This window comes from Aeromonas sp. ASNIH7, assembly GCF_002903485.1.
In the GTDB taxonomy this organism is placed as follows: domain Bacteria; phylum Pseudomonadota; class Gammaproteobacteria; order Enterobacterales; family Aeromonadaceae; genus Aeromonas; species Aeromonas caviae.
Genome location: NZ_CP026226.1, coordinates 1210001 through 1321392, shown reverse-complemented (window position 1 = coordinate 1321392; position 111392 = coordinate 1210001). Strand labels below are relative to the sequence as shown.

The 111392-nt window shown below is 61.7% G+C and carries 109 protein-coding genes, 1 tRNA gene and 1 pseudogene (2 of these 111 running past the window's edge); 62 read left to right on the top strand and 49 right to left on the bottom strand.

The genetic code is table 11. From position 1 onward, the window contains the following. From epd to C2U47_RS06015, 4 genes are all read left to right on the top strand, one after another. On the top strand, positions 1-686 hold the 3' portion of the coding sequence (gene epd / locus C2U47_RS06030; protein ID WP_041211676.1) for an erythrose-4-phosphate dehydrogenase. 325 nt of this gene lie to the left of the window's left edge; the window shows 686 of its 1011 coding nt (coding positions 326-1011); its start codon lies beyond the left edge, outside the window; the stop codon is at positions 684-686. A gap of 66 nt (positions 687-752) precedes the next feature. Continuing rightward, on the top strand, positions 753-1916 hold the full coding sequence (locus C2U47_RS06025) for a phosphoglycerate kinase (RefSeq protein ID WP_043154829.1): 1164 nt from the start codon (positions 753-755) through the stop codon (positions 1914-1916). 115 nt (positions 1917-2031) lie between these two features. Continuing rightward, positions 2032-3111: a class II fructose-bisphosphate aldolase gene (fbaA, locus tag C2U47_RS06020; protein WP_010675658.1), complete on the top strand. Its 1080-nt coding sequence runs from the start codon at positions 2032-2034 to the stop codon at positions 3109-3111. A gap of 153 nt (positions 3112-3264) precedes the next feature. Then, a complete protein-coding gene (locus tag C2U47_RS06015; RefSeq protein ID WP_043154827.1) occupies positions 3265-4566 on the top strand; it encodes an NAD(P)/FAD-dependent oxidoreductase in 1302 nt (433 codons plus the stop codon). A gap of 18 nt (positions 4567-4584) precedes the next feature. Here C2U47_RS06015 and C2U47_RS06010 read toward each other — a convergent pair whose 3' ends face one another. The 3 genes from C2U47_RS06010 to cutA form a co-directional block, all read right to left on the bottom strand. Then, positions 4585-5010 carry a hypothetical protein gene (locus C2U47_RS06010; RefSeq protein WP_039040544.1) on the bottom strand — a complete coding sequence of 142 codons (426 nt, stop codon included), beginning with the start codon at positions 5008-5010 and terminating at the stop codon, positions 4585-4587. Positions 5011-5134: 124 nt separating this feature from the next. Then, the gene (locus tag C2U47_RS06005) at positions 5135-6913 is read right to left on the bottom strand and encodes a protein-disulfide reductase DsbD (RefSeq protein ID WP_043154825.1); all 1779 of its coding nucleotides are present in this window, start codon (positions 6911-6913) and stop codon (positions 5135-5137) included. Next, positions 6910-7227 carry a divalent-cation tolerance protein CutA gene (gene cutA, locus C2U47_RS06000; protein WP_010675653.1) on the bottom strand — a complete coding sequence of 106 codons (318 nt, stop codon included), beginning with the start codon at positions 7225-7227 and terminating at the stop codon, positions 6910-6912. Before cutA ends, C2U47_RS06005 begins: the two co-directional genes overlap by 4 nt. Positions 7228-7410: 183 nt before the next feature. Between cutA and C2U47_RS05995 the strand changes: the two genes are divergently transcribed. Further along, on the top strand, positions 7411-7752 hold the full coding sequence (locus C2U47_RS05995) for a hypothetical protein (RefSeq protein WP_010675652.1): 342 nt from the start codon (positions 7411-7413) through the stop codon (positions 7750-7752). 70 nt (positions 7753-7822) lie between these two features. On the opposite strand, the gene C2U47_RS05990 is transcribed toward C2U47_RS05995, so the two are convergent. Next, on the bottom strand, positions 7823-8260 hold the full coding sequence (locus C2U47_RS05990) for a PACE efflux transporter (protein WP_039040541.1): 438 nt from the start codon (positions 8258-8260) through the stop codon (positions 7823-7825). Positions 8261-8384: 124 nt separating this feature from the next. Between C2U47_RS05990 and C2U47_RS05985 the strand changes: the two genes are divergently transcribed. Then, complete coding sequence (locus tag C2U47_RS05985; protein WP_043154822.1) at positions 8385-9266, top strand: LysR family transcriptional regulator; 882 nt, start codon at positions 8385-8387, stop codon at positions 9264-9266. Between the two features lie 7 nt (positions 9267-9273). On the opposite strand, the gene ygfZ is transcribed toward C2U47_RS05985, so the two are convergent. Continuing rightward, complete coding sequence (ygfZ, locus tag C2U47_RS05980; RefSeq protein ID WP_199766841.1) at positions 9274-10185, bottom strand: tRNA-modifying protein YgfZ; 912 nt, start codon at positions 10183-10185, stop codon at positions 9274-9276. 113 nt (positions 10186-10298) lie between these two features. On the opposite strand from ygfZ, the gene C2U47_RS05975 reads away from it, so the two are divergent. Further along, positions 10299-10568, top strand: a complete 270-nt coding sequence (locus tag C2U47_RS05975; RefSeq protein ID WP_041213909.1) for an FAD assembly factor SdhE — start codon at positions 10299-10301, stop codon at positions 10566-10568. 58 nt (positions 10569-10626) lie between these two features. Beyond that, positions 10627-10998, top strand: coding sequence for a protein YgfX (locus C2U47_RS05970; protein WP_043154867.1), 372 nt, complete (start codon positions 10627-10629; stop codon positions 10996-10998). Positions 10999-11116: 118 nt separating this feature from the next. Here C2U47_RS05970 and nadB read toward each other — a convergent pair whose 3' ends face one another. Beyond that, positions 11117-12724 (bottom strand): L-aspartate oxidase, encoded by a 1608-nt coding sequence (gene nadB, locus C2U47_RS05965; RefSeq protein ID WP_010675646.1) that lies wholly within the window; start codon positions 12722-12724, stop codon positions 11117-11119. Between the two features lie 181 nt (positions 12725-12905). Between nadB and rpoE the strand changes: the two genes are divergently transcribed. The 10 genes from rpoE (at position 12906) to pdxJ (ending at position 21770) form a co-directional block, all read left to right on the top strand. Further along, the gene (gene rpoE / locus C2U47_RS05960) at positions 12906-13487 is read left to right on the top strand and encodes an RNA polymerase sigma factor RpoE (RefSeq protein WP_010675645.1); all 582 of its coding nucleotides are present in this window, start codon (positions 12906-12908) and stop codon (positions 13485-13487) included. 22 nt (positions 13488-13509) lie between these two features. Continuing rightward, the gene (locus C2U47_RS05955) at positions 13510-14097 is read left to right on the top strand and encodes a sigma-E factor negative regulatory protein (protein WP_043154818.1); all 588 of its coding nucleotides are present in this window, start codon (positions 13510-13512) and stop codon (positions 14095-14097) included. A 21-nt stretch (positions 14098-14118) separates the two neighbouring features. Further along, on the top strand, positions 14119-15099 hold the full coding sequence (locus tag C2U47_RS05950) for a MucB/RseB C-terminal domain-containing protein (RefSeq protein ID WP_010675643.1): 981 nt from the start codon (positions 14119-14121) through the stop codon (positions 15097-15099). 90 nt (positions 15100-15189) lie between these two features. Beyond that, complete coding sequence (locus C2U47_RS05945; RefSeq protein ID WP_039040538.1) at positions 15190-15651, top strand: SoxR reducing system RseC family protein; 462 nt, start codon at positions 15190-15192, stop codon at positions 15649-15651. A gap of 159 nt (positions 15652-15810) precedes the next feature. Then, positions 15811-17604 (top strand): translation elongation factor 4, encoded by a 1794-nt coding sequence (gene lepA, locus C2U47_RS05940; RefSeq protein ID WP_010675641.1) that lies wholly within the window; start codon positions 15811-15813, stop codon positions 17602-17604. A 3-nt stretch (positions 17605-17607) separates the two neighbouring features. Next, a complete protein-coding gene (lepB, locus tag C2U47_RS05935; RefSeq protein ID WP_010675640.1) occupies positions 17608-18531 on the top strand; it encodes a signal peptidase I in 924 nt (307 codons plus the stop codon). Further along, positions 18532-19203: a ribonuclease III gene (rnc, locus tag C2U47_RS05930; RefSeq protein ID WP_010675639.1), complete on the top strand. Its 672-nt coding sequence runs from the start codon at positions 18532-18534 to the stop codon at positions 19201-19203. It begins immediately after the preceding gene. Positions 19204-19264: 61 nt separating this feature from the next. Then, on the top strand, positions 19265-20164 hold the full coding sequence (gene era / locus C2U47_RS05925; RefSeq protein WP_041211854.1) for a GTPase Era: 900 nt from the start codon (positions 19265-19267) through the stop codon (positions 20162-20164). After that, positions 20165-20875: a DNA repair protein RecO gene (gene recO / locus C2U47_RS05920; RefSeq protein ID WP_039040537.1), complete on the top strand. Its 711-nt coding sequence runs from the start codon at positions 20165-20167 to the stop codon at positions 20873-20875. It abuts the gene before it with no gap. 157 nt (positions 20876-21032) lie between these two features. Next, a complete protein-coding gene (pdxJ, locus tag C2U47_RS05915; protein WP_010675636.1) occupies positions 21033-21770 on the top strand; it encodes a pyridoxine 5'-phosphate synthase in 738 nt (245 codons plus the stop codon). 141 nt (positions 21771-21911) lie between these two features. Here pdxJ and C2U47_RS05910 read toward each other — a convergent pair whose 3' ends face one another. The 3 genes from C2U47_RS05910 to barA all read right to left on the bottom strand — a co-directional run bounded on the left by C2U47_RS05910 (position 21912) and on the right by barA (position 26102). Further along, positions 21912-22799: an N-acetylmuramoyl-L-alanine amidase gene (locus C2U47_RS05910; protein WP_223917952.1), complete on the bottom strand. Its 888-nt coding sequence runs from the start codon at positions 22797-22799 to the stop codon at positions 21912-21914. 32 nt (positions 22800-22831) lie between these two features. Beyond that, positions 22832-23317 (bottom strand): DUF1456 family protein, encoded by a 486-nt coding sequence (locus C2U47_RS05905; RefSeq protein WP_049636104.1) that lies wholly within the window; start codon positions 23315-23317, stop codon positions 22832-22834. 64 nt (positions 23318-23381) lie between these two features. After that, the gene (barA, locus tag C2U47_RS05900) at positions 23382-26102 is read right to left on the bottom strand and encodes a two-component sensor histidine kinase BarA (protein WP_045521991.1); all 2721 of its coding nucleotides are present in this window, start codon (positions 26100-26102) and stop codon (positions 23382-23384) included. A gap of 269 nt (positions 26103-26371) precedes the next feature. On the opposite strand from barA, the gene rlmD reads away from it, so the two are divergent. The 14 genes from rlmD (at position 26372) to rpoS (ending at position 41257) form a co-directional block, all read left to right on the top strand. Next, positions 26372-27694 (top strand): 23S rRNA (uracil(1939)-C(5))-methyltransferase RlmD, encoded by a 1323-nt coding sequence (gene rlmD / locus C2U47_RS05895; RefSeq protein ID WP_049636103.1) that lies wholly within the window; start codon positions 26372-26374, stop codon positions 27692-27694. A 349-nt stretch (positions 27695-28043) separates the two neighbouring features. Further along, entirely contained in the window at positions 28044-30254 is a 2211-nt protein-coding gene (gene relA / locus C2U47_RS05890) for a GTP diphosphokinase (protein WP_010675631.1), read from the top strand. A gap of 171 nt (positions 30255-30425) precedes the next feature. Further along, positions 30426-31223, top strand: a complete 798-nt coding sequence (mazG, locus tag C2U47_RS05885) for a nucleoside triphosphate pyrophosphohydrolase (protein ID WP_049636102.1) — start codon at positions 30426-30428, stop codon at positions 31221-31223. A 141-nt stretch (positions 31224-31364) separates the two neighbouring features. Next, complete coding sequence (gene pyrG, locus C2U47_RS05880) at positions 31365-33002, top strand: glutamine hydrolyzing CTP synthase (RefSeq protein ID WP_010675629.1); 1638 nt, start codon at positions 31365-31367, stop codon at positions 33000-33002. Positions 33003-33091: 89 nt separating this feature from the next. Then, positions 33092-34393, top strand: coding sequence for a phosphopyruvate hydratase (eno, locus tag C2U47_RS05875; RefSeq protein WP_043154803.1), 1302 nt, complete (start codon positions 33092-33094; stop codon positions 34391-34393). Between the two features lie 177 nt (positions 34394-34570). Next, positions 34571-34888 carry a cell division protein FtsB gene (gene ftsB / locus C2U47_RS05870; protein ID WP_010675628.1) on the top strand — a complete coding sequence of 106 codons (318 nt, stop codon included), beginning with the start codon at positions 34571-34573 and terminating at the stop codon, positions 34886-34888. Next, entirely contained in the window at positions 34881-35612 is a 732-nt protein-coding gene (ispD, locus tag C2U47_RS05865) for a 2-C-methyl-D-erythritol 4-phosphate cytidylyltransferase (protein ID WP_043154802.1), read from the top strand. The genes ftsB and ispD overlap by 8 nt, the downstream gene beginning before the upstream one ends. A gap of 58 nt (positions 35613-35670) precedes the next feature. Beyond that, entirely contained in the window at positions 35671-36147 is a 477-nt protein-coding gene (gene ispF / locus C2U47_RS05860) for a 2-C-methyl-D-erythritol 2,4-cyclodiphosphate synthase (protein ID WP_043154801.1), read from the top strand. Further along, positions 36147-37205 (top strand): tRNA pseudouridine(13) synthase TruD, encoded by a 1059-nt coding sequence (gene truD / locus C2U47_RS05855; RefSeq protein WP_043154863.1) that lies wholly within the window; start codon positions 36147-36149, stop codon positions 37203-37205. Before ispF ends, truD begins: the two co-directional genes overlap by 1 nt. Then, entirely contained in the window at positions 37186-37947 is a 762-nt protein-coding gene (gene surE / locus C2U47_RS05850) for a 5'/3'-nucleotidase SurE (protein ID WP_041211067.1), read from the top strand. The genes truD and surE overlap by 20 nt, the downstream gene beginning before the upstream one ends. A gap of 4 nt (positions 37948-37951) precedes the next feature. After that, positions 37952-38569 (top strand): protein-L-isoaspartate(D-aspartate) O-methyltransferase, encoded by a 618-nt coding sequence (locus C2U47_RS05845; protein WP_010675623.1) that lies wholly within the window; start codon positions 37952-37954, stop codon positions 38567-38569. After that, entirely contained in the window at positions 38566-39147 is a 582-nt protein-coding gene (locus C2U47_RS05840; RefSeq protein WP_010675622.1) for a YqaA family protein, read from the top strand. The genes C2U47_RS05845 and C2U47_RS05840 overlap by 4 nt, the downstream gene beginning before the upstream one ends. 9 nt (positions 39148-39156) lie before the next feature. Continuing rightward, a complete protein-coding gene (locus C2U47_RS05835) occupies positions 39157-40227 on the top strand; it encodes a LysM peptidoglycan-binding domain-containing protein (protein ID WP_010675621.1) in 1071 nt (356 codons plus the stop codon). A 46-nt stretch (positions 40228-40273) separates the two neighbouring features. Continuing rightward, positions 40274-41257, top strand: a complete 984-nt coding sequence (gene rpoS, locus C2U47_RS05830; RefSeq protein ID WP_010675620.1) for an RNA polymerase sigma factor RpoS — start codon at positions 40274-40276, stop codon at positions 41255-41257. Positions 41258-41330: 73 nt separating this feature from the next. Here rpoS and tsaD read toward each other — a convergent pair whose 3' ends face one another. Continuing rightward, entirely contained in the window at positions 41331-42344 is a 1014-nt protein-coding gene (gene tsaD, locus C2U47_RS05825) for a tRNA (adenosine(37)-N6)-threonylcarbamoyltransferase complex transferase subunit TsaD (protein WP_041213897.1), read from the bottom strand. Positions 42345-42523: 179 nt separating this feature from the next. On the opposite strand from tsaD, the gene rpsU reads away from it, so the two are divergent. The 5 genes from rpsU (at position 42524) to C2U47_RS05800 (ending at position 47425) form a co-directional block, all read left to right on the top strand. Continuing rightward, on the top strand, positions 42524-42739 hold the full coding sequence (rpsU, locus tag C2U47_RS05820) for a 30S ribosomal protein S21 (protein WP_005309452.1): 216 nt from the start codon (positions 42524-42526) through the stop codon (positions 42737-42739). A 15-nt stretch (positions 42740-42754) separates the two neighbouring features. Beyond that, positions 42755-43198, top strand: a complete 444-nt coding sequence (locus tag C2U47_RS05815; RefSeq protein ID WP_010675618.1) for a GatB/YqeY domain-containing protein — start codon at positions 42755-42757, stop codon at positions 43196-43198. Positions 43199-43287: 89 nt separating this feature from the next. After that, positions 43288-45075, top strand: a complete 1788-nt coding sequence (gene dnaG, locus C2U47_RS05810; protein WP_049636101.1) for a DNA primase — start codon at positions 43288-43290, stop codon at positions 45073-45075. Positions 45076-45258: 183 nt separating this feature from the next. Next, positions 45259-47154, top strand: coding sequence for an RNA polymerase sigma factor RpoD (gene rpoD, locus C2U47_RS05805; protein ID WP_263639565.1), 1896 nt, complete (start codon positions 45259-45261; stop codon positions 47152-47154). A gap of 194 nt (positions 47155-47348) precedes the next feature. Continuing rightward, positions 47349-47425 (top strand) — tRNA-Ile (locus tag C2U47_RS05800). 47 nt (positions 47426-47472) lie between these two features. Here the strand turns inward: C2U47_RS05800 and C2U47_RS05795 are convergent. The 7 genes from C2U47_RS05795 to purH all read right to left on the bottom strand — a co-directional run bounded on the left by C2U47_RS05795 (position 47473) and on the right by purH (position 55234). Beyond that, positions 47473-47943 (bottom strand): tetratricopeptide repeat protein, encoded by a 471-nt coding sequence (locus C2U47_RS05795; protein WP_049636100.1) that lies wholly within the window; start codon positions 47941-47943, stop codon positions 47473-47475. A 147-nt stretch (positions 47944-48090) separates the two neighbouring features. Next, on the bottom strand, positions 48091-48888 hold the full coding sequence (locus C2U47_RS23725; protein ID WP_233735866.1) for a PKD domain-containing protein: 798 nt from the start codon (positions 48886-48888) through the stop codon (positions 48091-48093). Between the two features lie 20 nt (positions 48889-48908). Then, positions 48909-50666 carry an alpha amylase C-terminal domain-containing protein gene (locus tag C2U47_RS05790; RefSeq protein ID WP_233735865.1) on the bottom strand — a complete coding sequence of 586 codons (1758 nt, stop codon included), beginning with the start codon at positions 50664-50666 and terminating at the stop codon, positions 48909-48911. Between the two features lie 266 nt (positions 50667-50932). Then, entirely contained in the window at positions 50933-51487 is a 555-nt protein-coding gene (locus C2U47_RS05785) for a cytochrome b/b6 domain-containing protein (protein ID WP_010675613.1), read from the bottom strand. Further along, positions 51468-51842, bottom strand: a complete 375-nt coding sequence (locus C2U47_RS05780; RefSeq protein WP_049636098.1) for a cytochrome b562 — start codon at positions 51840-51842, stop codon at positions 51468-51470. Before C2U47_RS05780 ends, C2U47_RS05785 begins: the two co-directional genes overlap by 20 nt. Positions 51843-52247: 405 nt before the next feature. Next, positions 52248-53537 carry a phosphoribosylamine--glycine ligase gene (gene purD / locus C2U47_RS05775; protein WP_042864962.1) on the bottom strand — a complete coding sequence of 430 codons (1290 nt, stop codon included), beginning with the start codon at positions 53535-53537 and terminating at the stop codon, positions 52248-52250. 104 nt (positions 53538-53641) lie between these two features. Next, on the bottom strand, positions 53642-55234 hold the full coding sequence (purH, locus tag C2U47_RS05770; RefSeq protein ID WP_010675610.1) for a bifunctional phosphoribosylaminoimidazolecarboxamide formyltransferase/IMP cyclohydrolase: 1593 nt from the start codon (positions 55232-55234) through the stop codon (positions 53642-53644). Positions 55235-55666: 432 nt separating this feature from the next. On the opposite strand from purH, the gene zntR reads away from it, so the two are divergent. The 3 genes from zntR to C2U47_RS05755 all read left to right on the top strand — a co-directional run bounded on the left by zntR (position 55667) and on the right by C2U47_RS05755 (position 56956). Then, a complete protein-coding gene (zntR, locus tag C2U47_RS05765) occupies positions 55667-56104 on the top strand; it encodes a Zn(2+)-responsive transcriptional regulator (protein ID WP_049636097.1) in 438 nt (145 codons plus the stop codon). Beyond that, positions 56094-56630 carry a dihydrofolate reductase family protein gene (locus C2U47_RS05760; RefSeq protein WP_042016332.1) on the top strand — a complete coding sequence of 179 codons (537 nt, stop codon included), beginning with the start codon at positions 56094-56096 and terminating at the stop codon, positions 56628-56630. The genes zntR and C2U47_RS05760 overlap by 11 nt, the downstream gene beginning before the upstream one ends. 107 nt (positions 56631-56737) lie before the next feature. Next, positions 56738-56956 carry an alternative ribosome-rescue factor A gene (locus C2U47_RS05755; protein ID WP_010675607.1) on the top strand — a complete coding sequence of 73 codons (219 nt, stop codon included), beginning with the start codon at positions 56738-56740 and terminating at the stop codon, positions 56954-56956. A gap of 116 nt (positions 56957-57072) precedes the next feature. Here C2U47_RS05755 and hemW read toward each other — a convergent pair whose 3' ends face one another. Beyond that, positions 57073-58218 (bottom strand): radical SAM family heme chaperone HemW, encoded by a 1146-nt coding sequence (gene hemW / locus C2U47_RS05750; protein WP_049636096.1) that lies wholly within the window; start codon positions 58216-58218, stop codon positions 57073-57075. A gap of 132 nt (positions 58219-58350) precedes the next feature. Beyond that, a complete protein-coding gene (rdgB, locus tag C2U47_RS05745; RefSeq protein WP_010675605.1) occupies positions 58351-58947 on the bottom strand; it encodes an RdgB/HAM1 family non-canonical purine NTP pyrophosphatase in 597 nt (198 codons plus the stop codon). A gap of 234 nt (positions 58948-59181) precedes the next feature. Here rdgB and C2U47_RS05740 point away from each other — a divergent pair, with 234 nt between their 5' ends. The 3 genes from C2U47_RS05740 to C2U47_RS05730 all read left to right on the top strand — a co-directional run bounded on the left by C2U47_RS05740 (position 59182) and on the right by C2U47_RS05730 (position 62050). Then, a complete protein-coding gene (locus C2U47_RS05740) occupies positions 59182-60345 on the top strand; it encodes a multidrug effflux MFS transporter (protein WP_039040832.1) in 1164 nt (387 codons plus the stop codon). 103 nt (positions 60346-60448) lie between these two features. Further along, positions 60449-61498, top strand: coding sequence for an oxidoreductase (locus C2U47_RS05735; RefSeq protein WP_043155931.1), 1050 nt, complete (start codon positions 60449-60451; stop codon positions 61496-61498). Between the two features lie 306 nt (positions 61499-61804). Next, on the top strand, positions 61805-62050 hold the full coding sequence (locus tag C2U47_RS05730) for a hypothetical protein (protein ID WP_010675602.1): 246 nt from the start codon (positions 61805-61807) through the stop codon (positions 62048-62050). Positions 62051-62130: 80 nt separating this feature from the next. On the opposite strand, the gene C2U47_RS05725 is transcribed toward C2U47_RS05730, so the two are convergent. Continuing rightward, on the bottom strand, positions 62131-62586 hold the full coding sequence (locus tag C2U47_RS05725) for an NfeD family protein (protein ID WP_043155929.1): 456 nt from the start codon (positions 62584-62586) through the stop codon (positions 62131-62133). Further along, positions 62583-63506: an SPFH domain-containing protein gene (locus C2U47_RS05720; protein ID WP_029314806.1), complete on the bottom strand. Its 924-nt coding sequence runs from the start codon at positions 63504-63506 to the stop codon at positions 62583-62585. Before C2U47_RS05720 ends, C2U47_RS05725 begins: the two co-directional genes overlap by 4 nt. Before the next feature lie 197 nt (positions 63507-63703). Between C2U47_RS05720 and cysG the strand changes: the two are divergent. The 6 genes and pseudogenes from cysG to C2U47_RS05690 all read left to right on the top strand — a co-directional run bounded on the left by cysG (position 63704) and on the right by C2U47_RS05690 (position 71816). Beyond that, positions 63704-65127: pseudogene (gene cysG / locus C2U47_RS05715) on the top strand (siroheme synthase CysG). A 104-nt stretch (positions 65128-65231) separates the two neighbouring features. Beyond that, positions 65232-66200 carry a sulfate adenylyltransferase subunit CysD gene (cysD, locus tag C2U47_RS05710; RefSeq protein WP_010675598.1) on the top strand — a complete coding sequence of 323 codons (969 nt, stop codon included), beginning with the start codon at positions 65232-65234 and terminating at the stop codon, positions 66198-66200. Positions 66201-66224: 24 nt separating this feature from the next. Next, positions 66225-67652, top strand: coding sequence for a sulfate adenylyltransferase subunit CysN (gene cysN / locus C2U47_RS05705; RefSeq protein ID WP_043155925.1), 1428 nt, complete (start codon positions 66225-66227; stop codon positions 67650-67652). Positions 67653-67656: 4 nt separating this feature from the next. Then, positions 67657-69381 (top strand): SLC13 family permease, encoded by a 1725-nt coding sequence (locus tag C2U47_RS05700; RefSeq protein ID WP_043155924.1) that lies wholly within the window; start codon positions 67657-67659, stop codon positions 69379-69381. 344 nt (positions 69382-69725) lie between these two features. Next, positions 69726-70316: an adenylyl-sulfate kinase gene (gene cysC, locus C2U47_RS05695; RefSeq protein WP_043155923.1), complete on the top strand. Its 591-nt coding sequence runs from the start codon at positions 69726-69728 to the stop codon at positions 70314-70316. A 459-nt stretch (positions 70317-70775) separates the two neighbouring features. After that, entirely contained in the window at positions 70776-71816 is a 1041-nt protein-coding gene (locus tag C2U47_RS05690) for an IS481-like element ISAs19 family transposase (protein ID WP_042864152.1), read from the top strand. Between the two features lie 208 nt (positions 71817-72024). Here the strand turns inward: C2U47_RS05690 and C2U47_RS05685 are convergent, their stop codons facing one another. The 12 genes from C2U47_RS05685 to C2U47_RS05625 all read right to left on the bottom strand — a co-directional run bounded on the left by C2U47_RS05685 (position 72025) and on the right by C2U47_RS05625 (position 83876). Beyond that, positions 72025-73542 (bottom strand): ATP-binding protein, encoded by a 1518-nt coding sequence (locus tag C2U47_RS05685; RefSeq protein WP_080988552.1) that lies wholly within the window; start codon positions 73540-73542, stop codon positions 72025-72027. A 410-nt stretch (positions 73543-73952) separates the two neighbouring features. Continuing rightward, positions 73953-74879 (bottom strand): alpha/beta hydrolase family protein, encoded by a 927-nt coding sequence (locus C2U47_RS05675; protein ID WP_049635996.1) that lies wholly within the window; start codon positions 74877-74879, stop codon positions 73953-73955. A 105-nt stretch (positions 74880-74984) separates the two neighbouring features. Next, positions 74985-75383, bottom strand: coding sequence for a hypothetical protein (locus tag C2U47_RS05670; RefSeq protein ID WP_102948891.1), 399 nt, complete (start codon positions 75381-75383; stop codon positions 74985-74987). 559 nt (positions 75384-75942) lie between these two features. Next, on the bottom strand, positions 75943-77571 hold the full coding sequence (locus C2U47_RS05665; protein WP_043155761.1) for a methyl-accepting chemotaxis protein: 1629 nt from the start codon (positions 77569-77571) through the stop codon (positions 75943-75945). Positions 77572-77808: 237 nt separating this feature from the next. After that, positions 77809-78657, bottom strand: a complete 849-nt coding sequence (locus C2U47_RS05660; RefSeq protein ID WP_042016317.1) for a TIGR03899 family protein — start codon at positions 78655-78657, stop codon at positions 77809-77811. A 120-nt stretch (positions 78658-78777) separates the two neighbouring features. Further along, entirely contained in the window at positions 78778-79254 is a 477-nt protein-coding gene (locus C2U47_RS05655) for a DUF3299 domain-containing protein (protein WP_010675589.1), read from the bottom strand. 31 nt (positions 79255-79285) lie between these two features. Then, entirely contained in the window at positions 79286-80533 is a 1248-nt protein-coding gene (locus tag C2U47_RS05650) for an ABC transporter permease (RefSeq protein WP_043155759.1), read from the bottom strand. 58 nt (positions 80534-80591) lie between these two features. After that, positions 80592-81278: an ABC transporter ATP-binding protein gene (locus C2U47_RS05645; protein WP_039040841.1), complete on the bottom strand. Its 687-nt coding sequence runs from the start codon at positions 81276-81278 to the stop codon at positions 80592-80594. Positions 81279-81282: 4 nt separating this feature from the next. After that, positions 81283-81879, bottom strand: a complete 597-nt coding sequence (locus C2U47_RS05640) for a DUF2796 domain-containing protein (RefSeq protein ID WP_048208350.1) — start codon at positions 81877-81879, stop codon at positions 81283-81285. 36 nt (positions 81880-81915) lie between these two features. Next, positions 81916-82206 (bottom strand): hypothetical protein, encoded by a 291-nt coding sequence (locus C2U47_RS05635; RefSeq protein ID WP_080988551.1) that lies wholly within the window; start codon positions 82204-82206, stop codon positions 81916-81918. A 43-nt stretch (positions 82207-82249) separates the two neighbouring features. Continuing rightward, complete coding sequence (locus tag C2U47_RS05630) at positions 82250-82792, bottom strand: YtfJ family protein (RefSeq protein ID WP_010675585.1); 543 nt, start codon at positions 82790-82792, stop codon at positions 82250-82252. 205 nt (positions 82793-82997) lie between these two features. After that, positions 82998-83876 carry a hypothetical protein gene (locus tag C2U47_RS05625; protein WP_042880471.1) on the bottom strand — a complete coding sequence of 293 codons (879 nt, stop codon included), beginning with the start codon at positions 83874-83876 and terminating at the stop codon, positions 82998-83000. A 123-nt stretch (positions 83877-83999) separates the two neighbouring features. Here C2U47_RS05625 and C2U47_RS05620 point away from each other — a divergent pair, with 123 nt between their 5' ends. Then, positions 84000-84350, top strand: coding sequence for a hypothetical protein (locus tag C2U47_RS05620; RefSeq protein ID WP_010675583.1), 351 nt, complete (start codon positions 84000-84002; stop codon positions 84348-84350). 25 nt (positions 84351-84375) lie between these two features. Here the strand turns inward: C2U47_RS05620 and ppa are convergent, their stop codons facing one another. Next, positions 84376-84906 (bottom strand): inorganic diphosphatase, encoded by a 531-nt coding sequence (gene ppa, locus C2U47_RS05615; protein WP_005335667.1) that lies wholly within the window; start codon positions 84904-84906, stop codon positions 84376-84378. 233 nt (positions 84907-85139) lie between these two features. On the opposite strand from ppa, the gene mpl reads away from it, so the two are divergent. Together mpl and C2U47_RS05605 are read left to right on the top strand one after the other, a co-directional pair. Next, entirely contained in the window at positions 85140-86510 is a 1371-nt protein-coding gene (mpl, locus tag C2U47_RS05610; RefSeq protein WP_049635995.1) for a UDP-N-acetylmuramate:L-alanyl-gamma-D-glutamyl-meso-diaminopimelate ligase, read from the top strand. After that, entirely contained in the window at positions 86507-87118 is a 612-nt protein-coding gene (locus tag C2U47_RS05605) for a flavin prenyltransferase UbiX (RefSeq protein ID WP_042016310.1), read from the top strand. Before mpl ends, C2U47_RS05605 begins: the two co-directional genes overlap by 4 nt. Before the next feature lie 73 nt (positions 87119-87191). Here C2U47_RS05605 and C2U47_RS05600 read toward each other — a convergent pair whose 3' ends face one another. Next, the gene (locus C2U47_RS05600) at positions 87192-87806 is read right to left on the bottom strand and encodes a TetR/AcrR family transcriptional regulator (RefSeq protein ID WP_029314803.1); all 615 of its coding nucleotides are present in this window, start codon (positions 87804-87806) and stop codon (positions 87192-87194) included. Between the two features lie 201 nt (positions 87807-88007). On the opposite strand from C2U47_RS05600, the gene hpt reads away from it, so the two are divergent. The 3 genes from hpt (at position 88008) to C2U47_RS05585 (ending at position 90338) form a co-directional block, all read left to right on the top strand. Then, complete coding sequence (gene hpt, locus C2U47_RS05595; protein ID WP_049635994.1) at positions 88008-88538, top strand: hypoxanthine phosphoribosyltransferase; 531 nt, start codon at positions 88008-88010, stop codon at positions 88536-88538. Positions 88539-88650: 112 nt separating this feature from the next. Further along, positions 88651-89568: an ABC transporter ATP-binding protein gene (locus tag C2U47_RS05590; protein ID WP_039040845.1), complete on the top strand. Its 918-nt coding sequence runs from the start codon at positions 88651-88653 to the stop codon at positions 89566-89568. Then, on the top strand, positions 89565-90338 hold the full coding sequence (locus C2U47_RS05585; protein ID WP_010675577.1) for an ABC transporter permease: 774 nt from the start codon (positions 89565-89567) through the stop codon (positions 90336-90338). Before C2U47_RS05590 ends, C2U47_RS05585 begins: the two co-directional genes overlap by 4 nt. Positions 90339-90399: 61 nt before the next feature. On the opposite strand, the gene C2U47_RS05580 is transcribed toward C2U47_RS05585, so the two are convergent. The 9 genes from C2U47_RS05580 to thpR all read right to left on the bottom strand — a co-directional run bounded on the left by C2U47_RS05580 (position 90400) and on the right by thpR (position 97498). Then, positions 90400-90747 (bottom strand): putative quinol monooxygenase, encoded by a 348-nt coding sequence (locus C2U47_RS05580; protein ID WP_010675576.1) that lies wholly within the window; start codon positions 90745-90747, stop codon positions 90400-90402. Between the two features lie 20 nt (positions 90748-90767). Next, entirely contained in the window at positions 90768-91622 is an 855-nt protein-coding gene (gene panC, locus C2U47_RS05575) for a pantoate--beta-alanine ligase (protein ID WP_049635993.1), read from the bottom strand. A gap of 95 nt (positions 91623-91717) precedes the next feature. Further along, positions 91718-92512 carry a 3-methyl-2-oxobutanoate hydroxymethyltransferase gene (panB, locus tag C2U47_RS05570; protein ID WP_042864977.1) on the bottom strand — a complete coding sequence of 265 codons (795 nt, stop codon included), beginning with the start codon at positions 92510-92512 and terminating at the stop codon, positions 91718-91720. A gap of 20 nt (positions 92513-92532) precedes the next feature. After that, on the bottom strand, positions 92533-93030 hold the full coding sequence (gene folK, locus C2U47_RS05565; protein ID WP_039040848.1) for a 2-amino-4-hydroxy-6-hydroxymethyldihydropteridine diphosphokinase: 498 nt from the start codon (positions 93028-93030) through the stop codon (positions 92533-92535). A gap of 10 nt (positions 93031-93040) precedes the next feature. Next, complete coding sequence (gene pcnB / locus C2U47_RS05560; RefSeq protein ID WP_029314802.1) at positions 93041-94531, bottom strand: polynucleotide adenylyltransferase PcnB; 1491 nt, start codon at positions 94529-94531, stop codon at positions 93041-93043. Between the two features lie 100 nt (positions 94532-94631). After that, positions 94632-95534, bottom strand: coding sequence for a tRNA glutamyl-Q(34) synthetase GluQRS (gluQRS, locus tag C2U47_RS05555; protein WP_049635992.1), 903 nt, complete (start codon positions 95532-95534; stop codon positions 94632-94634). Positions 95535-95643: 109 nt separating this feature from the next. Continuing rightward, positions 95644-96093 carry an RNA polymerase-binding protein DksA gene (gene dksA / locus C2U47_RS05550; protein ID WP_029314801.1) on the bottom strand — a complete coding sequence of 150 codons (450 nt, stop codon included), beginning with the start codon at positions 96091-96093 and terminating at the stop codon, positions 95644-95646. Between the two features lie 119 nt (positions 96094-96212). Beyond that, entirely contained in the window at positions 96213-96956 is a 744-nt protein-coding gene (sfsA, locus tag C2U47_RS05545; RefSeq protein ID WP_049635991.1) for a DNA/RNA nuclease SfsA, read from the bottom strand. Next, complete coding sequence (gene thpR, locus C2U47_RS05540) at positions 96953-97498, bottom strand: RNA 2',3'-cyclic phosphodiesterase (protein ID WP_049635990.1); 546 nt, start codon at positions 97496-97498, stop codon at positions 96953-96955. The genes sfsA and thpR overlap by 4 nt, the downstream gene beginning before the upstream one ends. Positions 97499-97682: 184 nt before the next feature. On the opposite strand from thpR, the gene hrpB reads away from it, so the two are divergent. From hrpB to gloA2, 3 genes are all read left to right on the top strand, one after another. After that, entirely contained in the window at positions 97683-100136 is a 2454-nt protein-coding gene (gene hrpB, locus C2U47_RS05535) for an ATP-dependent helicase HrpB (protein ID WP_043155750.1), read from the top strand. Positions 100137-100259: 123 nt separating this feature from the next. After that, complete coding sequence (gene mrcB, locus C2U47_RS05530; protein WP_010675566.1) at positions 100260-102581, top strand: penicillin-binding protein 1B; 2322 nt, start codon at positions 100260-100262, stop codon at positions 102579-102581. 42 nt (positions 102582-102623) lie between these two features. Further along, on the top strand, positions 102624-103025 hold the full coding sequence (gene gloA2 / locus C2U47_RS05525) for an SMU1112c/YaeR family gloxylase I-like metalloprotein (protein WP_043155748.1): 402 nt from the start codon (positions 102624-102626) through the stop codon (positions 103023-103025). Positions 103026-103115: 90 nt separating this feature from the next. Here gloA2 and C2U47_RS05520 read toward each other — a convergent pair whose 3' ends face one another. Together C2U47_RS05520 and C2U47_RS05515 are read right to left on the bottom strand one after the other, a co-directional pair. Continuing rightward, a complete protein-coding gene (locus tag C2U47_RS05520) occupies positions 103116-103436 on the bottom strand; it encodes an SMR family transporter (RefSeq protein ID WP_010675564.1) in 321 nt (106 codons plus the stop codon). Further along, on the bottom strand, positions 103424-103816 hold the full coding sequence (locus C2U47_RS05515; RefSeq protein WP_043155747.1) for a DMT family transporter: 393 nt from the start codon (positions 103814-103816) through the stop codon (positions 103424-103426). Before C2U47_RS05515 ends, C2U47_RS05520 begins: the two co-directional genes overlap by 13 nt. Before the next feature lie 156 nt (positions 103817-103972). Between C2U47_RS05515 and C2U47_RS05510 the strand changes: the two genes are divergently transcribed. Then, a complete protein-coding gene (locus C2U47_RS05510; RefSeq protein ID WP_043155746.1) occupies positions 103973-104854 on the top strand; it encodes a LysR family transcriptional regulator in 882 nt (293 codons plus the stop codon). Positions 104855-104896: 42 nt separating this feature from the next. Here the strand turns inward: C2U47_RS05510 and C2U47_RS05505 are convergent, their stop codons facing one another. Then, a complete protein-coding gene (locus C2U47_RS05505) occupies positions 104897-105412 on the bottom strand; it encodes a DUF2937 family protein (RefSeq protein WP_010675561.1) in 516 nt (171 codons plus the stop codon). 202 nt (positions 105413-105614) lie between these two features. Here C2U47_RS05505 and C2U47_RS05500 point away from each other — a divergent pair, with 202 nt between their 5' ends. Both C2U47_RS05500 and C2U47_RS05495 read left to right on the top strand, forming a co-directional pair. Continuing rightward, a complete protein-coding gene (locus tag C2U47_RS05500) occupies positions 105615-106298 on the top strand; it encodes a phosphatase PAP2 family protein (RefSeq protein WP_010675560.1) in 684 nt (227 codons plus the stop codon). A 259-nt stretch (positions 106299-106557) separates the two neighbouring features. Then, positions 106558-107460, top strand: a complete 903-nt coding sequence (locus C2U47_RS05495; protein ID WP_043155745.1) for a sulfite exporter TauE/SafE family protein — start codon at positions 106558-106560, stop codon at positions 107458-107460. Between the two features lie 46 nt (positions 107461-107506). Here C2U47_RS05495 and C2U47_RS05490 read toward each other — a convergent pair whose 3' ends face one another. Beyond that, positions 107507-108319, bottom strand: coding sequence for a hypothetical protein (locus C2U47_RS05490; protein ID WP_042016292.1), 813 nt, complete (start codon positions 108317-108319; stop codon positions 107507-107509). A gap of 200 nt (positions 108320-108519) precedes the next feature. Next, positions 108520-109806: a glutamate-1-semialdehyde 2,1-aminomutase gene (gene hemL, locus C2U47_RS05485; RefSeq protein ID WP_043155744.1), complete on the bottom strand. Its 1287-nt coding sequence runs from the start codon at positions 109804-109806 to the stop codon at positions 108520-108522. Between the two features lie 209 nt (positions 109807-110015). Between hemL and clcA the strand changes: the two genes are divergently transcribed. Further along, positions 110016-111392: the 5' portion of a H(+)/Cl(-) exchange transporter ClcA gene (gene clcA, locus C2U47_RS05480; RefSeq protein ID WP_039040862.1), read on the top strand. The gene runs 18 nt beyond the window's last position; 1377 of the gene's 1395 nt are visible here — the first part of the coding sequence; it begins with the start codon at positions 110016-110018; the stop codon falls past the right edge of the window.

Below are 111392 nucleotides of genomic sequence, written 5' to 3'. Positions count from 1 at the left end.
AGCTGCATCTGGGGGCGGGAGCGGGCAAGGTGCTCTTCTCCCATCCGGCGGACGCGGACGTGGACGCCACCATCGTCTACGGGGTCAACCACCAGGTGCTGACCGGGCGGGAGCGGATCGTCTCCAACGCCTCCTGCACCACCAACTGCGTGGTCCCCGTCATCGAAACATTGCATCGAGAATTCGAGATAAATTGTGGTACTATTACGACAATTCATTCGGCCATGCACGATCAGCAAGTCATCGATGCCTATCACGGCGACTTGCGCAGAACCCGGGCAGCCAGCCAGTCCATCATCCCGGTGGACACCAAGCTGGCAAAGGGGTTGGAACGTATCCTTCCCCACTTTGCCGGCAAGTTCGAGGCGATCGCGGTACGGGTACCGACCATCAATGTAACCGCCATGGATCTGAGCATTACTGTTCGTAAAAAAGTGACAGTTAGTGACGTAAATCAAGCCCTGCAACGGGCATCCAGAGGTACATTACACGGTATTCTGGACTACACGGAAGAGCCACTGGTCTCCGTAGACTTTAATCATGATGCACACTCCTGCATCATTGATGGTACCCAGACCCGGGTCAGCGATGCCAACCTCGTCAAGATGTTGATGTGGTGCGATAACGAATGGGGCTTCGCCAACCGCATGCTGGATACCACCCGGGCCATGATGGCCGCAGGCTGAAAGTCTGCACCGGGCGCAAGGTTACTGTTTTTTTAACATTACCTGAAAATATATAGAGGACTGAATATGTCTGTTATCAAGATGACCGACCTGGATCTGGCGGGCAAACGCGTTCTGATCCGTGCTGACCTGAACGTGCCGGTAAAAGACGGCAAGGTCACTTCCGATGCACGTATCGTTGCGACTCTGCCGACCATCAAGCTGGCTCTGGAAAAGGGCGCCAAGCTGATGATCACCTCCCACCTGGGTCGTCCGACCGAGGGTGAATACAACGAAGAATTCTCCCTGGCTCCGGTTGTCAACTATCTGAAAGACGCACTGTCCTGCCCGGTTCGTCTGGCCAAAGACTACCTGGATGGCGTAGACGTCGCCGCCGGTGAGCTGGTTGTGCTGGAAAACTGCCGCTTCAACAAAGGCGAGAAGAAGAACACCGAAGAGCTGGCCAAAAAATACGCCTCCCTGTGTGACGTCTTTGTAATGGATGCGTTCGGTACTGCTCACCGCGCCGAAGGTTCTACCTACGGTGTGGCCCAGTTCGCGCCGGTTGCCTGTGCAGGCCCCCTGCTGGCCGGTGAACTGGAAGCCCTGGGCAAAGCCATGCTGAAGCCCGAGCGCCCCATGGTTGCCATCGTGGGCGGCTCCAAGGTCTCCACCAAGCTGACCGTACTCGAATCCCTCTCCAAGATCGCTGACCAGCTGGTGGTCGGTGGTGGCATCGCCAACACCTTCATCGCTGCTGCCGGTCACAACGTCGGCAAGTCCCTGTGCGAGCACGATCTGATCGACACCGCCAAGAAACTGGCTGCCGAAACCAACATTCCGGTGACCACCGACGTGGTTGTGGGTGCCGAGTTCTCCGAATCCACCACGGCCACCATCAAGTCCGTGTCCGACGTGACTGACGGCGACATGATCTTCGACATCGGTCCGGATTCCGCCAAGGCCCTGGCCGACATCATCATGAACGCCAAGACCATCCTGTGGAACGGCCCGGTCGGCGTGTTCGAGTTCGACCAGTTCGCTGAAGGCACCAAGGTGATCGCCGAAGCCATCGCCGCTTCCCCGGCCTTCTCCATCGCTGGCGGTGGTGACACCCTGGCTGCCATCGACAAGTTCGGCATCGCCGACAAGGTCTCCTACATCTCCACCGGCGGCGGCGCCTTCCTGGAGTTCGTAGAAGGCAAGGTACTGCCGGCTGTCGCGATTCTCGAAGAGCGCGCCAAAGCCTAATTGACCCGGGACGGGGGGCAAAAGCCTCCCGTTTCGTTTATCATGTGGCCGCTGTGCCGGTTCATGATGAACCCCCCACTTTTTATTAACGGCATACGAGACAGGACGATTAAACATGTCTAAGAAAATTTTCGACTTCGTAAAACCCGGCGTGATCACTGGTGATGACGTTCAGAAAGTGTTCGCCATCGCCAAGGAAAACGGCTTCGCTCTGCCGGCCGTCAACTGCGTCGGTACCGACTCCGTGAACGCCGTGCTGGAAGCTGCCGCCAAGGTCAAAGCCCCGGTTATCGTACAGTTCTCCAACGGTGGTGCCGTGTTCACCGCCGGCAAGGGTCTGAAGCTGGAAGGCCAGCAAGCTGCCATCCTGGGTGCCATCTCCGGTGCCAAGCACGTGCACGCCGTTGCCGAAGCCTACGGTGTTCCCGTGATCCTGCACACCGACCACGCTGCCAAGAAGCTGCTGCCGTGGATCGACGGCCTGCTGGACGCCGGTGAGAAGCACTTTGCCGAAACCGGCAAGCCGCTGTTCTCCTCCCACATGCTGGATCTGTCCGAAGAGTCTCTGGAAGAGAACATCGACATCTGCTGCGAGTACCTGACCCGCATGGCCAAGATGAACATGACTCTGGAGCTGGAACTGGGCTGCACCGGCGGTGAAGAAGACGGCGTGGACAACAGCCACCTGGACCAATCCTCCCTGTACACCCAGCCGGAAGACGTGGCCTACGCCTACGAGCGTCTGTCCAAGATCAGCCCGCGCTTCACCATCGCTGCCTCCTTCGGCAACGTGCACGGTGTATACAAGCCGGGTAACGTCAAGCTGACTCCGAAGATCCTGGACAACTCCCAGAAGTACGTCTCCGAGAAGTTCGGTCTGCCTGCCAAGTCCCTGGACTTCGTGTTCCACGGTGGCTCCGGCTCTACCCTGGAAGAGATCCGCGAATCCATCTCCTACGGCGTGGTGAAGATGAACATCGACACCGACACCCAGTGGGCGACCTGGGAAGGCGTGCTGAACTTCTACAAGTCCAACGAAGCCTACCTGCAAGGCCAGCTGGGCAACCCGGAAGGTGCCGACAAGCCGAACAAGAAGTTCTACGATCCGCGCGTATGGCTGCGTGCCGGTCAGACTTCCATGATCGCGCGTCTGGAGAAGGCCTTCTCCGACCTGAATGCCATCGACGTACTGTAATTCGCAGCACCTTGATTGCATGAAAAGGCGCCCTTCGGGGCGCCTTTTGCATTTCTGTGATCCTGACGGGCTGGATTGGGGATGGGGGGCTGGGTATTATCGATGACACCCGTTTAATTTAGTAAACGAATGCAACCAGGCAGGATGCTGAGCATGCAGACAGGAAGACAGGGACATCAGGAACACACGGCCTCCTATTACGCGGCCACTCGCAACGACCATCGGCAGTGGCCCGAGCTCAGTGGTGAGCTGGATGCGGACGTCTGCGTCATTGGTGGCGGTTTCACCGGCCTCAACACCGCCATCAATCTGGCCGATGCCGGTTACAAGGTGGTGCTGCTGGAGGCCAACCGCATCGGCTGGGGAGCGTCGGGGCGCAACGGCGGCCAGCTGATCCGCGGCATCGGCCACGATACCAGCCAGTTTGCCCGCTGGATTGGCGAGGCGGGCGTGCGGGAGCTGGATCTCATGGGGATCGAAGCGGTACAGCTGGTGCGCGAGCGGGTCGAGCGCTTCAATATCGAGTGCGATCTCACCTGGGGCTATTGCGATCTCGCCACCAAGGCGCGCCACCTGAAGGGGTTCGAGGAGGATGCCGAGCACCTGGCGAGCCTGGGTTACCGGCCCGCACTGAAAATGGTGGCACGGGAGGAGATGCACACCGTGGTCGGGTCGGATCGCTATATCGGCGGGATGATCGACATGGGCTCCGGTCACCTGCATCCTCTCAACCTTGCCCTCGGCGAAGCGCGTGCGGCAGCCAGTCTCGGGGTCTCCCTGTTCGAACACTCAAGGGTGACCCACATCGATTACGGCGAGCGGGTCGAGGTGACCACGGCCCACGGCCGGGTCAGCGCGGACTACCTGGTGATCGGCTGCAACGCTTACCTGGGCGACCTCCAGCCCGATCTCGGGGGCAAGGTGCTGCCAGCGGGCTCCTACATTCTCGCCACCCAGGTGCTGGAAAAGCGCCTGCGCCAGCGCTTGCTGCCACAGAACATGGCGGTGTGCGATCAGAACGTGGCGCTCGACTACTATCGGCTGTCGGCGGACGGTCGCCTGCTGTTTGGCGGGGCCTGCAACTACTCGGGCCGTGACCCCCGCGACATCAAGGCCTTCATGCTGCCCAAGCTGCTGCGGGTCTTCCCCGAGCTCGCGGGTACCGCCATCGAGTTCCAGTGGGGGGGCATGATAGGCATAGGCGCCAACCGGCTGCCCCAGATAGGCCGCCTCGAGCAGCATCCCAACGTCTTCTATGCCCAGGCCTATTCGGGCCATGGCCTCAATGCCACCCACATGGCGGGCAAGCTGGTGGCGGAGGCGATCAAGGGGGAGAGCCGGGGCTTCGATCTCTTCAGCCGCGTCCCTCACATGACCTTCCCGGGTGGCCCGGCGTTGCGCTCTCCGTTGCTGGCGCTCGGGATGCTCTGGTATCGGCTGAAGGATCTGCTCTAGGGGGAGGGGGGCTCGGGATTATCCCTGCTGCGTCGCGTCTGGCTCGGCCAGGCGCCAGCCCTGCTCCGTCTTCATCATCCAGACCTGGGTCTCCTGCGCCAGGGCCTGGCCTGCCTCGAAGTCGCCATATTTGCGCTCGAGCTCCATCAGCCCCATCTCCTGCTGGAAGGGGCCGACCCTGTCATAGACGAGATCCTCGTCGTGCAGCACCTGCAACTGATCCAGTCCCTGCTTGAAGTGGAGCTGGTAGCTCACCTTGACCAGATAGACCCCCTCCATCCGCTCCTCCTTGCCGAGCACGGCGAAGTCGCGGATGTCGAACAGGTCAGCATCTGTGCCCGCCTGCAACCTGGCGGTGACCTGGCTCTGGATGGTCTCTTCACCGGGACCTGCGTTGCAGCCATAAAGCCAGAGGGCCAGCAGGGGGATGAACCACTTTTTCATCAAAACTCCGGACGAACGAGACGGGAAAGGGCAAATTCTGCCACGGCGTCGGTCATATACAAGGGATTGCCGGAAAAATGGCGGTCAAACCGGGGGCCCACACGGTTGCACGGGCCACCCGGTATCAGCGCAGCTTGTCCAGCTGGCCGAGAAATTCGACAGGCCCCATGAAGCCGGTCACCCGCTGGCCGTTCACCTCGTTGCCATCGCGATCGAAGAAGAGGAGGGTCGGCAATCCCAGCACGTTGAGGCCGTTGAGCAGATCCACGTCGGCGTCGTCGTTGGCGGTGACGTCCGCCTGCAGCAGCACCATCTCGCTGAAGCGCGCCTGCACATCGGGGTCGCTGAAGGTCTTGTGCTCGAACTCCTTGCAGGCCACGCACCAGTCGGCGTAGAGATCCAGCAGCACCGGCTTGCCGCGGGCGGCGGCGAGCTGCACCTTGAGATCGTCCAGGGTCTTGATGCGAATGAAGCGGGGGGCCTGGGTCTGGGCGGCGGCATTGGCCCCCTCGGGTGGCAGCAGCAGATCCTTGCCCACCACCACAAGGCCCATCATCGCCAGCAGCAGGACGAAGCCGCCGAGGCTCTTGCCCACCGAATGGGCGCGATGCTGGTTGTGGTGATAGAGATAACCGCACAGCACCAGCCCCCAGCCGAGCCAGAGCAGGGTGGCGACGAGGTCGCTCAGGAGCCTTGAGAGCAGCAGGATGGGCACCGCCAGCAGCGCAAAACCGAAGAGTTGCTTTATCACATCCATCCAGGCGCCGGCCCTGGGCAGCAGCTTGCCGCCAGAGGTGCCGAGCAAGAGCAGCGGCAGCCCCATGCCCAGGGAGAGGGCATAGAGGGCCGCACCGCCGAGCCAGAGGTCGCCACTCTGGGCCACGTAGATGAGGGCCCCGGAGAGCGGCGCCGTGGTGCAGGGGGAGCAGACCAGTCCCGAGATCATGCCCATGATGGCGACGCCGGCCACGGATCCGCCCTGCTGGCGGTTGGAGAAGCCCGAGAGACGGGTTTGCAGGCTGCTCGGCAGTTGCAGGGTGTAGAGCCCGAACATGGAGAGGGCGAGCAGCACGAACATCACCGAGAGGCCGATGAGCACATAGGGGTGCTGCAGGGCCGCCTGGAATTGCAGGCCCGCCGAGGCGACGACGAGCCCGAGCAGGGTATAGGTGACCGCCATCCCCTGCACATAGACAAAGGAGAGCAGGAAGGCGCGACGGGTGGAGAGGCGATGCCCGGCCCCGGCGATGATCCCGGTCAGGATGGGATACATGGGGAAGACGCAGGGGGTGAAGGCGAGGCCGAGACCCAGGGCGAAGAAGGCGGCGACGCTGATCCAGAACCCCTGGCTGCCGAGGGCGGCCGCCAGCCTGTCCTGCTGGCTGCCCGGCCCGTCGGTGCCCTGAAGGCTGGCCGCCGCTTCCGCCCGGGCGGGGGCGGCGAGGGGCTCGACGGCGATCCGCTTGTCGGTGGGTGGGTAGCAGAGTCCCTCGGTGCAGCCCTGGTAACTCAGGGTGAGGCTGGCCGCGTCCCCGACCCGGGTCAGCGCCACGGGGATCTGCACCTCCTGGTAATAGACCCGGCTCTTGCCGAAGAAGTCATCCTCGTGCTCGGTGCCGGGGGGTAGGACGGGCTCGTCGAAGGCGAGGTTCTCTCCCTTCACACGGATGCTGTGGCGATAGAGGTAGTAGCCGTCGGCGATGCGTATCCGGAGCAGCAGCCGATCACCCTGTTGTTCGCTCTCGAGGGCGAAGGCCTGATCCACCTTGAGGAATCGGGGCTGGGTCTCGATGCCGAGGCTGCCGAGCAGATCCTGGCTGCTGGCCCGGGCGGGGGCCGTCGTCAGGACGCAGAGCAGGCCCAGCAGCATCAGCAGGAAAGGGAGGGGGCGAGAGGCGGTCATGAGGTCTCCTGTGTCAACCAGTCGAGATAGGCAGGGTGGCCCTGGCTTGCCGGGAGCGCCAGGATCTCCGGTACCTCGTAGGGATGGTGGGCGAGAATGCACTGGCGCAGGGGTTCGAACAGAGCGGCCCGACTCTTGATGACGAGCTGGATCTCCCGGGTTCGCTCCGTCTTGCCCTGCCAGCGATAGACGGAGGTGACCCCGGGCAGCTGGTTGATGCAGGCGGCGAGGCGCTGGTCGAGCAGCTGCTCGCAGAGGCGGTCTGCACTGGTCTCGTCGGGGCAGGTGCAGAGCACCAGAATGGCGTCGGTCATAGGGATGGACGGTCTCGGCAATGGGGCGCACGGGCCCCCTGGATCAGCCGTTACTATACCGGGCCGGGGGGCAAATAGCACCCGGCCCCCCGCACCCGGAATAAGTCATGCGCCCGAGATGGACGCTGTGAAAAGGACAGGGCAGAATGAGCGGGCTTGTTCCAATTCTACGTAAGGAAATGTATGACCCAACAGAATGAGCAGCAGAGAAACCGCATGTTGAGCCTGTTGCGTGAAGGGGAGCGCCGCATGCTGGTGCAACTGGCCGGTCTGCTGCGTACCAGTGTCGACGAGATCAATGCGGAGCTGGAAAAAGAGGAGCTGTTGTCGGCGTTGGAGCAACCCATCACGGTGGAGTACCTCAACGGCGTGGTGCAGCATCATCTGTTCGAGCGCCTGCACAAGGGGGACATGGTGGCGGCCCAGCGCATGCTGAACCAGTACCAGAGCGACCTCGAAGCCATGATGCGCCAGGAAACCAGGCAGGACGATACCCCGCCGGAAGAGGTCAAGGCACAGGCCTGACCCCGCGAGGCCCTCTTCAGCACCATCATGCCATCGCATGATGGTGCCTCGCCCTTACCCCTCGAATCGCTTATCCCAGTGCCTTCTGCACCTGTCCCATGGGAATGGGGAACACCTTGTCGTAACTCCAGTTGTAGACGAAGGCATAGACCAGGTAGAAGAGCACGAAGCCCATATCCAGCACCAGCGCCTCCAGCAGGCCGATGTCGAGCCACCAGGACATCACCGGCAGAGCCACGATCAGCAGGCCCCCCTCGAACCCCAGGGTGTGCAGCACCCGCTGCCACAGCGCCTTGTGGGTGTGGCCCTGATAGCGCAGCAGCAGCTTGTCCACCCCGATGTTGTAGACATAGTTCCAGACGGTGGCGACCACCGAGAAGAACAGGGCCAGGGGGCCCATGTGGTTGAGCCCGACGCCGGTCACCCAGCTGGCCAGCGGGGCGGCGATCAGCAGGCCAATCAATTCGAAGCCGATGGCGTGGCGCAGGCGGTCACGGGTCGTACGCATGGTCTGTCTCTCTCTTTGGTCAGGGAATGGCGGCAATGTATCGCCAAAACCGGATAGATTCACGTTGGTATCTATCGCTAAAATAGATAGATGTGACGACACAACAGCACGGCGGAGCAGGCTCATGACCCCTTCACTGGAACACTTCAAGGCATTGCTGGCGACGGCCGAGACCGGGTCGTTCTCGGCGGCTGCGCGCAGGCTGGGCAAGGCCCAGTCGGTGGTGAGTGCTGCCATCGCCAACCTGGAGATCGATCTCGGCCTTGCGTTGTTCGATCGCAGCGGCCGCTATCCCGTGCTGACCGAGGCGGGTGCCCGCATCTGTCAGGAGGCAGGGGTGCTGCTGGCCCAGAGCGAGCGACTGCAGGCCATTGCCGGCGAGCTGGCCAACGGCGTCGAGTCGCGCCTCACCCTGGCTATCGACGATGACTCCCACCTGCCCTGGCTTGGCTCCCTGCTGGAGGAGTTCGCCAACCGTTACCCGGCGGTGGAGCTGGAGCTGTTGTTCCCGCTGATGGAGGACGTGACCGAGCTGCTCAAGAGCGGCCGTGCCCAGCTCGGCATCAGCTATCAGAAGGCGCACCCCGAGCGGGAGCTGGTCTCCCGCTCCCTGGGGACGGTCACCATGCCCCTGGTGGTCTCTCCGGATCACCCCCTGGCCCACAAGACGCCGTTGAAGGAGAGCGACCTGCAAGGGGCTCGCCAGTTGATGGTGACCGGACGGCGGGAGGGGACGGAGCGCCATCGCTTCCGCCTCTCGGCGCAAGTGTGGTGGGTGGAGGGGGATCTCGGGATCTTGGAGCTGGTGAAACTGGGGCTGGGATGGGCGGCGGTGCCCGAGTTTCTGCTGCACCGGCCCCTGGCGCGGGGGGAGCTGGTGGTGCTCAAGCCGGACTTCATCGCCGAGGCGGAACTGGCGCTGGAGTTGCAGTGGTATCGCGCCCGCCCGCTCGGGCAGGCGGGGCGCTGGTTGCAGGAGGCACTGCTGGCGCGGGTGCCTCGCTAGGGGGGATTCAGTCGATCAACGCATAGGGCAGGGGTTGCAGACCGAGGCTGGAGCCCTCTTCCAGCTTGAGGCGGAAGCGGGCGTCGGCCTCGGTGTCCTTGGGCAGCACGGCGGTGAGCCACACCTGACCCTGCTGCTGCCAGGCGTTGAGCACCAGACCGCTGCGGCGCCAGTTGTCACCGAGCTGGATCTCCAGGGTGTCACCGCTGGCTACCTGCGTTGCGGCAGTGCCGCTCAGCACGAAGAGGGCGCGGTTGTTGGCGCCGCGATACTTGGCGCGCGCCACCGTCTCCTGCCCCATGTAGCAGCCCTTGTTGAAGCTGATGCCATCAAGGGCTTGCAGGTTCAGCATCTGGGGGATGTATTCCCCCTGGTGGACCGCTTCCAGATGGGGGAGACCGGCTTTGATTTCCAGCCCCCACCAGAGTCCTTCGTCGCCCACCGGCAGGTTCAGGGCCTGCGGGGATGTGGTCGCCAGCAGCCAGCGGTCCGCCTCCACCCTGACTACCATGCCGCCCTCCACCAGACCGGTGCCGGTCAGCGCGAAGTGCTGTGCCATCCAGTCGTCCGTCCCCTGACCGGCCAGTCCGGTCAGGCTGCCCTGAAACTCGCCGATCTCGACCTTGGCAAAGATCGCAAACTTCTTGAGCTCCGGCAGCTGGCGGGCCAGCACTGACGGCTTGGTCAACATCAGCAGGCTGTCTTCCAGGCAGAGCAGGCGAAAATCGCTCCACAGCTTGCCCTTGGGATCGCAGTGGCCGCCGAGGGTGCTCTGACCCGGTTGCAGGGCGTTGACGTCGCAGGTGACCAGACCTTGCAGATACTTGGCGCGATCCGGGCCGCCGAGGCGGGTGATGGCCAGGTTGGTCAGGGAAAACAGGGTCGGCTCGGCAGGAAGAAGAGGGGTCGGCAGGCTCACGATGGGATTCCAGAGACAGAAAGTATGTGACCTGCATGGTAAAGACGTAAGGAATGTTTGTCAGCCGGAAAATCCTGCTGCTACCATTCCCCGGTCTTTGTAAGGAGAGTTCCATGTTGAACCCAAGTGAGAAGTCCCGCCTGAAGTGGGCCTGCCGTCGCGGCATGCTCGAGCTGGATGTGATCTTTATGCCCTTCTTTGAGCACGAGTTCGATGGCCTCGGCGAGGCCGAACAGCGCACCTTCATCCGCCTGCTGGAGTGCGAGGATCCCGAGCTGTTCCGCTGGTGCATGGGTCACGGCGTGCCCGAGGATCCCGATTTTGCCGCCATGATCCCCCTGATCCTCGAGCGCAATCAGGCCCGCCACGACAGCCTGCGCTGAGCCCGACTCGCGACCGCCACCCCTCATGGCCAGCCTCGCGTCTCCCCAGCGGGCAGTGATGCCCGTGATCGCCTCCCGCCAGCAGCGTCTGCTGCTGTGCATCCTGTTTCTGTTGCTGCTCTTGCCCGTCGCCAGCCTGATCCAGGGCTGGCAATGGGGGCTGTTCCTCCCTGTCTGGGGGCTGAGTCTGTGGCGCGCGTTGCGCCGCCATCCGGCGGCGAGCGGCGTGCTCGTCTGGGATGGGGAGTGGCTCGAGTGGCAAGGGGCGCGCCATCGGCTGGATCCCCGCAGCCGCATCCTGCCCGGGGTGCTCTGGTTGCGGCTGAAGACGGTGGAGGGCTCCGAGGGGCAGCTCTGGCTCTTCTCCGATGCCCTGGCCCCTGCACACTACCGCGCCCTGGCCCGCGCCATCCACCTCGCTGTCCGCTAGGGGCGTCTCTCTACCTGCTACATCTGCCGCTCATAGCAGATGACCCCGCCTGGGCGGGGTCATCTGGGGGAGGGCATACGCCCGAATCGAACGCAACGGCCTTATTCCAGATCCGGCGTCATTCCCGATCCGGGGTCAGCACGGTTGGCTTGGAGTCCGGCTGCATGTCCGGATAATCCAGGTTGTAGTGCAAACCGCGAGACTCCTTGCGCTCCAGGGCGCAGTTGACGATGAGCTCGGCCACCTGCAACAGGTTGCGCAGCTCCAGCAGGTTGTTGGAGACCCGGAAGTTGGCGTAGTACTCCTGCACCTCCTGCTTGAGCAGATCGATGCGACGCTTGGCCCGGGCCAGGCGCTTGTTGGTGCGCACTATGCCCACGTAGTCCCACATCATCAGCCGCAGCTCGTGCCAGTTGTGCTGGATCACCACCTGCTCGTCCGAGTCATCCACCTGGCTCTCGTCCCAGGCCGGCAGGCTGGGGGGCGCCACGCTGGTGGGCAGCTTGGCCAGGATGTCGGCTCCCGCCTGGTGGGCATAGACCACGCATTCGAGCAGGGAGTTGGAGGCCATGCGATTGGCGCCGTGCAACCCGGTATAGGTCACCTCGCCGATGGCATAGAGGCCGGGGATGTCGGTCTGGCCGTTGTTGTCGATCATCACGCCGCCACAGGTGTAGTGGGCCGCCGGGACGATGGGCATCGCCTCCCTGGTGATGTCGATACCGACCGCGAGGCAGCGCTCATAAATGGTCGGGAAGTGCTTGATGATGAAATCCGCCGGCTTGTGGCTGATGTCCAGATACATGCAATCCGCCCCGAGGCGCTTCATCTCGTGGTCGATGGCGCGGGCGACGATGTCCCGCGGGGCCAGCTCGGCCCGCTCGTCAAACTCCGGCATGAAGCGGCTGCCGTCGGGACGGCGCAGGTAGGCCCCTTCGCCACGCAGCGCTTCGGTCAGCAGGAAGTTGGGGTCGTCAGGGTGGAACAGGCTGGTGGGGTGGAACTGGTTGAACTCCAGGTTCGCCACCCGGCAGCCGGCGCGCCATGCCATGGCGATGCCGTCGCCAGAGCTGACGTCCGGGTTGGAGGTGTACTGGTACACCTTGGAGGCCCCGCCGGTGGCCAGCGCCACGAAGCGGGCGCGGATCACCTCGACCTGCTCGGCGTTGCGATTCCAGACATAGGCTCCCAATACCTTGTTGCCCGGCAGACCCAGCTTGCGGGTGGTGATGAGATCGACCGCGTTGAAGCGCTCCATCAGCTGGATGTTGGGGTGGGCGCGCACCTGGTCGATCAGGGTGAGCTGCACCGCCTTGCCGGTGGCGTCGGCCGCGTGGAAGATGCGGCGATGGCTGTGACCCCCTTCCCGGGTCAGGTGATAGTGGGATTCCCCCTCGGCATCCTCTTCCTGATCGAAGGGGACCCCTTGCTGAATGAGCCACTGGATGGAGTCGCGGGCGTTGCGGGCGGTGAACTCCACCACCGCCGGGTCGCACAACCCGGCGCCGGCGTTGAGCGTGTCGCTCACGTGGGATTCGATGCTGTCGGTCTCGTCGAACACGGCAGCGATGCCTCCTTGCGCATAGAGAGTGGCCCCCTCACTGATGGGCCCCTTGCTCAGAACCAGGACTTTGGCCTGGTCTGCCAATCGCAACGCGAGGGACAGACCGGCGGCACCGCTGCCAATGATGAGTACGTCGCAAAGGTATTCAACACTTGCTTTCATAAGTATCATTGGCCTGGATTAAGAACTGGCCCCATGGTAGCCCAAGGGGGGTTGTGATGCAGCCCGCATCACATTTTTTTCAATGCAAGCGAACTTTCCCTGATTCCTCCTGTCTGAACTTGTGCGCTTAGAAGGGGCCGGAAAAGAAAAACGATAACCTGATGGGGGTTTTACGGCTCTGATGAGCGACCAGAATCTACTGGACGAACAGCTGGTTGAACGGGTCCAGCGTGGCGATAAAAATGCATTCAACCTGTTGGTACGCAAGTACCAGCACAAGGTGGTCAACCTGGTGGCCAGGTATGTCAACAATCCGGGCGATGTACCGGATGTGGCGCAGGAGGCATTCATCAAGGCCTACCGTGCGTTGCCGACATTCCGTGGCGAGAGCGCGTTTTACACCTGGTTGTACCGGATTGCCGTCAACACGGCCAAAAACTACCTGACGTCACAGGGGCGCAGACCGCCCAGCAGTGATGTCGAAGCGGACGAGGCTGAATATTATGGTGGTGGTGAAGCCCTGCAAGAGGTGGCCACCCCGGAAAACCTGGCGCTGACCGACGAGATCAAGCGTACCGTGTTTACCGCCATAGAAGCCTTGCCAGAAGATTTGAGAACGGCGATCACCCTTCGTGAAATGGAAGGGCTGAGCTACGAGGAGATTGCGGAGATCATGGATTGTCCGGTGGGTACGGTGAGATCCCGCATCTTCCGGGCGAGGGAAGCAATCGATAAAAAGCTGCAACCTCTGATCGAGCATTAACTGGGGAAAGACAGGCAAACTTATGGCAAATAAAGAGCAACTTTCAGCCCTGATGGATGGCGACCTTAGCGAAATCGAGGTACTGAACGAGCTGGGAACGGATCCCGCTCTGCAGGATACCTGGTCGCGTTACCATCTGATCGGTGATGCCATGCGGGGTGACCTGCCGGTCAATCTGCAACTGGATCTCAGCGACAGCATCATGCTGGCGCTGGAGGATGAACCCGCCATACTGGCGCCCAAGCCGGCACAGCCTGCTGCGCCCCAGGTGCAGCCCGCCGGCAAGGTGATCCCCTTCGTTCGCCGCTTTGGCCAGCAAGTGGGGCAGTATGCCATTGCCGCCTCCGTGGCTGCCGCCGTCATCTTCGGCGTGCAGCAGTACCAGGGCAAGGATGGTGTACCGGCCAGTCCGGTGCTCAATACCATACCCGTGGGTGGCAGTGCTGCGCCGGTGAGCGTGCACTATCCCCAGGATGGCAGCCGGACCGGTGTGCGTCAGCAAGGTCTGAGCGAGCAGCAGATGCAGGAGCAGCGCGAGCGCATCAATGCCTTCCTGCGCGACCATCAACTGCAACAGCGTCTGCTGCAAGACAAGCAGATTCAGGAATAACGCATTTTTAGGGATCAGATCGTGCGCCAGTCCAGCCGTATCCTGCTGGCCTCTCTCCTGTTGATTTGTGCCAAGGCCTCGGCCGACGATCTGTCGGCCGAGGCCTTGTTGCAGCAGATGCAGAGTGCCGTTTCGCAACAAAACTTCGAATTGTCCATGGTCAAGGCCCGCCAGGGGCGCCTCGAGCCTATCCGTTTCAGCCACGGGATCATCGATGGCAAGGAGGTGGCTCACCTGAGCTATCTCGACGGCAAGGCCGTGGAGTTCCTGCAACGCCAGAACGAATACACCTTCTTCGAAAACACCCATGAACCCTACACCCTCAAGGGGGCGCGTTTCCCCGGGGTCTGGTCGAGCCTGGTGAGGATGCCGCTGCCCCGGGTGATGGAGAGTTATGACCCCGTGCTGGCGGGCCGCAGCCGGGTGGCCGGCCTGGTGGCACAAGTGGTACGGCTGGTGCCCAAGGAGGCGGACAAGTACGGCTTCGTGCTCTGGATTGACGAACAGAGCCATCTGCTGCTGCGGGTGGACATGGTGGATCGGGAAGGAAATCTGGTGGAGCAGGTGCTGGGGGTGGATCTGGACAGGCAATCTGCGCCGGCCCCCTGGCTGGTCACCCTGGCACGCAGCAAGCTGCCGGATGCGCTGGCGCTGGAAGATGCCTATCCCGCTCCCCAGCAGACCCTTAACTGGCACCTGACCTGGTTGCCCGATGGCTTCAAGGTGCTCTCTCAGGATCGGCATCAGCTGGTCAGCACCAGTCTGCCGGTGGATTACATGATGCTCTCCGACGGGCTGGTGGATCTCTCCGTCTACGTTTCCCGGGTCGATCCCAAGCAGGCGGTGCGCCAGCAGTTGATTCGCCAGGGGGCCACCTCGCTGGTGAGCTTCGTCAACGAGGTCGGGGTAGAGATCACCGTGGTGGGCGAGGTGCCCGCCGAAACCGCCAAGCGCATCGCCGAGGCCGTGCAGCCGCTGGCCCGCAACGAGGCGGTGCAGTGAGTCTTTGCCGTGAGACTTGCCCTGAGGGTGCCGCCGTGCTGAGATCCGGTGCATCCACCGCCCCCTGTGAGGAGTCATCAGGTGAGTAACATGAGTGAAGAGCTGGCCACAGTAGTGGCCATCGACGGCAATCACGCCTGGGTGGAGTGCGAGCGGCGATCCGCCTGCAGCGGTTGCCACCAACAATCCAGCTGCGGGACCGGCACCGTCGCCAAGGCCTTTCCCATGAAGGCGCAGCGGCTGCGGGTCGCCCTCACCGGCGATGTAGCGGTGGGCCAGCAGATCCGCCTGGGCATCCCTCAGGCCAGCATCCTGCGCGGTGCGGCCCTGGTGTACGTGCTGCCGCTCTTCTGTCTGCTGCTGGGCGCCCTGCTCGGCCAGCTCTGGCTGGTGCCGCTCTTGTCGGCGGGAGAGGGGGTGACCATCCTCTGCTGTCTGCTGGGCGGCGCCATCGGATTTTTACTGGTTCGTTACTTTTCTGACCGGCTCGAGCAGGGGGAATACGGTCCCCGCATGCTCGGGGTGGTGCTCAATACCCGTCATCTCTCTTGAGGGGCCTGGTCTGGCGGAGGGCATCCAGGTGCCCAACGCCCGCCAGACAAGGCGCTATTTGTGGGGCCCGCCGACTAAAGATTGGCCGTCGACCGGGTTATCCAGTAAAATCCTGCCCTCATATCCGACCCTAACTTAATTTTGAGTGATTCTTGCTCGATGAAACACATTCGTAACTTTTCGATTATTGCGCACATCGACCACGGTAAGTCGACCCTGTCGGACCGTTTGATCCAGACTTGCGGCGGCCTGTCCGATCGCGAGATGCAGGCCCAGGTGCTGGACTCCATGGATCTGGAGCGCGAGCGCGGCATTACCATCAAGGCACAGAGTGTGACCCTGAACTACCAGGCACAAGACGGTAACACCTATCAGCTGAACTTTATCGACACCCCGGGCCACGTGGATTTCTCCTACGAGGTTTCTCGCTCCCTGGCTGCCTGTGAAGGGGCACTGCTGGTGGTGGATGCCGGTCAGGGGGTTGAGGCACAGACTCTGGCCAACTGCTACACCGCCATGGAAATGGATCTGGAAGTGGTGCCGGTGCTGAACAAGATTGACCTGCCGGCCGCAGAGCCCGAGCGGGTTGCCGAGGAGATCGAGGACATTGTCGGCATCGACGCGGTGGACGCGGTGCGCTGCTCCGCCAAGACCGGCCTCGGTGTCGATCTGGTGCTGGAAGAGATCGTCGCCAAGATCCCGTCCCCAGAAGGGGATCCGGAGGCGCCGCTGCAGGCGCTGATCATCGACTCCTGGTTCGACTCCTACCTCGGGGTCGTGTCGCTCGTGCGGATCAAGAACGGTTCCCTGAAGAAGAACGACAAGATCAAGGTGATGAGCACCGGTCAGGTGTGGGGTGTGGATCGCATCGGTATCTTCACGCCGAAGCAGGTGGACACCGACGGCCTGGGTTGTGGCGAGGTAGGTTGGGTCGTCTGCGGCATCAAGGACATCCACGGTGCGCCGGTGGGGGATACCCTGACCCTGGCCAAGCACGGTGCCGAGAAGGCGCTGGCCGGCTTCAAGAAGGTGAAGCCCCAGGTCTATGCGGGCCTGTTCCCCATCTCCAGCGATGACTACGAGTCCTTCCGCGATGCGCTGGAGAAGCTCTCCCTCAACGATGCCTCCCTGTTCTACGAACCGGAGAGCTCCACGGCGCTGGGCTTCGGCTTCCGCTGCGGCTTCCTCGGGATGCTGCACATGGAGATCATCCAGGAGCGTCTGGAGCGTGAATACGATCTGGATCTCATCACCACCGCACCGACCGTGGTCTACGAGATCGAGCTGAACGATGGCTCCACCATCCACATCGACAGCCCGGCCCAGATGCCCGCCATCAACAACATCAAGGAGATGCGCGAGCCCATCGCCGAGTGCCACATCCTGCTGCCGCAGGAGTACATGGGCAACGTCATCACCCTCTGCATCGAGAAGCGCGGCGTACAGACCAACATGGTCTACCACGGCAAGCAGGTGGCGCTGACCTACGAGATCCCGATGGCGGAAGTGGTGCTCGACTTCTTCGACCGTCTGAAGTCCACCAGTCGCGGCTACGCCTCCCTGGACTACGGCTTCAAGCGTTTCGAAACCTCCGACATGGTCCGTCTGGACATCATGATCAACGGCGAGCGGGTCGACGCCCTGGCCATCATCACCCACAAGGAGAACGCCCAGTATCGCGGTCGCCAGGTGGTGGAGAAGATGCGCGAGCTGATCCCGCGCCAGATGTTCGACATCGCCATCCAGGCCGCCATCGGCAACCAGATCATCGCCCGCAGCACCGTCAAGGCATTGCGTAAAGACGTCACCGCCAAGTGCTACGGTGGTGACGTGAGCCGGAAGAAGAAGCTGTTGAACAAGCAGAAAGAAGGCAAGAAGCGGATGAAGTCTCTGGGCCGTGTGGACGTGCCGCAAGAGGCCTTCCTCGCCATTCTCCACGTCGGAAAGGATTAATCGATGGCAAGCACCTTTTCCCTGATCCTCGTCGTCGTCACCCTGCTGACCGGCATCATCTGGACGCTCGACAAGCTGGTCTGGGCCAAGCAGCGGGCGGCCAAGATTGCCGCCGCCCGTGCCAATGCCGGTCCGGATGTGGACGAGAAGACACTGGCCAAGGTGGCCCCCATGCCGGTCTGGATCGAACAGACCGGCGGGGTTTTCCCGGTGATCGCGCTGGTGCTGATCCTGCGCTCCTTCATCTTCGAGCCGTTCCAGATCCCGTCCGGCTCCATGATGCCGACCCTGCTGGTGGGCGACTTCATCCTGGTGGAGAAGTTTGCCTACGGCCTCAAGGACCCGGTGACCAACACCAAGTTCCTCGAGACCGGTGAGCCGAAGCGCGGTGATGTGGTGGTCTTCAAGTATCCGCTGGATACCCGGGTGGACTACATCAAGCGGGTGGTCGGCATGCCCGGCGATCGGGTCATCTATCGCAACAAGGAGCTGATGATCCGGCCCAAGTGCGATGAGCAGGAAGGGAAAACGTGCCCTGGCTTCCAGAAGCTGGACGTCAAGTTCGAGCAGCGCGGCGAGTTCAGCCAGATGGGGATCCCGCTGGATCGCTACACCGAACAGCTGGGTGATGTCTCCCACGAGACCTTGCGCAACCCGCTGATGCCGGACCTGGTGGACCGCTACTATCGCCAGCCCGGCACCTACCCCGACGAGTGGGTGGTGCCGGAAGGCCACTATTTCGTGATGGGTGACAACCGCGACAACAGCACCGACAGCCGTTTCTGGGGCTTCGTGCCCGAGCAGAACCTGGTGGGCAAGGCGGTCGCCATCTGGATCAGTTTCGAATTCGAGCGCGAGGAAGGATCCAGCTTGCCGAGCTGGGTGCCGACCGGTGTGCGCTTCAACCGCATTGGCGGAATCAAGTAAATGAATATCAAGATGAACAGACTGCAGTCCCGTCTCGGGCATGTCTTTCAGGATCCTGAGCTGCTGACCCGGGCACTGACCCATCGCAGCGCAGGGTCCCGTCACAACGAGCGCCTGGAATTTCTGGGGGACTCCATCCTGAGTCTGGTGATTGCCGATGACCTCTTCCACCGCTTCCCGCAGGCGGCGGAAGGGGATCTCAGCCGGATGCGCGCCACCCTGGTGCGCGAGAAGACGCTGGCCGAGCTGGGCCGGGAATTCGACCTCGGGGATCACCTGATCCTGGGGCCGGGGGAGCTGAAAAGCGGCGGTTTTCGCCGCGAGTCCATCCTGGCCGACACCGTCGAGGCGGTGATCGGCGCCATCTATCTGGACACGGATCTGGAGCGGGTGCGCAGCCTCCTGCTCGGCTGGTATGCCAGCCGCCTTGGCGAGATCAAGCCCGGGATCGAACAGAAGGATCCCAAGACCCGTCTGCAAGAGATCCTGCAGGGCAGCCGCAAATCCCTGCCGACCTACACGGTGACCAACGTCAAGGGCGAGGCCCACAACCAGGAGTTCACCGTCCAGTGCGAAGTGGATGGGCTGGATGGCCCCCTGGTCGGGATCGGCTCCAGCCGCCGCAAGGCCGAACAGGCCGCGGCGCAGCAAGCACTGGAACGGCTGTCATGAGCACCATGACGGATCCGGCACTGTGCGCTCATTTCACTCCATCAGCATTGGGAACGCGGTCATGACAGATACCACCTATTGCGGCTTTGTCGCCATCGTGGGCCGCCCCAACGTGGGCAAGTCCACCCTGCTCAACAAGTTGCTCGGCCAGAAGGTCAGCATCACCTCGAAGAAGCCCCAGACTACCCGTCACCGGATCCTGGGGATCGACACCGAGGAGAACCATCAGACCATCTATGTGGATACCCCGGGTCTGCACATCGAGGAGAAGCGGGCCATCAACCGCCTGATGAACCGCGCCGCCACCAGTTCCCTGGGGGACGTGGCCATGGTGGTGTTCGTGGTGGACGGCACTCACTGGACCAAGGATGACGAGATGGTGCTGGGCAAGCTGCGCCACCTCAAGTGCCCCGTGGTGCTGGCGGTCAACAAGATCGACAACGTCAAGGAGAAAGAGGATCTGCTGCCGCACCTCGAGTGGCTGGGTCAGCAGATGAACTTTGCTCACATCCTGCCCATCAGCGCCGAGAAGGGCACCAACGTGGAGAAGATCCGCGAGTGGGCCAAGGATCTGCTGCCGGAGAACGTCCACTTCTTCCCGGAAGATTACGTGACCGACCGCTCTTCCCGCTTCATGGCCTCCGAGATCATCCGCGAGAAGCTGATGCGCTTCACCGGCGAGGAGCTGCCCTATTCGGTGACGGTGGAGATCGAGCGCTTCAAGGTGGAGGAGACCGGTCTCTACCACATCCACGGGCTCATCCTGGTGGAGCGCGAAGGCCAGAAAAAGATGGTCATCGGCAACAAGGGCGAGAAGATCAAGACCATCGGCACAGAGGCGCGCATCGACATGGAACGGCTGTTCCAGAACAAGGTGCATCTCGAGCTGTGGGTCAAGGTCAAGTCCGGCTGGGCCGACGACGAGCGGGCCCTGCGCAGCCTCGGGTATGGCGACGACTGATTGCTGACCCCGGCTTTCGTCATCCACAGTCGGCCCTATCGGGAGACCAGCCAGCTGGTCGAGGTCTTCACCCAGGATAGCGGTCGATTCACCCTGGTGGCTCGCGGTTCCCGCGGGCCACGCTCCTCTCTGAAGGGGCTGCTTCAGCCCTTCACCCTGCTCACCATTGCCTGGCGCGGCAAGGGGGATCTCAAGAACCTCACCCAGGTGGAGTGCCCGGATCACTCGTTGCGCCTCGGCGGGGATCGTCTCTTCTACGGCCTCTATCTCAACGAGCTGGTCTACTACCTGCTGGAAGCGCACACCCCCTTCCCCGAGGTGTTCGACGCCTATGCCCGTGCCATCATGGCCCTGGCGGACGGCGAGACCCCGGAGCTGCCCCTGCGCCGCTTCGAGTTCCTGCTGCTGCAGGCCCTGGGCTACGCGGTGGACTTCGAATATGCCGCGGACGACGACTCCCCCATCGACCCCACCCTGCTCTACGGCTTCGAGCGGGAGCTCGGCTTTGTCGCTTGCGAGCGGGCGCCGGATCCCCGTACCCTGTTCCTCGGCGCCCACCTGCTGGCCTTCGCCGAGGGGCGTTTTGACACGCCTCCCTTGCTGCAGGCGGCCAAGCGTTTCAGCCGACTGGCGCTGCAGCCCTATCTCGGCAAGCGTCAACTGAAGAGCAGGGAGCTCTTTTTGAAGCGAAAAGGCAGTGTTTCAAGCTGATTTTTATTATCTGGTGATGTTTTGTGTTTATGACATCGCCTTTCATGAACAATAATGCTGTCGCCGCGACCAGAACCGGCCTGCGGCGGCACATGGACAGAGGAGCGGGCTCCACCCGCTCCGGCATTCACAGATGACCTGTATCAAGGAGTAAGCAATGAGCGAGATCTACCTGGGTGTGAACATCGACCATATCGCCACCCTGCGCAACGCCCGCGGCACCCAGTATCCGGATCCGGTACAGGCCGCCTTCGTGGCCGAGCAGGCCGGTGCCGATGGCATCACGGTCCACCTGCGGGAAGATCGCCGCCACATCACCGACCGGGACGTGGAGATCCTGCGCCAGACCATCCAGACCAGGATGAACCTGGAGATGGCGGTGACCGAGGAGATGATCGGCATCGCCTGCCGCATCAAGCCCCACTTTGTCTGCCTGGTGCCGGAGAAGCGCACCGAGGTGACCACCGAGGGTGGTCTGGACGTGGCGGGCCAGCTGGACAAGGTGACCGATGCGGTGACCCGTCTTGCGGCCGTCGGTGCTCAGGTATCCCTCTTCATCGATGCAGATCCGTTGCAGATCGATGCGGCCGCCGCGAGCGGTGCTCCCTTCATCGAGATCCACACCGGCCGCTACGCCGATGCCACCACGGATGCCGAGCGCAACGCCGAGTTCAAGCGCATCGCCGCCGGAGCTTCCTACGCCGCTGGCAAGGGCTTGAAGGTCAATGCGGGCCACGGTCTGCACTACCACAACGTCAAGGCCATCGCCGCCATCCCCGAGCTCTATGAGCTCAACATCGGTCACGCCATCATCGGTCGCGCCGCCTTCGACGGTCTGGCCAAGGCGGTCAGCGACATGCGTGCGCTGATGCAGGAAGCCCGTCAGGGGATCTGATGCCGCTTCGCAGGTATGAAAACCACAAGGGACGCTTCGGCGTCCCTTGTGGTTTTCAGGAGTGGAAGGCGGGGTGAACCCCGTGCTCATCTGGCAGGGGGCCGGGCATCCGTGTGCAGAGGGCGAAAGGGAAGGGGCGCCTCAGCCTGGTTCCGGGAAGTAGCGCTCCAGCAGGGCGGTGAGGATGGCCTGGCACTCGGCATCCGGCTCGCCGGTGACCAGGGCGGAGCGAAAGTGAAGCTGGAAGGCGCGCAGGACGGCGCGGCTCTGCTCATCCCAGGCGCCGTGCTGGGGTAGGCCGTAGCCGTAACGGGCAAGCTGCTGCTGCCATTGCAGCGCATCCCAGGGGATGAGCTGCGTCTGGCGCAGCTCGGCCACCCGGGCCTCGTCGGGCCAGGCGCCGACACCGTAGCGCAGGGCGAGCTCGCGCCAGGGGAACCGGGGGCCGGGATCCTGCTTGCGCTCGGGGGCGACATCGCTGTGGGCCAGCACCTGGGTGGGGGGTATCTGGTAGCGTTCGACCAGATCCCGGGCGAGTGCGCCGAGGGCGGCGATCTGGGCAGGAGGATAGGGTTGCCAGTGTCTCAGATGGGCGGGCAGGGCCGCGTCTTTCTCGTCATACCCGAGATTCACTATCTCGATGCCGAGCGAACTGGCGTTGAGCCCGGCGTAGTGATGCCAGCGACTGCGTCCGGCGTGCCAGGCCCGCTGGCTGTCGGGCACCAGCTGGTAGACCGGGAACGGTTGCTCGTCGGTGTCGCGGGGGATCAGGTAGTGGGCGCTCACCTTGTGCTCCGGTTCGGTCAGCAGGCGTAGGGAGCGGGCATCCTCTTCATCCGTGTAGTGCAGGATGAGAAAGGCGATGCGCTCGTTCTGGCTGGCACTCTGATGCTCCTGATTGAGACGATAGGGCGCAGGCTGGCAGGCGCCGAGCAGCAGGATGAGGGGCAGTGACCAGCGCCAGCGCGCCGCGAACCGGCACGCGCCGCCGCTCGTCGGGCGTGGAGCCAGCAGGCGGCGCCAGCCCATGGTCTAGCCTCGCACCTGGCCGGAGGCGGTCATCAGGGCCCGGGCCTGTATTTGGTGGTGAGGCCAATCAGGAAGTTGCGCAGGATCTGATCCCCGCAATCCTGATAGTGCTTGTGATCCCTGGCACGGAATAGGGCGCTCAGCTCGGACTTGGAGAGGTTGAAGTTCGCGAGCTTGAGGGTGCCCAGCATCTCCTCTTCCTTGTAGTTGAGGCCGATGCGCAGCTTGCGCAGGATCAGGTTGTTGTTGATCCGGTTCGGGATCACCTGGGGCGGGGCATCTTCCCGCACACCGCGGCGCAGGGCGATGAAGCCGTCGAGGAACTGGCTCAGTGCCGAGTCCGGGCAAGGGACAAAGCCCGGGTCCTGCTCTTCCCCTTCCGCCGCCTCTTTCAGCAACCAGCTGTGGAGCTGGGCGTGGGTGACGGTCAGGTTGCCCTTGGCAAAGATCTCGACCATCTGGTCGTTGCTGATGCTGAGGGCATAGCGCAGGCGGCGCAGAATATCGTTGTTGGTCATGTTGACTCCTGTGGAAACGGCGCAGATGTTACCACCTGCCGCCTGTCCAGTCAGAAAAAGCGCCTCAGTCGGTCAGGGCCAGGTAGCGGGGGGCCTCCTGCCTCACCTGCTCCAGGGCATCCTGCAGCTCCAGCAACTCGGGTTCCAGATCGCTCACGGCGACCCCGTCGCGCAGCTGCTGCTCGAGCTGGGAGAGCAGGCGTTGCAGACCCGGCACCCCGGAGTAGGCGCAGCCACCGTTGAGGCGGTGGAGCTGGGCCAGCACGTCTGCATCGTCGGCACTCCCTTCCAGCGCCGCCGCCAGGATGGGCTCCACCTCGTCGAAGCTGGCCAGCAGCATGGTCAGCATCTCCCGGGCGAGGGCTGGCTTGCCGGCGGCCTGACGCACGGCGAGGGGCCAGTCTATCTGCTGATCCCCGTGATTCTGGTGCCGCCGGTGGGCGAAGTCGGTGATGAGCTGCGCCAGCATCCCCTCGTCGATGGGTTTGGCCAGGTAGTCGTCCATGCCCTGGCGAATGAGGCGCTCCCGCTCACCGGGAATGGCATGGGCGGTGACCGCGACGATGGGGGTCTCGGTGTTGAGGGAGTGGTGGCGGATCGCCTGGGTGGCGCTGATGCCGTCCATGACGGGCATCTGGATATCCATGAAGATGATGTCGAACGGCTGGCTCTGGGCCAGGTTGACCGCCTCCTTGCCGTTCTTGCACACCACCACCTCGGTCACCATCTCCTTGAGCATGGCGGCGATGAGCTTGAGGTTGGCGGCGTTGTCATCCACCGCCAGCACCTTGACCGCCTGCACGCTGCGCGGCGTCGGCGCGGGCAGGGGGGCACGGCGTACCGCCTCGGGGGAGAGCAGGGCGTGCAGCAACTTGCGATGGTTGATGGGCTTGGAGAGGCAGTGGACGGCGCCGTGGGCCAGCATGGCGTCGTAGAGGGCCGGCTCGTGGCTGCTGAGCAGCACTATGGTGTTCTGCTGGCCGTCCAGTCCGTCGAGACGGGCAATCACCTGCTGTGGGCTGTGCAGGGTGCTGCTGCCGATGAGCACCATGTCCTGGCTGCTCATCGGGGGCCACTCCTCGTCCACCGTCAGGGAGTGCACATCCAGGTGCCACTCTCCCAGCAGGGCAAGCAGGGAGGCGTGAGTGAAGGGATCCGGCTCCAGCAGCCAGACCCGCTTGCCCTGGATGCGATCCAGCGGAAGCCGCTCGCTCTGGGGCAGGGGTGAGACATCCAGATCCAGGTGGAACGAGAAAACCGACCCCTTGCCGAGTTCGGATTCGAAGCGGATCTGGCCCCCCATCTGCTGCACCAGCTTCTGGGTGATGACGAGCCCGAGCCCGGTGCCCCCATAGCGGCGGGAGATGGAGGAGTCAGCCTGGTTGAAGGCCTGGAACAACTGGCGCTGCTGCTCTTCCGAGATGCCGATGCCGGTATCGCGAATCAGCACCCGCAGGCGCACCTTGTTGCCGTTCGATTCCCCGGTCTGCTCGACACGCACGTCCACGTTGCCGCGCTCGGTGAACTTGATGGCGTTGCCGGTGAGGTTGGTGAGCACCTGCTGCAGGCGCATGGGGTCGCCGGTGAGGTAGTCCGGCACGGCGGCATCCACCTGGAGGGAGAGTTCGAGCTGCTTGTCGTGGGCGCTCGGCCCCAGCAGGTGCATGGTCTCGTTGAGGGTGTCCCGCAGGCTGAAGGGGATGTGCTCGAGCTGCAGCTTGCCCGCCTCCAGCTTGGAGAAGTCGAGGATGTCGTTGATGATCCCAAGGAGGTTGCGCGCCGACTTCTCGATGGTCTGCATGTAGTCGGTCTGGCTCGGGGTCAGGCTGGTCTTGAGCAGTTGGCGGGTGAAGCCGATGACCCCGTTGAGCGGGGTGCGCAGCTCGTGGGACATGTTGGCGAGGAACTCGGACTTGACCCTGGCGGCCTCCTGGGCGCGCTTCTTCGCCATGTCGAGCTCGACGTTCTGGATCTCGATCTGCTCGAGGGTCTCCCGCAGATCCGACGTCGCCTGATCGATGTTCTGCTGCATCTCCTCGTGATATTCGGAGAGCGCCTTGGCCATGGCGTTGATGCCGTTCTTGAGCATGTCCAGCTCGCCGGTGAGCTGGCCGCTGACCCGGGTATCGAGTCGCCCCTCCCTGATCCGGTGCACCGCCTGCACCATGTCGGTGATGGGCTGGGTCACGCTCTTGACCAGACGGAAGCCGAACAGGGCGCTGATGGCCAGCCCGATGAGCACGATGATGACCGCGAAGAAGGCGTCGCGGTACTGCAGGACGATGGCCCTGTCCGTGGCGAGCTGCATGGAGATGTAGCCGATGACCGGCGGCTCCAGATCGCTTGGCAGCGGGAAGCCGTCCAGGCTGGTCTCTGCCTGGATGGGGGTGCGCAGTATGATGTCATCGCCGTTGACGGAGACGCTGGTCAGGGCCGGGATGACGCTGCCGTCCGGCAGACGAAGCTGGCTGAAGTCCCTGTGGTAGTTGGACGTCACGAACAGCTGGTTCTCCTGGGTGAAGACGGCGATGGACTTGATGAAGGGCGAGTTTTTGCGATGGGTGAGCCCGATCAGCCGCTTGAGGGATTCGCGGCTGTGCTGTGTCATGCCGTATTCGCTGGCGATGGCCAGGGGCTCGATGATGTTGATGCCCTGATCGATGAGGTTGTTTTCCAGCTGCTGATAGCGGTGGAAGGTGAAATAGCCGGCGATGAGGCCGCCGATGATGAGGGTCGGCAAGATGGTGAAGGCCAGCACCCGGGCCCTGAGACCGTACTTGGTCATGCCGCCGACCCGCCTTTCGCAAGAGAGGCCATGATCCGGGGCGCATGCAGGCACCGGGGTCGGGCAGGCAATACAGTCAATGTCGCTGTACGGGGTCTCAGGCCGTATCCGGTCATATCAATGGGCCACTTTTGGTCAGAATGGACGATGGGGCGGATGCCGCGGCTGGGGCCCTCAGGCCGTATTTGGTCATACGATTATTCTTGTGGGACAATGGTCTGCCGCAGATTCCACAATCATGACATAGCCACCTATAGGCACCAAGTTTTATGGCCCAGTTTTTCAAGCCCCAAAAGAAATCCACCCAGCCCCAACGTATTGAATTTACGGTAGACAGTCTGGATCACCACTGTGTCGGCGTCGGCCGTCATCAGGGCAAGGCCATCTTCGTCGAAGGGGCGCTGCCCGGCGAGGCCATCAAGGCCCGCATCATCGACGACAAGAAGCACTATGCCCACGCCGCCCTGCAACAGGTGGTGACCCCGGCGGACAACCGGGTCGCCCCCTTCTGCGACCACTATCGCGAGTGTGGCGGTTGCAGTGCCCAGCACCTGGGAGAGGGAGATCAGCTGGCGGCCAAGGAGGCGGGACTGGTCAGCCTGTTCGAGCGCCTTGGCAACATCCAGGCGCCAGCGTTGGCACCTGCGCTGACGGGGGAGTCCCGCGCCTACCGCCGGGTCTGCCGTCTGGCCATCAAGTTTGACAAGAACGGTCGCTGTACCCGGGTGGGCTTTCGTCGTCGCCAGTCGAACGATCTGGTAGAGATTGCCGGCTGTCCTGTGCTGGCCGAGCCCCTCTCTGCTCTTATCGCCCCTCTGCGCGAATGCCTCAACCGGTTGAAAAGCCAGCGCGAACTGGGCCATGCGGAACTCATTCAGGGGGAGCAGGGCATTCTGATGCTGCTGCGCCACACCGGTCGCCCCACCGAGGCGGATCGGGCGCACTTGACCGAGTTTGCCACCGCCCAGGGGATAGACCTCTATCTGCAGGCGGCGGACGAGCAGATCGAACCTCTGCGTCAACAGTCTCAGCCAAGTTACACGCTGGATGGCCTATCTCTTGCATTCGCTCCCGGCGACTTCATCCAGGTCAACGGGCCCGTCAACCAGCGCATGGTGGAGCAGGCATTGAGCTGGCTCGACGCAGGCAAGGATGACAAGGTGCTGGACCTCTTCTGCGGCATCGGCAACTTCACCCTGCCGCTGGCCCGTCAGGCCCGCGAAGTGGTGGGGGTGGAAGGGGAGTTCGCCATGGTGACGCGTGCACAGGAGAATGCCCGCCGCAACGGTATCGACAACGCCCGCTTCTACAAGGCGGACTTGAGCGGCGACATCGTGGGCATGTCCTGGGCCCGGGAAGGGTTCGATCTGGTACTGCTGGATCCGGCCAGACCCGGGGCGCTGGAGGTGATGAGCCACGTGGTGGCACTTTCCCCCAAACGGGTGGTCTATGTTTCCTGTAACCCGGTCACCCTAGCCCGTGACAGTCAGGTGCTGGTGCAGGGGGGCTACAAGCTGACCCGTCTGGGGATGCTGGACATGTTCCCCCACACTGGTCATCTGGAGTCCATGGCGCTGTTCGAACGGGGCTGAGTCGAGGCGACCGCATTATTCTGGATGAATCAAGATGCGGTCGTGATGATTTTTCGATGTGCATGATGCTGCCAGAGTGAGGTAAAACAGGTGTTTTTCGCTGCCTTCAACGGGCAGGGCAGAATGCGGTTATCTTGGTTTTCCAGCGGCGGCAGCGCTGTTTGAGCGGGAGTGATTAGGGTAATCTAGGTTGTCGATAGTGGATCGGATGCGGGGAAGAGCCCTGTCACCTTGCGCGGTGACATGCCTTGAAAACTCTTTCATGCATCCCCATTTGAGGCAGTCATCAGTTGATGAGGGGATGAGGAGAGCATCGGCTTTCGACCCCACACTTTTAAGGATTGATACCATGGTTGCGGTGCGCGATATTCATTTGAAAGACAATTTCACTCTGGATGAGTGGGTCAGTTCCCTTACCCTGAGTGAAAGTGACAAGAATCAGCTGCGAACCGTCTACCAGTATTGCCTGACCCTGGGTGACGAAGCGCTCACCAACCGCCTGCTGGTGCGCGGGGTCGAGATGGTGGGCATCCTGCTGATGCTCAGCATGGATCTCGCCACCCTCAAGGCCGCCATTCTCTATCCCTTCGTCGAAGCCGGTCTCATCAGCCAGGAAAAGGTGAACGAGGACTTCGGCCCCAAGATCGCCAAGCTGGTGGAAGGGGTGCTGGAGATGGAGGCCATCCGCTCCCTGCAAACCCTTCACCGCAGCGAAACCTCGCCGGAGCAGGTGGACAACGTGCGCCGCATGCTGCTCGCCATGGTCGAGGACGTGCGCGCCGTGGTCATCAAGCTGGCGGAGCGCATCGCCTGCCTGCGTGAGGCGAAGAAAGCGGATGAGGAGACCCGGGTGCTGATGGCCCAGGAGATCACCAACATCTATGCTCCCCTTGCGAACCGCCTCGGTATCGGTCAGCTCAAGTGGGAGCTCGAGGATCTCGCCTTCCGCTACCTGCACCCGGACACCTACAAGCAGATCGCCAAGCAACTGGACGAGAAACGGCTCGACCGCGAGCGCTACATCCGTGAATTCGTGCAGTCTCTGCGCGATGCCCTGGCCGAGGCCGGCGTCGAGGCCGAGGTCTATGGCCGACCGAAACACATCTACAGCATCTGGCGCAAGATGCAGAAGAAGCACCTCGAATTCAACGAGCTGTTCGATGTGCGCGCGGTGCGGGTGATCACCAAGCGGCTGCAGGATTGCTACGCGGCGCTCGGTATCGTTCACACCCATTTCCACCATATTCCCCGCGAATTTGACGACTATGTCGCCAACCCCAAGCCCAATGGTTACCAGTCCATCCACACCGTGGTGGTGGGGGAGGAGGGCAAGACGGTGGAGATCCAGATCCGTACCGAGCAGATGCATCAGGATGCGGAGCTCGGTGTGGCTGCGCACTGGCGCTACAAGGAAGGGGCCCAGGCCGCTGCCAAGACCAGCACCTTCGAAGACAAGATCGAATGGCTGCGCAAACTCCTCGCCTGGCAGGAGGACCTCTCGGAGAGCGGCTCCTTGCTGGACGATCTGCGCAGTCAGGTGTTCGAGGACAGGGTTTATGTCTTCACTCCCAAGGGCGATGTCATCGACCTGCCGGCAGGGGCGACGCCGCTCGACTTCGCCTATCACGTGCACAGCATGATCGGTCACCGCTGCATCGGCACCAAGATCGACGGTCGTATCGTGCCCTTCACCTATACGCTGCAAACCGGTGATCAGGTGGAGGTGATCACCCAGAAGGAGCCGAACCCGAGCCGCGACTGGATGAACCCGAACGCCGGCTTCCTGCGCTCCAGCCGGGCGCGGGCCAAGGTGGCCACCTGGTTCAGAAAGCTGGACCGGGACAAGAACATCGCCGCCGGCAAGGAGCTGCTGGAGAAAGAGCTGGACAGACACAACCTCACCCTCTCCAAGGTGGACAAGGTAGTGCTGGAGCGCTTCCATGCGGAGGAGCTGGAAGATTTGCTGGCCGGTATCGGCAGCGGCGACATCCGCATCAACCAGCTGCTCAATTATCTGGATACCCGCTACAACAAGCCGACGGCGGAAGAAGAAGATCGCCGTCTGCTGGAGAAGCTGGAGCAGAAGGCCAATGTGCCCTTCCGCCCCAAACCCAAGGATCACATAGTAGTGGAAGGGGTGGGCAACCTGATGACTCACATCGCCCGCTGCTGCCAGCCCATCCCGGGGGACGCCATCCAGGGCTTCATCACCATGGGACGGGGGGTTTCCATCCACCGGGAGGATTGCGAGCAGCTCAAGGAGCTGTCGCGTCGCAACCCGGAGCGCTTGATCGATGCGGTCTGGGGGGAGAACTACTCCGGCGGTTACGGTCTCACCATCCGCATTCTCTCCAACGACAGATCCGGCCTGCTGCGCGACATCACCACCGTGCTCGCCAACGAGAAGATCAACGTGATGGGAGTGCGTTCGCGCTCCAACGTGCGCGAGCAGACCGCCGAAATAGACATGGAGCTGGAGATTTACAACATCAACGCCTTCAACCGGGCGTTGGCCAAGCTCAGTCAGCTCAACGACGTGATCAGCGCCAAGCGGCTGTAATGCTCAACCGACCGGCCCCAGTGGCCGGTCTGCATTTTCTCCCTCCTTGCAGAGCATTGAAGACGGATATCACGCGCCCCATCTCCGTCCGCCATGGCTCCACATCATGTGGAACAGTGGCGTGAGCGGATATTGATGAACCCCATTTACCGAATCGAAAGTGAGTTACCCATGTCCCAACGCTACGACCTTCCCCAACTGCTCGACATCATGGCCAGATTGCGTGACCCGAACGGGGGCTGCCCCTGGGATCTCAAGCAGAGCTTCCAGACCATAGTGCCGCACACCCTGGAGGAGGCCTACGAGGTGGCGGATGCCATCGAGAGCGAAGATTGGCAAGGGCTGAAGGGGGAGCTCGGTGATCTGCTGTTCCAGGTCGTGTTCTATGCCCAGCTCGGCAAGGAGCAGGGATTGTTCGACTTTGCCGACATCGTCGATACCGTGAGCGAGAAGCTCATTCGCCGCCACCCCCATGTCTTCTCCGATGCCGACCTGGGTGACGAGCAGGCGGTCAAAGCGAACTGGGAGGCGGAAAAGGCCAAAGAGCGTGCGGCGCTCGACAAGGAGAGCGTGCTGGACGATATCCCCCTCTCCCTGCCTGCCCTGACCCGGGCAGCCAAGATCCAGAAGCGCTGCGCTACCGTCGGTTTTGACTGGAAGACGCTGGGGCCCGTGGTGGACAAGATCCACGAGGAGATCGACGAGGTGATGGAAGAGGCGTTGATGGCGGATGTGGACGAGGGGCGGGTGAGCGACGAGCTTGGTGATCTCTTGTTCGCCACAGTCAACCTGGTGCGCCATCTGGGCAAGGATCCCGAGCAGGTGCTGAGGGCTGCCAACACCAAGTTTGAGCGTCGTTTTCGTCAGGTTGAACACTTTATTGCCGCAGAAGGTCTGAAAATGACGGATTGCTCCCTGGAGAAGCTGGACGAGGCCTGGGACAAGGCCAAGGAAACCGAGCAAAGTTGATTTGGCGCAAGACGGGGCGGCGGGGAGCCTGATAGATTTTTGTTCATTGTTTGGGAGTGGGGGTTTTGGTATACTGTTTCCCCGTCCTGCTTCATCCCCGAAGCACCCCTTAAAATTCCCTAAACTTCTTTCAGGTTCAGCATGACGACCAAATATATTTTTGTGACTGGTGGCGTTGTTTCATCCCTCGGCAAAGGCATTGCCGCAGCTTCTCTGGCAGCCATTCTGGAAGCCCGTGGTCTGGATGTGACCATCATGAAACTGGACCCGTACATCAACGTGGATCCGGGCACCATGAGCCCGACCCAGCATGGTGAAGTGTTCGTAACCGAGGACGGGGCCGAAACCGATCTGGATTTGGGCCACTACGAGCGTTTCATCCGCACCAAGATGACCCGCCGCAACAATTTCACCACCGGCCGCATTTATGCGGACGTGCTGCGCAAGGAGCGTCGTGGTGACTATCTGGGCGCCACCATCCAGGTGATCCCGCACATCACCAACGCCATCAAGGAGCGGGTGATTGCCGGTGCCGAAGGCCATCAGGTTGCCATCGTCGAAGTGGGCGGTACCGTGGGCGACATCGAGTCCCTGCCGTTCCTTGAAGCCATTCGTCAGCTGGCGGCCATCGTGGGTCGCAACAATGCCATGTTCATGCACCTGACCCTGGTTCCTTACCTGGCCGCCGCCGGCGAGGTGAAGACCAAGCCGACCCAGCACTCCGTGAAGGAGCTGCTCTCCATCGGTATCCAGCCGGATGTGCTGATCTGCCGCTCCGACCGCGCCATTCCGGCCAACGAGCGTGCCAAGATCGCCCTGTTCTGCAACGTGCCCGAGCGCGCCGTCATCTCCATGAAGGATGTCGACTCCATCTACAAGATCCCGGCGCTGCTGAAATCCCAGGGGCTGGACGGCTACATCACCGAGCGCTTCGGCATCGAGTGCAAAGAAGCCGACCTGGCCGAGTGGGAACAGGTCATCTATGAAGAGGCCAACCCGACTGCCGAAGTCACCATCGGCATGGTGGGCAAGTATGTCTCTCTGCCGGACGCCTACAAGTCCGTCAACGAAGCGCTCAAGCACGGTGGCCTGAAGACCCGTCTCTCCGTCAACATCAAGTACATCGACTCCCAGGACATCGAGACCCGTGGCGCCGAGCTGCTGGAAGGTCTGGATGCGATCCTGGTACCGGGTGGCTTCGGCGAACGCGGCGTGGAAGGCAAGATTCTGGCCGCCAAATATGCCCGCGAGAACAAGATCCCGTACCTCGGTATCTGCCTGGGCATGCAGGTTGCCTTGATCGAATACGCCCGCAACGTGGCGGGCATGGAAGGGGCTCACTCCTCCGAGTTCAAGAAAGACAGCCCGTTCCCCGTGGTCGGTCTCATCACCGAGTGGGTGGATGATGAAGGCAACGTCGAGACCCGGACCGAGAAGTCCGATCTGGGCGGCACCATGCGTCTGGGCTCCCAGCTCTGCCACCTGGTGGAAGATTCCAAGGTCCGTCAGATGTACGGCAGCCCGACCATTTACGAGCGCCACCGTCACCGTTATGAAGTGAACAACAAGCTGCTGCCGCAGATTGAAGCGGCAGGTCTGAAGGTGACCGGTCTCTCCGCCGACAAGAAGCTGGTGGAAATCATCGAGATCCCGGATCACCCCTGGTTCGTGGCCGCGCAGTTCCACCCGGAGTTCACCTCGACTCCCCGTGATGGCCACGCCCTGTTCGCCGGTTTTGTGAAGGCGGCGGGCGAGTATCAGAAGCGTAATTTGAAGTAATTGAAAATAAATGCGGTTGGGGCTCTGTGCCACAGCCGCTTTTTTTGGCATATTTTTGTTGTTTTTTTACGAAACCTGAGGAAATACACATGTCCAAGATCGTTAAAGTGATCGGTCGTGAAATCATCGACTCCCGTGGTAACCCGACCGTTGAGGCCGAAGTTCACCTGGAAGGTGGTTTTGTTGGTATGGCAGCCGCTCCGTCTGGCGCGTCCACCGGTTCCCGCGAAGCGCTGGAACTGCGTGACGGCGACAAGAGCCGTTTCCTGGGTAAAGGCGTGCTGAAAGCCATCGAAGCCGTCAACGGCCCGATCGCTCAGGCTCTGCTGGGTAAAGATGCCAAGGACCAGGCCACTGTCGACCAGATCATGATCGACCTCGACGGTACCGAGAACAAATCCAAGTTCGGCGCCAACGCCATCCTGGCTGTTTCCCTGGCCAACGCCAAAGCTGCCGCTGCTGCCAAAGGCATGCCGCTGTACGCCCACATCGCCGAGCTGAATGGCACCCCGGGTGTCTACTCCATGCCGCTGCCCATGATGAACATCATCAACGGTGGTGAGCACGCCGACAACAACGTCGACATCCAGGAGTTCATGATCCAGCCGGTTGGCGCCAAGACCCTGAAAGAAGCCGTTCGCATGGGCGCAGAAGTGTTCCACAACCTGGCCAAAGTGCTGAAGTCCAAGGGCTACAACACTGCCGTCGGTGACGAAGGTGGTTTCGCTCCGAACCTGAAATCCAACGCCGAAGCGCTGGAAGTGATCGCTGAAGCTGTTGCCGCTGCCGGTTACAAACTGGGCACCGACATCACCCTGGCCATGGACTGCGCTGCGTCCGAGTTCTACGACGCAGAGAAGAAAGAGTACAACCTGAAGGGCGAAGGTCGTATCTTCACCTCCAACGGTTTCTCCGACTTCCTGGCTGACCTGACCACCAAGTTCCCGATCGTCTCCATCGAAGATGGCCTGGACGAATCCGACTGGGAAGGCTTCGCCTACCAGACCGCCGAACTGGGCAAGAAAATCCAGATCGTGGGTGACGACCTGTTCGTAACCAACACCAAGATCCTGAAGCGCGGTATCGACAACGGCATCGCCAACTCCATCCTGATCAAGTTCAACCAGATCGGTTCCCTGACCGAAACTCTGGCTGCCATCAAGATGGCCAAAGACGCTGGCTACACTGCCGTCATCTCCCACCGTTCCGGTGAGACCGAAGACGCGACCATCGCCGACCTGGCTGTGGGTACCGCTGCTGGCCAGATCAAGACCGGTTCCATGAGCCGTTCTGACCGTGTTGCCAAGTACAACCAGCTGATCCGTATCGAAGAAGCCCTGGGTGCCAAGGCTCCGTTCCGTGGTCTGAAAGAAGTGAAGAACCAGGCTTAATTTTCGCCTGCGTTCATGCTTCACAAAGCCCCGCCATCTGGCGGGGCTTTTTCGTTCTGCGCTTATGGGCGTGTGCGACCTGCATTTTTTATTCCGACCAACCCATCCGGCACACAGGCTTTCTTTTGTCTTGCCTGCGAATATGGGAAACTAGGCCGCTTGAAGGAGACTCAGTGCATGCGGCTACTCACTCTTATCCTGCTCCTCCTGTTGGGAGGGCTGCAATATGACCTCTGGCTGGGGAAAAACGGCCTCTCCGACTATCGGGAACTCTCCACCGCCATCGAGCGGCAGCAACAGGACAACCTGGTACTCAAGGATCGCAACAGTCTGATTTACCGGGAAATCGACGATCTTACCTCTGGCCTTGAGGCCATCGAGGAGTTGTCGCGCAACGATCTTGGCTATATCAAGCAGGGCGAGACCTTCTACCGAATCATTCCCAAAGAAAAGGATCAGGTGACGGAGCCTGATGGTGCCCCCTACGATGACTGATAGCCTGAGCGGCCTGACCGCCATCGTCCCGGCTGCCGGTATTGGTAGTCGCATGGGGGCCAGTTGCCCCAAGCAGTACCTGTCCCTGGCAGGGAAATGCATTCTGGAGCACACCCTGGAGCGTTTGCTCTCCCATCCCGCCATCGCCCGTGTGATCGTGGCGCTGGCGCCCCACGACAGCTGGTTTGAGACCTTGACCGTGGCCACTGACCCGCGGGTGCTGCGAGTGGAAGGGGGAAGCGAGCGCGCCTTCTCCGTGCTCAATGCGTTGCACGTGGCAGAAGGGGAGTGGGCACTGGTGCATGACGCCGCCCGGCCCTGTCTGACCCATGAGGATCTCGATGCGCTCATTGTTGCCGCCATGGCCTCTGGCGGTGCCATCCTCGGCAGCCGGGTGCGCGATACCATGAAGCGCACCGATGCGGCCGGCAATATCCTCGCCACCGTGGATCGCGAGCAGCTCTGGCATGCCCTGACGCCCCAGATGTTTTTGGTCCGCCCCCTCAAGCGGGCGCTGGAGGAGGGGCTGGCGCTCGGCGCTGCCATCACCGATGAAGCCTCCGCCATGGAACGCGCCGGTTTCCCCGTGCGCATGGTGGAAGGGCGGGCCGACAACATCAAGGTGACCCGGCCGGAAGATCTCTCCCTGGCCGGGCTCTATTTACAGCAACAACGTGCGTGCCGGTCGGCACGACCCGATTCATCCCCAGAGGAGCAGGCATGATCCGCACCGGACATGGTTTTGATGAGACAGATTTCCGTGTATTGAGGAGGGCGCAGGCATGATGCGGATCGGACATGGTTTTGATGTTCACAAGTTTGGCGGGGTCGGCCCCTGCATGCTGGGCGGGGTGGCGGTGCCCTATGAACAGGGCCTGCTGGCCCACTCCGATGGCGACGTGGTGTTGCATGCGGTGAGCGATGCCCTGCTGGGGGCCATCGGCGCCGGTGACATCGGCCGCCACTTTCCCGATACCTCAGCCGAATTCAAGGGCATCGACAGCCGCATCCTGCTGCGGGATGTCTTTGCCCGCGTGCAGCGCGCAGGTTATGCCATCGGCAACCTGGATGTGACCATCATCGCCCAGGCCCCCAAGATGGCCCCCCATATCGACGCCATGTGCGCCGTGCTGGCCGCGGATCTGCAATGTGATTTGAACCGGGTGAACGTCAAGGCGACCACCACCGAACAACTCGGATTCACGGGGCGCAAGGAAGGGATCGCCACCGAAGCCGTCGTCTTGCTGGTGAAACAATGATGCTTGAACAACTTGCCTATCTGCACGGGACGCCCACTGCTCGCGGCATCCTCAAGGCCGAGGCCGCCGACTTCGTGGTCAATGAAGATCTCGGGTTTGCACCTTGCGGCGAGGGGGAACACATCTTCGTCCGGGTACGCAAAACTGGCGAGAATACCGCCTGGGTGGCTGGCCTGCTGGCCGATGCGGCCGGGGTTGCCCGCAATGCAGTGACCTGGGCTGGTCTGAAAGATCGCCATGCGGTGACCGAACAGTGGTTCGGCATCCATCTGCCGGGCAAGGGCGAGCCGGATCTCTCGGTCATCGAGAACGACAACATCCGGATCCTTGAGGTGAAGCGCCACAACAAGAAGCTGCGGGTCGGCTATCTCAAGGGCAACCACTTCACCCTGCGTCTCACCGGGCTGGAGCAGGCCGACGGGCTGGAATCCCGTTTGCAGGCGATAGCAACCCAGGGGGTGCCCAACTACTACGGCGAGCAGCGTTTCGGCCGAGGTGGCAACAACCTGGAGGCCGCCAAGGCGATGTTCGCCGGCAAACGGATCAAGGATCGCAACAAGCGCTCCCTCTATCTGTCCGCCGCCCGCAGCATGCTGTTCAATGCCATCGTCAGCGCCCGCATCGAGCAGGGACTGGCCCATCAGCTGCTGGCAGGCGACTGCGTGATGCTCAAGGGCAGCCACTCCATCTTCAGCGAAGAGAGCGTGACTCCCGAGCTGGAGGCACGCCTTGCCTCCGGAGACGTGCAGCTGACCGCTCCCCAGTGGGGCCGTGGCCGTCTGGCGAGCCAGGGCGCGGCTGCCGAGTTCGAGCAAGAAGTGCTGGCTCCTTATGGTGACTGGTGCGAAGGACTGGAGAAAGCCGGGCTGGATCAGGACAGGCGTCCGCTGCTGCTCAAGCCGGAGCAGATGAGCTGGCAACGGGAGGGCGAGGTGCTGACCCTGTCGTTCTTCCTGCCTGCCGGTGCCTTTGCCACCAGCGTGGTACGAGAGTTAATGCTGGCCGAAGAGGCCGATCACGGTTTCAGGAACTCAACCGATGCGAATTCTGGTCAGTAATGACGATGGGGTACACGCCGAGGGCATTCGCGCCCTCAGCGAGGCGTTGCGTGCCTGTGGCGAGGTCGTGGTGGTGGCACCGGATCGCAACCGCAGCGGTGCCAGCCACTCCCTGACGCTGGAAGTACCGCTGCGGGTCACCCGCCTCGATGCGTCCAGTTTTCACGGCATCAAGAGTTATGCGGTCAAGGGGACGCCGACCGACTGCGTTCATCTGGCGGTCAACGAACTGTTGCGCCCTGAGCCCGACATGGTGGTGGCCGGTATCAATCACGGGGCCAACCTGGGGGATGACGTCATCTACTCGGGGACGGTGGCGGCCGCGACGGAAGGGCGTCATCTTGGTTTCCCCTCCATCGCCGTTTCGCTGGTGGGCAAGACTCATTTCGCCAGTGCGGCCCACTACGCCGCCCAGCTGGTGCGGGGGCTGATGGTGCATCCGTTGCCTGCGGATCAGATCCTCAACGTGAATGTGCCGGACCTGCCGCTCGAGCAGATCAAGGGGATCAGGGTGACTCGTCTTGGCAATCGCCACCGGGCGGAGTCGGTGATCCGCACCGAGGATCCCCGTGGTCAGCCCGTCTACTGGATTGGCCCCCCCGGCAACCAGCAGGATGCGGGAGAGGGAACGGACTTTGCCGCCATCGAGCAGGGTTATGTCTCCATCACTCCCCTGACCATCGACATGACGGCCTACGGCAGTCTGTCGACCCTGGGCGCGTGGCTGGATCTGCAGGGATGACGTTGTGATAGTACAGCGCCTGTTGAATCAACTGATTGCCCAGGATGTCCGCGATTTCCGCGTATTGGCGGCGATTGCGAAGGTGCCGCGCCAGCTGTTCGTGGATGAGGCCATGGCCCACAAGGCCTGGGACAATACGGCCCTGCCTATCGGCCATGGGCAGACCATCTCCCAGCCTTACATCGTGGCGCGCATGACCGAGCTGCTGATCCAGAACGATCCAGCCCATGTGCTGGAGATCGGGACGGGATCGGGCTACCAGACGGCGGTACTGGCCCACTTGGTGGAGCATGTCTACACCATGGAGCGGATCAAGTCGCTGCAGTTTCAGGCCCGGCGTAGATTGCGCCAGCTCGATCTGCACAATGTGTCGGCCAAGCACGGCAATGGGTGGCTAGGTTGGCCCAACAAGGGCCCTTTCGACGCCATTCTGGTGACTGCGGCGGCCAGTGAGGTCCCCAAGGCCCTGACCGATCAGCTGGCTGACGGTGGTCGTCTGGTGTTGCCGGTGGGTGATGGTCAGCAGACCCTGCAGCTCATCGAGCGATCGGGCTCCCAGCTCACCAGCCGGATCCTGGAGCCGGTACGTTTCGTTCCCCTGATTGACGGAGATGTCGAGTGAAGTTGTTTTCCCGCCTTTATGTTCTGGTGATGCAGTGGGCACGCCACAAGTATGCCCCCTGGTATCTGGCCATCACCGCCTTTATTGAATCCATCTTCTGGCCCATCCCGGTGGATGTGATGCTGGCACCCATGGCGCTCGGCAAACCTCATCGCGCCTGGCACTATGCCGCGCTGGCCACTCTCTTTTCGGTGCTGGGCGCCCTGTTTGGTTATCTGCTCGGCTATGCCCTGTGGGAGCCAGTGGTGCAGCCGCTGGTGACCTCGGTTGGCTATGAGGACAAGATTGCCCTGGCCGAGCAGTGGTTCGCGCAGTGGGGCATCTGGGTTATTTTTATTGCCAGCTTCACGCCGATCCCCTACAAGGTGTTTACCGTCACGGCTGGCTTGCTCCACATGGCACTGTTGCCTTTCATCCTGACCTCGCTGATCGGTCGTGGCATGCGCTTCTTCCTGGTTGCAGGTCTGATGCGCTGGGGCGGCGAGAAGATGGAGCGCAAGCTGATGCACTATGTGGATGTGCTGGGCTGGCTCTGTATTGGTTTGGCCGTTGCGGCCTATTTCTGGTTTAGTCGTTAAGGATCCACTATGTGTTCGCGTGTTTGGCAAGGTAGCGGTGTCGTCGTGTTGTCATGGCTGCTGCTTGCCTGTTCCTCCAGCAAGACTGCGGCTCCGGTGCACAGCCTGGGCAATGATCAGGTCGCTTCGACCATCCCCGTGCGTCAAGGTATGACCAAGCCCGGCATTGCAGGCAACGGGTACACCGTGGTCAAAGGAGACACTCTCTATTCCATTGCATTTCGTTCTGGCATGGATGTGGCTTCGCTTATCAGCATCAATGGCATCACTCCCCCCTATAACATTTATCCCGGCCAGCAGCTCAGGCTCGATGGCGCTTCCGCCCCTATGGCGGTGGCAACCGTCGGCAGCCCTGTCAGTCGTGGCAGCGTGACGGGGTCTGGCAGTTACGAGGTGCGCCGTGGCGATACATTGAGCAGCATCGGTCGCCAGTTCGGTCTTTCCAACCAGGCGTTGGCCCAGCGCAACAACCTCCAGGCTCCTTATGCATTGCACGTGGGCCAGGTGCTCAATGTGGGGGGAGCGGGTTCCTCGGGTGGTCAGATGGTGGCAGCAACCACACCGGTTGTGACCAGCACGGGGCCCAAACCCCTGGCCACGGCTCCGGCAGGTACGACCACACCATTTATTGCTCAGAAAACGATTGCTCCTGCCTCGTCAACAGCATACGCTCAGGCGAAAGAACAAAAAACCGTCAGTTCCTCGTCAACACTCTCCTGGCATTGGCCGACCAAAGGGCGGATCGTTGAAGGCTTCTCCGTTGCGGAACAAGGCAACAAGGGCATCGACATTTCCGGCCAGAAGGGCCAACCCATTTACGCTGCGAGCAGCGGCAAAGTGGTCTATGCGGGCAGTGCACTGCGAGGTTATGGCAAGCTGATAATTCTCAAGCACAACGATGACTACCTCTCCGCCTACGCTCACAACGATGAGTTGAGGGTCAAGGAGGGAGACACCGTGAAGGGCGGAGCGGTTATCGCCAATATGGGTAGCACGGATGCGCCGGATGTGCGCTTGCACTTTGAAATCCGGTACAAAGGCAAGTCGATCAACCCGATGGGCTATTTGCCAAAGCGTTAACTCAGAGAGCTGAGTCTTACTCTGGTGTAGGTCAGGGAGAGATATCATGAGCCAAGAACAACTGGTAATGCAGGATGCAGAGTTAGAGTTCGACGAGGAGCTGGAGGTTCAGGAGGAAGAAGAGGTTCAGGAAGTGGCGGCCGAAGCCGAAGAAACCATTTCCGATGAACTGATGGCGCCCGAGCTGAACAAGGTAATGGACGCCACCCAGCTCTATCTGGGGGAGATAGGTTTCTCCCCCTTGCTCACGGCCGAAGAGGAAGTCTACTACGCCCGCCGTGCTCTGCGTGGCGACAAAGCGGCGCGCAAGCGCATGATTGAATCCAACCTGCGCCTGGTGGTCAAGATTGCCCGGCGCTACAACAACCGCGGCCTGGTGCTGCTGGATCTCATCGAAGAGGGCAACCTCGGTCTTATTCGCGCGGTCGAGAAGTTTGACCCCGAGCGAGGCTTCCGTTTCTCTACCTATGCCACCTGGTGGATCCGCCAGACCATAGAGCGGGCCATCATGAACCAGACCCGGACCATTCGTCTGCCCATCCATGTGGTCAAGGAGCTGAACGTCTATCTGCGCACTGCGCGCGAGCTTTCCCATCGTCTCGACCATGAGCCGACCGCCGAGGATATCGCCTCTGCACTGGATCGCTCTGTGGACGATGTGAATCGCATGCTCAAGCTCAACGAGAAGATCACCTCGGTGGATACTCCCATTGGTGGCGATCGCGACAAGGCGCTGCTGGATGTACTTTCCGACGAGCGCGGCATGGGGCCCGAGCTGGAGTCCCAGGAAGATGACATGCGCAGCAGCATAGTGCATTGGCTGGAGGAGCTGAATCCCAAGCAGCGCGAAGTGCTGGCCCGCCGTTTCGGTCTGCTCGGCTATGAACCGGCCACCTTGGAAGACGTGGGCGCCGAGATTGGTCTGACCCGCGAGCGGGTGCGTCAGATCCAGGTAGAAGGGTTGCGCCGCTTGCGGGAGATCCTGCTGGGGCAGGGACTCTCCATCGAAGCGTTGTTCCGCACCAACTAAACGGGTATGAATACCGTCATCAAGATGAAAAAGGGGCCGCAGGCCCCTTTCTTTTTGTCGTGGATCGTCAGGATCACACCGGATCCAGGGTATCCAGCGGCCAGCGCGGCACGGCCTTGACGACCAGGGGTTCGAAGACTCCCGCCTTAAGGCGTTGCATGCCTGCATAGGCGATCATGGCGCCGTTGTCGGTGCAGTATTCGGTGCGCGGGTAGAAGACTTCACCTTTGAGGCTCTCCATCAGCTCGGCCAGCTGGGCGCGCAGATGACGGTTGGCGCTGACGCCGCCTGCCACGACCAGACGATTGAGACCGGTCTCTTTCAGGGCACGACGGCACTTGATGGCCAGGGTGTCGACCACTGCATCCTCAAACGCCCGGGCGATGTCGGCACGGGTCTGCTCGTCGTCGCCATTGGCTGCTATGGTATTGGCGGCAAAGGTCTTGAGGCCGGAGAAGCTCATGTCGAGCCCGGGACGGTCGGTCATGGGACGCGGGAAGGTAAAGCGTCCAGTGGTGCCCTTTTCTGCCAGCCGGGAGAGCAGCGGACCACCGGGGTAGTCCAGACCCATCAGCTTGGCGGTCTTGTCGAACGCCTCACCGGCGGCATCGTCGATCGATTCGCCCAGCAACTGGTAGCTGCCGATGCCATCGACCCGAACCAGCATGGAGTGCCCGCCGGAAACCAAGAGCGCCACGAAGGGGAACTCGGGGGCCTTCTCTTCCAGCATGGGGGCCAGCAGGTGACCTTCCATGTGGTGTACGGCGATGGCCGGCTTGTCCCAGGCCATGGCCAGCGAGCGGCCTATGGTCGCCCCGACCAGGATGGCGCCAACCAGACCTGGCCCCGCGGTATAGGCGATGCCATCGATGTCATCCTTGCCAAGTCCGGCCTCTTTCAAGGCGGCCTGGATCAAGGGGATCGTCTTGCGTACATGGTCCCGGCTGGCGAGCTCGGGAACGACGCCGCCGTAGTCCGCATGCAGCTTGACCTGGCTGTACAACTGGTGGGAAAGGATCCCTTTTTGATCATCGAAGATCGCGATCCCGGTTTCGTCACAGGATGTCTCTATGCCCAATACACGCATTGCTAAAAAATTTCACTGCTAAAATGAGACGGCTATGGTAACCTTCGCGGGTTTTTTAAACCAGAGCGATCTCTGCGGGTTTACTTTCATTCCCTGTCCAGAGTATAATTTCGCACCATTTTAAGACATGCTGATCGATTGAAGGTCAGCTAACAATTTATCACTGAGGTGAAAGGCACATGCCAGTAATCAAAGTCCGTGAAAATGAGCCGTTTGACGTTGCTCTGCGTCGCTTCAAGCGTTCTTGCGAAAAGGCCGGTATCCTGTCCGAAGTTCGTAGCCGTGAGTTCTACGAGAAGCCGACTACCATTCGCAAGCGCGCCAAAGCGTCCGCTGTCAAGCGTCACGCCAAGAAGCTGTCCCGCGAAAACGCACGTCGTATCCGCCTGTACTAATCAAGGGATCATGCCGTGTCTCTGAAGGATCAACTCAAGGATCAGCAAAAGCTCGCCATGCTTGCCAAAGACAAGCCTCGGTTGGGTGCTATCCGCTTGTTGATGGCAGAAATCAAGCAGCGTGAAGTCGATACCCGTGTCGAGCTCAATGATGAAGAGATCCTCGCTGTCGTGACCAAAATGGTCAAACAGCGTCGCGATTCCATCAGCCAGTTTGAAGCTGCCGGTCGCCAGGATCTCGCCGACAAAGAGTCCGCCGAGATCGTTGTGCTGCAGGAGTTCCTGCCACAACAGCTGACCGCAGACGAAATTGCCGCCCTGATCGAGCAAGCCATCACTGAAAGTGGTGCTGCCGTCATGGCTGACATGGGTAAAGTCATGGCTGTCTTGAAGCCAAAAATTCAGGGGCGTGCCGATGTCGGCGCCGTCAGTGCTCAGGTGAAAACCCGCTTGGCGTAACAGGCAACTCTCTTGTTTGGTCGAAGAAGCCGTGCTTCCCACTGGAATGCGCGGCTTTTTTATTTCCTATGCAATGAAACAGGACGGTTATGGCTGGCAGGATCCCGCAATCCTTTATCGATGATCTGCTCGTACGCACGGACATAGTCGAGTTGATCGACTCCCGTGTGCGGTTGAAGAAAGCCGGTAAGAACTACCAGGCTTGCTGCCCTTTTCATAACGAAAAAAGCCCCTCCTTTACCGTCAGCCAGGAGAAGCAGTTCTATCACTGTTTCGGTTGTGGTGCCCACGGCAATGCCATCGGCTTTGTCATGGAGTACGACGGCCTGGAATTCCCCGATGCCATCGAAGAGCTGGCAAGCCTGCACGGTATGCAGGTCCCCCGTGAGCAAACGGCGAGTGGATCAAGCCATAGCCAACCAGCCGTCAGCAAGGATCTGTTCGAGCTGATGAACCAGATTGCGCGCTTCTACGAGAGCAATCTCAAGAACGCGCCTCAGGCGGTGGAGTATCTGAAAGGCCGGGGCCTGACTGGCGAGGTGGTCAAGCGCTTCAACATCGGTTATGCCCCTGGGGACTGGGATCAGGTGCGTCGCCGCTTTGGCGCCAGTAGGGATCACGAACAACTGCTGATTTCGGGCGGTATGCTGATCCCCCGTGACAGCGGCCCGGGCAGCTACGATCGTTTCCGCGATCGCATCATGTTTCCGATCCGGGACAAACGCGGTCGGGTCATCGGCTTCGGTGGCCGAGTGCTGGGGGATGGCACGCCCAAGTACCTGAACTCCCCCGAAACCCCCATCTTCCACAAGGGGCGAGAGCTGTTCGGCCTTTATGAGGTCAAGCAGGCACACAAGGATCCGCGCCGGATCCTTGTGGTGGAAGGCTACATGGATGTGGTGGCGCTCGGCCAGTACGACATCGACTATGCGGTGGCGGCACTGGGGACTGCGACCACCAGCGATCACATCCACACCCTGTTCCGTACCACGGCAGAGGTGGTCTGTTGCTACGACGGCGACAACGCCGGTCGGGAAGCGGCCTGGCGGGCGCTCGATAACGCGCTCTCCCACCTGCAGGACGGCCGTGAACTCAAGTTCGTCTTTTTGCCGGATGGCGAGGATCCCGACTCGCTGGTACGCCAGATCGGCAAGGAGGGGTTCGAAGCGCTGCTCGACAAGGCCCAGTCGTTTGCGGATTTCATGTTCGAACGCCTCGGGCGCGATGCGGCTCTTTCCGGTGAGGCAGGCAAGTTTGAAGTGGCCAACAAGGCCGCCGAGCTGATTCGTCGGGTACCGGAAGGTTTCACTCGCGAGGGGTTGATTACCCGACTTTCCAGCATGATGCGCTGGGGAGAAAACAAGCAGCGGATTGCCGAGCTGTTTGCCCGCAACAGCCAGCCCAAGGCGGAAGTTAACAAACCCAAGGCGACCAAACTGACGCCGATCCGCAGGGCTCTGGCCCTGATGGTGCAGTATCCGGCGATCACCGCCGAGCTGCCGGCCATGCCCGAGTTGGCCGGGCTGCGCCTGCAGGGGATCCCTTTCCTGCTGCAACTGCACCAGCAGATCCTGATCCAGCCGGGAGTGACAACGGGTATCCTGCTGGAGCATTGGCGCGGCACAAAAGAGGGAGAAATACTTGCCCAGCTGGCGATGCATGACCTGTTTGAAGAGGTAAAGCTCGACCAGGAGCCCGATATTCTGGGAGAATTGCAGGATACCTTTGTCGGTTTCATCAACCTTTTCCTGAAGCAACGGATCGAAGAATTGCAGGCCAAGGTGGCGCAGGAAGGGCTAAGCTCTGAAGAAACTCAGGAGCTGATGATGCTGATCAGAGAGGTGCAGATTGAGAAAAGAAATGAGAGTGGGGCTTGATATTTGAGTGAGCAGTCCCAATATGAATAGCGTTGCCCGAATCGACGGGATTGAAAGCAAACACTTTATAACCACCTGGCCCCGACAACACTGCGGGCAGGGGTTTCTCATGACCGACGCCGCAACCAGACATAGCATGTCTGGCGGTTTTCTATTAGAATTGGCTATTTGCGCAGCAGCGCACTGTACGCGCAACCTAGCAACACCAACCGGATGAGTTCTATGGAGCAAACCCCGCAGTCTCAGCTTAAACTCCTCGTTGCCAAAGGTAAAGAACAGGGCTACCTGACCTATGCCGAGGTGAACGATCACCTCCCGCAAGACATTGTCGATTCAGACCAGATCGAAGACATCATCCAGATGATCAACGATATGGGCATTCAAGTGGTTGAAAACGCTCCGGATGCCGATGACCTTATCATGGCTGAAGGTGGTACCGCCGATGAGGACGCTGCCGAAGCAGCGGCCCAGGCTCTGGCATCTGTTGAATCTGAGATTGGTCGCACGACCGATCCCGTCCGCATGTACATGCGGGAAATGGGTACCGTCGAACTGCTGACCCGCGAAGGCGAGATCGACATCGCCAAGCGGATCGAAGACGGTATCAACCAGGTACAAAGCTCCGTCGCCGAGTACCCTGAAGCCATCACCTATCTGCTCGAACAGTACGACAAGTACGAAGCCGAGCAGCTTCGCCTGTCCGACATCATCTCCGGCTTCATCGATCCGAACGAAGTGGATGACGTGGCGCCGACCGCCACTCATATCGGCTCCGAGCTCAGCGAGGACGACCTCGCCGACGAAGACGAAGACGAAGATGAGGACGAAGACGAAGACGGTGACAACTCCGACGATGACGGCGACGGTGGCCCGGATCCGGAAGTCGCTCGCGAGAAATTCGGCGAACTGCGTGCCCAGTACGAGGTGACTCGTCTCTCCATTCAGCAGAATGGTCGTGCCCACGACGACACCCAGAATGCCATCGCCCAGCTGGCCGATGTCTTCCGTCAATTCCGCCTGATGCCCAAGCAGTTCGATCGCCTGGTCAACAATATGCGGGAGATGATGGAGCGTGTCCGCGTGCAGGAACGCATCATCATGAAGCTCTGCGTTGAGCAGGCCAAGATGCCGAAGAAGACCTTCGTCGCGGCCTTCACCAACAACGAGTGCGAAACTGCCTGGTTCGAATACCAGAAGCAGGCCGGCAAGGCGTGGTCTCCCCGTCTGCTCGAGATGGACGAAGAAGTACTGCGTTCCATCGGCAAGCTGCAGCAGATCGAAGAAGAGACCGGTCTGTCCATCGCCCAGATCAAGGATATCAACCGCCGCATGAGCATTGGTGAGGCCAAAGCCCGCCGTGCGAAGAAAGAGATGGTTGAGGCCAACCTGCGTCTGGTTATCTCCATCGCCAAGAAGTACACCAACCGCGGTCTGCAGTTCCTGGATCTGATCCAGGAGGGCAACATCGGTCTGATGAAGGCGGTCGACAAGTTCGAATATCGTCGCGGCTACAAGTTCTCGACCTATGCCACCTGGTGGATCCGTCAGGCCATTACCCGCTCCATCGCGGATCAGGCCCGTACTATCCGTATCCCGGTGCACATGATCGAGACCATCAACAAGCTCAACCGCATCTCCCGCCAGATGCTGCAGGAGATGGGTCGTGAACCGAACCCGGAAGAGCTGGCCATGCGCATGGGCATGCCGGAAGACAAGATCCGCAAGGTACTGAAAATCGCCAAGGAGCCCATCTCCATGGAGACGCCCATCGGTGATGACGAAGACTCCCACTTGGGCGACTTCATCGAAGATACCACCCTGGCTCTGCCAGCGGATGCGGCCACCAGCGAGAGCCTGCGCAACGCGACCCGCGAAGTGCTGGCCGGGCTGACCGCACGGGAAGCCAAGGTACTGCGCATGCGCTTCGGTATCGACATGAACACCGACCACACCCTCGAGGAAGTGGGCAAGCAGTTCGACGTCACCCGTGAGCGTATCCGTCAGATCGAAGCCAAGGCCCTGCGCAAACTGCGCCATCCGAGCCGCTCGGAAGTGCTGCGCAGCTTCCTGGACGAGTAGTCCCGGGTTCTGTCAGCCTGACATTGCAACAAAAAGCCCCGCCATGCGGGGCTTTGTTTTATCCGTGCTGGCATGGGCGTGAAGAGGGGTCATGGAACCGCTTGAATATGGATGAAATCTCGCCAAGTGGTTGATCTGACTATGGACGGGGTATCCGCCATCCCCTATAATCCACGCCGCTAACCAGCATCAATGGCCCCTTAGCTCAGTTGGTCAGAGCAGTCGACTCATAATCGATTGGTCGTGGGTTCAAGTCCCCCAGGGGCCACCATTTTCAGAAAAAGCCGCTCTTTTGAGCGGCTTTGTCGTTTCTGGCGTTCACCAGCGTCTGTCCAGATCCTCGGCATAGAGCGCCATGGCGCGCCGGTAGGGAAGCAGGGCGGGATCCGTGGTGGTGGTCGCGAGGATCCCCAGCAGCGTCTCCATCCCCTCCTTGCTGCGCCCTAGGTTGTAGCAGGTCATGGCGCGAAACACCTTGAACTCCACGGCATCGGGGAAGCGGGCCAGGGCCTCGTCAAAGGTGGCCAGCGCCTCGGCATGACGGCCCGTGGTGCGATAGGAGCTGCCAAGTCCAAGCAGGGCCCCGCGCAGCGACGCCTCGCCAAGCCCCAGCGACACGGCCTTCTGATAGAGCGGAATGGCCTCGGCCTCTCGCCCCAGCATGTCGTGCAGTCCGGCCACTTCGTAATGCAGCTCGGCGTGGGCCGGGTGCGCGATGAGTTGCAGCAGACCGTGCTGACGGGCTTCCTCGATCCGTCCCTCGGCCTTGAGGGTGTTCAACTGTTTCATATGTGCTCCTGCATGGGGATGAAGGATCAGTATGCCTGCCGACAGGCTGGCGGGGAACGGGTCATGGAGCCATGAAAAAGGCCTCCCGCCGATGGCGGGAGGCCTGGCTCGGCGCCGGGGCGCAATCGCCCTGGCGTGTGTCCAGCCTTACTGGGCGCTCAGGCTGTAGGCCAGGGTCTGGTCGTTGAAGCGCACCACATAGGCACCGACCACTGCCGTGGTGATGTCTGCCCCGGCCAGCTCGGCCACGCCATCCTTGTTGGTGTCGCCGTAGTTCTGGGTCCAGTCCCCCTTGACGTCGAACTTGAAGCGCTGGCCACCGTTCCCATCACCGCTGCCGGTGAAGGTGACGCTGGCCTGCCAGAGGTGATCCCCGACCAGGGACATGGGGGTGGTGCCCCAGTTGTTGGTGGTGCCGCGAATGTTGAGGCTGGCGACATTCTTGGCATAGGTGACGCTCACCGGAGTCAGGCTGTATTGCAGGGTCTGATCGTTGAAACGTACCCGGTACTGGCCGGTGACCGAGGTCAGGATGTCACTGCCGGTCAGTTCGGCCACGCCGTCCTTGTTGGTGTCGCCGTAGTTCTGGGTCCAGTCCCCCTTGACGTCGAACTTGAAGCGCTGGTTAGTCTGACCGTCGAAGGTGACAAGGGCTTCCCACTGATTGTCGGCGATCAGCGTCATGGCAAGGGATCCCCAGGCATTGGGGGTACCGCGGAAGTTCAGGGTGGGCAGTACGCTGGCGTAGGTGCCGTTGTCGTCGGTGACGGTCACGGTGGCGCTGGCACTGGCGGTCAACCCTTCCGCATCGGTCACGGTGACCGTCACGGTATGGGTACCCGGGGTATCGAACCGGACTGTCTCCGTGGTGGCGGTGCCCCCGCTGGACCAGCTGTAGCTCACCACGCCGCCATCATCGCTGGAAGCGGAGGCGTCGAACACCACGCTCTCCCCCGCCTTGACGCTTAGGGTTTTGGGAGAGAGGGCGGCGACCGGTGCCTGGTTGCTGGTGAGGGGGTGACCGTGTAGCGCAGATCGCTCTCGCTCAGGGTGATGCGGTAGGTGCCCGCCCCGCTGACCAGGATATCCTTGCTGCTGCCCTTGTCGGCGATGCCATCCCCTTCGTTGTCGCCGTAGTTCTCGGCCCAGTTGCCGAAGACGTCGAACTTGAAGCGCTGGGCACCGGTGGCGTCACCGGTGCCGGTCAGGGTGAGGGTGGCGGACCAGACACGGTTGGCATCGACGGTCATGGGGGTGTTGCCCCAGGCGTTGTGGGTGCCGCGCAGGTTCATGCTGCTGAACTTGTTGCCCGGCAGGACGGAACCGCCGCAGGGGCTGGCCTTGGTGCAACCGGCGATGATGGCGGCCGCCTTCATGCCGGGGACGTTCAGGCTGGCCTTGCCGCTACCATCGACGGTGACATAACCGCCGCTGCAGTAGTCATTGCCCCCCAGGAGGTTGCAGTACTCGCCGGCCGGCAGGCCGGTCTGCACCGAGGCCACCAGGCTGCCGCTCTCGTTGTTGATGGCGACGAAGCCCTTGTCACCGCGGCTGAAGGCTATCTGGTTGTTGCCGTTGTCCCACCAGTTGCTGACGGGCTGGCCTTCGGTCCGGTTGTGGAACAGGGCCATGTTCATGATGGTCGGTCGGCGCTGTTCGCAGTTCCACTGGCTGTCCGTGCAGGGCGTGCTGCCCGGCGCCCCCTTGTCGGTTTCATAGGTGCCCATGTTTTCGAAGCGATAGCCCGACATTACCTGCTTCCAGCCATAGGGCCAGGCCATCATGAAGGTGTTGGCCAGATCGTAGCGGGCACCGCTCATGAAGGTGAGCATGCCGCCACCGCCGTGGCCGCGTTCGCGGTCGTGGTTGACCACGAAGACGAAGGCCTTGTTGGAGGGGAGCAGGCCCCAGCTCTCGCCCAGGGTTTTGAGGTTCTTGATCTGGCCGTTGAAGTTGGCGGCGAGATCGGTGCCATATTTGAAGTCGGTGACGGTGTCGATGTAGGTGTAGCGGCCCGGCTGAATGTCGGGGGACTCCCCGCCTGCGCCGATCACCTCCAGGTAGGCTCTGGGGCTGCCTGCCTTGTCGAGGATGGCCTTCACATCGGCCGGCGCCATGTGCTTGGCCGCATCGATGCGAAAGCCCGCCACGCCCCAGCCGAGCAGGGTCTTCATGTAGGTGGCGATCTGATCCTGGACGTAGGATGAGCCGGTATTGAGGTCCGGCATGCCGTAGAGGGCGCCGTTCCAGACGTTGTTGCTGTCGCCGTAGTTGGTGATGTCGCCGCTGTGATGGAAGTCGTTGTAGCCGAACTGGGGATATTGGTATTGCCCCGAGTTGTAGCTGCCGCCGCCGGTGGCGGTGCCCGAACCCGATGCCAGCTGGTTGAAGACGGCGTCGGCATAGACCTTGACCCCGGCCGCGTTGCAGCGGGCGATCATGCTTCTGAGCTCTGCCTCGCTACCACCGAAGCTGTTGAAATTCTTGAAGCTGACCGGTTGATAGACGGTCCACCAGACCTGGCTGCCCTGCTTGTGCTCGGCGGGCGGGGTGATCTGGACGCCACCGAACCCCTTGGGCCCGAGCACGGTCTCGCACTCGTTGGCGATGTCGTTGAACTTCCATTGGAACAGGTGAACCATGACTCCTTCGGCGCTGGCAGTGTGGCTGAAAGAGCCGAGTGCCGCCGCCAGCAGGGCGGTTCGAAACAGTGTGTTGTGCATGACGATTTTCCCTTCGATCTTGTTATTGACGTATCACTGTCGTGTAGTCGAACGGACAACAAACAACCTCGTTCAGCTCCGTAGCATTCATGAAATCGACGTGGTTGAAAATCGAACAGGCTGAATTAATTAAGAAATGTGAATGAAAATGCTTTCATGCTATTCGGTGGCAGCAGGAGGGGGCAGAGGGGAGCAGATCGGTGCGAGATCCCGTCAAGCGGGTAGCGAAGGGGATGAACAGGGGCCCCGCAAGGCCCCGTGAACGTTCAGACGTTGGGTTCCTGCTGCCCGGCACTGGCCCGGGCACGACGCCCTGGCAGCATGCGGGTGACCAGGTTGCTGCGCTGGCGCCAGGAGGTGTAGGCGATGGCGCACAGGTGCAGGGCGATCATGCCCTGGAGTGCCCAGGTGCACCACTCGTGCCAGTCGTCCGCCCCCAGATCGAAGCCGGTCTCGGTGTTCTGGAACCAGCCGGTCCCTGCGGTGGCGAGTACCAGCAGCCAGAGTGCCCAGACCGCCAGCTTGCCGCTGCCGTGATGGCCCGGGGTGGGCGGGGTCCGTTCGCGCAGGGCGTCGGCCTGATGGCGAAAATCCTCCCGGCTCGGGATGAGGGCGCGCAGGCGGGCGTGGCCGCGAGCGAAGGTGAGCCCCCACAGCAGGCGTATGCCGATGAGCACCATGACGGCGTATCCCATCCGCTCGTGCCACTCCTCGCCCGCCTCGTTGAGCCAGAGGTTGCCGATACAGATGGCCGCCACACCCCAGTGGGTGAGGCGCACCAGAGCATCCCAGTGGAAGGGATCAGCCTTTTTGCTTGGCATAGTTGTGGTACTCCTTCTTCAGGTCGTTGACCTTGGCCAGGTGCTCGCGCGCCTTGGCTTCGTCACCGGCCTGGAGGGCTGCCAGGCTGGCATCCAGCTCGCTCTGCACTTCGGTCATGCCTTCCAGGAACTTCTCCTTCTTGGCGGCGGGCATGTTCTTGCTCTTGGCGACGTCCAGCTGGGCCTTCATCTCCTTGATGTATTTCTCCATGGTGGCCGCGTCGTCGGCCTTGACGGCCTGCTTGTAGTTGAAGCCGATCTTCTTCATCGGCTGCTCCAGATCGCCGGCCATGGCAGGCAGGGCCATCAGGCCGAACATCAGGGGCAGCAGCAGGGGACGCACAGTTTTCAGCATGGGATTTCCTTATGAGACGACGAGATTGCAGGTTGTTATAGCACTCATTTGAGTGCGGTTTCACGCATCATGATGCCATGAAAGGGCGATCATTGTATGAAGAAAGTGCGACCAATTGTGACGAATTGTGCAGGGGATTGCTGTGGGAATGTAGCCGAAAGAGAACGGCCACCGGATCTCGCCTCCGGCAGGGATACAAGGGCGCGCATCTGGTCCGGGAAGGGGCTCGCAGGCAGTGAATCATGCTGCCATTATTTATCAAAAATAGATTTTTTAACGTCATGTGAGTTTTTCAGGTGTTTTTGTTTTTGAAAGCCACCATCCATGGATGATTCCACTGCCCGAACAGACGCCGTGCAACAAAAAAAGGGCCCGCAGGCCCTTTGAGTGATCGGGATCCGGCCCTTATTCGGCCTGCTCGCGCTCGATGGCACGCCAGCCGATGTCCTTGCGATAGAAGATGCCGTCCCACTGGATGCGACCAGCCAGGGCATAGGCCCGCTGCTGGGCTTCCTGCACCGTGTGGCCGAGGGCGGTGGCGCACAGCACGCGGCCACCCTGGGTCAGGCTGGTGTGTCCTTCCAGGCGGGTGCCTGCATGGAACACCTTCTCCCCTGCCACTTCGTCCACCGGCAGGCCGCTGATGGGGTGATTGCTGGCGTAGTCGCCGGGATAGCCACCCGCCGCCAGCACCACGCCGATGGCGGCACGGGGGTCATAGACGGCTTCCTTCTGATCCAGCTGGCCGGCACAGGCGGCGAGGCAGAGATCCACCAGATCGGACTGCATCCGCAGCATGATGGGCTGGGTTTCGGGGTCGCCGAAGCGGCAGTTGAACTCGATCACCTTGGGGTTGCCCTCGGCATCGATCATCAGGCCGGCGTAGAGGAAGCCGGTGTAGACGTTGCCCTCGGCAGCCATGCCGCGCACGGTCGGCATGATCACCCGTTCCATCACGCGCTGGTGCACTTCGTCGGTCACCACGGGCGCCGGGGAGTAAGCCCCCATGCCGCCGGTGTTGGGGCCGGTGTCACCGTCGAAGGCGCGCTTGTGATCCTGGCTGGTGGCCATGGGCAGCACGTGCTCGCCGTCCACCATGACGATGAAGCTCGCCTCTTCCCCGTCCAGGAACTCCTCGATCACCACCCGGGCGCCGGCATCGCCGAAGGCATTGCCGGAGAGCATGTCACGCACCGCCGCTTCCGCCTCGTCGAGGGTCATGGCGACGATCACCCCTTTGCCGGCGGCCAGACCGTCGGCCTTGATGACGATGGGAGCGCCCTTCTCGCGCAGATAGGCCAGCGCTGGCTCCACCTCGGTGAAGTTCTGGTAATCGGCGGTGGGGATGGCGTGGCGGGCCAGGAAGTCCTTGGTGAAGGCCTTGGAGCCTTCGAGCTGGGCGGCGGCGGCGGTCGGGCCGAAGATGGTCTGATCGGCGGCGCGGAAGGCATCGACCACCCCTTTCACCAGGGGGGCTTCCGGTCCGACGATGGTGAGGCCGATCTGGTTAGCCTTGGCGAAGGCCAGCAGGCCCTCGATGTCGGTGGCCTGGATGGCGACGTTCTCGATGCCCGGCTCAAGCTGGGTGCCCGCATTGCCCGGTGCCACGAAGACCTGGGTCACCAGGGGGGAGTGTTTGGCCTTCCAGGCCAGGGCGTGTTCACGGCCGCCGTTACCAATGATCAGTACTTTCATCGTCTCGCTCGCTTCTGTCTGAGTTCACTGGCGCTGCGGTGGCACTGCCAGTGGAAAGGATCCGGTGCTAAAGAGGCAGGGCCGCCATCGGCGGCCCTGGGCTGTCAGTGACGGAAATGACGCATGTTGGTGAACACCATGCACATGCCGTGTTCGTTGGCGGCGTCGATCACCTCCTGGTCGCGCATCGAGCCACCTGGCTGGATGACGCAGGAGATGCCCGCGGCAGCGGCGGCATCGATGCCGTCGCGGAACGGGAAGAAGGCGTCGGAGGCCATGACGGAGCCCGCCACGGTCAGCCCTTCATCCTCGGCCTTGATGCCGGCGATCTTGGCAGAGTAGACGCGGCTCATCTGGCCGGCGCCGACGCCGATGGTCTGGCCGTTCTTGGCGTAGACGATGGCGTTGGATTTGACGAACTTGGCGACCTTCCAGCAGAACAGCAGATCCTGCAGCTCGGCCTCGGTGGGCTGACGCTGGCTGACCACGGTCAGATCCCCGAGCGTCACCATGCCCAGATCGCGCTCCTGCACCAGCAGGCCGCCGTTGACGCGCTTGAAGTCAAAGCCTTGCGCCGGGGCAGTCCACTGGCCGCACTCCAGCAGGCGCACGTTCTGCTTGGCGGCGACCGCCTCGCGGGCTGCCTGGCTGATGCTGGGGGCGATGATCACTTCCACGAACTGGCGGGCGACGATGGCCGCGGCGGTCTCGCCGTCCAGTTCGCGGTTGAAGGCGATGATGCCGCCAAAGGCCGAGGTGGGGTCGGTCTGGTAGGCGCGATCGTAGGCTGCCAGCAGGTCGTCACCGATGGCGACGCCGCAGGGGTTGGCATGCTTGACGATGACGCAGGCCGGTTCGCTGAACTCCTTCACGCACTCCAGCGCCGCATCAGTGTCGGCAATGTTGTTGTAGGAGAGGGCCTTGCCCTGCAGCTGGATGGCGCTTGCCACCGAGCCCGGCGCAGCCTGCTCTTCGGCGTAGAAGGCGGCAGCCTGGTGGCTGTTCTCGCCGTAGCGCATGTCCTGCTTCTTGATGAACTGGCTGTTGAAGGTGCGGGGGAAGCGGGACTCTTCGTCGCCTTCCTTGTTTTCGCCGTAGGAGGGCACCAGGGTGCCGAAGTAGTTGGCGATCATGCCATCATAGGCGGCGGTGTGCTCGAAGGCGGCGATGGCCAGATCGAAGCGGGTGGAGAGGGTCAGGCTGTTGCCGTTGCCATCCATCTCGGCGATGACGCGGTCATAGTCGGAGGCCTTGACGACGATGGTGACGTCCTTGTGGTTCTTGGCAGCGGAGCGGACCATGGTCGGGCCGCCGATGTCGATGTTCTCGACGGCGTCTTCCAGGGTGCAACCGGCTTTGGCCACGGTGGCGGCGAAGGGATAGAGGTTGACGACGACCATGTCGATGGGGGAGATAGCGTGCTCGGCCATGATGGCGTCATCCCGGTCGCGACGGCCGAGAATGCCGCCGTGTACCTTGGGATGCAGGGTCTTGACCCGGCCGTCCATCATCTCGGGGAATCCGGTGTAGTCGGACACCTCGGTCACCGGCAGGCCCGCATCGGCCAGCAGCTTGGCGGTACCACCGGTGGAGAGCAGGGCCACACCGCGCGCGTCGAGTGCCTTGGCAAATTCCAGGATGCCAGTCTTGTCAGACACACTCAGCAGTGCACGGCGAATGGGTCGAGCTTGTTCCATCACACTATCGTCCTCAGCATAACGGGGACCGTTCCATGGGAGGCGAGGCTCAACACACAGAGAGTCCCCAAATAAATGGAAGTGGGGGATTTCGCAAACCACTCTCGCCCGGGGCGGCCGTTGGCAAAAGCGTTTTAGGAAATGCCCGCTTGACGCGACGCTCTCTTGTGGGCGCGTATTCTACACAAAAAATGTGACCTGTGGTGGATTTTTTAAAGAGACAAACCCTTGTGGGATGCGGCGTTAAACGTTTTCTGGTGAATTTTTGTGAAACGTTTGTCTTTTCAGTGTTTTGGGGATAAATGGCCGGCAAGTGAGGGGTTAGCTGCTGCTTTCCTGCCTTTGACTGGCAATCGCCGGGCAAAGAGGTGATAGTGGAGGCCGGTTTATATTGAGTACCATGTCGGGAATGTCATGCGGGGGGAGAGGACCATGTATCGGATCGGTGAACTGGCCAAGGCGTGCGGGGTGAAGGCCGACACCCTGCGCTTTTACGAGAAGAACGGCCTCATCTCGCCGGGCATTCGCAACGAATCCGGTTATCGCCTCTACGGGGAGCAGGACAAGCGGCGGCTGGAGTTCATCATCCGCGCCAAGTCGGTGGGCTTTTCCCTCGCGGATATCGGCGAGCTGCTCACCCTGGACACCAACAAGGCCAAGGTCACCTGCCAGGAGGTGAAGGCGGTGGCTGACACCAAGCTCGAACAGGTGGAGCAGAAGCTCCTGGAGCTGACCCGTTTTCGCGAGAACCTGAAGGCCCTCTCCGACATCTGCTGCGGCGGCCCGCGCTCGGCGGAGCACTGCGCCATCCTCGAGACCCTGGAGTCCGGCGCCCCTTCCCGCCACGAGCATCACGACCATGAGCACTGAGCTGCGCCGGCCCCGGGTCTCCGCCTTTCTCGCCCTCTCCCTCGACGGTTTCATCGCCGGGGAGGGGGGCGATCTGGCATGGCTGGCCCCCTATGGTGGCGACGGGCCGGAGGAGACCGGGTACAGCGCCCTGATGGCGAGCGCAGACACCCTGCTGATGGGGCGCAACACCTACGATATCGTAAGCGCCTTTCCCGAGTGGCCCTACGGGGACAAGCCGCTGGTGGTACTGACCCACAGGCCCGCCGACCCCCGTCCTCGGGTCGCGTTCAGGCAGGGGGCGCTGGCGCAGGTGCTGGACGAGTTGTGGCAGGGGGGAAGCCGTCACCTCTATCTGGATGGCGGGGAGCTGGTGAGGCAGGGTCTGCAGGGGGCCCTGGTGGACGAGCTGACCCTGTTCTGGGTGCCGGTCACCCTGGGGGGCGGGATCCCGCTCTTTACCGGGCCTCTCCCCGCAGGGTTGAGACCGGTGTCGAGCGCCGTGCTGCCAAGCGGCCTGGTGCGGGTTATCTATCACCCCGCCTGACAGCTTGCACGGGGGAGGCAAGAGGCGCACAATCGGCGCGTTTTTCGCCACCTGCCCTTCCAGACAGGGACGATAGGCAAACACGACAACCCCATCAAGGAGCCCATATGGCCAAGAAGAAGGTGACCTGTGTCACCGCCGAACCCGCCTGCGAACATCAGCGCGGCATCATTCAGGACAACCACCTCAAGGCACTGGTGACCTCCCCCCTGTTCCAGGCCCGGGTCGAGCCGAGCAAGAAGGGTAAGGGCAGCTATCAGCGCAAGGCCAAGCACGGCAAGCGGTGGGAGCCCGGCCAACAGCAGATGGCAAGCGTCTGCTGCTGAGCGGGTTTCTGCCGCAAGGCATCAGCTAACACAATCAGGGCGCCAATGGCGCCCTGATTGTTTTTCTATTCGCTGGTGCTGACTTGCGGTCTTGACGCAAGAGAGTGAACCCGTGCTCACTCATCCATAAAGAGTTCGAGCAGCACGTTGAGGTAGCGATGCCCGAGGGACGTGAGCTGCCAGCTGTCGCCGAGATCCTCGATCAGCTCCTTGGTCCGGGCGATGGCGAGCATGGTCTCTACCCGCTCCAGCGGTAGCCCTGTGAAGGCCTCGAACTCCGCCTTGGGGGCGGGTTCAAACAATCTAAACCGGTTCATGAAGTACTCGAGGGGCAGATCGTCCGCGCTCACCTGCCATTGGCTGTCCAGATAGGGGCGGCTCGGATCCAGATAACCTTTCGGATGCTTCACTTTGGCGGTGCGCAGGATCTGCTGGTTGGCAAGATCCGTCACCTTGCCGTGGGCGCCGCAGCCGATCCCCAGATAGTCGCCAAAGCGCCAGTAGTTGAGGTTGTGGCGACACTGATACCCCTCTTTGGCATAGGCCGAGATCTCGTACTGCTGATAGCCCCGGGCGGTCAGCATGGCGTGGCCCTGCTCGTAGATGTCCCACAGGGTGTCATCTTCCGGCAACGTGGGGGGCTTGGAGGCGAATGCCGTGTTCGGCTCTATGGTGAGCTGATACCAGGAGAGGTGCGGCGGCGCGCAGTCGATGGCCTGCTGCAGGTCGTAGAGCGCATCGTCCAGGCTCTGATCCGGCAGGCCGTGCATCAGATCCAGGTTGAAGGTGGGAAGCGCGATGGCGTGGGCCAGTTCGGCGGCCTTGCGCGCCTCCTCGGGGCCGTGGATGCGGCCGAGCCGGGTCAATTTCTCCTGCTGGAAGCTCTGTACCCCGATGGAGATGCGGTTGATACCGGCCCGCTGGAAGCCGGCGAACTTGTCCGCCTCCACCGTGCCCGGGTTGGCCTCCATGGTGATCTCGCAGTCCGGGGTCAGGGCGATGCGTTCGCGCACCCCGTCCAGCAGCGCCTGCATGGCGTCGACGGAGAGCAGGCTCGGCGTGCCGCCACCGATAAAGATGGAGGAGAGGGGGCGCCCCTGGGCCCAGTGCAGATCCTGCTCCAGATCCTCCAGCAGGGCTGCCACGTACTCGAGGTGGGGCAGCTCCCCCTTCTGGGCGTGGGAGTTGAAGTCGCAGTAGGGGCACTTCTGGACGCACCAGGGCACGTGGATATAGAGGGAGAGGGGCGGCAGTTGCAGCATGGGATTTCCAGTATTCAACAATCAAAAGGGGTCGGGTGGCCCTGGTTGCCGGTGACAACGGGCGGGGCGCCGCGAACGAAACGGGGGCCGACGGCCCCCATTGTAGATGACAACGCGGCGGGAGACAGCGCTTTAGTTGACCGCCGCCAGGGCCGCTTTGAGCTTGGCCAGGGCCTGGCCACGGTGGCTGAGCTGGTTCTTGAGTTCCGCCGGCATCTGGGCCGAGGTGCAGTCGTGGTCGGGGACGAAGAACACGGGGTCGTAGCCGAAGCCGTGCTGGCCGCGGGGTTCGTCGATGATCATCCCCTCCCAGCTGGCCTGGCAGATAATGGGGGTGGGATCGTCGGCGTGGCGCATGTAGACCAGCACGCACCAGAAGCGGGCGCTTTTCAGGTAATCCGGCGCGCCCTTGAGCTCGGCCAGCAGCTTGTCGATGTTCTCCTTGTCGCTGGCACCGGCACCGGCAAAACGGGCGGAGTAGACGCCGGGGCGGCCGTGCAGCAGATCCACTTCCAGACCGGAGTCGTCGGCCACGGCGGGCAGGCCGGTGACGCGGGCGGCGTGGCGGGCCTTGATGATGGCATTCTCGACGAAGGTGGTGCCGGTCTCGTCGGCATCGGAGACTGCAAACTCGCTCTGCGGGATCACCTGGATCTTCATATCGGCCAGCATGGCGGCCAATTCCTTCACCTTTTTCTGGTTCCCTGTTGCCAGGACAAGCTTGTTCATCACACACCTCCGCAAAAATAATCTGCGCATTCTATGCGGGGGAGGGGTTTAGTAAAAGCGCCAATTGCCCGGGATCCGGTGCCAACGGGGGATCCTGGTTCCACCCCCTGAGAGGTAGAAGAGATACATGTTTCCAGCAGGGAATAACCGAAGTGATTAAATACCATTTCAATTCATTACTCTGAGTCAGTAGACTCGCGGCCCAATCGATATTCCTAGGGCTTGAGGTGACTGATGCCATTGATTCTTTTGCTTGTACTCCTGGTGTTGTTCAGCCCGCTGGCCATCGACATCTATTTGCCTGCCATCCCCCAGATGGCCGAGCAGCTGGGGGCCGAAGTGACCCTGATGCAGGGCACCATTACCTGGTTCCTGTTCAGCATGGGGCTGGGGCAACTACTGGTGGGGCCGCTGGCCGATCGCTACGGGCGCAAACCCATTGCCCTGGGGGGCGTGCTGCTCTACGGCCTGAGCGCCCTGGCAGCCGGCTTTGCCGCCAGCCTGGGCGAGCTGATGCTGGCGCGGGTGCTGCAAGGCTTCGGGGCCTGCGCCACCTCGGTGGCCGCCTTCTCGGTGGTCCGTGACAGCTATGGCCCCAAGAAGAGCGGTCAGATGATCTCCTATCTGAACGGTGCCATCTGCTTCATCCCCGCACTGGCGCCCCTGCTGGGTGGCTGGCTCACCGCCAAGGCGGGCTGGTCGGCGAACTTCTGGTTCATGGCGGGTTACGCCGTCGTGGTCGGCAGCTGGCTGCTGTGGCGGATGCCGGAAACCCGCCCTGAGGAGACCAGCAGTGCTGGCCCGCTCATCAGCTGGTCCCGCTACAGCCCGGTGCTGCGCTCCCCGAGCTTCCTGTTCAACGCGGCGCTGTGCATGCTGGCGATGGCGGTGATCCTCGCCTACGTGACGGCGGCGCCGGTACAACTGATGGTGACCCTGGGGCTGGACATGAGTGGCTTCAGTCACTGGTTCACCGCCAATGCGGCCCTCAACATCCTGGCCTGCTTCCTGGCCCCGCGCTTCATCGCCCGGGTAGGGCCAAGACGGACCCTGCGCATCGGCCTGCTGGTGCTGCTGCTCTCCGCCATCACCCTGACCCTGGCCATGCACATCCCGCACCCGCTGGCCATGATGGGCCCGGTGTTCCTCTCCAGCATCGGTTTTGCGATGATCCTGGGCGCCGCCGCCGGTATGGCGCTGGCCCCCTTCGGCCACTGCGCCGGGACTGCTGCCGCCCTGCTCGGCCTGTTCCAGATGAGCGGCTCCGGCGCCCTGGTGGGGATCACCGGTTGGCTGATGCCGGATCCCCTGAGCCAGCTTGCCCTGCACATGTGGCTGCTGCTGCCCCCGCTGGTGATGCTGATGACCCGCCAGGGTCGCCGCTTGTGTTTGCAATAAATCCTGTGCTCTGATGAGCACACTCGGGGGGCCTTGAGCCCCCTTCTCTTTTTCAGGTGACCTCGCCTGCCTCGCATGATCACAGACCCGTGGAGAAAACCGGATGAGCCACACAATCAACGCCGCCCTGGTGGGATACGGCTTCGCAGGACAGACCTTTCACGCCCCCTTCCTGGCCACGACCCCGGGCCTGACCCTGCGCTGGGTGGTGAGCCGGGATGCCGCCAAGGTACAGGCCGCGTTGCCCGGCACCCGGGTCGGCACCCTGGAGCAGGTGCTGGCCGATGACAGCCTCGATCTGGTGGTGATCGCCACCCCCAACGACACCCACGCCCCCATCGCTCGCGAGGCCCTGCTGGCGGGCAAGCACGTGGTGATCGACAAGCCGTTCGCCCTGGATCTGGCCGAAGCGAAGGCGCTGGTCGAGTTGGCAGAGAAGCAGCAACGGCTGCTCAGCATCTTCCACAACCGGCGCTGGGACGGGGACTTCCTCACGGTGCGCCGTCTGCTGGCGGAGGGGGCGCTGGGGCAAGTCGCCCAGTTCGAATCCCACTTCGACCGTTATCGCCCCGAGGTGCGCCAGCGCTGGCGCGAGGCGGGCGGCCCGGGCTCCGGTCTCTGGTTCGATCTCGGCCCCCATATCCTGGATCAGTCGCTCCAGCTGTTCGGCCAGCCGGACTGGTTGCAGGCGGATCTGGGCAAGCAGCGCCCCGGGGCCCTGGCGGACGACTACTTCCATGTGGTGCTGGGTTACGGCGAGATGCGGGTCATTCTGCACGGCAGTTGTCTGGTGTCGGCCGTGATGCCCCGCTTCGTGGTGCACGGCAGTCAGGGCTCTTTCATCAAGTTCGGCATGGACGTGCAGGAGGAGCAGCTCAAGGAGGGCAAGCGGCCTCCGGCGGCGGACTGGGGCGTGGATCCCGCCCCCGGCCAGCTCAGCCAGATCCGGGACGGTCAGCTCGTGCAGCAGACCGTGGCTGGCGAGGCGGGGGACTACGGCGCCTACTATCGCGGCGTCTGCGCCGCCATCCGGGGAGAAGGGGAGAACCCGGTGCCGGCCGACGAGGCCCTGGCGGTGATGGCCTTGCTGGACCTGGCCCGGCAGAGCGACCAGCAGGGGCGGCGCCTGCCTTGTCAGAAGCTGTCTGACTGACGGCGTAATCCGGCAGCGCCGAGAGCCTGACAGAAAGGCAATGGCTGACTGGCAATCGCCAGGTAATTGGCGATTTGTTGTGCGAATCTGATGATGAATGGGTGTTTTATATTAATATTTGTCGTTGCAGCAGTGTTTCTTATCATGCCAACGAGAAAATATCATTGTGATACGCGTTTTCATCGGCCGCATATGGGGATATATTTCGCGCGCCTTCGGGCTCCAGCGGCCGGTGTGCCGACAGGAGCCGGGGCGTACAGTGATGGTCCCTGCACCATCTCTCCATCTTTTTTTGAGGGTATGCACATGAACAAAGTACTGGTAGCCGGTATCCTGGGTCTGATGTTGACCGCCTGTGGTCAGAAAGAAGAAGCTGCCGCTCCGGCTGCGACCCCGGCCGCAGACGTTGCTGCCACTGTCGAGAAAGCCGCTAGCGAAGCGTCTGCTACCGTCGAGAAGGCTGCTTCCGAAGCTTCCGCTACTGTCGAGAAGGCTGCCGCTGACGTGGCCACCAAGGCTGAAGCTGCCGTGAGCGATGCCAAGGCCAACTAAGCCAGCACCTCATTGAAAAACGGGCCCGGCGCACTCGCGCCGGGCCCGTTTTTTTATGGCCATGGAAGGGCGCTGCCCGGTCAGCCGAGGGGTTCCACCAGCAGGATGTGGGAGTCGGCCCCCACCACCTTGACCCGGCTGCCGGCCGGCAGCGGCGCGTTGCAGCGCACCGTCCAGACGGTGTCGTCCAGATGCACCCGGCTCATTCCCTGGCTGACTTCGTCCAGCAGGGTCAGCTCGCGGCCCATGTAGCTTTGCATCCGCTCGTTGATGGGAGCGGCGGCATCCAGCCCGGAGTGATCCCGGCGATGCTGCCAGCGCCACCAGGCCCAGGTGGTGAGCAGGGATTGCAGGGCGAAGAGCAGCAACTGCGCCTGCCAGCCGAAGGGCCAGACCAGCAGCAGGAGTCCCACCTCCAGGGCGGCGATGCCGGTCCAGAGCAGGAAGCCCACCGACCCCATCACCTCGATGGCCAGCAGCACGAAGCCGAGTCCCAGCCAGTGCCAGTGGGTCAGCCCCTCGAACAGGGCTGTCATGATTTGCCCGCCTTGCCGTCTTTGTTGAACAGCTCGGCCATGCCCGCCACCGAGCCTATCAGGCTGCCCGCTTCCAGGGGCATCATGATGATCTTGCTGTTGGGGCCTTCACCGATGCGGGCCAGGGCCTCGGTGTATTTCTGGGCCACGAAGTAGTTGATGGCCTGCATGTCGCCCTCGGCAATCGCCTGGGAGACCATGTGGGTCGCCTTGGCTTCCGCCTCGGCGGCCCGCTCCCGGGCTTCGGCGGCGAGGAAGGCGGCCTGACGCTCACCCTCGGCTTTCAGGATCTGGGACTGCTTCTCCCCCTCGGCCTTCAAGATCTTGGACTGGCGCACCCCTTCGGCCTCCAGCACCTCGGCCCGCTTCTGGCGCTCGGCCTTCATCTGGGCGTTCATGGCTTCCACCAGGGCGAGGGGCGGGCGCACATCCTTGATCTCGATCCGGGTCACCTTGATGCCCCAGGGGGCGGTGGCCGCATCCATGGTGCGCAGCAGCTTCTCGTTGATGGTGTCGCGCTGGGAGAGCATTTCGTCCAGCTCCATGGCGCCGAGCACGGTCCGCATGTTGGTCATGGTGAGATTGCGGATGGCACTGGTGAGATCGTTGACCTCGTAGCCCGCCTTGCGGGCATCCACCACCTGCACGAAGCTGATGGCGTCGATGGTGACGTTGGCGTTGTCCCGGGAGATCACCTCCTGGGCCGGGATGTCCAGCACCTGCTCCATCATGATGATCTTGTGGCCGATGCGGTCGATGTAGGGGATCAGCAGGTTGAGGCCCGGGGAGAGGGTGCGGGTGTAGCGGCCGAAGCGCTCCACGGTCCAGTTGTAACCCTGGGGCACTATCTTGATGCCGGCACTCAGGGTGGCGAGTACCAGGAATATGAAGATCCCCAATACAATCAATGACTCATTCATGATTAAGCTCCTTATGAAACACTTTCACTAGCCTAGGGTCTGGTGCCATCCACCACAAGCAGATTCGCTTCTCTATTGCCGCCACACGGCTTTACTAATTACCAAAACGCATTAAAGAGCATTTTTTATTATTTTGAGGGATAAGCGCTCCTGCCTATAGTCGCCCCAGATGTCGCGATGCCGAGGAGCGGGCCCTGATGGATTATTTACCTATGTTTGCCAGGTTGGAAGGCCGCCCGGTACTGCTGGTGGGCGGGGGCGAGGTTGCCCTGCGCAAGGCGCGCCTGCTGCTGGCGGCAGGTGCCCGGATCACCCTGGTCTCTCCCATGCTCGAGCCCGAGTTCCATGAATTTGCCGGTCGCTTCACCCATGTGGCGGCGCGTTTCGACCCGGCCCACCTGGCAGGGCAGATCCTGGTGGTGGCCGCGACCGACGATCTCGAGGTCAACGCCCTGGTCTACCAGAGCGCCACCGAGCGCGGTCTGTTCGTCAACCTGGTGGATGACCCCGAGCGCTCCAGCTTTATCTTCCCCTCCATCATCGATCGCAGCCCCATCGTGGTGGCCGTCTCCAGCGGCGGCAAGGCCCCCGTGCTGGTGCGTCTGTTGCGCGAGCGGCTCGAGAGCCTGCTGCCCCGCCACCTCGGCGGTCTGGCGGAGCTCTCCGGCCGGGTGCGCCGCCGGGCCAAGCAGGTGCTGGCCTCCCTCTCCGATCGCCGCCGCTTCTGGGAGCGCGCCTTTGCCTCCAACACCCTGGCCGGTCTGATTGAGAAAGCCGATTGGCAGGGGCCGAGCGCTGGCTCAATGAGGGGCTCGACAAAGCCCAAACCGAGGTGGGGGAAGTTGTCTTGGTGGGGGCGGGCCCGGGAGATCCTGGCCTGCTGACCCTCAAGGCGCTGCAACAGATCCAGCAGGCCGAAGTGGTGCTCTATGACCAGCTGGTCTCCCCCGAGATCCTGGAACTGGTGCGCCGCGACGCCACCCTGGTGTCGGTCGGCAAGAAGGCGGGTGCCCACAGCGTGCCCCAGGAAGAGACCAATCGCCTCTTGGTGGAATACGCCAAAGCGGGCAACCGGGTGGTGCGCCTCAAAGGGGGCGATCCCTTCATGTTCGGTCGTGGTGGCGAGGAGCTGGAAGTGCTGGCCGAGGAGGGCATTCCCTTCTCCGTGGTGCCCGGCATCACCGCCGCTGCCGGTGCCACCGCCTATGCGGGCATTCCGCTCACCCACCGCGACCATGCCCAGAGCGCCGTCTTCATCACCGGCCACTGCCAGAAGGAGGGCAAGGAGCCCGACTGGCAGCAGCTTGCGGCCACCAACCAGACCCTGGTCATCTACATGGGGCTGATGCGCTCCGAGCATATCCAGCAGCAACTGGTGAGCCATGGCCGACGCGCCGCCACCCCCATCGCCATCATCGAGCGGGGCACCACGGCCCGTCAGCGGGTGCTGACCGGCACCTTGGCGGATCTGGCCGAACTGGCCCAGCAGGCGGTGAGCCCGTCGCTTATCGTCATCGGTGAAGTGGTGGCCCTGCGCCAGCAACTCGCCTGGTTTGGCGAGCAGGGGCAAGGGCAGGAGGCAGAAAGCGGCCACGAGCTCAAGCTGGTGAGCCTGGCCTGAGAGGCGAGACCCGAATCGATTTGACGGTGCGGCCAAGGCGGCACCGAACTGAACCAACACCGCGCCCCGAGCAGGTGCGATAGCAATGAACCGAGGACCCAGACATGGACCGTGAAAGACTGACCCAACTGCAGCCATCCGATGCACAGAGCATCCGTGCAGGTGTCACCCGCGAGCGACTGACTCACCTGCAACAGCTGGAAGCCGAGAGCATCCATATCATCCGCGAGGTGGCCGCCGAATTTGAAAACCCGGTGATGATGTACTCCATCGGCAAGGACTCCTCCGTCATGCTGCACCTGGCCCGCAAGGCCTTCTACCCGGGCAAGATCCCCTTCCCCATGCTCCACGTGGACACCAACTGGAAGTTCAAGGAGATGATCAAGTTCCGGGACGAGACCGCCAAAAAGTTCGGGCTGGATCTCATCGTCCACAAGAACCCGGATGGCCTCGCCATGGACATCAACCCCTTCGTGCACGGCAGCAGCAAGCACACCGACATCATGAAGACCGAGGGGCTCAAGCAGGCGCTCAACAAATACGGCTTCGATGCCGCCTTCGGTGGTGCCCGTCGCGACGAGGAGAAATCCCGCGCCAAGGAGCGTGTCTACTCCTTCCGCGACAAGTCCCACCGCTGGGATCCGAAGAACCAGCGCCCGGAGCTGTGGCGCGTCTACAACAGCCAGGTCAACAAGGGGGAGAGCATCCGTGTCTTCCCGCTCTCCAACTGGACCGAGCTGGACATCTGGCAATACATCTATCTCGAGAACATCGACATCGTGCCGCTCTACTTCGCGGCCATGCGCCCCGTGGTGGATCGCGGCGGCATCAAGATCATGGTGGATGACGATCGCATGCCCATCGGCCCGGAAGACGAAGTGAAGCAGGAGCTGGTGCGCTTCCGTACCCTCGGCTGCTACCCGCTGACCGGGGCCATCGAATCCAATGCCACCACCCTGCCGGAGATCATCGAAGAGATGCTGATCACCACCTCGAGTGAGCGGCAAGGGCGGCTCATCGACCACGATCAGGCCGGCTCCATGGAGCAGAAGAAGCGTCAGGGCTATTTCTAAAAAAATGTTCTAAGGAATCGCATCATGAACAACCACATTCAGACCGCCATCAGCGAACAGGGCATTGAAGCCTACCTGCACGCCCAGCAGCACAAGAGCCTGCTGCGTTTTCTCACCTGCGGCAGCGTGGACGACGGCAAGAGCACCCTCATCGGCCGCCTGCTGCACGACTCCCAGCAGATCTATGAAGATCAGCTCAAAGCGCTGGAGTCCGACAGCCAGAAGCTCGGCACCACCGGCGAGAAGCTGGACCTGGCCCTGCTGGTGGACGGCCTGCAGGCGGAGCGCGAGCAGGGCATCACCATCGACGTGGCCTACCGCTATTTCTCCACCGCCAAGCGCAAATTCATCATCTCGGACACCCCGGGCCATGAGCAGTACACCCGCAACATGGCCACCGGCGCCTCCACCTGCGATCTGGCCATCATCCTGATCGACGCCCGCAAGGGGGTGCTGGATCAGACCCGTCGCCACAGCTTTATCGCGAGCCTGCTCGGCATCAAGCAGTTCGTGGTGGCGGTCAACAAGATGGATCTGGTGGAGTTCAGCCAGGAGGTGTTCGAGCGCATCAGCTTGGAGTACCGCGAGTTTGCCAAGAAGCTCAGCGTCGACACCATCCATATCGTGCCGGTCTCGGCGCTGGACGGTGACAACGTGGTCAACCCAAGCGACAAGCTGGCCTGGTATCAGGGCGAGACCCTGCTCTCCTTGCTGGAGAGCGCGGAAGTGGAGCGCGAGCTGGAGCGTCACCCGGTGCGCCTGCCGGTGCAGTACGTCAACCGCCCCAACCTCGATTTTCGCGGCTTCGCGGGCACGCTGGCCTCTGGCATCCTGCGGGTGGGCGACAAGCTGGCGGTGCTGCCGTCCGGCAAAGAGAGCACTGTGACTCGCATCGTCACCTTCGACGGCGATCTTGACTACGCCCTGCCGGGTCAGGCCATCACGGTCACCTTCGCCGATGAAATCGACATCAGCCGGGGCGACCTGCTGGTGGACGCGGCGAAAAAGCCCCAGGTGACCCAGAACGTGCTGGCCCACATCGTCTGGATGGGGGAGGAGTCCCTGCAACCGGGCCGGGTCTATGACGTCAAGCTGGCGACCAAGAAGAGCCGTGGTCAGGTGGAGGCCATCCGCCACCGCATCGAGATCAACAAGCTCGACGAGCTGCCGGCCTCCGAGCTCAAGCTCAACGAGATCGGCCTGTGCGAATTCAGCCTGACCGACCCGGTGGCATTCGACCCCTACCAGGAGATCCGCGATACCGGCAGCTTCATCCTGATCGATCGGCTGAGCAACGTCACCGTCGGCGCCGGCATGATAGTGGAGGGCTTGGCCGCGACAGTGGCAACAGGGCACTACAGCGAGTTCGAAGTGGAGCTCAACGCCCTGGTGCGCAAGCACTTCCCCCACTGGCAGGCGCTGACCATCAGCAACGACGCAAGCAAGGAATAAGCCCATGACCTGGCAACAATCCCTGGTGCTGGGTCTGCTGGCTGCCCTCGTCGTCCTGCTGATCCAGGGCAAACTCCGGCCGGCGCTGCTCTTCTCGGGCGCCGTGCTCATCACCTATCTGAGCGGCCTGGCGGACATCAACGCCGTGGTGGCGGGCTATACCAACAGCGCCCTGCTGACCCTGGTGCTGTTGCTGCTGGTCTCGCTCGCGGTGGAGAAGACCCGGGTCATGAGCTGGTTCGCCAACCTGGTGGGCACCGGCTCGTTCAACAAGGTGCTGGTCAAGGTGTGGTTCTCCACAGCCTTCCTGTCGGCGTTCGTCAACAACACCGCCGTGGTGGCGTCCATGCTGGGGGCGGTCAAGCGCAACCCCAACCATGCGCCCTCCCGGCTGCTCTTGCCCATGTGCTTCGCGGCGACCTTTGGCGGTGTGCTGACCCTGATCGGCACCTCCACCAACCTCATCGTCAACAGCTTCCTCATCAAGATGGGGGCCAAGCCGCTCGGCATGTTCGACTTCTTCATGGTGGGGGCGGGGACCCTGCTGACCGGCCTTATCGCCGTGCTGCTGTTTGCCCGCCACCTGCCGGAGCAGGACACCGAGATGAGCCGGGAATCCGGCTATTTTCTCGAGGCCAAGGTGGGCCCCGGCTCGCCCATGGCCGGGCGCAGCGTCAAGGAGAACGGCCTGCGCAGCCTGAAAAGCCTCTATCTTGCCGAGATCATCCGGGGCAACCAGGTGATCTGCCCGGTGCAGCCGGAACACGAGCTGCACGAGGGGGACATGCTGCTGTTCTGCGGCGACGTGGAGAGCGTCGGCGTGTTGCAGGAGCTCAAAGGGCTGGATCTCTACGGCCAGCACCGCCTCAACGGCCAGCACCTGGTGGAGGTGATCGTCAGCCACAGCTCGCGCCTGGTGGGGCAGACCATCAAGGATGCGGAGTTTCGCACCCACTTCGATGCGGTGGTGCTGGCGGTGCGCCGGGGCGAGACCCAGCTCACCGGCGGCCTCGGCCAGATTGAGCTGCACGCAGGGGACACCTTGCTGCTGGCCCCCGGCCCCAAGTTTGCGGGCAACAAGTCCCTCTCCCGGGAGTTCGTGGTGGTGAGCGGGCTGGAGGCCTCCACCCGGCTCGATGCCACACGCAGCGCCGCCGTGGTGGCGGGGTTCCTCGGGGTGCTGACCCTGTCTGTGCTCGATCTGGTGCCGCTCTTCAAGGGGCTGCTGGTGATGCTGGTGGCGCTGCTGTTTTCACGCATCCTGACCCTGGACGAGATCCGCCGCCGTTTTCCCCTGGATATCTGGCTGGTGGTGGGCGGGGCGCTCGCCATCGCCGATCAGCTGGAGAAGAGCGGCCTGGCCAAGCTCATCGCCGACTGGCTGATGGGGGAGTTCAACGGGGCCAGTCCCTTTATCGCCTTCGTGGGGATCTATCTGTTTACCCTGGTGCTGACGGAGCTGATGAGCAACAACGCGGCGGCGGCGCTGGCCTTCCCCATGGGATTCCAGCTGGCGCTCAGCATGGACGTCTCCACCATGCCGTTCATTCTGGCGGTGCTGTTCGGGGCGAGCTCCAGCTTTATCCTGCCCTACGGCTACCAGACCAACCTGATGGTCTATGCGGCGGGCAACTACAAGATGCCGGATTATCTCAAGCTGGCCCTGCCTGTCTCCCTGGCCTACAGCATCGGGGTGATCGTCATGGTGCCCCTGCTGTTTCCGTTTTAAGGTCTGATACCGGGGGATGTGTTAGGGCTGCTTATGTTAACGCAGCTTTTATCAAGGCTGCTTATGATGCAGGGGAGTGCCAGGGCACTGGCATCCAGGCGTGAGCGCCAATCAGGGGGTTGCATACGCAATATCAGGGCATCAGCACCTTGCCGCCTCATGGTGCGAGGCGGCTCCCTGCGGTAACGGACAGTTTTCAGTATTGCGGCGTGAGCGCCAATCAAGGAGTGTTGGATGAGCAATGCCATGGCATCAGCACGTTGTCGGCTGATAGTCCGAGGCGGCTCCCCGCGGTGCCGGACAGTTTAAGTTTTGAGGCGTGAGCGCCAATCAAGGAGTGTTGGATGAGCAATATCGTGTGGCATGCCCATGCCGTCGACAAACAGAGCCGGGCCGAGCAGAAGGGGCAAAAGCCCCTGGTGATCTGGTTCACCGGGCTCTCCGGGGCGGGCAAGTCCACCCTGGCGGGGGCACTGGAGCAGGCGCTGGCCGCCTCGGGCAAGCACACCTATCTGCTGGATGGGGACAATGTGCGCCACGGCCTGTGCGGCGATCTCGGCTTCGATGACGCCGCCCGCCAGGAGAATATCCGCCGGGTCGGCGAAGTGGCAAAACTGATGGTGGATGCGGGACTTATCGTCCTCACCGCCTTTATCTCGCCGTTCCGTGCCGAGCGACAACTGGTGCGCAATCTCGTGGGTGAAGGGGAGTTCGTCGAGGTGTTTGTGGATGCACCCCTTAGCGTGTGTGAAGAGCGTGACCCCAAGGGGCTCTACAAGAAGGCGCGGGCGGGGGAGATCCGTAACTTCACCGGTATCGACTCCGCCTACGAGGCCCCCGAGCAGCCGGAAATCCATCTGCTGAATGCTGGTAAACCGGTGGATGCGCTGGTAGACGATCTGCTGACCGCCCTGCGGCAGGGGAACTACCTGTAGTGGTTGAGTGGCGCCGTCTTACACAGGAAGCCGGATCGTTATTCCGGCAATCGGGTAATCACCCGGGCAGCAAGCCGTAAGCAGCAAATAGGGCGCAGATGGGGGTCGCAAGGGGAAAGCGACCCTCTTTTTGTCTGAGCGTGTCATGGAATCGGTAGCACATCTGGCAAGCGACCTGTGGCCGATAAGTGGGCCGCAACAAGCATTTGTGTGCTGGCGGCAGCCACTATAAGCAAAAGTTGGGTCTTTATCGTAAAACCCATAACTCCAGCTTATAGTGGCACCGGTGAGCCAAGAGCCATCTCAAGGTAGCCAATATCAACCCCGCAAGGGGATTTCCCAATCCCTGCTTGTATGGAGATGGTATTCACCTGACAGTTGCCCACAAAAGGGAGTGGTCATACGGCTTCAAACCGGATAACAAAACGGTACCCCTACCGTGTTATCTGGAGTCACCGTATGACCACCAACGAGAAAGTAGCACGTCGTAAACTTAGCTTGCTAGAGCTCGCCAAAGAGCTCAATAACGTCAGCAAAGCCTGCAAGCTCATCGGCTACAGCCGTCAGCAGTTCTACGAAATTCGCCGTAACTACCAGACCTATGGCGCCGAGGGATTGCTCGACAAATTGCCCGGGTGTAAAGGGGCTCATCCCAATCGGGTCGCTCCTGAGATTGAACAGGCCATCCTCGATTACTCCCTCACCAGACCCACTCATGGCCCGCTGCGGGTCGCCCAAGAACTGGCTCTGCAAGGCATCAATGTCAGTGCGGGTGGTGTGCGTGGCGTGTGGCAACGTCACGACTTGCTCTCCAAACACGACCGCTTGTTGCGCCTCGAGAAAACCCACCGGGAGCAGACCATTGAGCTCAATGACGAGCAGATCCGCCTGTTAGAACGCTTCAGCCCCGAGTTTCGCGAACGCCAGATTGAGGTCCACTACACCGGAGAACTGGTGGCGGTTGACACCTTCTTCGTCGGCGCGCTCAAGGGGGTTGGCAAGGTGTATCTGCAAACCGTGCTGGACTGCTACAGTCGCCATGCCTGGGGACGGCTCTACACCAGCAAGCTGCCGGTGACCTCGGTTCATGTGCTCAATGAAACGGTACTGCCGTTCTTCGAAGCCCATGAGGCTCGGGTCTATACCATCCTGTCAGATAACGGGCGCGAGTTCTGTGGGCGCCCAGACCATCATCCCTACGAGCTGTTTCTGCAACTGGAGGGAATTGAACACCGGACAACCAAGGTACGCAGGCCGCAGAGCAACGGTTTTATCGAGCGACTGCATCGCACACTGCTGGATGAACACTTCCGTATCAAGGGGAGAACGACCTGGTATGAGTCGGTAGAACAGATGCAGACAGACCTGGATAGCTACCTGGAACACTACAACACCCAGCGGCCACATCAGGGCAGGATGATGGAGGGTCAGACCCCCTACAGCATGTTCAAGAAGGGTCTGAAATTGATACCGAAGGAAGTGCGCACTAAAGTAGCGTAAACAAGACACCGGTTTGAGGCCGGTGTCAGGTGATAACTAGATCTGTACACCCTGCTGATGCCGTGGCGTGGGTATTTGCGATTGTCCTAATACGCTGCGCTATTCGAACCTACATACAGTGGCAGCGTGGTTTAATCGACAGATATCGATGTTATCTTTATTTGCAACTATTTTATTGCTAGCGTTCCTCCATTCAATTCTAAGTATTTTACTTAGGCATCTCTATTTTGAATCTACCGATAGCTTGCTTTGTTATTTTAAGTTTTTTAGCAAGTATTGTAGCCGAGGGGTTTGTTCGAGTTTGAACCAATATTCCATGCCTTCTAAGACCAGTGACCTCACGATCATATGTATCTCTATCATTTGTGTTCATCGCTTTATAAATGTCTTGCGGGCTGATTTCATCTTTTTTTATTCCCAAAATGACAATGCGCTTCTGGTTTGCAGTTAGTTCGAACTTGTTGAATATATTTAGATAGCTTTCTTCTTTTGCAGAATATATTGATTTGTTTTTAAATGTTATGGAGAAGTAATTTTCCGCATTGTTTAGAATTGGAGACTCCATCTCCTGAGATTCTAGTAATGAGAAAATTCGGCGCATGCCTTCACCGAGCTCTCGGACAAAGCTATTTTCACGAAGAATTTTAGATATTAGAGAGTTTCTTGATTCGTGGGCACCTTTTAGTGCACGAAGATCATCAATACTTATTGTCGAGAGTAGTCTCCCGGGGCTAGAAACTTCTAAACGGTTATTAAATATAAATATGTCTATACCGTTTTGAATTGAGTAATCTCTATGAGTAATTGCATTTATTAATGCTTCTCTTATTGCTTCTTCAGGATAAATGTATTTTTGTTCAAACTTTGCTTCCATTCCAAATTCTGTCTTGTATGCGAGAAATGGTCTTAATTTATTCCAAGAGTTTGTGATTAAACTAAATATATTTCCTGTTATGATCTCATCATTGACAACATTGTAATCTTTTCCTGTTTTGAGATTGTCCCCTTCTACTTGTACTATTCTCACTTGACATCTTGGGGCCCACTTGGAAATGTCTTTAGCAAAAAGCAGAATGGCAGCATTTTTTAGCCTAAGGTCATTTAAACCAAACTCAGCCAAGCCTGTCTGTTGCAGATAATATTCTACACTCAAGCCAACTAAATATGAAGATGAAATACTTTGAATTAGAGTTTGATCAAGGTCTGAAACAGTAGCCCCGTCAACAAAAGCACGATCAAAACTTCTTGATAATATTTCCTGTCTTTCGAACTGTATTCGTTTGAAAGATACCGGTACAGTTTGCTTATCTTTACGAACAACACAGCGACCATCAGATAGTTGATATATTTCATCCGTCCCTTTAGAAACTGAAAATAATAAAACAGTGCATTCGTTTAAATCACGAATTATTGTCTCAATCTCAATGGGAAGAATACTGTCAGTATGTATGTAATCTTTGTATGCTGATAACATACTCTGAATTTCAGATTCCGTAAATGGAAGGCCAGTTACAGTTCCGTCGTCCTCGACACCAATAATTATACTTCCTCCATCTGCATTGGAGAATGCAACTAAGGCTTCTGCTATATATCTATTGAGATCCTTAATTGAACCTGGCTTTTTATTATCTAAAGGTCCTTGGTAGGCAGATTTAAATTCTCTGAAATGCGACTCTCCAAGCGAAAGGAGATTCTTGGTTCTTTCTTTTAGTGCTAATATATTCATGGTTTAGATGGCTCCATTAATTTAATTTGGTTTGGTTTGGTTTGGTTTGGTTTGGTTTGGTTTGGTTTGGTTTGGTTTGGTTTGTTTTGTTTTGTTTTGTTTTGTTTTGTTTTGTTTTGTATTGTTTTGTATTGTTTTGTATTGTATATTTCAATATTGTAATCTCAATAATAATAAAGCTAGGTGGCTGCTGTTTATGATAATATGTCGTATATAGATTATCTGTTGAGTTATAGGGCTGTCACCAATCTGAATTTAGCATAGCGTACAGTTATAATTATGATGAATAAATGACTAGTAAGTACCAATTTAAATTACACATTCTTGTTTTAACAGCCCCAAAGGACAGTTTTTATAAATATGGTCTACATGAATAATGATAAGCGTTGCAGAATTTTAGTCAGAGTTGCTTAACTTAAATTTGTCTTTAACCATGAATTCATATCGCTCACAACCTCATTGCGCTGATTTTCCCCATCACTGTCCTTGAATCCATGATCCAGTGCTTCGTAACGCCGATACTCGATATTGTTCTTCCCGAGTTCTTTAAGGCGCTGCACCAACTCATCTGTTTTTTGCGGTGATACCGAAGTATCCATTCCCCCCTGCACGATCAGTAAAGGAGACTTTACTTTTTTAAGGGTATCAAGCTGATCGATGGAGAGCATCTGCTGCCACCAATGATAACCATGCCCGCTGACGTCAAGCTCAAAGGGTTCGTTGTTAAGAACATGCTCGGCAAACCCTTTGAAATCGTCGATCTCTTTTCTCGCCTCTTCGGGGTTTTTATGCTTTACCGCGATGCTGTGTGAGACGTCATCGATAAACCAGCGGCCACCACCATTAAAGGCGATGGTGGCATCGATATAGTCAACATCTGCGGTCACCAGGTTGGCGATAACGGCCCCTTCACTGCCACCCAAGAGGATAAATCTCTTGTATTGCCCATCTTTTCGAACGGTATCGAGCACAGCCTTGATATCTGCTACCCGCTGGGCAGGGCTGTCCTTTTCAAGGTATTGAGCAGGGCAGTCTTTGCGTGCCGGGTCGCTACTGTATTTTAACTTGCGATTGATGCCGTACTTTTCGATTAGCAAAACATCAGCTTCTGGCCAGACATTTTCATACTCGGTGAGTATGGACTCTATTTTCAAGACACTATTGCAATCAGAGCCTTGCAGGATCAACAGCAGTGTATCTGCGCCATGGGCATGTTGGACAAGATAATAGGAGATAGGCGAGCCATCATCCCTGCTCGCTGTGCGAGTCATGATCTCCTGAGAGTTCACCGAACTCGTCAAAAAGAGAAAACCAAAAAACATTAATAGAACTTTCATGTTGAATATGATGGTTGTGTTTTTTTAATGATTGATACTAAGAAGAATGTGGCAATCACATGCTATCAATCTTATCGGTTTATCTATTTTGGAATATTGAATTATTTAAATTTCATAGGCTAAACCTTGCTTGTTTCTGAGCACTAGCTGATAGGCGTGATCTCGCAATAAAAACATCATCAACTCAATATCCTTAAGTTGGGATAATTTGATAGGATGGGCTTCCCATCGAGGTGGGGGGTGACCGGCATCGTTACAATGAGCAAGATATATTCGTTGTTTGCTCCGATACAGGGCGAAAAAGCTCATGTCACATTGCTTAGCTATATATAAATAAGGCTCAAAAGAAAGTTCATACAAATTCATTTCATCATATTCAGTTGAGCTTATATAACGAGACATCTCGTAATATGAATCAGGTAAGCTCGCGTCTTGGCTTATTGAATTAAATAACTTGATAACTTCTTGAATATGAGAAAGCTTTATTATTGGTTTTCTTTTCAAACTTTTACCTCTTTGGTCGTGATCTTCCCAACATTCAGGCAAGGCTACCGCCCCTGAATTTCAGCCTCCAGCCTGCTGCGCTTTCCCTGTGGCTCCGGTCTGGTTCATGGCTGACTCCGACAAGAGGTGATCCCGATTGCCATGTTACCGAACGGAGCTGGTTAGGGAAGAGGGGTCGGGCGATTTCTCGGGTAAGATCAATAAATTGGGGGGGGCAGCGGGGCCTGCGGCAGGTTGGATAAGAGGGATCTCAAGGCCGACGCTTTCCCGCTTCCCGCTTCCCGCTCAACGCCCAACATTCACGGTGTATGGATGGGGGAGTGAGCAAGGCCATTGCCCTGCCGAGGGCCATGCGGTGCAGTCGAGAGGGTCGGCGTGGCACGGGCGAGCAGGTGGTTGGGACGGGGTGAAAGACCCGCGGGTTCAGTCGACGACTCGAATTTGAAACCCGCTCAGACGCCCATGCACCACCCAAAAGAGGGGCCCGCTGCCGGTGACGGCAGGGGCCCGTTTTTATTGTTAGCGCACGGTCTTTGGGTCTGGTTTGCTCCGTGAAGGCTTAGCGGGCCAGCAAGGGTTGGCCGCTGGTCAGGGCGGTGCTGGTTGGCCGGGTGGCGGGATGCTGCTGGAACTGGCGTACCAGCCGCTCTAGGTCCCCGAGTTGCTTCACGAGCGCAATGATGCCCTGCACGGCGTGGCGGCTGCCCTGGCTGGAGTCGTCGGCCAGACGCTTGATGTCCAGCACGCTGTGGTGGATGTCCTGGGTGACCAGGGACTGCTCCTGCACCGCCTGGGCTATCTGGTTGCTGCCTGCGGTCACCTGCAACAGGCGTTCGCTTATCTGTTGCAGGATATCGCCGGTGGCGGCGGCCTTGAGGCGGCAACTGGCGGAGAGCTGCTCCCCTTGCGCCATGGCCTGCTGGGCATCGTCGGCGCTGGCCTGCAAGAGGCTTATCATCTGCTGGATCTCGCCGGTGGAGGATTGGGTCTTGATGGCCAGGGTGCGGATTTCGTCCGCCACCACCGAGAAGCCGCGACCGGACTCGCCCGCCCGGGCCGCCTCGATGGCCGCATTGAGGGCCAGCAGGTTGGTCTGGTTGGCGATGTTGTTGATGACGTCCAGGATGCCGTCGATGGCGCGGCACTGGCTGGCCAGCGCCTCTATCACGGCGCGGGAGGTGAGCAGCTCGCCGTGAACCCCTTCCACCGCCGCCACGGTATCGAGCACGCTGCGATTGCCCTCCCGAAACAGCACGGCGGTGTTGTCCAGGCTGTCCGAGGAGGCGCTCGAGCTGTGGGAGACTTCGCGAATGGACGCCGTCATCTCGGTGATGGCGGTCGCGACCTGGTTGGTCTGGGCCTGCTGTTGCTGCAGGTTGCCGGTGATGGACTCGGCATTGTTCAGATCCGTCTGCGCCGCCTGCACGATCTGCTGGCAGGTCTGCTGGGTGCGGGCCAGCACCGCATTGAACTCGGCCTGGTTCATCTTCATGGCGAGCTCGACGGCAGCCAGGCGATCGACCCGCCCGGTATACAGCAGTTGCATCAAGGGGTTGTCGAAACGGTGGCGGGCCAGGGTCTCCAGCCGGGCGAGGCGCCGGGAGAGGGTCTGGCAGATGACGAGCGCAACCACCAGAGGCAGGGCGCCGATGAGCAGAGGCCAGCCCGGGCCGTGCTGATAGCCGAGGGTGACCAGGCTGGCCAGCAGCGCCATCAGGCAGAGGTGGATCCCCAGGGTGTGGCAGCAGGGGGGCAGGCGCAGGGCCCGGGGGGTCTTGCCGCGGCGCATTTCTTCATAGACCCGCTCCGCACGCTGCTTGATCGCGTCGTCCGGCGCCGTGCGCACCGACTGGTACTCCACCACCTTGCCGCTTGCGTCCTGAATGGGGGTGACGAAGGCGTTGACCCAGTAGTGATCCCCGTTCTTGCAGCGGTTCTTGACCGGGCCCATCCAGCTTTTGCCTTCCCGCAGATGGCGCCACATGTCGGCAAACGCCTGGGGCGGCATGTCGGGGTGGCGGACCAGGTTGTGGGGTGCCCCTTGCAGCTCCTCCAGGGTGAAGCCGGCTATCTGGCAGAACTCGTCGTTGGCATAGGTGATGCGGCTCTCCAGATCCGTGGTGGAAATCAGGTTCTGGTGCGACGGGTAGAGGCGCTCACGCTGGGTAACGGGTTGATTGACTCTCATGGTACTTCCTGCCTGACAGAGGAAAGAGAGTCTGGTTGCAATTCGTACACCAGAGTGCCCAAAACCGCTTAAATTGCGCTCTATATGTCTCTTTTGTGCTCAAAACCCGTAGTGGGGGGAACATGGCCCGGGCTCGCGTCCGCCCCTGCCGTCAGGATTCGCTTTTTGGGAGCCGTTTTGGCAATGGCAGGGCGGGTTTCGCAATTTGGCAAGGCGGGGCCGGGGCCTCCGCCAGCCTCAGGCGGGCAGATCCGGCTCGCTGACCGGGGCCGGCATCTGGGTCTCTATCTGCAGGTGGGTGGAGAGCAGGGTCTTCAGATCCTGCAGGTACTCCTCCAGGGGGGGCTCGTCCAGCAGCAGGGCAAGCTCGTTGCCGATGGGGGTGAGCCGGTAATAGAGCAGGGTGAGGTTGCTCTGGCGTTGGCGCAGACGCCAGCGCTGGTTGCCAAAGGCCAGCTCGACCCCGTCGGCGGGCAGGGGACCGGATTCGAGCTCGCCACGGTGCAGCAGCCCGAGATCGCACAGCAGCAGCAGGGCGCTGTAGGGCACCCGGTATTTGCCGAGCCCCATCCGGGTGACCTTGGCGCGACTGAGCAGGCTGGCCCCCTTGTGCATGCCCAGCAGCAGACGCTGCTCGTCGCTGCCCTCGTAGTGGCAGGAGAGGGCGCAGATGCGCTGGAACAGCTGGGCTTCGCGCTGGGTCATCTCCTTGAGGGTGTTGAGGGCACGGATGGAGAAGCGGCCCGGGGTGGCGACTTCCAGGGCGAAGATGCGGCCCCACAACTGCTGCATGGGGGTCATGCTGATGTCTTCGGCCAGTTGCAGGAAGCGGGTAAGCCAGTCGCTGTCTATCTCGCCGCCGGCGGCGGTCTCTTCGCAGTGGCGCGCGGCCATCACCATGATGGATTCCAGATTGCGCTGGCGGGTAGCCTGCTCCGCCAACTGGCGAAAGGTGGCGCGCTGCTCGAAGGTGCTGTCGCTGTTGCGGGTGAGCATGCCATCGATGCCGCGGCTGCGGGCCAGGCGCAGGGTCTGCTCCTGGCTGCTCAGGATGGAACTCTCTTTCTTGGGGGGCAGGTCAGCCATGCTGGCTCCGTGATGGCAAGGTCTGGTAGTGAATGTTACTCCAACCAGATCCATGAACAATCCCTTTGCCGGGGTCGTCACGGGATAAAAAATGGCCTCCCGGGGGAGGCCATCAGGGGCTCACTCTTCGTAGACGCTGACCTCGACCGCGTCCATGGAGTAGGAAGCGGTGGCCATCTCGTGGCTGGAGCTGACGGTGTGCATCTTGCCCTTGACCCAGATGGCGTCCCAGAGGTCATCCACCGGCGCCCCCTTGGGGTAGCTCACGTAGATCACCTGGTTGGTGGGCGGGGGCGGCACGTGAATGCAGGCGCCAAAGTAGGGGACCAGCAGGAAGGCGGTGATGGTCTTGGCATCCCCTTCCAGGGGCACCACGAACCCGGGGATCCGCACCTCCTGATTGTCCAGCTTCTTGTTGACGCCCCCCACCGGCTGCGGCACCGAGGAGAAGTCGCCATCATGGCTGACCTGGGGCGGTGGCAGCAGTTTTTCCCCCTCCGGGATGAGGATATCCCAGTCGATGGTCTTGTAATCTGCAGCCATGGCAGGCAGCACCAGCAGGCTGGCCAGCAGCGCCACTATTTTCCACTTCATCATCTGTTCTTCTCTCTTGGTCGGATGCGTCGGGTCAGACGCGAATGCTCATGCCGTCGCTCAGGCTGTAGCGGTAAGCGCGGGCGGCAGGCAGCAGCCCGATCACCATGCCCGCCAGCCAGACCAGGCCCAGCAGTTGCCACTCATAGGCGCTCGGCAGACCCAGGCTCATTTGCAGGCCATAGTGGCTGAGCAGCCAGGGGCTAGCAAGCCCCTGACCGAGATAGAGCGCGGCCACCCCGAGGGCGATGCCCGCCGTGGTGAGTGCCATCGCCTCCAGCGCCAGCAGCAGGAAGAGGTGGGCAGGGCCCGCCCCCAGGGAGCGCAGAATGGCGAGCTCGCGGCGCCGCTCGTTGAGGCCGGCGAGCAGGGTGGTCAGCATGCCGATGAGGCCCGCCACCACCACGAAGCCCGCGATCACCGACAGGGCGGTCTCCGCCACGCTCATCAGCCCCCAGAGCTCCTGGAGGGCGGCTCCCGGCAGGATGGCCATCAGGGGCTCCCTGGGATAGGTGTTGACGCTGCGCTGCAACTGGAACGCCAGGATCCGGTTGCTCAGCCCCACCATGAAGGCGGTGATGGTCTTGGGGGTGAGATCCAGCGCCATCGCCTGTTCCGGGGTCACGTTCTTGCTGTGACGACCTGTGTCCCAGCCCAGATGGATCGCCTCTATGCCCGCCAGCGGCACATGAATGGTGCGATCGATGGGGGTGCCGGTGGGGGCCAGGATCCCCACCACCTTGAACGGCATGTTGTCGTGCTGGCTGAACGAGGTGTTGCCGGCGCCATGGGCGATGACGATGGATTGATCCAGGTGATAGCCGAGCTTTTCGGCCACCTGGGCACCCAGCACCGCTTCAAACGGTGTTTCGAAGGGGCGACCTTCGCGCAGGACGAGCGCCTGCTGCTGGCCGTACTTCAGGTGGGTGAAGTAGTCCCCGTTGGTGCCGAGCACGCGAAACCCCTTGTGGGAGTCGCCAAGGGAGAGGGGGATGGTCCAGGCGACGCCTGGCTTTGTCTTGATGGCCTGGTAGGAGTCCCAGCCCACGTTGTTGGTGGGGTTGCCGATGCGAAACACCGAATAGAGCAGCAGGTTCACCTGGCCGGAGCGGGCGCCGACGATGAGATCGGTACCCGAGACGGTGTTGGCGAAGCTGTCCCGTGCCTGACTGCGCACCCGCTCCACCCCGAGCAGCAGGGTGACGCTGATGGCGACGGCCAGCAGGGTGAGCCCGGCGGTGAGGCGACGGGCCCAGAGACTTTGCAGGGCGAGTTTCAGCATGAAAGCCTCCGCAGTGAAGGGGAGATGGCTGGACGGGCTGCGAGATGATGGCGTGTGGTCATGCCGCCCTCCGGTTGAGCTGTTGCAGGTTCTCCACCCGGGGGAAGAGGGGCTCCAGATAGGGATCGTGACTGACGAAGACCAGGGTAGATCCCTGCTTGTCGCACTCCTCGAACAGCAGCCGGATGAAGGCGGCCCGGTTGTCGGTGTCCAGGGCCGAGGTGGGCTCGTCGGCGATCACCAGAGGAGGGGAGCCTATCAGGGCGCGGGCGGCGGCAACCCGCTGCTGCTGGCCGATGCTGAGGGCGTGGACGGGGCGATGGAGCGCCTCATCCGGCAGTTGCAGTTCTGCCAGCAGGCGGCGCGCCTCCTGCTCGGGGCTCCCTGTCAGGCGGGCCCGCTTGGCGGGTGAAAAGGTGAGGGCAGCGGTGACGTTGTCCTGCACCGAGAGAAACGGCAGCAGATTGAACTGCTGGAAGATGTACCCCAGATTGGCCGCCCGGAACTGGTCACGGGCGCGGCCGGAAAGCCGGGCCAGGGGCTGGCCCAGCACCTCCAGGGTGCCGTGGTTGGCGGTCTGGATACCGGCCAGCAACCCGAGCAGGGTGGACTTGCCACAACCCGATGGGCCCTTGATGAAGACGCGCTCACCCTCGTGGATGCGAAGGGCGGGCAGATCGAGGACGGCTTCGTGACCCGGCCAGGCAAAGGCCAGATCACGGATCTCAACCACGGCATGTTTCATGGTGTTACCAGCCCAGTTTGTTGGCGGACGGAGTCAGTTCGGCGGCGGTCTGGCCGGTGGGCAGTATGCCCTGCACGCTCAGCTTCTCCAGGCTCGGGTAGAGGCTGAACAGGGTGGCCTCGAGACCGGTGAGCTTGGCCGGGGTAGCGCAGGTGTAGGTGTACATGGCTCCCATGTCCGCATGGCCCGCGTCGTCGTGATGGTGTTCATCGTGAGCGCCATCAGCCTTGTCGTGCTCGTGCTCGTGCTCGTGCTCGTGCTCGTGCTCATGGTCATGATCTTCCTTGGCGGCCTGCAGCTCCTGCTGGGTCAGCTTGCAGCCGGCGGCCGGGTCGAAACGGAAGAGGGCGTCGGGCTGCTGGAGGCGGGCCACCGCCTTGGCATACTGCGCTTTCTCCTCATCGGTGTTGGCGGCATGTTCGAAGCCCACCAGATCGGCGGCAGGGGCCTGCAACTCGATCATCAGCTGGTTGCCGTCGAGTACCAGGTTGAGGTGGCCGTGACCGTGCTCATGGGCACCGTGGCTGTGGCTTTCGTGTTCGTCGTGATTGGCCTGGGCGCCGAAGGCGGCAGCGGCCAGCAACAGGGTGACTGCTTTCATCGTTAATCCTTTTGAATAAATAGAGAAAAGATTGGTTCAAAAAAAGAAACAATGAAGGGGCGGTGGGGCGCGGATACGGCGATGTCCCGTGGTGCCGGTGGCCGCCCTCGGTTGGGGAGTGCCGATATACCGGTCGATGCCAGAGGAGAGGGGAGGGAGTACGGGGGTCGGCGTCAGTGCCAGCTTGCCATCCAGATGCAGGACGCAGAGGGTGCAGGCATGACCGTGATCGGGCAGGGCAGCTTCAAGAGGGTGCTGTGCCAGCACCGGTTGCATCCACAACCAGCCCAGCAGCAACACCCAGATTGTCAGTGTGGAACGACCCATAGACCCTTGTGGAAAGGGCGCCATCAGCGCCCTTCTCTCTGATTCAGAGATGGGACTGGATGAGCCCCATCACCTTGGTTATCTCGGCGGCATCGAGCTGGCCATCTTTGGCAAACAGCACCTTGCCCTCTTTATCCAGCAGTATGATGGCCGAACTTTCCGGGGTAAGCGCCCAGGCGTTGCGGGCCATCCCCTTGGCATCCAGCACCATGGCGGACCAGGGGAACTCTTTCTTGCTGTCCTCGGCACTGCTCTTCACGAAACCGGACGTGCCCCAGATGGCGTCATTGCTGTTGATGATGGTGACGGTCTGGTACTTGTCGTGGGGCAGCTTGGCCGCCTTGATCGCCTCGATCATGGGGGCATTGAGCTCCTTGGCGCTGGAGCGACCCGCAATGTGCTGGATCAGGAAGACCTTGCCGGTCAGGACCTTGCTCTGCCAGGGCTGATAGCTGATCTCCTTCTCCTTGAGCACCAGCTCCCCCTTGTCGCTGATGTTGACCAGCGGCACCTGGGTTGATTCCTTGATGTTGTGGGCCATGACCAGGGTTGGCAGCAGCGCCAGAGTAAGCACGAGATGTTTCATCCGGATGACACTCCTTTGTGATGTTATAACGATTTTTGGGTCGAGGGAATGGGACCCTGAACATCCTAAACTGATCGGATCTGTTTAAAAAGTGTTAAATAATGCAGGGTGCGACGGTGATCTTGTCAACATGGGCGCCATCCCCCCAATGACGGCGGCAAGGATGGCATGTCATCCATCAAAAGCAAGTGATGGTCAGAAGAGGCTAGTAGAGCGGTTCGCTGATCAAGGGAATCTGGGCCATCGTCATCTGCTGGGCCAGCAGGGGAGAACCGGTGAGCAGCACGTGGCGCTGATTGCCGATCACCAGGGTGTCTCCCTCAAGGCCGCTGTCGGCCGTGATGGCGAGCCAGGCCGGTGAGACGCTGCCGATGCTGATGTTCGGATAGATGATGCTGAGACTGTACTGGGGCGCCAGCTCCGCCAGCAGACTGGCCATGAGCAGCGCCTTCTCGTCGCTGTCGGCCTTGTTGTCCTGCAGGGCCTGCAAGGGCGGAGCGAAGTGGTCCATCTGCTCGGGCGGGGTGGGGATGCCGCTCAGCCACTCCTGCAGCAGGATGACGCTGGTGGCGAGATCCTTGGCCGAAAACTGCTGTGCCAGGGGTTTGAGGTCTCCCTTGAACTGATAGAACAGCTGGGAGTAGTTGGGGCGCACACAGGGCAGCTTCTGATTGGCCGGGTGAACGCAGGGTTGGACCCGCATCTCGTAGAAGGCGTCCTCCTGATATTGCCGGTAGGCCTGCCAGAACTGGGCGGATTCGAGGCTGCTGTCGTGCAGGGTAAAGGCCTGTTCCAGGTTGCGGAACTTGGTGGCCGTCTCCGGGCTGTGCTGGTTGATCTGGTTGATGCTGTTGTAGAGGCGTGGACTGATGTAGGAGTAGAGTGTTTCCAGCGGGAAGTTGAGGGCGGTGTCGAGCTGTGTCATCTCGTGACGGCTGGCTGAAAAGGTGCGCTCATCCGCCGTCAATTGCAGGTGCTTTTGCTGACCATCCGCAGATTGCCACTGCCAGCTCAGGTTGATCTCGTTGGCCTGCGCCATGGTGCCGAAGAGCAGACTGCACAGAAAGCCTTGTGCCAGTTTCATGATGCGCCTCCGCCTGGGTTGATAATAAACAACTAGGTGAGTGACCGGCATTTGGATTGGTCTGGTGACAGATATATTGGTAATTATCTGATCTGACTTTAAATTTAATTCAGGAAATAAGTCATGGGGGAAATCATCATGAAGCTTGTTTCACGGTTTCTGCTGATATTGGTGGCCACGCCGGCGCTGGCGGGGCAGGTCATCGTCAATCAGGGATTGTCCAGCGCGGATACCTTCGCCCTGCGGGATCAGCTGGCCCGGGAGCATGAATGGCAGGAGTGGCTGCGCTTCCAGCAGGCCATCAAGTGGCTGGAGGTGCTGCCGGTCAACTGCGATCTGGTGGGAGGTGCCGGTCAGGAATATCGCTGCGGTGATGACTATTACCGCCCCTATCGGCAAAACGGGCGCGACCTCTATATCCAGGGGGATCCCCCCGGAGCGTCCCCGCAACGACCAATAAAAAAGGCGCCATAAGGCGCCTTTTTTGCGAGGAGTACGCTTATTTTGCAGCGTAACGCTCGGCAGAGGTCTTGATTTCGGCTTCGGCAGCGGCCTTGTCGCCCCAACCTTCCACCTTGACCCACTTGCCCGCTTCCAGCTCTTTGTAGCGCTCGAAGAAGTGCTGGATCTGGGCTTTCAGCAGCTCGGGCAGATCGTTCACATCCTGGATGTGATCGTACTGCTTGGTCAGCTTGGAGTGGGGAACGGCCACGATCTTGGCGTCTTCGCCTGATTCGTCGGTCATCTTCAGCACGCCGACCGGGCGGCAGCGGATGACGGAGCCGGCCAGCAGCGGGTAGGGAGTCGGAACCAGCACGTCGACCGGATCCCCGTCCAGGGACAGGGTGGCGTTCACGTAACCGTAGTTGCACGGGTAGAACATCGGGGTGGACATGAAACGGTCAACGAAGATGGCGCCGCTGTCCTTGTCGACTTCGTATTTGATCGGGTCGGCGTTCTGCGGGATTTCGATGATGACGTAGATGTCGTCAGGCAGGCTCTTGCCGGCCGGTACCAGGTTCAGGCTCATGACGTTTCCTTTGAGTGTTGGAGTCAAGTTTGCAGGCCGACATTATAGCGATGTCCCGTCAAATGACCATATTTCAAGGGCCGGGTGGCGTGCTGGAGGGTGGCTTTTACCCGCGCTTGCCCGATTTCTGTCGTCTGCGGGCGCGGATGCCTTCGCTCCCCATGGGCGCGGCTTGTGCCACCGGGTCAACAGACCCTAGAATGCGCACTCCCTTTACTGGAAAAGGCAGCGGTATGCACATTCACATTCTCGGGATCTGCGGCACCTTCATGGGTGGTCTGGCGGTGTTGGCAAAACAGCTTGGCTATCGGGTGACCGGCTCCGACGCCAACGTCTATCCCCCCATGAGCACCCAGCTCGAGCAACAGGGCATCGAATTGACCGAAGGCTACGACCCCTCCCAGCTCGATCCGGCGCCTGATCTGGTGGTGATCGGCAATGCCATGAGCCGTGGCAACCCCTGTGTGGAATATGTGCTGGACCGCAATCTGCCCTATATCTCCGGCCCCCAGTGGCTGCTGGAGCACGTGCTGAAAGATCGCTGGGTGCTGGCCGTCGCGGGCACCCATGGCAAGACCACCACCGCCAGCATGTTGGCCTGGGTGCTGGAGTATGCCAAGCTGGAACCCGGTTTCCTCATCGGCGGCGTGCCGGGCAACTTCCCGGTTTCCGCCCGTCTCGGCTCGGCTCCCTTCTTTGTGATTGAAGCGGACGAATATGACTGCGCCTTCTTCGACAAGCGATCCAAGTTTGTCCACTACCACCCGCGCACGCTGGTGATGAACAACCTGGAGTTCGACCACGCGGACATCTTCCCGGATCTCGCCGCCATCCAGCGCCAGTTCCACCACCTGATGCGCACCGTGCCGAGCAACGGCCGGGTGCTCTTCCCCAAAGGCGATGACAACCTTACCGCCGTGCGCGAGATGGGTTGCTGGAGCGAAGTGGAGCTGGTGGGCCAGGACGACGCCAAGTGGAAGGCGGTGAAGCTGGCCGATGACGGCTCCGCCTTCGAGGTGTGGCTGGATGGTGAAAAACAGGGAGAGGTGCACTGGGAGTGCATCGGAGAGCACAACGTCAACAACGGTCTGATGGCCATCGCCGCTGCCCGCCATGCCGGTGTCATGGTGGAGCACGGGATCAACGCCCTCTGCCAGTTCAAGTCCCCCAAGCGGCGCATGGAGCTGAAAGGAGAAGTGGCCGGCATCAGCGTCTATGACGACTTCGCCCACCACCCCACCGCCATCGAGACCACCCTGGGCGGCCTGCGCGCCAAGGTGGGCAAGGCCCGCATCCTGGCGGTGCTGGAGCCCCGCTCCAACACCATGAAGCTCGGGGTTCACAAGGAGGAGCTGGCCGGTTGCTTCGACGGTGCCGACGAGGTGTTCTTCTTCCAGCCCCCTAACATCGGCTGGGAGCTGGGGGAGGTGACGGCCCACATGACCCGGCCTGCCCGGGTATTCGAGGGCCTTGATGCCCTGATTGGCGCCCTGGTGGCCGAGAGCCGCCCAGGGGATCATATTCTGATCATGAGCAACGGCGGGTTCGGCGGCATTCACGACAAGCTGATCGCCCGCCTCAAGGAGCTGCAGAGCGCATCATGAACAAGGCCATCACCCTGGCGCTGACCGGCGCCTCCGGCGCTCCCTATGCCCTGCGCCTGCTGGAATGCCTGGTGCAGGCGGACTATCGGGTCTTCCTGCTCGCCTCCTCGGCGGCCAGGGTTGTGCTCAAGACCGAGCAGCAGCAGGATTGGCCGGGCTCCCCCAGGGAGCTGTCGGCGTACCTCTGTCGCCAATATGGTGCCAAAGAGGGTCAGATCGTCGCCTGCGGCAAGGAGGAGTGGTTCTCGCCGGTGGCTTCCGGCTCGGCGGCCCCCAAACAGATGGTGGTCTGCCCCTGCTCCATGGGTACCGTCTCGGCCATTGCCAACGGCACCTCGGACAACCTGCTGGAGCGTGCGGCGGACGTGGTGATCAAGGAGCGGGGCCAGCTGATTCTGGTGCCCCGGGAGAGCCCCTTCTCGGCGATCCATCTGGAGAACATGCTCAAGCTTGCCCGTCTTGGCGTGACCATCATGCCGGCGGCGCCAGGGTTCTACCATGAACCCAAAAGCATCGAGGATCTGGTGGACTTCATGGTCGCCCGCATCCTCGACCACCTGGGTGTCGAGCATGAGTTGACCAGTCGCTGGGGTTATGCAAACCACTGATACGGCGGGGAGCGGACAAAAAAGCAGCGCCGGGCTGTAAAGCCCGGCGCCGCGTTGTCAACATCTGCACGAGTCAGCTGGCCTGGATGGGGGCCGTCACGTACTTGAACAGGAAATCCGTCACCTCTTCCCGGCTCGGACGCTGCGGCTGATTGATCATCTGCATCATCACATAGCCAAAACCGGTCAGGGAGCGGGCCAGATCCTGCGCCGACAGCACGCTCTGGATCTCGCCGTTGTCGATGGCCCGTTGCAGGTGGGGGGCAATGCGCTCCAGCGCCTTGTCCAGCAGCCGGGTGTAGCGAGGCCACACTTCTTCCCGCACCGAGGAGCTCCACTCCAGCCAGATGCTGGCGTGATCGGGCTTGTCATAGGCGGCGTCAACGAACAGCTTCACGTGGCGGTGAATGCTCTCCCTGGCGGAGCCCTGACCGTTGTAGGCCTGTTCGAGGATCTGCTGTACGAAGGCTTCGATTTCTGTCAGCACTTCGTCGACCAGATCTTCACGAGTATTGAAATAGTTAAAAACGGTCGCAACCGAGACCTTTGCCTGTTCGGCTATCTCGGCATGCCCCGCACGGCCGATGCCGCGACGGGAAAATACCTCGACGGCACACTCCATCAATTGATCACGGCGAGCCTCCGGCGAAAGCCGGGTTCGACGTCTTATTTCTGCGCGTGGTTCCATAGTTTTTTCATCTAATAGTTATTGATTATGGTGTTTATAGTATTGTCACCGATAATGCCCGAAGGCTTGCTAACTCTATCAATTAAAATAAGCCGATAAAAGCATCACGTATGCCTGACGCCCACTGGTTGGAGTGGTAGAATCCTCGGTTTTGACGTTAATGAACGGCCAATAACCCTTTGGTCATTATTGGAGTATGTGATGAAACACATTGTCGAGGTGATGATCCCCGAGGCCGAGGTTGCAGCCCGGATCGCCACGCTGGGTGAAGAGATTACCGCCCGTTACCAGGGCTCCGAGGAAGTGGTCATGATAGGCCTGCTGCGCGGCTCCTGCGTCTTCCTGGCGGATCTCTGCCGTCAGTGCCAGTTGCCCATCACCCTGGACTTTATGACTGCCTCCAGCTATGGCTCCGGTATGCACAGCACCCGTGACGTGCGCATCCTCAAGGATCTGGATGACGACATCAAAGGCAAGGACGTGGTGATCGTGGAGGACATCATCGACACCGGTTACACCCTCAACAAGGTGCGCGAGATCCTCTCCCTGCGCGAGCCGAAATCCCTGGCCATCTGCACCCTGCTGGACAAACCGTCCCGCCGCGAGGTTCAGGTGCCGGTGGACTGGCTTGGCTTCTCCATCCCGGACGAGTTCGTGGTGGGCTGTGGCATTGACTACGCCCAGAAGTACCGTAACCTGCCTTTCATCGGCAAGGTGGTACCGAAAGAGTAAGCCGGGTCCGAAGTAGCAAGGCAGGCTGGCCGGCCCGCCATCGACTGTCTTCAGGCGGCGTCACAGCCGCCTTTTCTGTCTCGAGATGGGCTCATCCATCACAGGGGTTGCAATGAACGCATTGGAAATCAGCGGTCTGAAGAAGACCTATCAGGGGGGCGTCGAAGCCCTCAAGGGCATCGATCTCACCGTCAAACAGGGGGATTTCTTCGCCCTGCTCGGTCCCAACGGGGCGGGCAAATCCACCACCATCGGCGTGATCAGCTCACTGGTCAACAAGAGTGCCGGCAAGGTGAAGGTATTCGGTCATGACATCGATACCGATCTGGAGCTGGCCAAGTCCCAGCTCGGCCTGGTGCCCCAGGAGTTCAACTTCAGCCAGTTCGAGAAGGTGAGCCAGATAGTGACTCATCAGGCCGGTTTCTATGGAGTGCCGCGGGCCGAGGCCAAGGTGCGCGCCGAGAAGTACCTGCGCCAGCTCGATCTGTGGGACAAGCGCGACATGGCCGCCCGCACTCTCTCCGGTGGCATGAAGCGCCGGTTGATGATTGCCCGCGCCCTGATGCATGAGCCCAAGCTGCTGATCCTAGATGAGCCGACCGCCGGGGTGGACATCGAGATCCGCCGCTCCATGTGGAGTTTCCTCAAGGATCTCAACGAGCAGGGGGTGACCATCATCCTGACCACCCACTACCTGGAAGAGGCCGAGATGCTGTGCCGCAACATCGGCATCATCGACAAGGGCCGTCTCATCGAGAACACCAGCATGAAGAGCCTGCTCGGCAAGCTGGGTCGCGAGACCTTCCTGCTGGATCTGGTGCCGGGTTCCACCGTACCGGCCCTGCCCGAGTTCAACGGCCGGATGCAGGATGAGAACACCCTGGAAGTGGAGCTGGAGAAGAGCCAGTCCCTCAACAGCCTGTTCGAGCAGCTCTCCGCCCAGGGGGTGAAGGTGCTCAGCATGCGCAACAAGGCGAACCGGCTGGAAGAGCTGTTCGTCAATCTGGTAGAGGAGGGTCGCAAAGCATGAACCCCATGACCTATTACATCGCCTTCAAGAGCATTCTGGCCAAGGAAGTGAGCCGCTTCACCCGGATCTGGATCCAGACCCTGGTGCCGCCCGCCATCACCATGAGCCTTTACTTCGTCATCTTCGGCAACCTCATAGGCTCGCGCATCGGTGACATGGGGGGCTTCAGCTACATGGAGTTCATCGTGCCCGGCCTCATCATGATGTCGGTCATCACCAACTCCTACTCCAACGTCGCCTCCTCCTTCTACAGCGCCAAGTTCCAGCGCAACGTGGAGGAGCTGCTGGTGGCGCCGGTGCCCAACTACATCATCATCGCGGGGTATGTGGGCGGTGGCGTGGCGCGCGGCCTCTGTGTCGGCCTCATCGTCACCCTGGTGTCGCTGTTCTTCGTGCCGCTGCAGATCCATCACCTGTTCAGCGTCTGCGTGACCGTGCTGCTCACCTCCATCCTCTTCTCCCTGGGGGGGCTCATCAACGCGGTGTTCGCGAAGTCGTTCGATGACATCAGCATCATCCCGACCTTCATCCTGACTCCCCTGACCTATCTGGGGGGCGTCTTCTACTCCATCACCCTGCTGCCGCCGTTCTGGCAGGGGGTTTCCCAGGTGAACCCCATCATCTACATGGTGAACGCGTTCCGCTACGGCTTCCTCGGGATCTCCGACGTGCCCCTCGGCACCGCCTATCTCATCATCATCGGCTTCATCCTGGTGCTCTACGGGATGGCCTGGTGGCTCATCTCCCGCGGCACCGGTCTGCGCCACTGAGGCGCACACCTGCCAGCAAGAAAGGCGCCCTCGGGCGCCTTTTTATTTGCACATGTCGGTCTCAGAGGGCCGGGGCGTCGTAGTCCGCGGGCTCGTCGCTGTAGACGCAGACGTTCCACTTGGCCGCGAGGCCATCATCTGCGAGGCAGTAGCGCTCGAAGAAGGCCTTGATACCGGCGCGCTGGCAGTGGGCCTCGAAGCTCGCCATGTCGCGCCAGATCTCGTTGAAGACGATGGGGAAGCTCTCCCCCTCGGCAAAGGGGCTCTGGATATGGCGGGTGACGATGTACTGCAGGCAGCCATCTTCACGCAGGGTGTCGGGTTCGAGCCCTTGCAGGACGCGGAACAGGGCCTGCTCCTGGCCCGGCTTGGGCTGGAACTGGGCGATGCAGTAAACCTTCTTGGACATCGTGGTCTCCTTGCCGTGTCTCAGCCCCGCAGGGCGACGACCCGGTTGTCGATGAGGCGGGCCTTGCCCAGATAGGCGGCCATCAGGATCACCAGGCGCTGGCTCTCGGCGCTGGCGGATTCCAGGGTGTCGGCATCGACGATGTCGATGGCATCCGTCCTGAATCCCGCGTTGTCGAGGCGTTGGCTGGCCTGGGCAACCAGGGAGGGGAGGTGACTGTTCCCCGTTTCAATCTGCTCGGCAATCCAGTTCATGGTGCGCGCGAGCTCGGGGGCGATGGCCCGTTCGGCAGCGGTCAGATAGCCGTTGCGCGAAGAGAGGGCAAGCCCGTCTTCGGCCCGCACGGTCGGCACGCCCACGATCTCGATGGGCATGGCCATGTCGGCCACCATCTTGCGAATGAGCGCGAGCTGCTGGTAATCCTTCTCGCCAAAGCAGGCCACGTTCGGCTGTACCAGATTGAACAGCTTGGTGACCACGGTGCTGACCCCGCGAAAATGCCCCGGACGCAGCGCCCCTTCCAGCAGGCTGGAGATGCCGGGCACCTCGACGAAGGTCTGGCTGGCGAGCCCCTGGGGATACATGATCTCCGGCGTCGGTGTGAAGACCAGGTCCACACCGGCGGCCTCCAGGGCGGCGCAATCCTGCTCCAGGGTGCGGGGGTAGTTGGCGAGATCCTCGGCCTTGTCGAACTGCAAGGGGTTCACAAAGATGCTGACCACCACCTTGTCGCCATGGCGGCGGGCCTCCTCGACCAGGGTGAGATGACCCTGATGCAGATTGCCCATGGTGGGCACGAATGCGATGGCGCGGCCTTCGCGATGCCATTGACCGATCTGCTCGCGCAGCGCGGCGGGATTGTTCACAACCAACATCGTCAGTTCACCTTCAGATGAATCAATAAAAGAGGGGGCCGTCAGGGGGAGGGCGAGACGGGGGCACAGGCCCCCGCGCTCATGACGACAGAAAGTCAGTTGAAGCAGTGCTCGGGGCCGGGGAAGGTCCCCTCGCTCACCTGCTGCACGTAGAGACGAATGGCGGCACGCATGTCACCGGTCTCGGCCAGGAAGTTCTTGGTGAACTTGGGCACATAACCCGAGGTGATGCCGAAGGCATCGTGCATCACCAGGATCTGGCCGTCGGTGGCAGGGCCGGCACCGATGCCGATCACCGGAATGCGCAGCGCCTTGGTGATGCGCTCTGCCAGAGAGACGGGCACGCACTCGAGCACCAGCAACTGGATGCCGGCCGCTTGCAGCTCCAGTGCCTGGCGGTAGATCTCCTGGGCGTGGAATTCGTCGCGCCCCTGCACCTTGAAGCCGCCAAACACGTGGACGGATTGCGGGGTCAGGCCGAGATGGCCGCACACCGGCACCCCATTGCGGGTCAGGTGGCGGATGGAGTCGCACAGCCAGTCCCCCCCTTCCATCTTCACCATGCGGGCACCGGCCGCCATCAGGCGCGCCGCGTTCTGGTAGGTCTGCTCCGGGGTGGCGTAGCTCATGAACGGCATGTCGGTCACCACCAGGGCATTGGTGGTACCGCGCACCACGCAGCGGGTGTGATAGACCATCTCGTCCATGCTGACCGCCAGGGTGTCGTCTCCGCCCTGCAATACCATGCCGAGGGAGTCGCCGATGAGCAGCACCTGGGCGCCCTCGTCGTCGAACAGCTTGGCGAAGGTGGCGTCATAGGCGGTGATGGCGGTGATTTTCTGTCCGTCCTGCTTCATCTTCTGCAGGTGGGTAATGGTGATCTTGCTCATTACGTTGTTCCTACTCTTCTCTACTCGCCTGCTGCACCGGCCAGGATCGCGAGTCCATTGCGCGGGCAGCGGGCAACCAGTTCGGTGAGCGGGGTGCCGCAGGGCAGCACCAGGGAGGGGGCTATCTCGGCAAGGGGCAGCAGGACGAACTCCCGCTCCTTCATGCCATAGTGAGGCACCGTCAGGCGCTCATGTCGGATGACCTCGTCACCGTACAGCAGCAGATCGAGATCCAGGGTCCGGGGGCCCCAGCGCTCATCCTTGCGCACTCGCCCCTGTGCCTGCTCGATGCGCTGCAGCTCGTCCAGCAGCGCCAGAGGGCTGAGGCGAGTGGCAAGGCGCGCCACGGCATTGACGTAGTCCGGCTGATCCGCAGGGCCCATGGGGCGGCTGCCGTAAAGGTGGGAGGTCTGCAGCAGCTCTGACTCGGGCAGGGTCGCCAGCGCGGCGATGGCGCGACGAGCCTGGCCGAGGGGGTCGGCCAGGTTGGAGCCGATGGCGACGAAGACCTCGATCATCGGCGGATCCTTACTCCGCCGACTTCGGCTTGCGGCGACGGGGGCGACGGCGGTTGCGGCCATTGCCGCTGCGCTTCTCGCCATCACCGCTGCGGGAGTCGGCGCGCTCGCCGCTCGCCGGGCGGCGGGTCGCCTCCCGTTGCAGTTGCGGGCGCACATCCGGGTTGGAGGCCACATAGCGCTCCCACCAGCTCGCCAGCTCGCCGAGGCCGCGCTCGACCCGGTTGCGCAGCAACAGGAAGTCGAAGGCCGCACGGAATTTCGGGTGCTCCATGGCGCGCTCGGGGTGCTTGCCCTGGCGGCGGGTCAGGCGCTGCTGCAGGGCCCAGATGTCGCGCACGTCCGTGGTGAAGCGGCGCGGCACGGCGATGATCCGCACCTGGTTGTCCAGCACCTCGTTGATGGCCAGCATGAAGGCATCGTACCAGGGCAGACCGCTCTCGTTTTCCAGCACCCGGCCGCGGGCCTCGACGGCGCCCCACAGCAGGGTGGCGTAGAGGAAGGCGGGGGTGACGCGCTTCTCTTCACGGACCCGGGTATCGGTGTCCATCAGCGCCTGCTCGATGAACTGCTCGTAGGGCGAGTTGCCGTGGGGCGTGAACAGGGCGGCTACCTGGGGGAACAGCGGCTGGAACAGCCCGTATTCCCGCAGCAGCTTGTAGGTGGCCAGACCGTCCCCCGCCAGGAACAGCTTGAGGGTCTCCTCGAACAGGCGGGCGGCCGGGATGTCCTGCAGCAGCGGGGCGAGCTCCCGGATGGGCGCGGCGGTGCGCGGGCTGATGGTCATGTCGAGCTTGGCGGCGAAGCGCACGGCACGCAGCATCCGCACCGGATCTTCCCGGTAGCGGGTCTCGGGGTCACCGATGAGCTCCAGCCTGCGCGCGGCCAGATCTTCCAGCCCGCCCTCGAAATCGTGCAGGGTGAAATCCTTGGCGCTGTAGTAGAGGGCGTTGACGGTAAAGTCGCGACGCTCGGCATCCTCTTCGATGGTGCCGTAGACGTTGTCCCGCAGCAGCATGCCTTCATCGGACTGGGCCGACACATGCTTGCTGGTATTGACCTGATGGTGGTGACCCCGGAAGGTGGCCACTTCGATCACGTCACGACCAAAGACGATGTGGGCCAGGCGGAAACGGCGGCCAATCAGGCGGCAGTTGCTGAACAGCGCCTTGATCTGCTCCGGCGTCGCGTCGGTGGCGATGTCGAAATCCTTGGGGGTCTTCCCGAGCAGCAGGTCACGGACGCCGCCGCCGACCAGGTAGGCCTCATAGCCCCCCTTGTTCAGGCGATAGAGCACCTTGAGGGCATTCTCGCTGATCTCTTTGCGCGAAATCGGGTGCTGGTCACGGCTCAAGGTACGGCGCTGTCCGGCGACACGGGCCGGAATGGGGGACTCCACCGACTGCTCGCCGTCTTCCTTGCCGAGCACTTTGCGGCAAAAGTTTGCGATCTGGGAAAAAATGGTACACCTCGTTATGACTTCAAATTGACGGGAGGCCAAAAAAATAGCGGCCTATCATAGCTCAGCCCCAACCAAATGAGAAACGGTGTGGCCTGCTTCCCCTTGATTGGTCCTTTTGGGGCAAGAAATGCAGCCGGGGCTAGCTTTGCCCTTGCGGGATCTTCTGCTGGCGGGGTACCCGGGCCAGCTGCCAGTGGGCGATGCCCCAGCCGATGATCTCGTCGATCCGGCTCGCCATCAGCTCGGGCGGCGGGCACTGACCGAGAAAGTGCAGCGCCTGCCACAGGGCCGGTCGTACCTCGTCCTGCGACAGCGCCGGCGCATGGTTCTGCTTGGAGAGCTTGTTGCCATCCGCTTGCACCGCCAGCGGCAAGTGCACCCAGGCGGGCACCTCTGCCCCCAGGGTCTGGTAGAGGGCAATCTGGCGCACAGTGGGCTCCAGCAGATCGGCGCCGCGGACGATCTCGGTGATGCCGCTGTCCATGTCATCCACCACCACCGCCAGGTTGTAGGCGTAGAGCCCGTCCCGGCGGCGCACGATGAAGTCCTCCTCCGCCAGCGCCGCGGGGACGGTGATCTCTCCCTGCAGCGCATCCTCGAACCGATAGACCGGGTGGTGCTGGCGCAAACGGGCGGCACACCCCTCGGCGGTCAGCCCCAGGGTGCGGCAATGACCGTTGTAGAACCCCCCTGCGGCCATGATTTCGCGTCGGGTACAGCGACACCAGTAGAGATCCCCGGCCCGATAGAGCTGATCGATGATCTCGTCATAGCGGCCATGGCGCGCGCTCTGGAACATCACCTCCCCATCCCAGCCAAGACCGTGTGCCTCCAGGGTGGTGAGGATAAGGTCAGCCGCTCCCGGCATCTCCCGCGGGGGGTCGATGTCTTCGATGCGCACCAGCCAGCGTCCCTGCTGCGCCCTGGCCTGCAAGAAGCTGCCAAGGGCGGCGACCAGGGAGCCGAAGTGGAGCGGACCGGACGGTGAGGGGGCGAAGCGGCCCACATAGGGGCGTCGGGAGGGGGGGGATGTCATGACCATGGCAATTCGGGTAGGCGATGCATTGAGGCTGCATTCTGGGACGGCCCGACCAAAAGCTCAATAAAAAAGGGAGCCTGGGCTCCCTTTTCGTTCCTGTGGATGGGCGGCATCAGCCAGCCATCTGTTTTTCCTTGATCTCGGCCAGCGTCTTGCAGTCCACGCAGAGGTCTGCGGTCGGACGGGCTTCCAGACGGCGGATGCCGATCTCGATGCCGCAATGCTCGCAGTAACCGAAGTCATCTTCTTCGAGCAGCAGCAAGGTTTTCTCGATCTTCTTGATCAGCTTGCGTTCACGGTCGCGGGTGCGCAGTTCGAGAGCAAACTCTTCTTCTTGCGCGGCGCGATCCACGGGATCCGGGAAGTTGGCAGCCTCATCCTTCATGTGGTCGACGGTGCGGTCAACTTCCTGCATCAGTTGGTTGCGCCAGGCTCCCAGGATCTTGCGAAAATGTACCTTCTGTTGGTCATTCATGTACTCCTCACCGGCTTTCATCTGGTAAGGCTCTACACCCGCAATGGCCAGGGGGCCCAGAGATTTCCTGTTTTCGCCTGTTGGCATGCCCTGTCTCCTAATTCAGCACGCTACCCGTGCCATCCATAAATTGAGGGCGACATCTATAGCAGAAGGGTCAACGGGAGGCAAACAAGCCTTATCAATAATGTTACCCACTTCTGCATTTATTCTCTGCCCTCGGGTAGCATATGGTCAGATTCAAATGGGATAAAATCCTGAGCCACCATGCCCTGCACCCCAACATGGGGGCGATAGCATAAAATTTCAACCCCTGCCGCCATAGCCTGTTCAACAAGCTGACTATAGTGCGGATCGATATGGGCTGCAGGGCGCATTCTCGCGATGCCGGAGTGCAATACCATGAACAGCAGCACGGCCCGGTGCCCTGCCGCCTTCATGGCCATCAATTCACGCAAGTGCTTGGCGCCGCGGGTGGTGACCGCATCGGGGAAGTACCCCATGCCGGGTTGCTCCCGCTCGTCGAGCAGGGTGACGGATTTCACCTCGATGTAACAATCCGGTCTGTGGTCATCTTCCAGCAGCAGGTCGATGCGGCTGTTCTCTTCCCCGTATTTCACTTCGGTGCGCAGCCTGGCATAGCCTGCCAGGGGGGCGAGGGCGCCCTGTTCGATGAGCTCCCGGGCGATCTGGTTGGCACGGGCCGTGTTGACGCAGATGAAGTGACCCGCCGGGCTCTCGGCGATTTCCCAACTGTTTGGCAGCTTGCGCTTGGGGTTGTCGGATGTGGAGTACCAGACCCGGGTGCCCGGCAGGGCGCAGCCGGTCATGGCACCGGTATTGGCGCAGTGGATGGTGATCACCTCGCCGTTGTCGAGCGTGACATCCGTCAGAAAGCGCTTGTAGCGGGAGATCAGCTGCCCGGACTGCAGGGGGGGATCGAAGATCATGGGGTGAGCTCCTCGCGGTGCGGGTTTTTGACGCGGGCCCGCAGGGGCCAGCAGGCGAGCGGTTCGTAGTGGACGCCGTCCGGCGTGCTGACGGATTGATAGAGGCAGAAGCGATCGGCCCTGAGCAGAAAATCCGGCGCAGGCAGCTCGCCGGGGGCCTCGCCCGCCTTGCGCGACAGGGTGACGTGGGGGCGATAGCCCTGCTCGCCGTTGCCCAGCCCGAGTTTTTCACCGTGGCGGCGCAGTGCCCTCGCGAGCACAGTCAGCTCGTTCGGCCACTCACCGGGCCCCACCCAGGCGGCTTTGGCGCGCTGAAACCAGCCGGTCTGATCCAGATGGACGCTGAAAGGGGGGCAGTGCTGTCGCTCGGCGACCGCGATCAGGCGAGCCTGGGTCGTTTCGTCGGCCTCCCCGAGAAAGGCCAGGGTCAGGTGCAGGTTGCTCTCGGGCACCGGCTGGCCGGGCCAGGGGCGCTGGTCTCGCCAGGTCGCAAGCTCGGGGGCAAGCTCTGGCAGGGGCAGGGCAAAGAAGAGTTTGGGCATGCGGCGTGTCGGTCCTCGTGATGGGCATCGGATAAGGGCCATTCTATGGCAGCCGCTCCCGGGATGTCTTGCCGTGTTGCACCTGACGCTTCCTGCCCCTGCCCGGCAGGGGCGCTTACGATGGCCGGGAGGCTGTGGCAGAATGGACCCCTTTTCAGAAGTGTCACAGAAGGTGCCCATCGCTTTGTCTTCCCTCCCCATCGTCCCGGTGTTGCCCGAACTCTTTGCAGCCCTCGACAGCCATACCAGCGTGATCCTGCAGGCGCCCCCCGGCGCTGGCAAATCGACCCTGCTGCCCCTGGAGCTGGTGCGCCAGCACCGGCTGCCCGGGCGCATCATCATGCTGGAGCCCAGGCGCCTCGCGGCGCGCAACATCGCGAGCTTCCTCGCGCGTCAGCTGGGGGAGAAGGTGGGCGAGCGCATCGGCCTGCGAGTGCGCGGGGAGAGCCGCACCAGCAGCCAGACCCGGCTCGAGATCGTGACCGAGGGGGTGCTGACCCGGATGCTGCAGCAGGATCCTGAGCTCACCGGCGTGTCGCTCGTCATCTTTGACGAGTTCCACGAGCGCAGCCTGCACGCCGATACCGCGCTGGCCTTCGCCATCGAAAGCCAGCAGGGGTTGCGCGATGATCTCAAGCTGCTGGTGATGTCCGCCACCCTGGATGGCATGGCCCTGGAGCGCCTGCTGCCAGGTGCCCCCGTGGTGCGCTCCGAGGGGCGCGGCTTTCCCATCGAGTACCACTATCGCCCCGCCAATCGCCAGCAGTGGCTGGAGCCCCAGGTTGGCGCCGTGGTGCTGGAGGCGCTCGCCAGTCAGGCTGGCAGTGCCCTGGTGTTCCTGCCGGGACAGGGGGAGATAGAGCGGCTGGCACAGTGGCTGGAAGGGCGGTTGCCAGGGGATGTGACCCTGGCTCCCCTTTATGGCCGTCTTGACCTCGCGGCCCAGCAAGCGGCCATCGAGCCTGCGCCTGCGGGTCGTCGCAAGCTGGTGCTCACCACCAACGTGGCGGAGACCTCCCTCACCATCGAGGGGATCTCCGTGGTCATCGACAGCGGGCTGGAGCGGCGGGCCACCTTCGATATCAAGAGCGGCGTCACCCGGCTGGAGACCCGGCCCATCGCCAAAGCCTCCGCCACCCAGCGGGCGGGGCGGGCAGGGCGGCTTGGCCCCGGCGTCTGCTACCGGCTCTGGAGCAGCGAGGTGCAGGAGCGCCTCGCCGAGCAGAGTCCCCCCGACATCCTGACGCAAGAGCTCACCGGCCTGCTGATGGACGCCGCCCAGTGGGGGGCCCGGGTGGAGGCGCTGCCCCTGCTGGACATGCCGCCCCCTGCCGCCGTGGCCAGCGCCCGGCGGTTGCTGGTGGCCCTGGGCGCCATGGCCCCGGAGGGTGAGCAACAACTTACCCCGGCAGGCCGTGCCATGGCGGCCTTCGGCACCCATCCCCGCCTCGCCCGCATGTTGCTGCGGTCCCGGGAGCTGGAATCCGAGGGTCTGACAGGGATTGTCGCCGATGCGGCTTTCCTGGTGGCGCTGCTGGAAGAAGATCTGCGAGGATCGGAGCGCTTGTCCGTGTTGTTCCACCGCCGTCAGGGCGCCCTGCGCCAGGGAGCGGCCCGCTGGTTCGAGCGGCTCGGTGTACGGGCAAGCAGCCCGCAGGGTCAATGGCTGGGGTTGCTGTGCGCCCTCGCCTGGCCCGATCGCATCGGCAAGCTGCGCAGTGGCAGCCGCTATCAGCTCAGTGGCGGGGTGAGCTGCGATCTGGTAGAAGGGCATCCCTGCCAGGGGCAGGGGGCCATCGTGGCCGTCGAAATGGGTCAGAACGAGCGCGGCAGCCGCATTTTCATCGCCGAGCCGGTGGCGCTGGATGAGTTGGTGCGCCAGCTGCCCGAGCTGGTCGGCGAGCGCCAGTGGTTCGACTGGGACGATCGGGAGGAACGGGTGCGTGCGGAGCGCCAGCAGGTGCTCGGCGAGCTGGTGCTCGGCCAGCGGCCGCTGACGGATCTCTCCGATGAACAGAAGGGGCGCTGCCTGCTGCAGGGCATCCGGCGCAAGGGGCTGCACGTGCTGCCCTGGGACGAGAGCAGCGAGGGGCTGCTGGCCCGCTTGCGCTGCGCCCGCGACTGGCTGCCCGACGAAGCCTGGCCCGCCATGGATGAGGAGAGCCTGCTGGCCGACCTCGAGCAGTGGCTGCTGCCGGCGGTGAGCGGCATGACCCGGCTGGAGCAGTTGAAGCGGCTCGACATGAGCGACATCCTGCGCCAGTCTCTGCCCTGGCCCCTGCCAAGGCGGCTGGACGAGGCGCTGCCGAGCCACTTCACCGCACCGACCGGCAGCCGGGTACGGATCCGCTACCAGCCGGGTCAGGCGCCAGCGATCCCGGTGCGCATCCAGGAGATGTTCGGGCTGGGCGCCACCCCATGCGTGGCCGATGGCCGGGTCCCCCTGGTGGTGGAGCTGCTCTCCCCGGCCCAGCGCCCCTTGCAGATCACCGCGGATCTCGCCGCCTTCTGGGCGGGATCCTATGAGCAGGTGAAAAAAGAGATGAAGGGGCGCTACCCCCGTCACTACTGGCCGGACAACCCGCTGGAGGCGATGCCGACCCGGGTGACCAAGAAGAAGATGGGATTGCAGGAGTAGCCGACGGGACAGTGATCGGTCGGTACGATCAGAACAAGATGGCGGTGGCACAGTCCCCCTCCACAACAGGCATCGCAGGCCGCTCGCATCAGCGGGATGGCGAGGAGAACGACAAGAGGATTTATGGCAACCCAACGACGCAAGCGCACGCCCAAGAAGGCGGCGCCCAAACGCACCATCTGGCGCACCCTGTTCTGGCTGGGCTTCAAGCTCTCTCTGGTGGTGGCGGCCTTCATGGTGGTGTTTGGCATCTATCTCGACACCAAGGTGCGCGAGCGCTTCGACGGCGAGAAGTGGCAGTTGCCGGTGATGGTCTACAGCCGCCCGCTGGAGCTCTATCCCAGCCAGCGGCTCTCCCAGACCCAGATGCTGCGCGAGCTCAACATGCTGAGCTACAAGCAGGTGCGTCAGCCTCATACCCCGGGTGAGTACGCGGTGAGCGGTAATCGCATCGAGCTGGTGCGCCGGCCGTTCGAGTTCCACGACGGTGCCGACGGCGCCCGTGGCCTGCGTCTCACCTTCAACGGGGCGCGCCTCGAGGGGATCCAGTCCCTGGAGAACCAGCGTCAGCTCGGCTATGCCCAGATGGACCCGGTGCTGCTCGATCGCCTCAACACCGAGGATCGGGAGGACCGCCTGCTGGTGCGCCTTTCCGAGGTGCCGGACAGCCTGCTGGTGACGTTGCTCACCACGGAAGACAGGGACTTCTACCAGCACGGCGGTGTCTCGCCGGTGGCCATCATGCGCGCCATGGCAGCCAACCTGCTGGCGGGGCGCACCGTGCAGGGGGGCAGTACGCTCACCCAGCAGCTCGCCAAGAACTTCTTCCTGACCCGTGAGCGCAGCCTGTGGCGCAAACTGCAGGAAGCCTACATGGCGGTGCTCATCGACTACCGCTACAGCAAGGACGAGATCCTGGAGGCCTACCTCAACGAGGTCTATCTGGGGCAGAACTTCTCCCAGGGGGTCTACGGCTTCGGGCTCGCCTCCTACTTCTACTTCGGTATTCCGGTCAACGAGCTGGACATCGATCAGGTGGCCCTGCTGGTGGGCATGGTGAAGGGCCCCTCCTATTACGATCCCTGGCGCTTCCCCGACCGGGCCAAGGCGCGCCGGGATCTGGTGCTGAAACTGCTGGCGGATCACGGCAGCCTGACCCAGGCCGAGTATGACCTGGCCAGCAAGCAGCCCCTTGGCATCATCGCCCGCGGCCAGATGAGCTATGGCCGCACCCCGGCCTTCATGGGGCTGCTCAAGCGGGAGATCCAGAACCGCTTCGGCCCGGATCTGCTCAAGCAGTCCGGCCTCAAGATCTTCACCAGTCTGGATCCCATCGCCCAGCACGCCGCCGAGCAGGCGGTGGAGTCGGGTCTGGCCACCATCGAGAAGCAGCGTGGCAAGAAGAAGCTGGAGGCTGCCATGGTGGTCTCCGACTGGCACAAGGGCGAGGTGGTCGCCATGGTGGGGGGACGGGATCCCCGCTACGCCGGCTTCAACCGGGCGCTGGATGCCCGCCGTCAGATTGGCTCCCTGGTCAAACCGGCGGTCTACCTGACCGGCCTCTCCAACGGCCTGACCCTGGGCACGCCGCTTAAAGATCAGCCGATCCGCATTCGCGGCCAGGATGGCCAGATCTGGACGCCGCAGAACTACGACCGCAAGTTCCGCCAGAGCGTGCCCCTGATGGAGGCGCTTGCCAGCTCCCTCAACGTGCCGACCGTCAACCTCGGTATGCAGATAGGCCTGGACAAGGTGGTGGACACCCTGCACAAGCTGGGGGTGCAGCAGGAGATCCAGCCCTATCCGTCCCTGGTGCTGGGGGCGGTGGCGCTCTCGCCCATGGAGGTGAACCAGATGTACCTGCCCATTGCCAACCAGGGGTTGACCCAGCCCCTGTCGGCCATCCGGGCCGTGGTGAATGGCGAGGGGCGCCAGCTCTACCAGCATGACGAAGCGGCCAAGCGGGTGACGGATCCCCAGGCAAGCTGGCTGACCCTGTTCGCCATGACCAAGACGGTGAGCCAGGGGACGGCCCGGGCGCTCGGTGCCAAGTTCCCCGGGGCCACCATGGCCGCCAAGACCGGTACCACCAACGAGCTGCGTGACTCCTGGTTTGCCGGGATGGACAACAACGAGCTGGTGAGCGTCTGGGTCGGCCGTGACGACAACACCCCGGCCGGGTTGACCGGTGCCAGTGGCGCCTTGCAGCTGTTCAGCGGCTACATGAGCCAGCGAGGGGTCAACAGCCTGGGGCTGAAGATGCCCGAAGGGGTGAGCTGGGCCAACTTCTCCCGCTCGAGCGGTGCCCGGGTGGCCAGCGATTGTCCCGGCAGTCTCCAGGTGCCGGCCAAGCTGGCCGGTCTGGCCGAGCCCATGAGCTGTGCCAGCCCGGTTTCGGACCCGGCGAATGCCCTGGACAACTGGTTCAACGGTTTCTTCAACTGACGAAGACGGGCAGCACAGGCTGCCCGTTTTGCAAGGATTGCCATGACCCATCCCCTGTTTGAGGCCATCCATCACGTGGCCATCATCGCCAGCGACTATCCGCGCTCGCGCCACTTCTATCACCAGGTGCTGGGGTTGCCCATCATTGCCGAGACCCTGCGGGCCGAGCGTCAGTCGTGGAAGCTGGATCTGGCGCTGCCGGACGGCAGCCAGCTGGAGCTGTTCAGCTTCCCGGCGCCGCCACCGCGCCCCTCCCGGCCGGAGGCGTGCGGGTTGCGCCACCTGGCGTTTCGGGTGGCGGATCTCGACCGGGTCATCGCCCACCTGGAGCAGCAAGGGGTGGAAGTGGAGCCGGTGCGGGTGGACGAGCTGACCGGCAAGCGCTTTACCTTCTTCGCCGACCCCGACGGCCTGCCGCTGGAGCTGTACGAGGCAGCGCGTTAGGCTGCCTGTTGCAATCTGGGTGATCGGTTTGACCATGAAAAAAGCCGCCCTGGGAACAGGGCGGCTTTTTTCATGGGGTTGGAGAGGGGATCATGCTGTGGTCAGCAGGGCGACCGCCACCGCCATCACCATCATGCCGAGCCAGCCGACGGGTCTGAGGCGCTCGCCGAACAGCAGCAGGCCCCCGAGGGCGGTGCCCAGGATGCCGATGGCACCCCAGGTGGCATAGGCCACGGCCAGGTCGATCTTGCCGGTACTGACCGCCTCGCTGAGCAGAGTGAAGGCACAGAGCACCAGCAGAATGCCGAGGACGCCCCACCCCTTGTCGCGAAAACCGACGGAGCGGTTGATCGCCATGTTGGCGCCGATATCCAGCAGGGCGGCGCCCAGTACGATGATCAACGGGTGCATGGGGCTTCCCTCCTCTGGCGGGTGGGGGCTGGTGCATCATGGGTCTCGCCCAGGGTCACCATGACAATCCCCACTATGGCCAGCGCCAGTCCGATCCACTCCTGGATGCTCAGCTCGTAGCCGAGGAACAGGACGGAGACGGCGGTGATGAGGGCGATCCCCAACCCTTCCCACAGCGCAAACGCGATACCAATGGAGATTGTCCTGGCGGCCTTGGCGAGCAGCAGGTAGGAGAGGGTGATGAGGAGCCACATCGGCAGATAGTGGATCCAGCCGCTCGCGCTCTCTGGAATCAGGGCCATGGAGGAGGTGCCGGCGACCTCGGTCAGGATGGCCCCTGTCAGAAAGAGGCGGGCCAAAAGCAGGGGACGGGATGACATGCAGTTTCCTTCTGTTGCTGCGATGAAGAGAGGATAACGGCACCCGAAACGGCAAGGTTATCGCTGAGCGTCGAGAAAGCTGTCGCTGCTTGTTTGCCTTGGGGGCGGGCCAGGGGATAAGGTGGTGATGGAATAATCTGCCGCCAGTTTGAAGCCATGAAGCTAAATCAGATACAACTCTTTGTAGAAACAGCAGACAGTGGTTCGATAGCCAATGCCGCCAGACGACTTGGCAAGAGTCGCAGCGCCGTGAGCTCGGCGATTGCAACCCTGGAAGTGGAGCTTGGCGTCGAACTTTTCGAACGAGGGACGAATCAGAGCCGACTGACCGAAATCGGCGAGCAAGTGCTGGACGACTGTCGGCGGCTGTTGCAGGCCGCCAACAGCCTGAAGCTCAAGTGCGAGCACCATGCCTCCGGTGCCGAGGTGGCGCTGCGGGTAGCCCGGGACGACGCCATTCCCGAGGTGGTATGGCGCGAGATGCTGGGGGCGCTGCGTCGCCAGTTTCCGGGCACCAGCATCTCCCTGGTGCTGGCCTCACCGCCGGAGCTGCCGGCCCTGGTGGAAGAGGGGTTCGTGGATGCCGCCTTCGGCCTCATCACCGAGGAACAGGAGCGCAGCGGTCTTTGCATCGACGTGCTCAATCCGATCCGCACCCTGATGGTGGTCGCACCAAGCCACCCGCTGGCTGGGCTGAAGCGGGTGTTGCAGCAGGATCTGACCGATCACACCCAGGTCACCCTCTCCTATGTGGACGCGTTTTCGGTCAAGAGCCTGCTGCCCATCGGAGGGCAGCATATCGGGTTGTCGAGTTTCGAACTGATGCGGGATGCGGTGCTGGATGGTCTGGGTTGGGCGGTGCTGCCTTCACCCCTCATCCAGAGCCAGCTGCGCCTGGGAGAGCTGCTGACCCTGAAGCACAAGTTCAGTCTGCAGTGGCGCGATTACGGAGTCTATCTGTCGGAGAACGCCCATCACGGCAAGGTGCTGGCCTGGCTGAAGAAGGCAATAGAAGCCTATCTCGAACCCTTCGAGTAGCCGCCAACCGGGGCGGGCACCCCGGTTGGCAGTGAGAGGGGATCAGCGCAGGCCGTGACGGGGGACGCGCTGGCGGGAGCGAAATGGCAGCAGCAGGAGGCCGAGCAGCAGATCCCCCGCCAGGGAGGCCAGCAGACCCGCCGCCACGCCGCAGAAAATGGCGGCCTGTTTGAGGGGGACCACATAGCCGTAGTTGTGCAGGGTATCCTGCCAGAGGGCGGGATCGGCGCGCAGCAACAGGTGGGAGAGCTGCTGGTACCAGGGACTCTCCCGCACGGCGATCTCCCCCTGAAGGTGCTGCTGCTGGTTGACCAGTTGCTGGAGGCTGGTGGCATCCTGGGTGAAGACGGGATCCTGGCTGGCACCGTAATGGGCGACCAGCGCCTGCAGATCGCCATTGAAGTGCTGGTCCGCCGTGCGCTGGAAGGGGGCCAGCGCCAGACCGGCTTGCTGCAGCCGGGCATCCAGCCGCTGGAAGTAGAGATCGACCAGCCCGGGGATCTGTACACCTGCCAGCAAACCGAGGGCAAACAACATCATGCGAAGGTAGCTGCGCATCATCATCATCCTGAACGAAGGGAGCGCCCATACTAGCCGCAACCGGTGGGAGAGCCAAGGAGGGGACGCGCTTGCCCACCCGGTCGGCGGCGCCAAAAGAAGAGCCGATGGAATACCTTTGTTACACGAATTCTTACACTTTTGTGATGCAAGTCATCTTGCGGCTGGCCTAGAATGAGCGTTTTTCGAAGGACACGTCGGCATGAGCAAGTTCATTCCTTTCTATCTGGCCGGGGGCCTAATCGCCTTCAGTTGGGGCGCCCTGCCTGAGCACGGCCCCTGGGATGGGTGGGATCTCGCCCTCTTCCAGCTGGTCAATGGCTGGATTGGCCACTCCCCCCGTTGGGCCGATCTGGTGGCCATCACCAACAACCGCCTGTTCGATCTGGCCGCGCTGGCCTGCATGGGCGGGATCCTTGCAAGTTGCTTCTTCCGTGCCGACGGGCAGGAGCGCCGTCGTCTGGTGGCCATGGGGGTCGTGATGCTGCTGGGGGCCCTGGTGATCAATCAGCTCGGGCATCTGTTGCCGGTCAGCCGTCCCAGCCCCACCTTGATGGTGGACGGGGCACTGCGCCTGACCGAGATCAGTGCGATTCCCACCAAGGACTCCGCCGGTGACAGCTTCCCCGGTGATCACGCCCTCTTCCTGATGATCTTCGCCGGTTTTGCCCTGCGCTATCTGCCGCGCTGGGCCGGGGTAGTTGCGGTGGTGATGGTGCCCCTGTTTTCGGCGCCCCGCATCCTGGCTGGTGCGCACTGGATGACGGACGTCTATGTGGGCGCTCTTTGCCTCTCCCTGATCTGCCTGCCGCTGCTGTTGCTCACTCCCGTGTCGGATCGCCTGATCGACCGCCTGGCTCCCCGGCTGCCACGCTGGATTGCCTGACGGAGAATGAAAAAAGAAGGCGGGTCACCCCGCCTTCTTTCGTTTACGCCTCACCGGTGCTGTGGTCGTCGCGAAATGACCAGGACTACGCCCGATGAGCCCGGGCTGTCGCCCTCCCAACCAGTATGGATAGCCCCATTCGGGTTCTGCCAGCCAAAATAGTCGGGGCTAAACGTTTGCACCCGTCGTCTCATGATCCTGGCCAGGATTTTTTCCCTCCGCTGCCTTAGAATCGCCGCCCGTTGTTGGAGGTCTCCCCATGCTTGTCACTTTTCTGCGTTTCTTGTTTATCGGTTGTGCTCTGGTCTTTCTCTTTATGCTGGTCCGTGCCTGGTGGCACAAACGGCGTCATGGCCAGCTCGAAGCCACCCCTTTCTGGCCGGTGGCGGCCATCGGTTTTGTGGCCAATTTTCTCGATACCCTGGGGGTGGGGAGCTTTGCGGTGAAGACCGCCTGCTACAAGCAGTTCAGGCTGATCGATGATCGGGTGCTGCCCGGTACCCTCAACGGCCAGTGCGTGCTGCCGACCGTGACCCAGGCTCTCATCTTCATCGGCGTGGTCAACGTGGATCCCGTCACCCTCATCAGCATGATGGCGGCGGCGGCGGCCGGTGCGGCCTGGGGCGCCCGTTACGTGGCTTCCTTTGATCGCCAGACCATCCGGCTGGTAATGGCGGTCTCCCTGCTGGTGGTCGCCGGTCTCATCTTTGCCGGTCTGCTCGGGCTCTTCCCCCTCGGTGGCGAGGCCATGGGGCTGAGCGGTTACAAGCTGGGGATCGCCCTTGCCGGCAACTTCCTGTTCGGAGCTCTGATGAACGTCGGTATCGGCCTGTTCGCCCCCTGCATGACCCTGGTCTATCTGCTCGGCATGAACCCGCTGGTGGCCTTCCCCATCATGATGGGATCCACCGCCGTGCTCAGCGTCTTCTCGGCGGGGACCTTCATTCGCAAGGGGGCTTTCGATGCGCGGGCCGTGCTGGCGGTGGCCATCTTCGGCCCCATCGGCGTGGTGCTGGCGGCCATGCTGGTCAAATCCATGGAGATGGAGATGCTCAAATGGCTGGTGGCCTTCATCGTCATCTATACCTCCTGGACCATGTACGCCTCCTGGCGGGCGGCGCGGCGACAGCCAGCGCCCGCGCTGGCAGAGGCGACGAGCTAGCTGGCGTCGGCGAGGCCCGCCTGCACGGGCACCCCGCGTTGGTATGTCATCCCGCTCGCCCGGTCCTGGCGCGTCTTCTGATGCCTCTGGCAGCCCCCTCCGAGTGGGCAGTCTGTTGGCTGGAGGCGACCAGTGCGGCTTCCGCCCTGGCACCGAGAAACACATAGAGCCCCAGCGCCAGCAGCAACCCCACGGCGCAGCCCATCACCCCCACCGCAGGCCAGAGCAGTTCGCTCTGGCCGAGGGATCCCTTGAACAGCAGCAGCAACCCCTCGATGGAGACCGCGATCAGGATGGCGGCGATAAAGCGGGTAATGGTGCGCCGGATTGCGCTGTGGCGGAAGATGTCCTTATGCAGCAGCACCTCCTCTTCGAGGATGGTCTTGCCGAGATCGAACACCGCCAGCGCGAGCGTGAGGAAGATGATGGCGCTGAAGGCTCCCAGTCGGTTCTGCTGGGTGCCGCACAGCAGCAGATAGAGCTGTTCCAGCCCGTGCCAGATGAGGGTGCCGACGATGAGAAACAGGGCCAGACTCAGGACGACGTAGACGGCCCTGAACCAGGGAATGGCGCGCCGCCGCTCCCTGTCCCCCATCAGCCAGGCGATCAGCTGGTGCAGGTTGATCTCCAGCTCCCGGCCATGGCCCTGCACCAGCAGGCGCAGCTGCCCCTGGGCCGCCGGAACGGGCGCCAGTATGGCTGGCCTGATCTGGGGGGCCAGGCTCTTCACCTCCTCGACGAAGGCATAGGTCTTGAGAGACGCCTCGGGGAGGGTGAGCAGCCCCAACAGCAGGGGGGCCAGCTCGGTTTCGTACTCCTGATAGCGCCGCAGCACATCGATGGGGCTCATCTCTGCCATATACACCTCGGTCCAATGGGCTCCTGAAGCAGGGGCCTGCAAATTGTGGGCCTGATTTATGACAGCCCGTGTACGGCGCGGCGCACCAGCAGGTGGCAAGGTTCCGGTGAGGGACTTAAAGATGCACCACTACGGTGCCTTGTCGGGACGAGCAAACAAAAAAGGGCCCCATCGGGGCCCTCTGCACATCTTGCGGCTTGTCAGCCAGCCAGCTTGGCGAAGCTGCGCTCGGCGGCCGCCAGAGTGTGTTCGATCTCCTTGTCCCCGTGGGCAAGCGACAGGAAGCCCGCCTCGTAGGCGCTCGGTGCCAGATAGACACCCTCCTCCAGCATCAGATGATAGAAGCGCTTGAAGCGTTCCATGTCGCAGCGGGTCACCTGCTCGTAGCGGGTGATCTCGGGCTCGTCGGTGAAGAAGAAGCCGAACATGCCGCCCACGTAGTTGATGGCAAGCGGGATGCCGTACCTGGCTGCGGCGGCTTTCAGCCCTTCGGCGACACGGGCGGTCTTGGTGCTCAGCTGCTCATAGAGGCCCGGCTCCAGCAGCAGATCCAGCATGGTGAGGCCGGCGGCCATGGCCACGGGGTTGCCGGAGAGGGTACCAGCCTGATAGACGGGGCCGGTCGGGGCTATGTGCTGCATCACCTTCTTCTTGCCGCCGAAGGCGCCCACCGGCATGCCGGCACCGATGATCTTGCCGAGGGTGGTGAGATCCGGGTCGATGTTGTAGTGGCCCTGGGCACCACGCAGGGAGACGCGAAAACCCGTCATCACCTCGTCCAGGATCAGCAGGGCGCCGAACTCGTCACAAATGGCGCGCAGCCCTTCCAGGAAGCCGGGCACCGGCGGGATGCAGTTCATGTTGCCGGCTACCGGCTCGACGATGATACAGGCGATCTCGCTGCCGTACTGGGTGAAGGCTTCGCGCACCGAGTCCAGATCGTTAAAGACACAGGTGAGCGTGTGTTTGGCGAAATCGGCGGGTACGCCCGGGCTGTTGGGCTGACCCAGGGTCAGGGCGCCGGAGCCAGCCTTGACCAGCAGGGAGTCGGCGTGGCCGTGGTAGCAGCCTTCGAATTTGACTATCTTGTCGCGGCCGGTGTAGCCGCGGGCCAGCCGGATGGCGCTCATGGTCGCCTCGGTGCCGGAGTTGACCATCCGCACCTGCTCCATGGAGGGGACGATCTGGCGCACCTTCTCGGCCATCAGCACTTCGATCTCGGTCGGCGCGCCGTAGCTCAGCCCTTTTTCCACTGCCTTGATGACGGCGGCCTTGATGGCCGGGTGGTTGTGGCCCAGCAGCATGGGGCCCCAGGATCCGATGTAATCCACATAGGCCTGACCATCCACGTCATAGAGGTAGGCGCCATCGGCGTGATCGATGAAGCGGGGTGTACCGCCGACCCCGTTGAAGGCGCGGACCGGTGAGTTGACGCCACCGGGAATGGTCTGGCGGGCCTGTTCAAACAGCTGATCTGATTTTGACATGGATCATCCTTAATGGGATTTTGGTCGTTACCCGGGCGCAGGCTGCCGATTGCGGCTCGGCAGGGGATGGCGGGAGGAGTATGCTTTGCGCTCTCGCCCCGGACTCTCGCCCGTGATACATGAAACGGGCCGACTATAGCAGAAAGGCCCAGAGCTGGGCAGCCGAGGCCGAGGTGTGTCTGGTCCTCGTTAGATGAGCGTGATTATCCATGGAGCAACAAGCCATTCCTTCCGCCGACGCGGCCTCGCTGCGTCGTCCTCCAGTCTTGCAGCGCCTGATACGGCGGGACAAGATGCCGCTGCTGGTGCTCCTGTTGGCGGCCCTGGTCGGCCTGCTGGCAGGCCTGGTGTGCGGATTGTTCGAGTCTTGCGTTCACTGGCTGGCCCAGCAGCGTGTCGACTTGCTGGCCGATCGCCCCTGGTGGCAGCTTGGCCTGCTCGGCTTTGGTTTCAGCGCCCTGCTGGGGTTGGTCGGCTATTTCCTCACTCATGCCTTTGCCCCCGAGGCGGGGGGATCCGGTATCCCGGAAATTGAAGGGGCCATGGACGACCTGCGCCCGGTACGCTGGTGGCGGGTGTTGCCGGTGAAGTTTTTTGGCGGGGTCTGTACCCTGAGTTCCGGCATGGTGCTGGGGCGGGAGGGGCCCTCGGTGCAGATAGGGGGCAACCTCGGCAAGATGGTGGCGGATATCTTCCGGTTGCCCAAGGAGCATGGCCATGCCCTGCTGGCTGCCGGTGCGGCGGGTGGTCTCGCTGCGGCCTTCAATGCCCCGCTGGCAGGGATACTGTTTGTCATGGAAGAGATGCGACCGCAATTTCGCTACTCCTTCCTCGCCATCAAGGCGGTCGGGATTTCGGCCGTCATGGCGACCCTGATGCTGCAGAACATGAAAGGGCAATCCCCCGTCATCATGCTGCCTCACTACGACGCTCCGGCCTTGAAGGCGCTCTGGCTGTTTCTTTTCATGGGGGGCTGCTTTGGTGTGCTGGGGTTCGTCTTCAACAAGCTGGTGCTCGCCTGTCAGGATGGTTACCTGGCATTGCATCAGAACAAGCGCCACCGCTTCGTCATCATCGGCATGGGGGTGGCTGGAACCTTTGGCATGCTGTCGCTGTTCGCCCCTTCTGTCACTGGAGGGGGTATCGAGCTCATCCCGCATCTGACGGGGGGAGACTATGCGATGGCGACGCTCTTCATCATCTTCTCGGTGCGACTGGTGGGTACCCTCATCTGCTTTTGCTCGGGGGCCCCTGGTGGTGTCTTTGCGCCGACCCTGGCACTGGGCACCCTGTTCGGGGTGATCTTTGGTCACCTGTTCCACTCTGCATTTCCCGATCTCGGCATCGAACCGGGCGCCTTTGCCATCGCCGGCATGGGGGCGCTTTTCGCCGCCACCGTACGTGCCCCCATTACCGGCATCGTGCTGGTGACAGAGATGACCGACAACTATCAGCTGATCCTGCCCATGATGATCACCACCATAGGGGCAACCCTAGTGGCGCAATGGTTGGGGGGGCGTCCCATCTATTCCCAGATCCTGGAGCGAACTTTACGGCTTGCTGCGCGTCAAAACCGGGGTGAAAGC

Excerpts from the sequence above, each read along its gene's own strand:
- lepB (WP_010675640.1), top strand. The coding sequence starts at position 17,608 with ATGGCAAGCACCTTTTCCCTGATCCTCGTCGTCGTCACCCTGCTGACC.
- C2U47_RS05985 (WP_043154822.1), top strand. The coding sequence starts at position 8,385 with ATGACCCCTTCACTGGAACACTTCAAGGCATTGCTGGCGACGGCCGAG.
- C2U47_RS05755 (WP_010675607.1), top strand. The coding sequence starts at position 56,738 with ATGGCCAAGAAGAAGGTGACCTGTGTCACCGCCGAACCCGCCTGCGAA.
- C2U47_RS05590 (WP_039040845.1), top strand. The coding sequence starts at position 88,651 with ATGAACGCATTGGAAATCAGCGGTCTGAAGAAGACCTATCAGGGGGGC.
- panB (WP_042864977.1), bottom strand. The coding sequence starts at position 92,512 with ATGAGCAAGATCACCATTACCCACCTGCAGAAGATGAAGCAGGACGGA.
- C2U47_RS05640 (WP_048208350.1), bottom strand. The coding sequence starts at position 81,879 with ATGAAAGCAGTCACCCTGTTGCTGGCCGCTGCCGCCTTCGGCGCCCAG.
- C2U47_RS05495 (WP_043155745.1), top strand. The coding sequence starts at position 106,558 with ATGCTTGTCACTTTTCTGCGTTTCTTGTTTATCGGTTGTGCTCTGGTC.
- C2U47_RS06010 (WP_039040544.1), bottom strand. The coding sequence starts at position 5,010 with ATGAAAAAGTGGTTCATCCCCCTGCTGGCCCTCTGGCTTTATGGCTGC.
- C2U47_RS05620 (WP_010675583.1), top strand. The coding sequence starts at position 84,000 with ATGGGGGAAATCATCATGAAGCTTGTTTCACGGTTTCTGCTGATATTG.
- rpoS (WP_010675620.1), top strand. The coding sequence starts at position 40,274 with ATGAGCCAAGAACAACTGGTAATGCAGGATGCAGAGTTAGAGTTCGAC.
- C2U47_RS06025 (WP_043154829.1), top strand. The coding sequence starts at position 753 with ATGTCTGTTATCAAGATGACCGACCTGGATCTGGCGGGCAAACGCGTT.
- C2U47_RS05990 (WP_039040541.1), bottom strand. The coding sequence starts at position 8,260 with ATGCGTACGACCCGTGACCGCCTGCGCCACGCCATCGGCTTCGAATTG.
- C2U47_RS05760 (WP_042016332.1), top strand. The coding sequence starts at position 56,094 with ATGAGCACTGAGCTGCGCCGGCCCCGGGTCTCCGCCTTTCTCGCCCTC.
- fbaA (WP_010675658.1), top strand. The coding sequence starts at position 2,032 with ATGTCTAAGAAAATTTTCGACTTCGTAAAACCCGGCGTGATCACTGGT.
- truD (WP_043154863.1), top strand. The coding sequence starts at position 36,147 with ATGCTTGAACAACTTGCCTATCTGCACGGGACGCCCACTGCTCGCGGC.
- C2U47_RS05600 (WP_029314803.1), bottom strand. The coding sequence starts at position 87,806 with ATGGAACCACGCGCAGAAATAAGACGTCGAACCCGGCTTTCGCCGGAG.
- era (WP_041211854.1), top strand. The coding sequence starts at position 19,265 with ATGACAGATACCACCTATTGCGGCTTTGTCGCCATCGTGGGCCGCCCC.
- C2U47_RS05520 (WP_010675564.1), bottom strand. The coding sequence starts at position 103,436 with ATGCACCCGTTGATCATCGTACTGGGCGCCGCCCTGCTGGATATCGGC.
- gloA2 (WP_043155748.1), top strand. The coding sequence starts at position 102,624 with ATGACCCATCCCCTGTTTGAGGCCATCCATCACGTGGCCATCATCGCC.
- thpR (WP_049635990.1), bottom strand. The coding sequence starts at position 97,498 with ATGCCCAAACTCTTCTTTGCCCTGCCCCTGCCAGAGCTTGCCCCCGAG.
- mazG (WP_049636102.1), top strand. The coding sequence starts at position 30,426 with ATGTCCCAACGCTACGACCTTCCCCAACTGCTCGACATCATGGCCAGA.
- C2U47_RS05510 (WP_043155746.1), top strand. The coding sequence starts at position 103,973 with ATGAAGCTAAATCAGATACAACTCTTTGTAGAAACAGCAGACAGTGGT.
- cutA (WP_010675653.1), bottom strand. The coding sequence starts at position 7,227 with ATGACCGACGCCATTCTGGTGCTCTGCACCTGCCCCGACGAGACCAGT.
- C2U47_RS05675 (WP_049635996.1), bottom strand. The coding sequence starts at position 74,879 with ATGAAAGTTCTATTAATGTTTTTTGGTTTTCTCTTTTTGACGAGTTCG.
- cysC (WP_043155923.1), top strand. The coding sequence starts at position 69,726 with ATGAGCAATATCGTGTGGCATGCCCATGCCGTCGACAAACAGAGCCGG.
- C2U47_RS05995 (WP_010675652.1), top strand. The coding sequence starts at position 7,411 with ATGACCCAACAGAATGAGCAGCAGAGAAACCGCATGTTGAGCCTGTTG.
- rpoE (WP_010675645.1), top strand. The coding sequence starts at position 12,906 with ATGAGCGACCAGAATCTACTGGACGAACAGCTGGTTGAACGGGTCCAG.
- C2U47_RS05605 (WP_042016310.1), top strand. The coding sequence starts at position 86,507 with ATGAACAAGGCCATCACCCTGGCGCTGACCGGCGCCTCCGGCGCTCCC.
- C2U47_RS05975 (WP_041213909.1), top strand. The coding sequence starts at position 10,299 with ATGTTGAACCCAAGTGAGAAGTCCCGCCTGAAGTGGGCCTGCCGTCGC.
- nadB (WP_010675646.1), bottom strand. The coding sequence starts at position 12,724 with ATGAAAGCAAGTGTTGAATACCTTTGCGACGTACTCATCATTGGCAGC.
- C2U47_RS05835 (WP_010675621.1), top strand. The coding sequence starts at position 39,157 with ATGTGTTCGCGTGTTTGGCAAGGTAGCGGTGTCGTCGTGTTGTCATGG.
- C2U47_RS05490 (WP_042016292.1), bottom strand. The coding sequence starts at position 108,319 with ATGGCAGAGATGAGCCCCATCGATGTGCTGCGGCGCTATCAGGAGTAC.
- C2U47_RS05625 (WP_042880471.1), bottom strand. The coding sequence starts at position 83,876 with ATGAAACTGGCACAAGGCTTTCTGTGCAGTCTGCTCTTCGGCACCATG.
- C2U47_RS05905 (WP_049636104.1), bottom strand. The coding sequence starts at position 23,317 with ATGACCAACAACGATATTCTGCGCCGCCTGCGCTATGCCCTCAGCATC.
- purD (WP_042864962.1), bottom strand. The coding sequence starts at position 53,537 with ATGAAAGTACTGATCATTGGTAACGGCGGCCGTGAACACGCCCTGGCC.
- C2U47_RS05505 (WP_010675561.1), bottom strand. The coding sequence starts at position 105,412 with ATGCGCAGCTACCTTCGCATGATGTTGTTTGCCCTCGGTTTGCTGGCA.
- purH (WP_010675610.1), bottom strand. The coding sequence starts at position 55,234 with ATGGAACAAGCTCGACCCATTCGCCGTGCACTGCTGAGTGTGTCTGAC.
- lepA (WP_010675641.1), top strand. The coding sequence starts at position 15,811 with ATGAAACACATTCGTAACTTTTCGATTATTGCGCACATCGACCACGGT.
- C2U47_RS05580 (WP_010675576.1), bottom strand. The coding sequence starts at position 90,747 with ATGTCCAAGAAGGTTTACTGCATCGCCCAGTTCCAGCCCAAGCCGGGC.
- C2U47_RS05730 (WP_010675602.1), top strand. The coding sequence starts at position 61,805 with ATGAACAAAGTACTGGTAGCCGGTATCCTGGGTCTGATGTTGACCGCC.
- C2U47_RS05945 (WP_039040538.1), top strand. The coding sequence starts at position 15,190 with ATGAGTGAAGAGCTGGCCACAGTAGTGGCCATCGACGGCAATCACGCC.
- C2U47_RS05725 (WP_043155929.1), bottom strand. The coding sequence starts at position 62,586 with ATGACAGCCCTGTTCGAGGGGCTGACCCACTGGCACTGGCTGGGACTC.
- C2U47_RS05970 (WP_043154867.1), top strand. The coding sequence starts at position 10,627 with ATGCCCGTGATCGCCTCCCGCCAGCAGCGTCTGCTGCTGTGCATCCTG.
- C2U47_RS05650 (WP_043155759.1), bottom strand. The coding sequence starts at position 80,533 with ATGCTGAAACTCGCCCTGCAAAGTCTCTGGGCCCGTCGCCTCACCGCC.
- C2U47_RS05910 (WP_223917952.1), bottom strand. The coding sequence starts at position 22,799 with ATGGGCTGGCGCCGCCTGCTGGCTCCACGCCCGACGAGCGGCGGCGCG.
- zntR (WP_049636097.1), top strand. The coding sequence starts at position 55,667 with ATGTATCGGATCGGTGAACTGGCCAAGGCGTGCGGGGTGAAGGCCGAC.
- C2U47_RS05785 (WP_010675613.1), bottom strand. The coding sequence starts at position 51,487 with ATGCCAAGCAAAAAGGCTGATCCCTTCCACTGGGATGCTCTGGTGCGC.
- hemW (WP_049636096.1), bottom strand. The coding sequence starts at position 58,218 with ATGCTGCAACTGCCGCCCCTCTCCCTCTATATCCACGTGCCCTGGTGC.
- dksA (WP_029314801.1), bottom strand. The coding sequence starts at position 96,093 with ATGCCAACAGGCGAAAACAGGAAATCTCTGGGCCCCCTGGCCATTGCG.
- tsaD (WP_041213897.1), bottom strand. The coding sequence starts at position 42,344 with ATGCGTGTATTGGGCATAGAGACATCCTGTGACGAAACCGGGATCGCG.
- C2U47_RS05665 (WP_043155761.1), bottom strand. The coding sequence starts at position 77,571 with ATGAGAGTCAATCAACCCGTTACCCAGCGTGAGCGCCTCTACCCGTCG.
- C2U47_RS06005 (WP_043154825.1), bottom strand. The coding sequence starts at position 6,913 with ATGACCGCCTCTCGCCCCCTCCCTTTCCTGCTGATGCTGCTGGGCCTG.
- C2U47_RS05740 (WP_039040832.1), top strand. The coding sequence starts at position 59,182 with ATGCCATTGATTCTTTTGCTTGTACTCCTGGTGTTGTTCAGCCCGCTG.
- surE (WP_041211067.1), top strand. The coding sequence starts at position 37,186 with ATGCGAATTCTGGTCAGTAATGACGATGGGGTACACGCCGAGGGCATT.
- C2U47_RS05735 (WP_043155931.1), top strand. The coding sequence starts at position 60,449 with ATGAGCCACACAATCAACGCCGCCCTGGTGGGATACGGCTTCGCAGGA.
- hemL (WP_043155744.1), bottom strand. The coding sequence starts at position 109,806 with ATGTCAAAATCAGATCAGCTGTTTGAACAGGCCCGCCAGACCATTCCC.
- C2U47_RS05720 (WP_029314806.1), bottom strand. The coding sequence starts at position 63,506 with ATGAATGAGTCATTGATTGTATTGGGGATCTTCATATTCCTGGTACTC.
- C2U47_RS06015 (WP_043154827.1), top strand. The coding sequence starts at position 3,265 with ATGCAGACAGGAAGACAGGGACATCAGGAACACACGGCCTCCTATTAC.
- rnc (WP_010675639.1), top strand. The coding sequence starts at position 18,532 with ATGAATATCAAGATGAACAGACTGCAGTCCCGTCTCGGGCATGTCTTT.
- C2U47_RS05660 (WP_042016317.1), bottom strand. The coding sequence starts at position 78,657 with ATGGCTGACCTGCCCCCCAAGAAAGAGAGTTCCATCCTGAGCAGCCAG.
- cysN (WP_043155925.1), top strand. The coding sequence starts at position 66,225 with ATGAACAACCACATTCAGACCGCCATCAGCGAACAGGGCATTGAAGCC.
- C2U47_RS05700 (WP_043155924.1), top strand. The coding sequence starts at position 67,657 with ATGACCTGGCAACAATCCCTGGTGCTGGGTCTGCTGGCTGCCCTCGTC.
- folK (WP_039040848.1), bottom strand. The coding sequence starts at position 93,030 with ATGATCGAGGTCTTCGTCGCCATCGGCTCCAACCTGGCCGACCCCCTC.
- pyrG (WP_010675629.1), top strand. The coding sequence starts at position 31,365 with ATGACGACCAAATATATTTTTGTGACTGGTGGCGTTGTTTCATCCCTC.
- gluQRS (WP_049635992.1), bottom strand. The coding sequence starts at position 95,534 with ATGGTCATGACATCCCCCCCCTCCCGACGCCCCTATGTGGGCCGCTTC.
- rdgB (WP_010675605.1), bottom strand. The coding sequence starts at position 58,947 with ATGAACAAGCTTGTCCTGGCAACAGGGAACCAGAAAAAGGTGAAGGAA.
- mrcB (WP_010675566.1), top strand. The coding sequence starts at position 100,260 with ATGGCAACCCAACGACGCAAGCGCACGCCCAAGAAGGCGGCGCCCAAA.
- C2U47_RS05780 (WP_049636098.1), bottom strand. The coding sequence starts at position 51,842 with ATGCTGAAAACTGTGCGTCCCCTGCTGCTGCCCCTGATGTTCGGCCTG.
- rpsU (WP_005309452.1), top strand. The coding sequence starts at position 42,524 with ATGCCAGTAATCAAAGTCCGTGAAAATGAGCCGTTTGACGTTGCTCTG.
- C2U47_RS05955 (WP_043154818.1), top strand. The coding sequence starts at position 13,510 with ATGGCAAATAAAGAGCAACTTTCAGCCCTGATGGATGGCGACCTTAGC.
- ppa (WP_005335667.1), bottom strand. The coding sequence starts at position 84,906 with ATGAGCCTGAACCTGGTACCGGCCGGCAAGAGCCTGCCTGACGACATC.
- C2U47_RS05635 (WP_080988551.1), bottom strand. The coding sequence starts at position 82,206 with ATGGGTCGTTCCACACTGACAATCTGGGTGTTGCTGCTGGGCTGGTTG.
- rlmD (WP_049636103.1), top strand. The coding sequence starts at position 26,372 with ATGGCCCAGTTTTTCAAGCCCCAAAAGAAATCCACCCAGCCCCAACGT.
- relA (WP_010675631.1), top strand. The coding sequence starts at position 28,044 with ATGGTTGCGGTGCGCGATATTCATTTGAAAGACAATTTCACTCTGGAT.
- mpl (WP_049635995.1), top strand. The coding sequence starts at position 85,140 with ATGCACATTCACATTCTCGGGATCTGCGGCACCTTCATGGGTGGTCTG.
- C2U47_RS05690 (WP_042864152.1), top strand. The coding sequence starts at position 70,776 with ATGACCACCAACGAGAAAGTAGCACGTCGTAAACTTAGCTTGCTAGAG.
- panC (WP_049635993.1), bottom strand. The coding sequence starts at position 91,622 with ATGTTGGTTGTGAACAATCCCGCCGCGCTGCGCGAGCAGATCGGTCAA.
- C2U47_RS05645 (WP_039040841.1), bottom strand. The coding sequence starts at position 81,278 with ATGAAACATGCCGTGGTTGAGATCCGTGATCTGGCCTTTGCCTGGCCG.
- C2U47_RS05790 (WP_233735865.1), bottom strand. The coding sequence starts at position 50,666 with ATGCACAACACACTGTTTCGAACCGCCCTGCTGGCGGCGGCACTCGGC.
- pdxJ (WP_010675636.1), top strand. The coding sequence starts at position 21,033 with ATGAGCGAGATCTACCTGGGTGTGAACATCGACCATATCGCCACCCTG.
- C2U47_RS05585 (WP_010675577.1), top strand. The coding sequence starts at position 89,565 with ATGAACCCCATGACCTATTACATCGCCTTCAAGAGCATTCTGGCCAAG.
- ftsB (WP_010675628.1), top strand. The coding sequence starts at position 34,571 with ATGCGGCTACTCACTCTTATCCTGCTCCTCCTGTTGGGAGGGCTGCAA.
- barA (WP_045521991.1), bottom strand. The coding sequence starts at position 26,102 with ATGACCAAGTACGGTCTCAGGGCCCGGGTGCTGGCCTTCACCATCTTG.
- C2U47_RS05500 (WP_010675560.1), top strand. The coding sequence starts at position 105,615 with ATGAGCAAGTTCATTCCTTTCTATCTGGCCGGGGGCCTAATCGCCTTC.
- eno (WP_043154803.1), top strand. The coding sequence starts at position 33,092 with ATGTCCAAGATCGTTAAAGTGATCGGTCGTGAAATCATCGACTCCCGT.
- hpt (WP_049635994.1), top strand. The coding sequence starts at position 88,008 with ATGAAACACATTGTCGAGGTGATGATCCCCGAGGCCGAGGTTGCAGCC.
- cysD (WP_010675598.1), top strand. The coding sequence starts at position 65,232 with ATGGACCGTGAAAGACTGACCCAACTGCAGCCATCCGATGCACAGAGC.
- C2U47_RS05655 (WP_010675589.1), bottom strand. The coding sequence starts at position 79,254 with ATGATGAAGTGGAAAATAGTGGCGCTGCTGGCCAGCCTGCTGGTGCTG.
- C2U47_RS05515 (WP_043155747.1), bottom strand. The coding sequence starts at position 103,816 with ATGTCATCCCGTCCCCTGCTTTTGGCCCGCCTCTTTCTGACAGGGGCC.
- C2U47_RS05685 (WP_080988552.1), bottom strand. The coding sequence starts at position 73,542 with ATGAATATATTAGCACTAAAAGAAAGAACCAAGAATCTCCTTTCGCTT.
- ispD (WP_043154802.1), top strand. The coding sequence starts at position 34,881 with ATGACTGATAGCCTGAGCGGCCTGACCGCCATCGTCCCGGCTGCCGGT.
- C2U47_RS05630 (WP_010675585.1), bottom strand. The coding sequence starts at position 82,792 with ATGAAACATCTCGTGCTTACTCTGGCGCTGCTGCCAACCCTGGTCATG.
- C2U47_RS05795 (WP_049636100.1), bottom strand. The coding sequence starts at position 47,943 with ATGAAACAGTTGAACACCCTCAAGGCCGAGGGACGGATCGAGGAAGCC.
- dnaG (WP_049636101.1), top strand. The coding sequence starts at position 43,288 with ATGGCTGGCAGGATCCCGCAATCCTTTATCGATGATCTGCTCGTACGC.
- ispF (WP_043154801.1), top strand. The coding sequence starts at position 35,671 with ATGATGCGGATCGGACATGGTTTTGATGTTCACAAGTTTGGCGGGGTC.
- sfsA (WP_049635991.1), bottom strand. The coding sequence starts at position 96,956 with ATGATCTTCGATCCCCCCCTGCAGTCCGGGCAGCTGATCTCCCGCTAC.